This window comes from Streptomyces lanatus (assembly GCF_014655715.1).
Classification (GTDB): domain Bacteria; phylum Actinomycetota; class Actinomycetes; order Streptomycetales; family Streptomycetaceae; genus Streptomyces; species Streptomyces lanatus.
On the sequence record NZ_BNBM01000006.1, the window covers coordinates 226790 to 339954 of the forward strand.

Genomic DNA, 113165 nt, shown 5'->3' on the forward strand with positions numbered 1-113165 from the left:
GCGTCGATGGCGCACTGGGCGTAAAACTTCGCCGCGTCCTCGGAACCGACGGGCAGGTAGCAGACGAGGACGTCGACCTGCTTGTCCTTGAGGACCTGGACAATGTCGACCGGGGCCTCGGCGGACTCCTCGATGGTCTCGCGGTAGTACTTGCCGAGACCGTCGAGGGTGTGGCCGCGCTGGACGGTCACGCCGGAACGGGGCACGTCGCAGATCTTGATCGTGTTGTTCTCGCTCGCGCCGATGGCGTCCGCGAGGTCGAGGCCGACCTTCTTGGCGTCGACATCGAAGGCGGCGACGAACTCGACGTCCTTGACGTGGTAGTCGCCGAACTGCACGTGCATCAGGCCGGGGACCTTCGACGCCGGGTCGGCGTCCTTGTAGTACTCGACTCCCTGAACCAGCGACGCGGCACAGTTGCCCACGCCGACGATGGCTACGCGCACCGAACCCATTCCGGTTGCTCCCTGTGTGTACGAGTGAGGTCCTGAGTGGATCTCACGTGGCGGTGTCGCCGGGCGTATCCGGCCGGGGGTCGTCCCCCGGCCGGGGCAGGCCGCCCGGCGCTCCATGTGTGTTGTCCTGCGAGCCGGGCCCCCCGGAGGCGGAACCCCTCAGGTCCCGTCCGGCCCGCTCGCTCTCGATGAGCTCGTTCAGCCAGCGCACTTCGCGCTCCACGGACTCCATCCCGTGGCGCTGGAGCTCAAGCGTGTAGTCGTCGAGGCGTTCCCGGGTGCGCGCCAGAGAGGCGCTCATCTTTTCCAGGCGCTCCTCCAGCCGACTGCGACGGCCCTCCAGCACGCGCATGCGCACGTCCTGGGGTGTGCGTCCGAAGAAAGCGAATCGGGCAGCGAAATGCTCGTCCTCGTACGCATCGGGTCCGGTCTGGGAGAGCAGCTCCTCGAAGTGCTCCTTACCTTCCGCCGTCAATCGGTAGACGATCTTGGCGCGACGGCCCGCGAGGGGTGCGGCGAGCGCGTCCTCGGTGGTGTTCCCCGGTTCCTCGATCAACCAGCCGTTGGCGACCAGCGTCTTGAGGCAGGGATAGAGCGTGCCGTAGCTGAACGCACGGAACACGCCGAGCGATGTATTGAGTCGTTTGCGCAGCTCATAGCCGTGCATCGGGGACTCGCGCAGCAGTCCGAGTACGGCGAACTCGAGGATCCCGGAACGTCGGCTCACCCCTCGCCTCCTCGTCTTATGTCGCGCTGATGTATCGACTCGATACATCTAGACGATAGAACGGCCTTCCGCACGCGACAAGTGGGGGAACGGTGAACGGGATCACATCAACGATTCATGTGGAGCGAGTTGCCTGATTTGGGGTGAAGTTCGGGACTAGGAAGACTTTGACGGTGCGTAGTCTGTGCGCCATGCATAACACCGGGAACCGAGTGACGCCTGAGGGCGTCGCCATCCTTGGTGCAGTACGGGTGAATGAGGAACGGACCACATCCGTACTCCGGGGGGACCGGAAAACCGCCGTCGTTGCCAGGCGCCCTGGGGTGCGCCTGTCCGAGGAGTAGTCGTTCGATGAGCGAGCACCGTCGCAAACCGCCGCCGCCGCAGGGAGGCGGACGTGCCGCGGCCCGACGCGGCCAGGCCGGTTCGTCCCCCGGCCGCCGAGCGGCACCGCGAGGCGCCACCGGGTCTCCCTCCGACTCGTACGGGTCGGATTCGGTGAGCGAGGAACGTCCCTACGGAGGCCGCGCCGAAGCACGACGCGCGGCCCAACGAGGTGGTGGCAGCCGCCGCAGAGCGGCCGAACCGGGCAGGGGTGGCCGTCGCGCCTCCCCTGGTGGGCCGGGCGGCCCCGGGCGCGGCAGAGGGCGCATGGCGCCGCCGGCCCGGAAGCGGTTCATCGACTACCCCCGCGCGGGCAAGGACGGCGTGGCGCGCTGGGTGCCGTCGTGGCGGTTGATCGCCGGACTGTTCATCGGCTTCCTCGGCAGCCTCGTGGCTGTCGCGGGCATCGGGTACGCCATGGTGGACATCCCCGTGGTCGCCAAGACCGCGACGGCGCAGAACAACGTCTACCAATGGTCCAACGGCGACGTGATGGTCTCCACCGGCGGTGAGGTGAACCGGCAGGAGGTCAACCTGGCGCGGATCCCCAAGGCCATGCAGAACGCGGTGATCTCGCAGGAGAACAAGACGTTCCGCAGCGACAGCGGCATCGACCCGAAGGGCATCGCCCGCGCTGTCCTGAACATGGCCAGGGGCGGCGAGACCCAGGGCGGCTCGACGATCACTCAGCAGTACGTCAAGAACGCGATGCTGGACGACCAGTCGCAGACCCTCTCGCGTAAGTTCCAGGAGATCTTCGTCTCGATCAAGGTGGGCGCCAAGCTGTCGAAGGACGACATCATGGCCGGCTACCTCAACTCCGCCTACTACGGGCGCAACGCGTACGGGATCCAGGCCGCGGCCCGCGCGTACTTCGACAAGGACGCCGAAGACCTGAATGAAGGGGAGTGCGCCTTCCTGTCGGCCATGCTCAAGGGCGCCACGTACTTCGATCCGGCGGGTTCGAGGTCCATCGACCCGGCAGCCACGCCCGAGGCCAACAGCAAGCGTGCTCTGATCCAGATGCAGGACACCCTCGACAAGATGGTCGAGTACGGACATCTCGACGCCGCGACGCGGGCCAAGTTCACCAAGCTTCCCGCGGTTCAGAACCCGCGCGCCAACGGCGCGTTGAGCGGCCAGGTCGGCTACCTCGTCGATCTCGCCAATGCCTACCTGGTCAACAACAGCGACAAGACCGGGATCACCGAGCGGCGGCTACGGGAAGGCGGTCTCACGATCAAAACGACCTTCGACAAGAAGAAGGTCAACGAGCTCGAGAAGGCCGTGACGAAGGTCTACAAGGCCAACATCAAGCCCAAGGAGCGTCCGGAGACCGACACCCACGTCCAGTTCGGCGGGGCGTCGGTGGATCCGAAGACCGGAGCGATCAAGGCCATCTACGGTGGCGCGGACGCGACGAAGCACTTCACGAACAACGCCGACGTCACGGGTGCCCAGGTCGGTTCGACGTTCAAGCCGTTCGTGCTCGCGGCCGCGATGAAGTGGGGCGTGCGGGACGAGAACCTCGGCGCGGAGCAGGCGCAGGACGAGCGCACCAAGGTCTCCCCGAAGAGCCTGTACAGCGGCAAGAACAAGCTCAAGATCAAGGACTACAAGGGCGACGTCTGGCAGAACGAGAAGGGCGAGGAGTGGAACCAGGTCAACGACGGCGATGAGTCGTACGGTTCTCCCCCGAACTACCAGATCGACCTCCGTGAGGCGATGAGGGAGTCGGTGAACTCCGCGTTCGTGCAGCTCGGCATGGACGTGGGGCTGGACAAGGTGAAGGAGGCGGCAGAGGATGCGGGCATCCTGGAGAGCAGCCTGACCGGCACCGAATACCCGTCCTTCTCCATCGGTACCTCTCAGCCCAGCGCGATCCGCATGGCAGGCGCCTATGCGACCTTCGCGTCCAGCGGGGAGCAGCGTGACCCCTTCTCCGTCACGGAGGTGAAGGACAAGGACGGCGAGGTCTTCACCCACGAGGCCGTGACCACGCAGGCCTTCAACCAGGCGGTGGCCGACAACGTCACAGATGTCCTCAAGACCGTGGTCGAGGACGGTACGGGTACCAACGCCCAGCTGACCGGCCGCCCGGTGGCCGGTAAGACCGGTACGACCGACGGCAACCGGTCTGCCTGGTTCGTGGGCTACACCCCGCAGCTGTCGACGTCGATCGCGATGTTCAGGATGGACGACAACGAGAAGAACCAGAACCGTGAGTTCCTGAAGATGTTCGGAACTGGTGGTCAGAAGAAGATCCACGGTGCCTCGTTCCCGTCCGAGATCTGGCACGACTACATGGAGCAGGCACTCAAGGGCCAGGAGGTGGAGACGTTCCCGACGCCGAAGCCCATCGGGGAAGTCATCAACGACGTTCCGATCCCGACGCCCACACCCACTCCCACCGAGACCGTCGAGGAGAGCCCGACGCCGTCGCCGACCCCCTCGGAGACGGAGGTGTCGCCGACGCCCACGCCGACGGAGACCTGCAGCGAGTTCGACTGGCAGTGCGACAACTCCAACGGCGGGCAGAACGGCGGCACGGACGGCGGTACGACCTCGTCGCCGACGCCAACGGAGACGGAGACGGATAACAGCGGAGGTAATGCCAACGGCAACGGAGGCATCTTCGGCGGATCGTCGGGCTAGAAGCCGATGTGATTAGGCCGGTGGCCGGCACCCATCTCATGGGTGCCGGCCACCGGCCGTTTGTGGCTGTACCCAGGGCTCGGGCGGCGGCCTGTTTCACGTGAAACGTCGGTTTCACGTGAAACACTCAACGCGCACACCCTCGCCGTCCTCGCACCGTTCTCAGACACGTACGGCAGGATGTGGCCCATGCCCAGTGCAGAGACGACGCCCACGAGTGTGCACGAGCCGGACCCGGTGCGGCCGACCAGGGAGGACGAGGTCGCCGCGAACGGCAGTGAGCTGATCGGTGGCCCCATCGGACGGCGCGCCCTGCTCGGGACGTCCTGGTGGACTCCCGTGCGGATCATCGCGCTCGTGGCGATCGGAATGTTCGCACTCGGGCTGGTCCAGAAGGCGCCCTGCTACAACGGCGCCTGGTTCTTCGGTGCCAGCTCGCAGTACACGCATGCCTGCTACTCGGACATCCCGCACCTCTTCCAGGGGCGCGGCTTCGCCGATGGGCTGGTGCCGTACTTCGACAAGCTTCCCGGCGACATGGAGTACCTCGAGTACCCGGTGCTGACCGGTGTCTTCATGGAGGTCGCCTCCTGGCTCACGACGGGCAGCGGCAGCATCCAGCACCAGGAGCAGTGGTACTGGATGGTCAATGCCGGGATGCTGATGGTGTGCGCGGCCGTCATCGCCGTCTGTGTGACCCGTACGCATGCCCGGCGCCCCTGGGACGGTCTGCTGGTCGCCCTGGCGCCCGCCTTCGCGCTGACCGCGACCATCAACTGGGACCTGCTGGCCGTCGCCCTGACGGCCGCCGCGATGCTGATGTGGTCGAGGAGCCGCCCGGTCGCTTTCGGCATCTTGCTGGGCCTTGCCACAGCCGCGAAGCTCTATCCCGTCTTCCTGCTCGGCCCGCTGCTCGTCCTGTGCTGGCGCGCGGGCAAGTGGCGGGACTTCGGCAAGGCGCTGGGCGGCACGGTCGTCGCCTGGCTGGTGGTGAACCTTCCGGTGATGCTGCTCGCCTGGGACGGATGGTCGCAGTTCTACCGGTTCAGTCAGGAGCGGGGCGTCGACTTCGGCTCGTTCTGGCTGATCATGGCCCAGAACTCCTCCGACCCGCTGAGCACCGAGACCGTCAACACGCTTGCCACGCTGCTGATGCTGCTGTGCTGTGCCGGTGTCGCCGCGCTCACGCTCACCGCTCCGCGCCGGCCGCGCTTCGCCCAGCTGGCCTTCCTGATCGTCGCGGCGTTCATCCTCACCAACAAGGTCTACTCGCCGCAGTACGTCCTGTGGCTGGTGCCCCTGGCCGTGCTCGCCCGGCCGAGGTGGCGGGACTTCCTCATCTGGCAAGCGTGCGAGGTGGCGTACTTCCTCGGGATCTGGCTGTACCTCGCGTACACGACCAGCGGGGACGCCCACAAGGGACTGCCGCCCGACGGCTATCACTGGGCCATCGGCGTGCACCTGCTGGGGACGCTGTACATGTGCGCCGTCGTCGTACGGGACATCCTCATGCCGGAGCGCGATCCGGTGCGCCGAGCCGGTGACGACGACCCCTCGGGCGGTGTTCTCGACAAGGCCGAGGATGTCTTCGTGTTCGGCCACGCGGCCCATCCGCCCCGGCATGCGGCCCACTTCGACGGGCAGCAGGTGGAGTGGGGAAGCCGGGAGGCGACCGGGAGTTCGCTCTGAGCGAACAGGGCGTAGAGGGCGTACGCGAAAGGCCGTACACGGAAGGGTCCGTGTACGGCCTTCGCCGTTACGGCGGTACCGGGCGGCGGCCGTTCAGCCGCCGAGCGGTGTGGGTCAGCGGTCCACGATGCGGTCGAACTGCGTGGTGGTGTGCCGCAGATGGGCGACCAGTTCGTCGCCGACCTTCGGCTCGGGGGCGTCCGAGGGGACGAACAGGATCGAGACCTGCATGTGCGGCGGCTCCGCGAACCAGCGCTGCTTGCCGCCCCAGACGAAGGGAGAAAGGTTCCGGTTCACCGTGGCCAGGCCGGCCCGTGCGACGCCCTTGGCACGCGGCATGACGCCGTGCAGGGCCTTCGGGGCCTCCAGGCCCACTCCGTGCGACGTACCGCCCGCCACGACCACCAGGAAGCCGTCCGAGGCCGCCTTCTGCTGCCGGTAGCCGAAGCGGTCGCCCTTGGAGACGCGGGTGACGTCCAGGACGGCGCCGCGGTACTCGGTGGCGTCGTGGTCCCCCAGCCACAGCCGGGTGCCGATGCGGGCGCGGAAGCGGGTCTGCGGGAACTGCTGCTGGAGACGGGCGAGTTCCTCGGCCTTGAGATGGCTGACGAACATCGTGTGCAGCGGCAGCCTGGCCGCGCGCAGCCGGTCCATCCAGCCGATGACCTCCTCGACGGCGTCCGAGCCGTCGGTGCGGTCCAGCGGCAGATGGATGGCGAAGCCCTCCAGGCGGACGTTCTCGATGGCCTGGTGCAGCTGCGGCAGGTCCTGCTCGCTGATGCCGTGCCGCTTCATCGAGGACATCACCTCGATGACCACACGGGCGCCCACGAGGCCGTACACGCCGTCCACCGACGACACCGAGCGGATGACGCGGTCGGGCAGCGGTACGGGCTCCTCGCCGCGCCGGTACGGCGTCAGGACCAGCAGATCGCCGCCGAACCAGTCCTTGATGCGCGCGGCCTCGTAGGTCGTGCCCACGGCAAGGACCTCGGAGCCCAGCCGTGTGGCCTCCTCCGCGAGGCGCTCGTGTCCGAAGCCGTAGCCGTTGCCCTTGCAGACCGGGACGAGGCCCGGGAACTGCTCCTGCACGTGCTTGTGGTGCGCCCGCCAGCGCGCGGTGTCGACGTAGAGCGTGAGCGCCATGGCCGGACCTGGAACCTTTCTCGTGGCTGCGGTGTATCAGAGATATGGAAGCTATCGACGGTGCAGCAGTTGACGGTATCGAAGCAGAGAACGCGAGGTCAGCGACGCGACATGTAGATGTCGAGCGCCTTGTGGAGCAGCTTGTTGAGCGGGAAGTCCCACTCGCCGAGGTACTCGGCGGCCTGCCCGCCCGTGCCCACCTTGAACTGGATCAGGCCGAAGAGGTGGTCGGTCTCGTCCAGCGAGTCGGAGATGCCGCGCAGGTCGTAGACGGTGGCGCCGAGGGCGTAGGCGTCGCGCAGCATCCGCCACTGCATCGCGTTCGAGGGCCGGACCTCACGGCCGATGTTGTCGGAGGCGCCGTAGGAGTACCAGACATGGCCGCCGACGATCAGCATCGTCGCCGCCGACAGGTTCACACCCTCGTGGCGGGCGAAGTACAGCCGCATGCGGTTGGGGTCCTCGTTGTTGAGAGCCGTCCACATGCGCTGGAAGTACGACAGCGGGCGCGGCCGGAAGTGGTCGCGCACCGCCGTGATCTCGTACAGGCGCTGCCATTCCGCGAGGTCCTGGTAGCCGCCCTGGACGACCTCGACGCCGGCCTTCTCGGCCTTCTTGATGTTGCGTCGCCACAGCTGGTTGAAGTTCTTGTGCACCTCTTCCAGGGACCGGTTGGCCAGCGGCACCTGGTAGACATAGCGGGGCTGGACGTCGCCGAAGCCGGCCCCGCCGTCCTCGCCCTGCTGCCAGCCCATACGACGCAGCTTGTCGGCGACTTCGAAGGCGCGCGGCTCGATGAAGTCGGCCTCGATGTCACGCAGCCGCTTCACGTCCGGGTTCTGGATGCCGGCCTTGATGGAGGTGGCCTCCCAGCGCCGGATGATCACCGGCGGGCCCATCTTCACGGAGAAGGCGCCCTGCTGCTTGAGGTGCGCGAGCATCGGTTCCAGCCACTCGGTCAGATTCGGCGCGAACCAGTTGATGACCGGGCCCTCGGGCAGATACGCGAGGTAGCGCTTGATCTTGGGAAGCTGGCGGTAGAGGACGAGGCCCGCGCCGACCAGTTCGCCGCTCCGGTCGAACCAGCCGAGGCTCTCCGAGCGCCATTCCGCCTTGACGTCAGCCCAGGCCGGGACCTGCATGTGGCTCGCCGCCGGCAGGCTCTGGATGTATGCCAGATGCTGCTCGCGACTGATCGTCCTCAGGGTCAGGCTCATTCGGGGCGCTCCTCGGGCTGGTGTGTCCCCATGGGTACAGGGGCTCCGGCTCTCGCGGAAGCCTACTGCGCCTTGGGAGCGCCCCGACTGGGCGTACGGAAGCTTCGCCCCGGCTTCCGTGCCGCCGCGGCGTTCGAGAGTGTTCTATGCGGTGTTCTACCGGTGTTCGGAGGTCGGTCTCCGTGGCGGGCGCGAGGAGGGCAGTGCCCCGGCGTCAGAAGCCGCCGAAGAGCCCGCCGTGCGCCATGCCGAGGAAGAAGCCGACTCCGGAGGCACCGAGACCCACGATCAGGCCGAAGCGCTCACGCGTCGTCTCCGAGATCCACTGGCCGTACGCACCCGTGAGGATGCCCACCAGGCCGGTCCAGGAGCTGAGCAGGTGCAAGAAGTGGAACTGTGCCGTGATGAACGACGTGATGCCGAGCACCAGGGTCACCACAAGCAGGGTGTCCTGGATGGGATGGGACTTTCCGTCCGTGGCGAAGAGGCCTCCGACGGTATTGGGTCGCAATGCCTGTGCCATAGGGCACCTCCTGCGGAAGGCGGCGCATCGTAGCGCCATACACACCCGATGTGTACAGATTGTGGGCGACGGCGGCCGGATTTCAACCGGACGCCGGTGTGCGGGTACTGTGTACCGTCTGCACCGGTGTCTGCCCGGGCCAGCTCCGGGGGAACCGCGAGGTCACCCCCGATTGTCAGTGCCGGCCGATACCGTTGCGTACGCATCACAACCCTCCTGCCACGGAACGACCGTGGCCGCTGAGTCCAAAGGAGGTGGGTTCCACATGCGTCACTACGAGGTGATGGTCATCCTCGACCCCGATCTGGAGGAGCGCGCTGTCGCCCCCCTGATCGAGAACTTCCTCTCCGTCGTCCGTGAGGGCAACGGCAAGGTCGAGAAGGTCGACACCTGGGGCCGTCGTCGTCTCTCGTACGAGATCAAGAAGAAGCCCGAGGGCATCTACTCGGTCATCGACCTGCAGGCCGAGCCTGCGGTCGTCAAGGAGCTCGACCGCCAGATGAACCTGAACGAGTCGGTCCTCCGGACCAAGGTCCTCCGCCCCGAGACCCACTGAGCTCTTCCGCTCAGCTGATCTCGGGATTCGAGTAGCAGCAACCAAGCAGCCAGACCAGCAAACCCGCCGAGAGGTTCCCCCATGGCAGGCGAGACCGTCATCACGGTCGTCGGCAATCTTGTCGACGACCCCGAGCTGCGCTTCACCCCGTCCGGTGCGGCGGTCGCGAAGTTCCGTGTCGCGTCCACCCCCCGCACCTTCGACCGTCAGACCAATGAGTGGAAGGACGGCGAGAGCCTGTTCCTGACCTGCTCGGTCTGGCGTCAGGCGGCGGAGAACGTCGCGGAGTCGCTCCAGCGAGGCATGCGCGTCATCGTGCAGGGCCGGCTGAAGCAGCGGTCCTACGAGGACCGTGAGGGCGTCAAGCGCACGGTCTACGAGCTGGACGTCGAGGAAGTCGGCGCCAGCCTGCGGAACGCCACGGCGAAGGTCACCAAGACCTCCGGTGGCGGCCGCGGTGGCCAGGGCGGTTACAGCGGCGGTGGCGGCCAGGGTGGCGGCGGCTGGGGTGGAAACTCCGGCGGCGGCCAGCAGGGCGGCGGCGGTGCTCCCGCCGACGACCCGTGGGCGACCGGCGCTCCCGCCGGTGGCAACCAGGGCGGCGGCGGTGGCGGCGGCTGGGGTGGAAACTCCGGCGGCGGCCAGCAGGGCGGCGGCGGTGGCGGCGGCTACTCGGACGAGCCCCCCTTCTAGACCCTCGGGTCTGGGGCGGGGCCGTACCCCAAACTTCTTGATCACACAGGAGAAACACCATGGCGAAGCCGCCTGTGCGCAAGCCGAAGAAGAAGGTCTGCGCATTCTGCAAGGACAAGGTCACGTACGTGGACTACAAGGACACGAACATGCTGCGGAAGTTCATTTCCGACCGCGGCAAGATCCGTGCCCGCCGCGTGACCGGCAACTGCACGCAGCACCAGCGTGACGTCGCCACGGCCGTCAAGAACAGCCGTGAGATGGCGCTGCTGCCCTACACCTCCACCGCGCGATAAGGGAAGGGTGACCGAAACATGAAGATCATCCTCACCCACGAGGTCTCCGGCCTCGGCGCCGCGGGCGACGTCGTCGACGTCAAGGACGGTTACGCTCGCAACTACCTGATCCCGCGGAAGTTCGCTATCCGCTGGACCAAGGGTGGCGAGAAGGACGTCGAGCAGATCCGTCGCGCTCGCAAGATCCACGAGATCCAGACCATCGAGCAGGCCAACGCTGTCAAGGCCCAGCTCGAAGGTGTGAAGGTCCGTCTGGCCGTCCGCTCCGGCGACGCCGGTCGTCTCTTCGGTTCCGTCACTCCGGCCGACGTCGCTTCCGCGATCAAGGCTGCCGGTGGCCCCGAGGTCGACAAGCGCCGCATTGAGCTGGGCTCCCCGATCAAGACCCTGGGCGCCCACGAGACGTCCGTGCGTCTGCACCCCGAGGTTGCCGCCAAGGTCAACATCGAGGTCGTCGCGGCCTGATCGCTGCGCTCAGCTTGAACAGCTGAATGAAGGGGCCGTACCCCATCGGGTACGGCCCCTTCGCTGTGCGGCGGACGGATGTGCGGCTCGGCAAGGGGCGACGGCCTTCACGGGCGCCGCGTCCGTTTCACGTGAAACAGCGTGTTTCACGTGAAACAGTCAGCGCGTCGCGCCCGTGACGATCCAGCGGCCCGAACGGCTGCGCAGCCACAGCGTCAGCATGCGCACCGTCATCATCAGCGTCATGGCTGCCCAGACCGCGGTGAGCCCGCCGCCGAGCGCGGGGACGAGTAGCGCGACCGGTGTGAACACGGCCAGGGTGAGCACCATGGCCCAGGCGAGGTAGGGGCCGTCTCCTGCTCCCATGAGGACGCCGTCCAGGACGAAGACGACGCCGCAGATCGGCTGGGAGAGCGCCACCACGAGAAGGGCGGGCAGGGCAGCGTCCTTGACGAACGAGTCGCTGGTGAACAACGGCAGGAAGAGCGGCCGGGAGACCACCACGAGCAGGCCCAGGACGACGCCCGCTGCGATGCCCCACTCCACCATGCGACGGCAGGCGGCTCGGGCGCCCTCGGCGTCGCCGGCGCCCAGATATCTGCCGATGATGGCTTGCCCGGCGATGGCGATGGCATCCAGAGCGAAGGCGAGCAGGCTCCAGAGCGAGAGGATGATCTGGTGCGCCGCGATGTCTGCGTCGCCGAGTCGAGCCGCGACGGCGGTCGCGATCATGAGGATCGCCCTCAGCGAGAGCGTGCGGACCAGCAGAGGTACTCCGGCCTGCGCGGAGGCCCTGATGCCCGCCGAGTCGGGACGAAGGGAGGCGCCGTGCTTGCGGGCACCGCGAACGACCACCACGAGATAGATCGCGGCCATGCCGAACTGGGCGATGACCGTGCCCCAGGCGGATCCTGCGATGCCGAGGTCGGCGCCGTAGACGAGGCCCACGTTCAGGACGGCGTTGGCGATGAAGCCCGCCACGGCGACGTAGAGCGGGGTTTTGGTGTCCTGGAGGCCGCGCAGGACGCCGGTGGCGGCAAGGACGACGAGCATGGCCGGTATGCCGAGTGCCGAGATCCGTAGGTAGGTCGTCGCGTACGGGGCCGCGGTGTCCGAGGCGCCGAAGAGTTCTACGAGAAACGGCGCTGTGGGCAGGACGACCGCGATGACGGCGACACCCAGGAGGATGGCCAGCCAGATGCCGTCCATGCCCTGGCGTATCGCCGCCTGGAGGTCACCGGCGCCGACACGTCGGGCGACCGCCGCTGTGGTGGCGTAGGCGAGGAAGACGAAGACACTGACGGCCGTCATGAGGAGGGCCGAAGCGACCCCGAGCCCGGCGAGCTGTGCTGTGCCGAGATGGCCGACGATGGCACTGTCGGCCATGACGAAGAGGGGCTCGGCGACGAGTGCGCCGAAGGCCGGCACGGCCAGCGCGACGATCTCTCGATCGTGCTGTCGCCGGGCAGCCTTGGGTGTCGCGGGGGCCTGTGTCATGGCCACCAATCTAATCGTCCACAGGTAAGAGATGCAATCCGGTAGTGACCCTTACTTGTCGTCTCGCATCGTGTGCTTTCGCGCACCGTTCGAAGCGATCTTGGTCCGACTGGGGAAGTTTTTCTTCTGCACAGCCGGTGGATGGTAAATGTGCAGGTCAGAGGGGGCCCTTGGGAATCGGTCCGAGCTTGTTCACAGGGCTGTCCACCGGCTCGTGCACAGGTTTTGAGGAGTTCTCCACAGCATCCGGGCCGTCGTCCACATGGCCTGTGGATAACCAGATTGGCTGACGGTGCCCGCGGGCCTACCGTGGTCCGGCGCCCGCTCCGTCTTTCGGCCGTGAAAGCGTCACAAAACCGACGTGCCAGAACCGGAGTTGGGCCTCTTATTTGTCAGTGGCGTGCCGTAGAACAGAGAGGCACGGCGAGGTCCGCTCGGCGGACGGGAGGAGGTGGCTCGGTGAGCATTTCCGAGCCCTTGGACGACCCGTGGGCCGACAGCGGTCCCAGTGATCGTCTGCCCGCCTCCCGCCGACGCGGTGACGGTGGCCGAGGACGCGACGAGCAGCATGACCGCGGCCGGGACAACGGCGAGTGGGAGGGTGGCGGTTCGACCTTCGAGCGGGTCCCGCCGCAGGACCTCGACGCCGAGCAGTCCGTCCTCGGCGGCATGCTCCTGTCCAAGGACGCCATCGCCGATGTGGTCGAGGTCATCAAGGGCCACGACTTCTACAAGCCGGCGCACGAGACGATCTTCCAGGCGATCCTCGACGTCTATGCCAAGGGTGAGCCGGCCGACCCCATCACCATCGCCGCCGAGCTCACCAAGCGAGGTGAGATCAACAAGGTCGGCGGCGCCTCGTATCTGCACACCCTCGTCCAGACGGTGCCGACGGCGGCCAACGCCGAGTACTACGCGGAGATCGTCCATGAGCGGGCGGTGCTGCGCCGTCTGGTCGAGGCCGGTACCCGCATCACACAGATGGGATACGCGGCCGACGACGACGTCGACGAGATCGTCAACCGCGCCCAGGCCGAGATCTACGCCGTCACCGAACAGCGCACCAGCGAGGACTATCTCCCGCTCGGCGACATCATGGAGGGCGCGCTCGACGAGATCGAGGCGATCGGCTCGCGCACCGGTGAGATGACCGGTGTACCCACCGGGTTCACCGACCTCGACTCACTCACCAACGGGCTGCACCCGGGCCAGATGATCGTCATCGCGGCCCGCCCCGCCATGGGTAAGTCCACACTCGCGCTGGACTTCGCGCGGGCGGCGTCGATCAAGAACAACCTGGCGAGCGTCATCTTCTCCCTGGAAATGGGGCGCAACGAGATCGCGATGCGTCTGCTGTCGGCCGAGGCGCGAGTGGCCCTGCACCACATGCGTTCCGGGACGATGACGGACGAGGACTGGACCCGGCTGGCGCGCCGGATGCCCGAGGTCTCGGCGGCGCCGCTCTACATCGACGACTCCCCGAACCTGTCGATGATGGAGATCCGCGCGAAGTGCCGACGGCTCAAGCAGCGCAATGACATCAAGCTCGTGATCATCGACTATCTGCAGCTGATGCAGTCCGGTGGTTCGAAGCGTTCCGAGAGCCGTCAGCAGGAGGTCTCGGACATGTCCCGTAACCTCAAGCTCCTGGCGAAGGAGCTGGAGGTCCCGGTGATCGCGCTCTCGCAGCTCAACCGTGGTCCCGAGCAGCGCACGGACAAGAAGCCGATGGTGTCCGACCTGCGTGAGTCCGGCTCCATCGAGCAGGACGCCGACATGGTGATCCTGCTGCACCGCGAGGACGCCTATGAGAAGGAGTCGCCGCGCGCAGGCGAGGCGGACATCATCGTGGGCAAGCACCGTAACGGTCCGACGGCGACGATCACGGTCGCCTTCCAGGGCCACTACTCGCGGTTCGTGGACATGGCGCAGACCTGATCCGTGTCCCCGGCGGAGGGCGCGACGGTAATGCGCTCGACTCAAGAGCGGCCGCCGGGGTGGACTGGGGTGCATGACGACATCTCAGGACGAGTTGCTTCCCGCTACCCGCCGCGCGCTGCTGCACCGCATCGCCGTCGCCCAGTCCGAAGGGCGGGCGCCCTCATTGGTGGCCGCGGTCGTGCGAGGCGGCCGGGCGGTGTGGCACGGTTCGCGTACCTCGGTGGACGGGCATGCGCCGGACCAGGATGTGCAGTACCGCATCGGCTCGATCACCAAGACCTTCACCGCAGTTCTCGTCCTGCGACTGCGCGACGAGGGCCTGCTTGCCCTCGGTGACCCTCTGGAGAAGCATCTGCCGGGTACCGGCGCGGGGGAGGCCACCATCGCCGAACTGCTCGCGCACACCAGCGGGTTGGCGGCCGAGTCGCCCGCGCCATGGTGGGAGCGGACCCCGGGTTCCTTGCGGCCGGAGCTGTCCGACGTCCTCGGTGAACAGCCCTTCCTGCATCCGTCAGGGCGCCGGTTCCACTACTCGAACCCCGGCTATACGTTGCTGGGTGCGCTGGTCGAGAAGCTGCGGGGAGCTCCGTGGGAGGACGTACTCCGGCGTGAAGTGCTCGAACCCCTGGGCCTGGACCGCACGAGTACACGACCTCAGGCACCGCATGCCGGAGGGTGGGCTGTGCACCCCTGGGCCGATGTGATGCTTCCCGAGCCGACCGAGGACCTCGGCCGTATGGCATCCGCCGGTCAACTCTGGTCGACCACGGCTGACTTGGCGAAGTTCGCGGCCTTCCTGATCAAGGGCGACGACCTGGTGCTGAGCGCAGAGTCGCTGGAGGAGATGAGGACGCCGGCGGCCCCGCAGGAGGCGGCGGACGTGGCGAGTGGTTACGCCTACTGCCTGGGTCTGGAGATCCGGCACCAGGACGGCAGGACTCTCATCGGGCACTCGGGCTCCCTGCCGGGCTTCCTGGCCTGTCTCACGGTGAGTGTCGAGGACGATCTCGCCGCTGTCGTCCTGGCCAACTGCACGTCCGGGCCACTGCTGTTCTCCGTCGCCGCCGACCTCGTCCGTGTCGTCGCCGAGGCAGAGCCGCGGATTCCCGAGCCGTGGCGTCCGATGCCGGAAGTCGATCCGGCGGTGCTGGAGCTGGCGGGGCAGTGGTACTGGGGGACGCACGCCTTCGCGTTGCGGTTGTCGGCCGATGGACTGGTCTCCTTGGAGCCGTTGTCCGACAAGGGCCGCCGCTCACGGTTCCGGCCCCATGGTGACGGCACATGGACGGGACTGGAGGGCTATTACGCCGGCGAGCTTCTGAAGGCCGTACGACGCTCGGACGGGACCGTCGACCATCTGGACCTCGGGTCGTTCGTTTTCACGCGCCAGCCGTACGACGAGGGGGCTGCCGTGCCGGGTGGAGTGGATCCCGACGGGTGGCGGGGGATCGGCCCGGCCTGATCCATGGTGGCGAAGCGCCTGTTTCACGTGAAACAGGCGCTTCGGCGTTTCATAGCTCCAGCTTGAAGCCCATGTGCGAGGCCGTGAAACCGAGCCGCTCATAGAAGCGGTGGGCATCCATACGGCTCTTGTCGGAGGTCAGCTGCACCAGCTGGCAGTCGAGGCGCCGGGATTCGTCGATCGCCCACTCGATGAGCTGTGTGCCGAGGCCGCTGCCGCGTTCGTCGCTGTGAATGCGTACGGCTTCGATGATCGACCTGGTGGAGCCGCGCCGGGACAGGCCGGGGATGACCGTGAGCTGGAGTGTGCCGACGACGCGGCCCTCGCGGACGGCGACGACCAGGTGCTGGTTTGGATCGCTGCTGAGCCGCTCGAACGCGGGGAGGTAGGGGGTCAGGTCGTCGAGCGACTCACGCCGGGCGCCCAGTGGGTCGTCCGCGAGCATGCCGACGATCGCGGGGACGTCGTCGACGACAGCGGGGCGTATCTCAAGATCTCCCATGGCTGCACCTTATGCGGGTGCCGGAAGTGACTCCACGACTCGGACCAGGGGGGCGAGTTCGGGGTTCTTGGCGGCTTGGTCGAGGGCTTCGCGTAGGGCGGTGTCGTTGGTGGGGCGGGCTTCTTGGAGGAGTTGGAGGCCGGTGTCGGTGACGTCGGTGTAGATGCCTCGGCGGTCGGTGGGGCAGAGGTAGCGGGAGAGCAGGCCGCGGTCTTCGAGGCGGGTGACGAGGCGGGTGGTGGCGCTCTGGCTGAGGACGACGGCGTCGGCGACCTGTTTCATCTGGAGGTGGCCGCCGTCGCCGTTGTGCTGGCGGCTGAGGACGTCGAGGAGGGAGTACTCGCGCACGCTGAGGTCGTGGCGGGTCTGCAGGGCGCGTTCGATATGTGTCTCGATCCTGCCGTGCAGCAGGGAGAGGGCGCACCAGCCCTGGGCGAGTGCGGTGAGCGCGGGATCCGTCGCTGTCATGTCGTTTTCTCCGTCCCGGAGCGGCTGGAGCCAGCGTAGAGCGGGATCGCAATAGCCTGCGCTTGCAAGTATGCCGCGTCTGCAAGTATTGTCTTCAAGCGTAAAGCGCTCCTGCAATCTTCGGAAGGTGCTACCCCTCCATGCCTCTCGCGCTTCTGGCCCTCGCGATCGGGGCCTTCGGAATCGGTACGACCGAGTTCGTGATCATGGGCTTGCTGCCCGAGGTCGCGAGCGACTTCGGAGTCCCCATCCCCACCGCCGGCTTCCTCGTGACCGGCTACGCCCTCGGCGTCGTCCTCGGCGCTCCGCTGATGACCGTGCTCGGCACCAAGGTCTCCCGCAAGCGGATGCTGATGGTGCTGATGGGGCTCTTCATCGTCGGCAACCTGCTGTCCGCCGTCGCCCCCGGCTTCGCCGTGATGCTGATCGGCCGTGTGATCGCCTCGCTCGCCCACGGTGCCTTCTTCGGCATCGGTTCGGTCGTCGCGGCCGATCTGGTCGCCCCGGACAAGAAGGCCGGAGCCATCGCGATGATGTTCACCGGTCTGACCGTCGCCAATGTCGTCGGTGTTCCGCTCGGCACGTTCGTCGGACAGTCCGCGGGCTGGCGCATCACCTTCGGCATCGTCGCGGCCCTCGGCGTGGTCGGCCTGTTCGGCATCGCCAAGCTCGTCCCCGACATGCCCAAGCCCCAGGGCGTACGGCTGCGCCATGAGCTGGCCGCCTTCAAGAACACCCAGGTCCTGCTCGCCATGGCGATGACGGTCCTCGGCTTCGGCGGCGTCTTCGCGGCCATCACCTACATCGCGCCGATGATGACCCATGTCGCCGGCTTCGCCGACGGCTCCGTCACCTGGCTGCTGGTCCTCTTCGGGCTCGGCATGGTCGGCGGCAACCTGATCGGCGGCAAGTACGCCGACCGCGCGCTGATGCCCATGCTCTACATCTCCCTGGGCGCTCTCGCCGTCGTGCTCGCGCTCTTCACGCTCACGGCGCAGAACAAGGTCCTCGCGGCCGTCACCATCGCGCTGATCGGCGCACTGGGCTTCGCCACCGTTCCGCCGCTGCAGAAGCGCGTCCTGGACCAGGCACACGGCGCCCCGACGCTGGCCTCGGCCGTGAACATCGGTGCCTTCAACCTCGGCAACGCGCTCTCCGCCTGGCTCGGCGGCATCGTGATCTCGGCCGGCTTCGGCTACACGTCCCCCAACTGGGTCGGCGCCGCCCTCGCCGCCGCCGCGCTGCTGCTGGCAGTCCTCTCGGCCGCACTGGAGCGCCGCGACGGAGCCGTCTCCAGCACCGTCGTCACGAGCGCCGCGCCCGCCGAGCAGCGAGCCGCCGTACACCACTGAGCCGACCGGTGTGCGGGGTCAGGGCCGCCCCCGCACATCCGGCGCTGTGACAGCCCTTGTCCAGCACCAGACCGTTCCTCACCGTCCCTCACAGCTCGGCACCAGACCGACTCCCTCGGCGCAGCATCACTCCGCTCCGCCCCACCTCAGCACCACCGCAAGGAGACCCCCCATGAGCACCGCCACCGCAGTCACCCCGCTGACCACCCAGGACGCCGACCTCCTCGTCGCCGCCGCACACCGGGCCGCCGAGGAGGCCGGGGTGACCGTGAGCGTCACGGTCCTGGACGCCGGAGGCCATCTGCTCGCCTTCCGGCGGGACGACCGAGCCGTGCTGATCTCCGGTGAGACCAGCACCCGCAAGGCCTACACGGCAGTGCAGCTCGATGCCCCGACCGCCGATCTCGTCGACGCCGTACAGCCCGGCGCGCTCTTCCACACGCTGCCCACGGCTCTCGATCGACCGCTGCTGTTCATCGCCGGCGGAGTGCCGATCCACCGGGACGGCCGGCTGATCGGTGCGATCGGTGTCGGTGGTGGCGCGCCCGAGCAGGACCACCGGTTCGCGACGACCGCCACCGAGGCGCTCGCCTGACGGCTCGTCCGGCTCGAAGAGGAAACGCCGGCCCCAGATGGGGTCGGCGTTTCCGTATGCCTGCTCGCGTCCGCGGTGGACCGCCTCAGCCCGCTGCGACCGTCAGCGGAGCGAACCGGCGAGTCCAGTCGCCGGGCAGTTCCGAGATGCCGTACGCCATGACGGAGTTGAAGGCGACGGAGACCAGGCCGCGTTCCTTCGCCCAAGCCAGCAGTTCCTCATGGCGTACGTCGATGTCGGTGCGCAGCGGTCGGTCGGTGTGGGCGGCGAGGGAGGCGATGAGCGCCTTCGCGGTCTCGGTGTCGCGGGCGATCAGTGGACCCACGACCTGCGTCTCCATGTTGGGCCAGGCGCCCACGTACCCGATGATCCGCCCGTTCTCCTCGGCGACCCGTAGCTGGTCCGCGAAGGCGGGCAGCCGCGTGATGATGTGCGTGCGATCGGTGCCGAACACCTCCTCGTCGAGCCGCACGATGGTGCTGAGATCCTCGGCGGTGACCGCACGCGTGGCGACCGGGGACTTCGAAGGACCGGGCGTGAAGTGCCCGCGCAGCATCTCCGCACGGCCGGTGACCTTGAAGCCGAGTTCCTCGTAGAGGGGTCGGCCGTACGGAGTCGAGTGCAGCGTCAGGGGCGTCGTGCCCATCGCGTCGACGACGTGACGCATCAGCCGGCGTCCGATGCCCTGGCGGGCATGCCGTTCGGCGACCAGCACCATGCCGATGGCTCCCAGATCGGGGCGCTCCTGCGGTCCGTACTCCGTGATGACGCAGGCGCTGACGAGCCCGCCATCGGGGTCGTCGATCCCGTAGCCCTTCCCGGCTGTGAGGAGGAATCCCCACTTGTGTTCCTCACGGGGCCAACCCCGGTCCTCGGACAAGTCGGCGCAGGCGGTGAGGTCGCGAGGCGTCAGACGGCGGATGGGCAGAGCGGCGAGGGAAGGAGTCGGCACGCAGGTCAGGCTGTCTGACGACTGCCCTGGTCGTCCACCTGTTTCCGGGGAGACGTACGAGCTTTTGGCCATGTCGTGGTCGACCGCACAGCCGGTGGGGAGACGCTGGGTGTTTCACGTGAAACATGGGCGAACGGCGAGCATCCATCAAGAGCGTTTCAACAATGCTCTCGGGACTGCAAGGAACGAGGGCTCAAGGACCGAGAGCACACGCCAGTAGCCTCATTCCCCATGGCGAGACTTCACCTTTTCGATCTGGACGGCACGCTCCTGCATGGAACATCCGCGCCCGTGGAGATCTCACGACAGCTCGGGCTGGAGACGGAGACCGTCGCGCTCGACCGGGAGATCTCGGCAGGGCTGATCGGCCCTCCGGAGTACGCGCAGCGGGTGCACGCACTGTGGGCCGAGCTCACCGAGGCCCATGTATCGGCCGCGTTCGAGGGTGCTCCTTGGCTGGCCCGGATCCGTGAGGTCTGGGCGGAGATCAGGGGACAGGGCGACTACTGCGCCGTCGTCTCGCTCTCGCCCTCCTTCTTCGTGGAGCGGCTGACGGGCTGGGGCGCGCACGCGGCGTACGGTTCCCGCTTTCCGGCTGTGCCGTTCACCGAGCCCGTGGATCCGGCGGGAGTTCTCAACGCCGAGGCGAAGGTTCGTATCGCCGATCGGCTCTGCGCGGAGTTCGGAGTGACACGGGACGAGTGCGTCGCCTATGGCGACTCACAGTCGGACAAAGCGCTGTTCGGCGCCGTCCCGGTATCCGTCGCGGTCAACGCGGACCGGCATCTGGCCGGACTCGCGACGCACTCCTACATGGGGATGGATCTGTGGGAAGCCTATGAATTGGTGCGCAGCGGCCGGTAATCGAAGGAAATGGCCGTTCGTCCCCTCGCCCATTTCGTGAGGGAGCAAGGGGGGACTTGTGATCGGGGCGACGGCCGGTATGGTCGACTCCGGTTCGTGTCCGAGCTGTGATGCAGGTTTCCGGCGCGGGTCGAGCACAAGGCAAAGCAGCCTAATGGGACGGAGAGATCGAAGACCCGCATTCTCGGTTATGAGGCCCGGGCGCCGATGTGCGGTGGGAGGCTGCGATGAGAGTACTGCGGCCAATGTCACACTCTCGCCCTACTTGTCCGTACCGGGTGTGAATACGGGTTGAATGTGGCCGTATTGGATCGCGGCAACGAACGGGGAATGCAAGCCGTCGCGGGGAAGCAGGCACCTTCCGAATGAGGAAGTGCGCAGACCGACCGAAAGATGTTCGAGGCGAGGCACACCATGGACGCTCCGACCACCGCGTCGGCCGACAACGGCACTTCCGGCGGCGGGAGCGGCTGGTTCACGCCGCGCAAGCAGCCGGCGACGACCCCGGGCAGTGAACAGGAGACGGCCGAGGGCAGGCGTCTGGCCGCGCTGCGCCCGGTGGGCAGGCAGGCCACGGACGACGACAAGGCCCCGTCGTCCCAGGACAGCGGCCCCGACACTCACGTCGACTCCGATGACGCGCAGCGCACGCACGACGGAGCGACGGCCCCGTACGGAGGGGCGCCGGCGGCGATAGCGACGCCCGAGCGGCCCCTGTCGGGTCACATACCGCCCCCGCACCCGACGACCGTGACCACCCCAGCCTCCGCACCGCGCCAGGCGCCGGCCGCCGACACTCCAGCCTTCGCACCACGCCAGGCGCCCCCCACTGACACTCCCGCTTTCGCGCCCCGCCAAGCGCCGTCTGCCGCTACCGCCACCTCAACGTTCGCGCCGCGCACAACGCCCCCCGCCGCCACCCCCACTCCGGGCCAGGCACCCCACACCCCACCCGCGCCACCCACCCCAGTCGCACACCCCGCCCCTCAGCTGCACGTGCCGACCCAGCGCTCCGCCCCGGCCCAACCCGCCTCCCCGGACGCCGTTCTGATCCGCCGGACGATGGCAGAGGTCGGGCCCGTGGCCGACAAGGTCACGTCGTACTTCTACGCGCTGCTCTTCGTACGCCACCCCGACCTGCGGACCCTGTTCCCGGCCGCGATGGACACTCAGCGCGACCGGCTGCTCAAGGCCCTGCTCACCGCCGCCGAGCACATCGACAACAAGCCTGTCCTCGTCGACTATCTGCAGAACCTCGGCCGCGGCCATCGCAAGTACGGCACCCGGCCCGAGCACTACCCGGCCGTTGGCGAGTGCCTCATCGGCGCGCTCAGCAAGTACGCCGCCGGCGTCTGGGACGGCGAGACGGAGGCCGCCTGGGTCCGCACCTACACGACGATCTCGCAGGTCATGATCGACGCCGCGGCCGCGGACGAACTGCGCGCCCCCGCCTGGTGGTACGCCGAGGTCGTGTCGCACGAGCTGAGAACATCCGACGTCGCCGTGGTCACCGTCCGCCCCGACCAGCCCTATCCCTTCCTCGCCGGGCAGTACACAAGCCTGGAGACGCCCTGGTGGCCCAGGATCTGGCGGCACTACTCCTTCGCCTGCGCGCCCCGCTCCGACGGCCTGCTGACGTTCCATGTGAAGGCCGTCCCGGCTGGCTGGGTCTCCAACGCGTTGGTGCACCGCGCCCGGCCGGGCGACATCATCCGGCTCGGCCCGCCGGCCGGTTCCATGACCGTGGACCACACCACCGACAGCGGCCTCCTCTGTGTGGGCGGAGGCACCGGTATAGCGCCCATCAAGGCACTGGTCGAGGACGTCGCCGAGCACGGCGAGCGACGGTCGGTCGAGGTCTTCTACGGCGCCCGCAGCGACCAGGACCTGTACGACATCGACACGATGCTGCGGCTAAAGCAGTCCCACCCCTGGCTGGAGGTCCGCCCGGTCGTGGACCGGCACGGACTGCTCCAGCTTCCCGAAGCCATACGGCAGTACGGACCCTGGACCGAGTACGACGCCTATGTCTCCGGCCCGCCCGGAATGATCCGCAGCGGTGTCGACGTACTGAGGGACATCGGTATCCCGGTCGAGCGCATACGCCATGACTCGGTGGAGGAGCTTGTCGCCGCGAACTGACCCGTGAACCGAGGCGACGCCGCCGTAGGTGGTCAGCCCAGGTCGGGGGCGTGCATGGCGCGGACGCCCTCGATGTTCCCGTCGAGGTAGTGCCGCAGCGACAGCGGCACCAGATGGACGGAGGCGATCCCGACCCGGGTGAACGGCACTCGCACGATCTCGTACTCGCCGATGGGTTCGTCCACTTCGGGCCCGTGCCGCAAGGACGTGTCCATGGACCCCAGACGGCAGACGAAGAAGTGCTGCACCTTCACACCGGTCGCACCGCCGTCCTCGCCGATGTGCTCGACGGTGTCGACGAAGCAGGGGACGACATCGGTGATCTTGGCGCCGAGTTCCTCGTAGACCTCACGATGCAGGGCATCGACGACGGTCGAGTCCGTCGGTTCGACGCCGCCACCGGGCGTGAGCCAGTACGGGTCCATGCCGGGCTTGGTGCGCTTGATCAGGATCAGGTCATCGCCATCCAGCAGAACGGCACGGGCGGTGCGCTTGACCACGGGTCGGACGGTCATGGGAGAAATGTGGCCCGGCTGGTTCCACGTGAAACATCGCGAAAAGTCACCGGTCGAGCTCACGGCGTGACGACCGCAAAAACCCTGCTCAGGCCCGCTCGAGTCAACCTCGGAGCCGCTGGAGTCCCGCTGGAGAGCATTCCCGGACCCTCAGCCCCTCAGCCCCAGTCGGTAGCCGCCCGCTGCAGCCACTCATGGGCCCGCGCGATATGCGGCATCGCCAGTGTGCCGGTGCGGACCACAAGGAAGTACGTCCGCAGCGGCGGCACCGGCGGATCGTGCAGGGCGACGACCTCGCCGCCGGCCAGGGCGTCCCCGCACAGATACCGGGGCAGTACCGCCAGCCCCGCTCCCGCGACCGCGCAGGCGAGCACCGCGCGCAGATCGGGGACGATCACGGTGCCCGGGGCGGCGGGACGGGAGTCGTAGACCGAAGCCCAGTAACGGGAGACGAACGGGAGGGACTCATGCACCTCCACCACCGGGACGTCCTCCAGCGCGTGCGCTCCCTTGTGGTGAAGCTGCCCCGCGCCGATCCGGTCGACCCAGCGGGGTGAGGCGACAAGGACGTGCTCCTCGTCGCAGAGCGCAGTCGCCGTGAGCAGAGCGCCGCGCGGACGGGCCGTACTGATGGCCAGATCGTGATGCCCGGCGGCAAGCCCTTCCAGGGTTTCCTCGGCATTGCCGAAGGACGCCCGCAAGGCGAAGCCCTGGCCGTACTCGCCGGTCAGCTCGGTGAGCGCGGGCAGCGCGCGCTCGGCGGTGAACTCGGGAGGGCCCGCGAGGTGCAGCGATCGTAAGGAGGACTCGTCGTCGAGGCCCGTCTCGGCGATCTCCACCAGGGCGTCGAGATGGGGCGCGGCCTTGTGGGCGAGTTCGTCGCCGATGGTCGTCGGCGTGACCCCGCGGGCCTGCCGTAGGAACAGAGGGCGGCCCAACTGCCGCTCCAAGGTGCGGATCTGCGAGGTCACGGCCGGCTGCGACAGCCCGAGCAGCGCGGCGGCGCGGGTGAAGGAACCGGCCCGGTGCACGGTCACAAAGGTGCGCAACAAGGCCAGATCCATACCAGACGCTCCCCTTCCCCGCCCTTCTCCTGATCCCCAGAGCAGGGCCCAACTATAAATAAGTCGATAGGTCGCTGTCGCTACTGTGATTGGACACTGACAGAGAGTCAACTAGCCTTGTTCGCGCGGTTCTTCGCGCGCAGAACCGAGGGCGGTCCGAGCCACGAGGGGGGAGGCTCGGACCGCCCGTTCTACGTATCGGGACACCGACCGATGCGGGAAAGCGCCGGTCACTCGGCCGATGCGAGAGGAAGCCCGGTCACTCGGCCGATTCGTCCAGGGCGCGCAGCACATCCGCCACCAGATCCTCGGGGTCCTCGGCACCGACCGACATACGGATGAAGCCCTCCGGTACGGCGTCGCCGCCCCAGCGTCCGCGCCGCTCGGCCGTGGACCGGACCCCGCCGAAGCTGGTCGCGTCGTCGACGAGCCGCAGGGCGTCCAGGAATCGCTCGGCACGCGCGCGCGTGGGCAGCGTGAAGGACACCACACAGCCGAAGCGCCGCATCTGCTGCGAGGCGATCTTGTACGAGGGGTCGCCCGGCAGCCCCGGATAGCGCACCCCGAGCTCCTCGGGCCGGTCCCGCAGCGCCTCGGCGATCGCCAGGGCATTGGCGTTCTGCCGCTCCACGCGCAACTGGAGCGTGGCGAGGGAGCGGTGCGCGAGCCACGCTTCCATGGGACCGGCGATCGCCCCGGCGACCTTGCGCCAGCGCCGTACGGCCGCCATGGCCTCGGCGTCGCGGCCGGTGACGTATCCCAGCAGTACGTCGCCATGCCCCGTGAGCTGCTTGGTGCCGCTGGCCACCGAGAAGTCGGCGCCGAGCTCCAGGGGCCGCTGGCCGAGCGGTGTCGCGAGGGTGTTGTCGACGGCGACGCGGGCGCCACGCGCGTGTGCCGCCTCGACGAGCCGTGGGATGTCGCACACGTCGAGGCCCGGGTTCGACGGGGTCTCGATCCACAGCAGCTTCGCTCCGTCCAGGGCGCCGAGCTGGGCGTCGCCCCCGGTCGGTGCGGTGCGCACCTCGATGCCGAACGCCTCCAACTGGGCGCGGGCCAGCGGCAGCGCCTGGTAGCCGTCGCTGGGCAGGACGGCCACGTCCCCGGCCCGCAGCTGGGAGAAGAGCACCGCCGAGGTGGCGGCCATGCCCGAGGGGAAGACCAGCGTCTCGACACCGTCCTCCCTCGGCGCCTCCAACTCGCCGATGGCGCGCTCGAGATGGGTCCAGGTCGGGTTCTCGTCGCGGCCGTAGGTGTACGGCCCCGTGGGCTCGCCCGGGAGGTGGAAGTGGGCGGCGAACACCGGACCCGGCATGGTCGGCTCGTACTTCACCGGCTCGGGCAGTCCGGCCCGCACCGCGCGCGTGCCGTCGCCGGTGGCCGGTCCCTGGGGATCCCTACCGCTCATGCCGCCTGTCCCTCCACTTGTTCCCGAACCTCCGCGAGGAGGCCCGTGCTTGCCGCCTCCACCATCTCCAGGCACTCCTCGAAGCCGTCCCTGCCGCCGTAGTACGGGTCCGGCACATCGAGGTCGTCGCCGGCCGCGGGGTCGTAGGAGCGCAGCATCCGTACCTTCGCCGCGTCCTCCGGCGACGGAGCGAGGCGCCGCAGGGCCTTGAGGTGGCCCGAGTCGAGGGCGATGACGAGGTCGAGGCGGGCGAACCAGGACGGCTGGAACTGCCGGGCCGCGTGGCCGCTGCCGTAGCCGTGCTCCTCCAGGACGGAGACGGTGCGCGGGTCCGCCGGATCGCCCTCGTGCCAGCCGCCGGTACCGGCGCTGTCGACCTCGACCCGGTCGTCGAGTCCGGCGTCCTCGACGCGGGAGCGGAAGACGGACTCGGCCATCGGCGAGCGGCAGATATTGCCGGTGCAGACGAAGCAGACGCGGTAGGTCATCGGATGCTCAGTCTCCGTCGGGCAGGGCGAGGTTGAGCGCCCAGGAGACGATCGAGATGATCAGGCCGCCGAGCACGGCCGTCCAGAAGCCGTCCACATGGAAGCTCAGGTCGACCTTGTCGGCGAGCCATGAGGTCAGCAGCAGCATCAGCGCGTTGACGACCAGTGTGAACAGGCCGAGCGTCAGAATGAGCAGAGGCAGACTGAAGAGCTTGACTATCGGCTTGACCAGGAAGTTCACCAGGCCGAAGATCAGTGCGACGAGGACCAGGGTGCCGATCTTCTTGCCCGTGCTGTCACCGGTCAGGGTGATCTTGTCGAGCAGCCAGACGGCGACCGCCAGGGCGCCCGCGTTGGCGATCGTCTTGACTACGAAATTCTTCATGTGTCTGATCGTGGCAGACGAAATCGGCCAAGAGCACGGGGATGAGGGCGGACGACAGCGATGAAGGCATTCCGGCTGGATGAACTGGAGGCGGAGCGCGCCGCCAATGAGGGCGCCTACCTGCAGTTTCTGCGGGAGCGGAACATGTCGGTCGGTCTGTACGCGCTCAACGCCGGTGAGCACGATCCACAGAGCCCGCACAACCAGGACGAGGTCTACTTCGTTGTGAGCGGCCGCGCCCAGATCACCGTCGGCATGGAGACCACCAACGTGGCGCGCGGCAGCGTGGTGTACGTGCCGGCCGGGGTCGCCCATAAGTTCCACCACATCAGCGAGGACCTCCGGGTGCTCGTGATGTTCTCTCCGCCCGAGAGCTGACCTCTGGCCTCGGGGTTCCCTAGGGGATCGATCAGGGGAGGACAAGGGCTGCGAGGCCCCCGCCGGGGCTCTGCCCGTCCTAGCATCGAGTGCAGGTAATCAGCAGATTCGCGCAATGCGGATTCGCGGGATCAGGACCCGGCACAGGACGGGCGGAGAGGTAAGGACGAGGGCGATGGGTGAGATCTTCGCAGGACTGCCGTGGTGGGTGAAGTGGATCGCGGTGCCGGTCATCGCCCTGGTCGTGTTCGGCGGGCTGATAGCCAGCGTCGTCGGCTTTGTGATCGGACTGCTCTTCAAGCTGCTGGTCTTTGTCGCGCTGGTCGGTGGACTGATCTACGTCGTACGGAAGTTCATGTCGAGCTCTTCGTCACGCAGCGACTGGTGAGGGCTGTGGGAACCGGGAGGCGGTAACAGGAATCACCGGTTCCCTCGGGCGAGGGAAGTTTCCCGGACAGGGCGTCTGTGTGCGGTGACGGACCAATAGAGTCCGGAAATCGACGCGGGATGACCCCGCGAGCGGCGTGCACCCCTCCCGTGTTCCTCAGCACGGGCTGCCCTCCTCGCGCTTCGGGAGTGACCCTTGGCCACGGTAGACACCGCACCCTCACAACCCCACTCACCCCCCGGACGGCCGTGCTCCTCCGTGCCCCAGGTGCCGCGGCAGGCCTCCCCGGAACCCTCCGAACCTTCGAACTCCTCGACGCTCATCGGCTCCGTCCAGCGCGCGATGCGCCTGCTGGAATGCGTCGCCGGACACTCGTACGGCGCCCCCGCCAAGCAACTCGCCCGTGAGACGGGCCTGGCACTGCCCACGGCATACCACCTCCTGCGCACGCTGGTGCACGAGGGCTATCTGCGCCGCGACAAAGGGCTGTTCTTCCTCGGTGAGGCGGCTGTGCGGCTGAGCAGCAGCGGAGCCGAGCAGAAACGTCGCAGCACGGTCGCCGACGCGCTCGCCCAGTGCCGGGACGCCATCGGGGTGCCCGTGTACTACGCCCAGTACCGCGACGGCGAGATCGAGGTCGTGTGCGTCTCCGACACCCCCGGCAATCCGGCGGTCGAGGAATGGGCCGACTTCCGCGGGACCGGCCATGCGCACGCTATCGGCCAGTGCCTGCTGTCCCAGCTCGACGAGGACGCCCGGCGCGATCACCTCGAGCGCCATCCCGTGCTGGCCCTCACCCCGTACACCGTCCGTGACAGCCGCACCCTGCTCCGCCGTCTCGAACGGATGCGCAGGATGGAGCCGGTGACCGAGCGCCAGGAGTACGCGCTGGGCACGGTGTGCGCGGCGATCCCGATCACGGTGGGCACCACGGCCGCGACGATGGCCATCTCCCTGCCCGTCGAACAGGCCGACCGGCTGCTGTCGGCCACGCGGCAGTTGCAGGACGAGGTGGGGCGTCTCCTGGGGTCACTGGCGATCTCTATCAGTATCTGAAAACTCACTCCTTGTGATCTCTCGTGTACGTTCAGCAAGATTCCACCAGGCTCGGGGTTTGGTCCCGGCCAGTCGAAGGCAACCGACGGGGTAGGCGATGCGCGAGTCCGTACAGGCAGAGGTCATGATGAGCTTTCTCGTCTCCGAGGAGCTCTCCTTCCGCATCCCGGTGGAGCTGCGCTACGAGACCTGTGATCCCTACGCGGTACGACTGACCTTCCACCTGCCCGGTGATGCCCCCGTGACCTGGGCCTTCGGTCGGGAGCTGCTGGTGGACGGCGTGGGCAGGCCATGCGGGGAGGGTGACGTACGGGTCTCACCGGCCGGTTCCGAGACGCTGGGCGACGTTCTGATCCGGCTTCAGGTCGGCGCCGACCAGGCACTGTTCCGCTCGTCGGTGGCGCCGCTCGTGGCCTTCCTGGACCGCACCGACAAGCTGGTGCCGCTCGGGCAGGAGGGCGCGCTGGCCGACTTCGACGCCCACCTCGACGAGGCCCTGGACCGCATCCTGGCGGAGGAGCAGAGCGCCGGGTGAAGGCCGTCACCGATCGGGGTGGCGTAACGCTTCAGCGGCGCGCGAGGGGCGCGTGGGAGCGCTTCCTCTGCGCCGGGTGTGATTCGCGCTCCGCCGGATGGGCGGCGTCGGTCGGGGTGGGAGGGGCGGTCAGGCGTCAGTGGCGGGGCGGTGGTTGGTCCTTCGGCGGTGGTGTTTTCCGGGGGGCCGGGGTGGTGTTCTCGCCGGGGTGCGGAGTGGTGTTCTTCTCGGGGTGCCGTTCTCGCTGTTGCTTCCGTGGGACACCGTTTGTGCCGTCGCTTCTCCGGGGCGCCGATTCCGTCGCAGCTTGCGAGGGCCGCTGCTTCTGTCGTGGTTTCCGAGGCGTGCCGCATCCGCCGTGGTTTCCGAGGCCTGCTGCATCCGCCGGGGGCTCCAGGCCCGCCCGCCTGCTTGCGTCGTGGCCTCCGAGCGGCGCCGACTCCGCCCCGTCGCTTCCCGGCGTCAGCGCTTCCGGCGTCGTCCCCGTCCTCCGCGCGCCGGAGCCGGCTGAGCGGTCGCCGGACCCGATTGAGCGCCTGCCGGGCCTGACTGAGCCCCCGCTGGGACCGGATTGGGGCCGCCCGCCGCCGCGCCCGCTCCCTTCCCCGGTCGGTCCGCCGAGACCACCAGGGCCGCGAGGGCCGTGGTGACCGGCACCGAGGCGACCAGGCCGATGGAGCCGACCAGCGTGCGCACGATCTCCTCCGCGACCAACTCGCTGTTGGCGACCGTGCCGACACCGCTCTGCGCGATCGAGAAGAGCAGCAGCAACGGCAGCGCCGCGCCCGCGTAGGCGAGGACGAGCGTGTTGACGACGGAGGCGATGTGGTCGCGGCCGATGCGGATACCCGCCCGGTACAGCCCGCGCCAGCCCATCGTCGGGTTGGCCTCGTGCAGCTCCCAGACCGCGGACGTCTGGGTGACCGTCACGTCGTCGAGGACACCCAGCGAGCCGATGATGACGCCGGCGAGCAGCAGACCGCTCATGTCGATCGACGGATACAGCCCATGGATGAGGCCCGTGTTGTCGTCGGTGTTGCCGGTGAGCGCGGCCCAGTCGATGAACACCGAGCCGAGGATGCCGATCAGCAACAGCGAGATCAGTGTGCCGAGCACCGCGACCGATGTCCGGGCCGACAACCCATGACAGAGATACAGGGCGATCAGCATGATCGCGCTCGATCCCACCACCGCCACGACCAGCGGGTTCGACCCTTGCAGGATCGCGGGCAGGATGAAGAAGTTGAGCAGCAGGAAGCTGATCGCCAGCGAGATCAGCGCCATGAGGCCCCGCATACGACCGACGACCACGACGGCGATGGCGAAGATGCCGGCGAGCACGGCCAGGGGAACACGCCGGTTCACGTCGGTGACCGAGTACTGGAGGTCCTTGGGCGCGGAAGGCTCGTAGGCGACCACGACCTCCTGGCCCTCGTGCAACTGCCGCGACTGGTCGGGCTGCACGACCTCCGTGAAGGTACGGCCCTTGTCGTCGCCGGTGTCGACGCGGATCGTCGCCTTCTTGCAGGTGCCGCTCTCCTGCTGCACCGCAGAGGACCCCTCGGCGGTCGAGGTGTCGCCGGTCGGCGGCACTCCCGAGGCATTGACGTCCTTACAGCTCAGCTCGACCACCTTGGTGACCGTGGCCTGCTGCGTCTGCCGGTCGAAACCGACCCCGGTGCGCTCGTGCCCCGGGGCACCGCCCGGCCACAGCACCACGAGCCCGACCACCACCGCCGCCGCGAACGGGATCAGAACCGCCGCGATGACCTTGCGCAGATGCTGGGAGACGGGAGCCGCAGGACCGTGCGCGTGACTGTGTGAGTGCCCGTGCCCGTGTCCCTCACCGCCACTGCCATCGTCACCGCCACCGGGCCGGCCGCCGGATCCCGGACCGTGACCATGGCCACCGCCGGAGTCGTGACCGGAGTGATCGCCGGAGCCTGACCCTTGACCGGGAGAGAAGCCGGAGCCGGGGCGGCCATGACCGTACCCATGACCACGCGGACCATCCGGACCACCAGGACTACCCAGACCACCAGGACTACCGGAACTATCGGGATCACCTGGACGATCCGGACCACTTGGGCCGCGACCGGGACCGGGCTCGCGCCAATCACCACCCCCGCCCCGCGGCTCCGGCACGCCTCCAGCCCGAGGACCGTGCTCGCGCCACCCGCCGCTCCCACCTCCGTGACCGTCACGGCCGCCCCCGGCATCACGGCCGTATCCACCACCGTATCCCTCGTCGTATCTGCCCCCGGGACCCCCTGAACCCCGGCCGTCCGCCCGGCCGTTGCCACGCGCGGGGCCGTTTCCGGGACCGCTTCCGGAGCCCGAGCCGCGCGGCGGCTCGGACGGTGGGTACGGGGGTTCATGGGTCGAGGTCACCGACCGATCATCGCAAGAACGACGGGGGCCCTCTGTTCACCGCGCCCGAATTGACGCTAGCGTGGAGCCACCTTTGTACACGCGGGAGCTCGGAGCACCGGGCTGAGAGGGCGCTGACCTCCGTCCCAGCGATGTTTCACATGAAACATCACCCATCGCGAGTGATGTTTCACACGAAACGTCGGCAGACGGATACCGCTGCGTCGACCGCCGAACCTGTTACCGGGTAATGCCGGCGTAGGGAGTAGGTCTCATGACCATCAAGGACGCGCGCACGCCTGCCTCCAGCCAGGACGAACAGCCCATCCAGGGCGAAACGTCCCCGGAGGCCGGGAAGTCCATCGGCTGGCACAAGGCGTATGTCGAGGGCACCCGCCCCGATCTGCGGGTGCCGGTCCGACAGGTGCACCTCACCAACGGGCAGTCGGTCACGCTGTACGACACGTCCGGCCCGTACACCGATCCCCTGACCGAGACCGACGTCCGCAGGGGGCTCACCCCGCTGCGGGAGAACTGGATCATCGCCCGCGGCGACACCGAGGAGTACGCGGGCCGTCCGGTCCGTCCCGAGGACGACGGCATCAAGCACACCTCGCCGCGCGGCGGCCTGCGCAACCTCGACGCGGTCTTCCCCGGACGTCCGCGCCAGCCGCGTCGCAGCCGTGACGGCAAGGCGGTCACGCAGCTGGCCTACGCCCGCCGGGGCGAGGTCACGCCCGAGATGGAGTTCGTGGCCATCCGGGAAAACGTCTCTCCCGAGGTGGTCCGTGAGGAGATCGCCGCGGGCCGGGCGGTGCTGCCCGCCAACGTCAACCACCCGGAGATCGAGCCGATGATCATCGGCAAGCGGTTCCTGGTGAAGGTCAACGCCAACATCGGCAACTCCGCGGTCACCTCCTCCATCGAGGAGGAGGTCGAGAAGATGACCTGGGCGACCCGCTGGGGCGCCGACACGGTCATGGACCTGTCGACCGGCCGCAACATCCACACCACCCGCGAATGGGTGCTGCGCAACTCCCCCGTGCCCATCGGCACGGTGCCGCTCTACCAGGCGCTGGAGAAGGTCGACGGCCGCGCCGAGGAGCTGACCTGGGAGATCTACAAGGACACGGTCATCGAGCAGGCCGAGCAGGGCGTGGACTACATGACGGTCCACGCGGGCGTGCGCCTGCCGTACGTCCCGCTCACGGCCAACCGCAAGACCGGCATCGTCTCGCGCGGCGGCTCGATCATGGCGGCGTGGTGCCTGGCGCACCACAGGGAGAGCTTCCTGTACGAGAACTTCGAGGAACTCTGCGAGATCCTCGCTGCGTACGACGTCACGTACTCGCTGGGCGACGGCCTGCGGCCGGGCTCGATCGCGGACGCCAACGACGAGGCGCAGTTCGCGGAACTGCGGACTCTCGGGGAACTCAACCAGATCGCGAAGCGTTTCAATGTTCAGACCATGATCGAGGGCCCGGGACATGTCCCGATGCACAAGATCAAGGAGAACATCGACCTTCAGCAGGAGATCTGTGATGAAGCTCCGTTCTATACGCTCGGCCCGCTGACGACGGACGTCGCGCCGGCGTACGACCACATCACCTCCGGCATCGGTGCCGCGATGATCGCCTGGTGGGGCACGGCCATGCTCTGCTATGTCACGCCCAAGGAACACCTGGGCCTGCCCAACCGTGACGACGTCAAGACCGGCGTCATCACCTACAAGATCGCCGCCCACGCAGCCGACCTCGCCAAGGGGCACCCTGGTGCGCAGGAATGGGATGACGCGCTGTCCGACGCCCGCTTCGAGTTCCGGTGGGAGGACCAGTTCAACCTCGCCCTGGACCCGGACACGGCACGGGAGTTCCACGACGAGACCCTTCCGGCCGAGCCCGCCAAGACGGCTCACTTCTGCTCCATGTGCGGGCCGAAGTTCTGCTCGATGAAGATCTCCCAGGACATCCGTCGCCAACACGGCGGCAGCAAGTCGGAGATCGAGGAGGGCATGGCCCAGAAGTCGAAGGAGTTCGCGGCGGCGGGCAACCGGGTGTATCTGCCGATCGCGGACTGACGTCGACGATCCGGCACCGGGCACGATGCCCGTCGCCTGGTGTGCTGTTCGACTTGCGCCTCCCCGAGGGGTTTCCCCGGGGTTCCGTCGCGGAGGAGGGTCCCCGGTGGGGCCCGCTCACGGCGGGGGCGCAAGTCGAGGGGCTACTCCGGCTGGTGTTCCGGCCCTCCGAAGTCCGGGCTGGTGTAGTCCGGGCTGGTGTAGCTCGGGCGCGGGCCCGTGGAGGATCCGTCGTCCGGGCTGCTGAAGCCCGGGCGGCCGTAGCCGAGGTTCGGCATCCGGCCCGCCGGTGTCGTCGGTGGCGTGCGGTGCAGGGCGACCGCCGTGCCGGGGTCGGCGAGTGCCTCCCGTAGGAAAGGCAGGACGCCGCGCTCCAGCAGGGCCTCGCGCCAGGCTTCCCTGGCCCGGGCCACCTCCTCGCTCAGTTCGCCGTACGGACCGGCGGCGAAGGCCGGCCGGTTGCGCAGGGCGGTGAGCAGGAGTCCGACGGCGGCGAGAAGGATCGCTGCCGCCGCCACGGCGCCGAACACCCATCCGGTGGTGAGCATCGTCTGGGCGAACGCCGGCTCGGGGTCGAACATCTTCAGGATGTAGCCGACGAGCAGGAAGATCGCCGCGGCGGTGCCGGCGAGGACGGGTGCCAGGACGGCGAGCACGGCGACGACTCCGGGCCCGGCCGTCTCGGCGACCTCTCCCATGGTGGTGGCGAGCCCCATCGCACCCGTACCCGACTCGCTGGAGCCGGACTGGCGGGCGGACGACGGGGTGGACGGCGCCGGCTGGCGCAGTTCCTCGCGGACCTTCACGTAGTGCTGGTACTCGGTCGCCGCGGCCGCCGTAATGAGTGCGGTGGCGTTCAGCGCCATGGTGCGCAGCTGTTCGGGGTTCAGCCGCTGTCCGACAGCGGCCAGTTCCGGGCGGTGTGGTGCGGAGCGCAGCGCCTCATCGAGGATCCGCTCGTACTCTTGGCGGTCCTCACTGTGCAGGTGCTGCGGAACGCTGTTCATGTGCATCCCCCGATGCTCCGTAGGGCTTGGGGCTCGCATGCCAACGAGCCGTCGGGCAGAAACGGAGGGGAGCCTGCTACGGATAAGCCGATGGTAGAGCGGTGACGGCACACGGTGACAGGGGGTTTGCCAAAATTGGGCCCTGGCCTGCGCCGTCCTCCGTCCCTGTGTGGTGGGGGGACGCCTGCCCGGTGAACGTTCAGATATCCAGGGGAAGTTGCTGGACCAGCAGCTTTCCGGCCATGGTCACGCCGCCGTCCATCGCGATGGCGAGCCCCTCGGCGTAGACGTGCGGTCCGTCGACCACGGGTCCGCTGTCGTCCTCGTCGTCCTCGGAGCCGACCTCACCCAGCAGATACGGAATGGGGCTGTGACCGTGAACGATGCGGGTGCCGCCGTACGTATCGAGCAGGGAGCGCACATGGTCGGCGCCGCCCTCGTCGCGGAAGGAGAAGCGCTTGGTGAACTTGCGGAAGAGATCCCAGCATTCGTCGGCGTCGTTGCGCGTGAGCGTCTCGCGGACGGTGTCGTTGACCGCTTCGATCGAGTCGCCGTAGTCGAGATAGGCGGTGGTGTCCGAATGCACGAGCAGATGGCCGTCGACCGCTTCCATGGCGTCGAGGCGGGACATCCACTGCAGGTGGTGGTCCTGGAGGCGGTCCATGTCGGTCTTCTGGCCGCCGTTGAGCAGCCAGGCCGCCTGGAAGGTGGCGGTGCCCGCGCCGGAGTTGACGGGGGTGTCGCCGAACCGCTTGGCGCCGATCAGCAGCAGCTCGTGATTGCCCATCAGGGCCTTGCAGTAGCCGCCGGCCGCGGCGGCCTCGGCGGACAGCCGCATCACGAGGTCGATGACGCCGATGCCGTCCGGGCCGCGGTCGGTGAAATCGCCGAGGAACCACAGCCGGGCGGTGCCCGCGCACCAGTTCCCCGCCGAGTCGATGAGGCCCTTCTCCTGGAGGGCGGCCACCAGCTCGTCGAGATAACCGTGCACATCACCGACGACGAACAGCGGACCCGGCCCGGCCGTGGACTGCGGGACCGGCACCGCGGCGGGGTCGACGGTCACCTGGACCGTGTCACCGCGGTTGATGACGGGCAGGTCGCGCTGCGTCGGCGTGTACCCCTCGGGATAGGTCTCCTCGGGGGACGGCGGGGCGACGGGGGGTGGCGCGACCTCGCCCGGGTGTGTGCTCTGGACGTACGGACCGGTCTCGTGGACGTAAGCGGGCACCCGGAAGTCGCGCAACGTCGCCGTGCGCTCCACCTCGGGTCCCTGACCGGCCCCCTGAGTCATCAGACCCCTCCACCATCGCGCCGCATCTGCACCACATCGGACTGCCTGGTCGCAGCGGCCCGCGAGTGTCGTGGGCCCATCATAGGAATGCCGATCGCGCCATGTGATGACCCAGGGGTGGTGAATCGGAGCAGGACTCCTGTTCACCGCGGCTTTCGCCCCGATTGGGCAGGGCTTCGACCACTCGACGACCGCGCTCAAGACCACACTCGGCGCGCTCCCCGAACTGCTCGTGCCCTGCCTCGGCGTGCTGTTACCGGTCCTCGGGGGACCGCGGTGGGCTGACCGTCGTGCGCGGCGGACGTCGCTGGGACGAGGTACGCACGATCAGCTCCGTCGGTATCACCTGCTCGACCGGCTGGTCCGAATCGACTCCCTCGATGGCGTCGATGAGCAGCTGCACGACCGCCGTGCCGATGCGGCGCGGCTTCAGGGAGAGCGTGGTGATGGGCGGCTCGGTGTTGGCGTACACCGTGGACTCGCTGCAGCACACCAGAAGCAGGTCGTCCGGTACGCGCAGACCGTAGCGGCGGGCGGCGGCGAGCAGATCGGTGCCGTTCGGGTCGAACAGTCCGTACACCGCGTCGGGTCGGTCGGGCCGGGCGAGCAGCCGGTCGGCGGCGACGGCGCCCGCGCATGGGTCGTGCGCCGGGTAGGCCTCGTACACCGGGTCCTGGCCGACGCGTTCGCACCAGCGCAGATACGCGGTGGTCGACAGATGGGTGTACGTGTCCGTCGTGGTGCCGGTCAGCAGGCCGATCCGGCGGGCGCCCGCGTCGGCCAGGTGGTCGAGGATGCCCATCACGGCGGCCTCGTGGTCGTTGTCGACCCAGGCGGTGACTGGGAGCGAGCCGGCGGGGCGGCCGTCGGAGACGACCGGCAGACCCTGTCTGACCAGCTCGCTGACGACCGGGTCCTGGTCGGACGGGTCGATGACGACCGTGCCGTCCAGGGCGACGTTGGACCAGACGTCGTGGCGCGAGGTCGCGGGGAGGATCACGAGGGCGTAGCCGCGGGCGAGCGCGGCCGAGGTGGCGGCGCGGGCCATCTCGGCGAAGTACGCGAACTCGGTGAAGGTGAAAGGTTCATCCCCATATGTCGTCACGGTCAGGCCGATGAGTCCCGACTTGCCGGTACGGAGTGTTCGGGCCGCGGCCGAGGGCCGGTAGCCCAGCCGGTCGGCGACCTCGCGGACATGGCGTCGGGTGGCGTCGGGGAGCCGGCCCTTCCCATTGAGGGCGTCGGAGACGGTCGTGATGGAGACTCCGGCGGCGGCCGCCACGTCTCTGATGCCCGCCCGACTGGGCCGACTGCCTCGACGTGAGGTTTCCGCGCGGCTCACCTGGTGCTTCCCTGCTGCTGTCATGGCGAGCCGATAGTAGGGCTCATGCGGTGGGGTAGTGCGGACGCATATGCAATCGTTGACAGGCACGTTTCTGCAAGGTCATTGGTCGTCAAATTCCTTTGAAAGCAAGGGAGTTGAACGATCCAATGGCAAGACGTGACTTGTCGGCGCGCATGGGCCTGCCAAGTGTCCGATGTTTCGAAGAGGTCTCAACTCACCTTCACGGGTGATGCGCGCTACGGAGTGAGCCACCGGCGCGTAGATATATGTGTGGCGCGCCCCCCGGTTCGTACGCCTTCGTACGAGGATGCCCCTGATGCAGGTGTGACAGGTGGGGTCGGCAGCCGGGTCTGCCCCGCTCGTACGGATCGGCGCTTCCTCACCTGTACGCATCGGCGCGGAATCCTCATAAGGTGAGAAGTATTGGAGCCGGCGGTGGTGATGGGCCGCCGGTGGTCGCGAGGAGGACTGCGGTGAGCGAGACGAGCCCCAAGCTGCGCGCCGAGCTGGAGGGGATCCCCACCTACAAGCCGGGCAAGCCTGCCGCGGCCGGTGGCCCGGTGGCCTACAAGCTGTCCTCCAACGAGAACCCCTATCCGCCCCTGCCCGGCGTGATGGAGACGGTGATGGCCACCGCCTCGTCCTTCAACCGCTACCCGGACATGATGTGCACGGGGCTGATGAACGAGCTGTCCGAGCGCTTCGGCGTCCCGCTCTCCCACCTGGCCACGGGCACCGGCTCGGTCGGCGTCGCCCAGCAGCTAATCCAGGCCACCGCCGGACCCGGCGACGAGGTCATCTACGCCTGGCGGTCCTTCGAGGCGTATCCGATCATCACGCAGATCAGCGGAGCCACCTCCGTGAAGGTGCCGCTGACGGCGGGCGAGGTGCATGACCTGGACGCGATGGCCGCCGCCATCACCGACTGCACCAGGCTGATCTTCGTCTGCAACCCCAACAACCCGACGGGCACGGTCGTGAAGCGGGCCGAGCTGGAGCGCTTCCTCGACCGGGTGCCCGGCGATGTCCTGGTGGTGCTGGACGAGGCGTACCGCGAGTTCATCCGGGATCCCGAGGTGCCGGACGGCGTGCAGATCTACCGCGAGCGGCCGAACGTCTGTGTCCTGCGGACGTTCTCCAAGGCGTACGGCCTCGCCGGTCTCCGGGTCGGCTTCGCGGTCGCCCAGGAGCCGGTCGCGGCGGCCCTGCGCAAGACCGCCGTGCCGTTCGGGGTGAGCCAGCTCGCGCAGGACGCGGCCATCGCCTCGCTGCGTGCCGAGGACGAACTGCTCGGCCGGGTCGGGTCGTTGGTGTGTGAGCGCAACCGCGTGGTCGACGGGCTGCGGGCCCAGGGCTGGACGGTGCCCGAGACCCAGGCCAACTTCGTGTGGCTGCGGCTGGGGGAGCGCACGGTCGCCTTCGCCGGGGCATGTGAGCAGGCGGGCGTGGTGATCCGGCCGTTCCCGGGCGAGGGTGTGCGGGTCACGGTCGGGGAGGCCGAGGCGAACGACATCTTCCTGAAGGTGGCGGAAGGGTTCCGGAAGGAGCTTTAGGCGCCCCGAAGGGTGCTTTTAGGCGTCCGTCGGGTCCACAAGCTCCACCCGCACCGGGTCACCGTCCCGCACCGTCGCCAGTAGCCGCACGTCCCCATCAAGCCGCCCCAGGACATTGCACGGACTCGCGAGCCGGCACTCTCCCCCAAACTCCGTTCGGGGGGACCCCCAGCCTCGCGAGATCGGTGTGGGCCCGTAGGGGAGAGCGAGTGCGTCGCCGTCGGTCCAGAAGGCGACCGTGCCCGGCTCGACCACCTGGCGGGCGTCCGTTTCACGTGAAACGGACACTCCTGTGTCGAAGTACACCTCCTCGCCCCAAGTATGGGCGGTGGAGCTGAGCGGGAGGGCCTTGCCGAGGGCCTGCGCGGTTGGGGTGGCGTCCAGGGTCGCGGTGACGTGTCCCGCGGGCCAGGAGATCCGTATCTGAAACGGTGTCTGCGTCTGCATGCAGGCGATTCAACAATATGTTGAAGTTCCCGCCAAGGGGTTGGTCCGAACGGGGGACCCCCCTTCAGGGCCCCGAATGCCTGTGCTGCATAATTGCTTGTGAATGTGAACGCTTTCACAAGCGTAGTGTAAGGAGCGGCGACGTGGACCTGGCTCTGGCGCCGGAGACCCTGGCGCGATGGCAGTTCGGCATCACCACCGTCTACCACTTCCTGTTCGTCCCTCTGACGATCTCGCTGGCCGCCCTCACGGCCGGGCTGCAGACCGCCTGGGTGCGCACGGAGAAGGAGAAGTACCTCAGGCTGACGAAGTTCTGGGGCAAGCTCTTCCTGATCAACATCGCGATGGGCGTCGTCACCGGCATCGTCCAGGAGTTCCAGTTCGGCATGAACTGGTCCGACTACTCCCGCTTCGTCGGTGACGTCTTCGGTGCTCCGCTCGCCTTCGAGGCGCTGATCGCCTTCTTCTTCGAGTCGACCTTCATCGGCCTGTGGATCTTCGGCTGGGACAAGCTGCCGAAGAAGATCCATCTGGCCTGTATGTGGATGGTCTCCATCGGCACGATCCTGTCGGCGTACTTCATCCTGGCGGCCAACTCCTGGATGCAGCACCCCGTCGGCTACCGGATCAACGAGGCCAGGGGACGGGCCGAGCTCACCGACTTCTGGCTGGTTCTGACCCAGAACACCGCGCTCGCGCAGGCCTTCCACACCCTGTCGGCGGCCTTCCTCACCGGTGGCGCGTTCATGGTCGGCATCTCCGCCTTCCATCTGCTGCGCAAGAAGCACATCCGCGAGATGAAGACCTCGCTCAGGCTCGGCCTGGTCACCGTCGCCATCAGCGGCCTGCTCACCGCCGTCAGCGGCGACACGCTCGGCAAGATCATGTACGAGCAGCAGCCGATGAAGATGGCGGCGGCCGAGGCCCTGTGGGACGGCGAGAAGCCGGCGCCCTTCTCGGTCTTCGCCGTCGGTGACGTCGACAAGGGCCACAACAAGGTCGCCATAGAGATCCCCGGCCTGCTGTCCTTCCTGGCCAAGGACGACTTCACCTCGTACGTCCCCGGCATCAACGACATCAACAAGGCCGAGCAGGAGAAGTTCGGCCCCGGCGACTACCGGCCCAACATCCCGGTCGCCTACTGGGGCTTCCGCTGGATGATCGGCTTCGGCATGGCGTCGTTCACCATCGGCCTGGTCGGGCTCTGGCTGACGCGCAAGAAGTTCCTGCTGCCGCAGCACCTGCGGGTCGGTGACGACGAGGTGCCGCATCTGGTGCTGCTCCCGAAGAAGGCGCTCGGCCCGAAGCTGACCAAGTGGTACTGGCGCATCGCGATCTGGACCCTGGCCTTCCCGCTGATCGCCAACTCCTGGGGCTGGATCTTCACCGAGATGGGCCGCCAGCCGTGGGTCGTCTATGGCGTGCTGCGCACCCGTGACGCGGTCTCCCCCGGTGTCTCCCAGGGCGAGGTCCTCACCTCGATGATCGTCTTCACCACGCTCTACGCCATCCTCGCCGTCGTCGAGGTCAAGCTCCTCGCGAAGTACGTCAAGGCCGGCCCGCCCGAGCTGACGGAAGCCGACCTGAACCCGCCCAAGAAGATCGGCGGCGACTCCCCTGACGCCGACAAGCCGATGGCCTTCTCGTACTAGGCAGAGGGAGCTGCACTGTCATGGAACTTCACGACGTCTGGTTCGTCCTGATCGCCGTCCTGTGGATCGGCTACTTCTTCCTGGAGGGCTTCGACTTCGGGGTCGGCGTCCTCACCAAGCTGCTCGCCCGCGACCGGCCCGAGCGGCGGGTGCTGATCAACACCATCGGCCCCGTCTGGGACGGCAACGAGGTGTGGCTGCTCTCGGCGGGCGGCGCCACGTTCGCCGCCTTCCCCGAGTGGTACGCCACGCTCTTCTCCGGCTTCTATCTGCCGCTTCTGTTCATCCTGGTCTGCCTGATCGTCCGTGGCGTCGCCTTCGAGTACCGGGCGAAGCGGCCCGAGGAGAACTGGCAGCGCAACTGGGAGCAGGCCATCTTCTGGTGCTCACTGCTTCCGGCGTTCCTGTGGGGCGTGGCCTTCGCCAACATCGTGCGGGGCGTGAAGATCGACGCGAGCCATGAGTACGTCGGCACCGTCCTCGATCTGCTCAACCCGTACGCCCTCCTCGGTGGTCTGGTGACGCTGTCGCTGTTCACCTTCCACGGTGCGGTGTTCACCGCGCTGAAGACCGTGGGGGAGATCCGGGAGCGGGCGCGGAGGCTGGCGCTGTGGCTCGGTCTCGGGACCGCCGTGGTGGCCGCCATCTTCCTGCTCTGGACGCAGGTCGAGAACGGCGACGGACAGAGCCTCGTCGCCCTCGTCGTGGCCGTCGCGGCGCTGCTCGCGGCACTGGCGGCGAACCAGGCCGGGCGTGAGGGATGGTCGTTCGCCTTCTCCGGCGTCACCATCGTGGCCGCCGTGGCCATGCTCTTCCTGACGCTCTTCCCGAACGTCATGCCGTCCTCGCTCAATGCGGACTGGAGCCTCACGGTCACCAACGCATCGTCGAGCCCCTACACCCTGAAGATCATGACCTGGTGCGCGGTCATCGCCACGCCGATCGTGATGCTCTACCAGGGCTGGACCTACTGGGTCTTCCGCAAGCGGATCGGTACACAGCACATCGCTGAGACCGTGCACTGAGGTGTGTTTCACGTGAAACCAATCGACCCGCGTCTCCTCCGATACGCCCGCGCCACCCGCCTCTTCCTGATCGCGGTCGTCGGCCTGGGTGCCATCGGTGCGGCACTGGTCATCGCCCAGGCGATGCTCATCGCCGAGGCGGTGGTGGGGGCGTTCCAGCACGGCATGTCGGCCGCCGAACTGCGCACTCCCCTGCTGCTGTTGGTGGCCGTCGCAGGCGGCCGTGCGGTGGTGGCCTGGCTCACCGAGCTCGCCGCCCACCGCGCGAGCGCGGCGGTGAAGTCCGAGCTGCGGGGGCGGTTGCTGGAGCGTGCCGCCCAGCTGGGGCCCGGGTGGCTGAGCGGGCAGCGGACCGGATCGCTGGTCGCACTCGCCACCCGGGGGGTCGACGCCCTCGACGACTACTTCTCGCGCTATCTGCCGCAGTTGGGGCTGGCGGTGGTCGTGCCGGTGGCGGTGCTGGCGCGGATCGTGACCGAGGACTGGGTGTCGGCGGCCATCATCGTCGGCACCCTCCCCCTCATCCCGATCTTCATGATGCTGATCGGCTGGGCCACACAGTCCCGAATGGATCGTCAATGGCGGCTGCTGTCCCGGCTTTCCGGGCACTTCCTGGACGTCGTCGCCGGACTACCGACGCTCAAGGTGTTCGGCCGAGCCAAGGCCCAGGCCGACTCGATCCGGCGCATCACCGGCGAGTATCGCCGGGCGACCATGCGGACTCTACGGATCGCGTTCATCTCGTCCTTCGCCCTGGAACTGCTCTCGACGCTGGCCGTGGCCCTGGTCGCCGTCACGATCGGCATGCGGCTCGTCCACGGCGAGATGGACCTGTACGACGGCCTGGTCATCCTCGTGCTGGCACCCGAGGCCTATCTGCCGCTGCGGCAGGTGGGCGCGCAGTACCACGCGGCGGCCGAAGGGCTGGCCGCCGCCGAGGAGATCTTCGAGGTCCTGGAGACACCGGCACCGGAGTCGGGGGACGCGCCGGTACCGGCGGGGGCGATGACGTTCGAGGGCGTCTCGGTCCGCTACCCGGGTCGGTCCGCCGACGCCGTGTCGGACGTGTCCTTCGCCGTCGAGCCCGGGGAGACGGTCGCCCTGGTCGGGCCGAGCGGCGCGGGCAAGTCGACGCTGCTGAACGTGCTGTTGGGGTTCGTGCGGCCGACCGAGGGGCGAGTGCTGGTCGGGGAAGCCGATCTCGCCGGGCTCGACCTGGCGCAGTGGCGCTCGCGGATCGCCTGGGTCCCGCAGCGGCCCCATCTTTACGCCGGGACGATCGCTGAGAACGTACGGCTGGCGCGCCCCGACGCGGACGACGTGGCTGTACGGCGGGCGCTGGCCGACGCCGGAGCCCTGGAGTTCGTGGACGCGCTGCCCGAGGGCGTCGACACCGCCCTGGGTGAGGACGGGACCGGGCTGTCCGCGGGGCAGCGGCAGCGGCTGGCGCTGGCGCGGGCGTTCCTCGCCGACCGGCCCGTACTGCTGCTCGACGAGCCGACGGCCGCGCTCGACGGGGCCACCGAGGCCGAGGTCGTGGAGGCCGTGCGCAGGCTGGCGGTGGGGCGGACGGTGCTGTTGGTCGTGCACCGGCCGGCGTTGCTGGGAGTGGCGGACCGGGTGGTGCGGCTCGCTGAGGCCGAGGAACCCGTGCGTGCCGAGGCCCTGGCCAAGATCGCCGTCGACCGTCCGATCGAGCGGGAAGCCGCCACTTCGGAGGACGCCGAGGCCGTGCCGCTCGCGACAGATGGGCGGGGTGTCCTCGCCCGAGTCCGCGCCATGTCCGGCCCCCGGCGTGGCCGTCTCGCCCTCGCGCTGCTGCTCGGCAGCCTCGCGCTCGGCAGTGCCGTCGGGCTCATGGCCACGTCCGGGTGGCTCATCTCACGGGCCTCGCAGCAGCCGCCCGTGCTCTATCTGATGGTGGCCGTGACCGCGACGCGGGCCTTCGGCATCGGACGCGCCGTGTTCCGGTACGCCGAGCGGCTGGTGTCGCACGACGCGGTGCTGCGGATGCTGGCCGACACCCGGGTCGCCGTGTACCGGCGCCTTGAGCGGCTGGCGCCCGCGGGCCTGCGTGGCACACGCCGGGGCGACCTGCTGTCGAGGCTCGTCGCGGACGTGGACGCGCTGCAGGACTACTGGCTGCGCTGGCTGTTGCCCGCGGCCGCCGCGACCGTCGTCTCCGCCGGGGCCGTCGGCTTCACCGCCTGGCTGCTGCCCGAGGCCGGTGCCGTGCTCGCGGCCGGACTGCTCACGGCCGGCGTCGGAGTCCCGCTCGTCACGGCCGCCGTCGCCCGCCGCGCCGAGCGCAGGCTGGCCCCCGCCCGTGGCGCCCTCGCGACCCGCGTGACGGATCTGCTCACCGGCACCGCGGAGCTGACCGTCGCGGGCGCGCTGCCCAGCCGTACGGCCGAGGCACGCCGGGCCGACGGTGCGCTCACCCGGATCGCCTCGCGCGCCGCCACCGCGACCGCGCTCGGCGACGGACTCACCGCCCTGATCTCCGGGCTCACCGTCGCCGCCACCGCCCTCGTGGGCGCCCAGGCAGTCGTCGACGGGCGGCTGAGCGGCGTGACGATGGCCGTCGTCGTCCTGACCCCGCTGGCCGCCTTCGAGGCCGTCCTGGGGCTGCCGCTCGCCGTGCAGTACCGGCAGCGGGTGGGCCGCAGCGCCGAGCGCGTGTACGAGGTGCTGGACGCGCCCGAACCCGTACGGGAGCCGGAGCACCCCCGGCAGGCGCCCGCATCGCCGTTCCCGGTCGCTCTGAAGGGGCTGACCGCCCGTCACGCCGGCCAGGACCGGGACGCGCTCGCCGGTCTCGACCTGACCCTCCAGGAGGGCCGCCGGATCGCCGTGGTCGGGCCGTCCGGGTCCGGCAAGACGACGCTGGCGCAGGTGCTGCTGCGCTTCCTGGACGCGGACGCGGGCTCGTACACGCTGGGCGGCGTGGACGCCCACGCGCTGGACGGCGACGACGTACGGCGGCTCGTCGGGCTGTGCGCGCAGGACGCGCACCTCTTCGACAGCTCCGTGCGCGAGAACCTGCTCCTCGCCAAGAAGGACGCCACCGAGGCCGAACTGCGCGACGCGCTCGACCGCGCCCGGCTGCTCGACTGGGCGGACGGCCTGCCCGACGGCCTCGACACGCTCGTGGGCGAGCACGGGGCACGGCTGTCGGGCGGTCAGCGGCAGCGGCTCGCGCTCGCGCGCGCCCTGCTGGCCGACTTCCCCGTCCTCGTCCTCGACGAGCCCGCCGAGCACCTCGACCTGCCCACCGCCGACGCCCTCACCGCCGACCTGCTGGCCGCCACCGAGGGCCGTACGACACTGCTCATCACCCACCGCCTGGCCGGGCTGGAAGCCGTGGACGAGGTGGTCGTCCTGGCGGAGGGGCGTGTGGCGCAGCGGGGGGCGTTCGCGGAGCTGGCCGCCGTGGACGGGCCGCTGCGGAGGATGGTTGAGCGGGAGACGGCGGCGGATCTGCTCGTGGGGGCGCCGTAGCGGCCGGGGCCACGCATCGGTCCGGCGGCCCGTTCCCGCTGCGGCTCTCCCCAGCCGGCGTTGAGCCGCTCTCGCCCTGCCCGCGTTAATAGGCGTACTGACCCGTCCGCAGCAAAACGTCCCCCAGGCGTACGACCTGAACAGGCTCCTGGCCCCACCACAGGCCAGGATCGCTGGCATGCGCTCACATTGCCGCCGCCTCATGGCCGTTCCGGCGCTGCTGTGCGCGCTCACCCTGCTCGTGGCCCGGCCCGCCGGAGCCATCGGCGACGGCGACGACACCGGCGACCTGGGCCTGAGCGCGCGGGTCGTGCGGCTCTACGAGGACGCGGCGCGGGCGACGGAGCGGTACGAGAGGGGGCGGCAGGAGGCCGAGGGGCAGCGGGCACAGGCGCAGCGGATCGAGGGGCTGCTCGACCGGGAGCGGCGGGAGATCGGCGTGCTGCGGGAGGATCTGGGCCGGATCGCACGGGCCCAGTACCGCACCAGCGGGGGCATGCCGCTCACCGCGCAGCTCATCCTCGCGTCGAGCCCTGAGCAGCTCATGCGCGGTCAGCATGTGTTCTCGCAGACGAACCTGGCCGTCGGCAACGCCATCGAGAAGAGCCGTCGCGCCGAGACCCAGCTCATCAAGGACGAGGCCAAGGCCGCGGCGGCCTGGCGGCGACTGGAGAGGCGCAACGCCGAGCTCGCCGAGCTGAAGAGCGGCATCGAGCAGAAGCTCGACGAGGCACGGTGGCAGTTGCAGGGAGAGGCCGACGCGTCCGTGGCCGCCGGCTCATGCCCCGGTGCCGTCCGGATCGAGCAGAAGCAGAAGGAGTTCACCAGCGCGTGGGTCACGCCGGTGGAGTCGTACGAGCTGTCCGCGGGGTTCGGCAGCGGTGGGTCGCGGTGGGCGAACCGGCACACCGGGCAGGACTTCGCGGTGCCGATCGGCACGCCGGTGCGGGCGGCCGGGGACGGGCGCGTGGTCAAGGTGTCCTGCGCGGGCGCCTTCGGCATGGAGGTCGTCGTCCAGCACACGGACGGCTACTACACGCAGTACGCCCACCTCGCCTCCGTCACCGTCGACCAGGGCGAACGCGTCGACACGGGGCAGTGGATCGGCCAGTCCGGCACGACCGGCAACTCCACCGGCCCGCATCTGCACTTCGAGGTGCGGATCACCGCGGAGCTGGGCTCGGCGGTGGATCCGGTGCCGTGGCTGTCGGAGCGGGGAGTGCCGCTCGGGTGACGACTACGGCTGTTCCATCAGCATCTGCTCGATCACGACCGCGACCCCGTCCTCATTGTTGGCGACCGTGCGCCCCGACGCGGCCGCGATCACATCCGGATGCGCGTTGCCCATCGCATACGACCGGCCCGCCCACGTCAGCATCTCGACGTCGTTGGGCATGTCCCCGAAGGCCACGACCTCCTCGTGCGAGATACCGCGCTCGGCGCAGCACAGCGCGAGGGTGCTGGCCTTGGAGACACCGGGGCCGCTGATCTCCAGCAGGGCGCTGGGGCTGGAGCGGGTGACGTTGGCGCGGTCGCCGATGGCGAGGCGGGCGAGGGTGAGGAAGGCGTCGGGGTCGAGCGTGGGGTGGTGGGCGAGGATCTTGAGCACCGGCTCATCGGCGCCGGGGGCGTCCGCCGCCAGCAGGTCCTCGGCCGGCGCGAGCTGGTCCGGTATCTCCATGTGCAGCTTGGGATAGTCCGGCTCCTGGTAGAAGCCGTACGTCTGCTCCACCGCGTACACCGTGCCCGGCGCCGCGTCCCGCAGCAGCCGTACGGCGTCCAGCGCGTTCTTCCGCGCCAGCTCCCGCACCTTCACGAACCGGTGGGCACCGGGGCCGCCGTGCAGGTCGACGACCGCGGCGCCATTGCCGCAGATCGCGAGGCCGTGACCATGGACGTGATCGCTGACGACGTCCATCCAGCGCGCGGGCCGGCCGGTGACGAAGAACACCTCGATGCCCGCCTCCTCGGCGGCGGCCAGCGCGGCCACCGTGCGGGGGGAGACCGACTTGTCGTCCCGCAGCAGAGTGCCGTCGAGGTCGGTGGCGATGAGTCGGGGGCGCACTGCGGCGGCCGGGTTCTGGGGCTGTCGAGTCGCTGAGGTCACCCGGTCATTCTCCCGCATATGCCTGCACGCCCGTGCGGCAGTCCGCACATCTGAGGCGGCAGCTGGGGAGATCACGTCCCTGGAAACACCGCCGACAGCCTCCTCACCAGCACTGACGTACCTGCCGAGCGGACGTCACCGCAGCTGTGCCCCCGCCTCCATGGCGATCTGCTCGAAGACCTTCTCGTCGGCCGCGAAGTCCGAGTCGGGGATCGGCCAGTGGACCACGATCTCGGTGAATCCGAGCTCCTGATGGCGCCCCGCGAAGTCCACGAACGCGTCGAGGGACTCCAGCGGCCGGCCACGGTCCGGGGTGAACCCGGTGAGCAGGATCTTGTCGAGCTCGGCCACATCCCGACCGATCGCGGCGCACGCGTCGGACAGCTTCCCGACCTGTCCGCGAATGGCTTGAACCGACTGCTCAGAGGTGCCGTTCTCATACAGCTTGGGGTCGCCCGTGGTCACCCAGGCCTGCCCGTACTGCGCCGCCAGCCGTAGCCCGCGCGGGCCGGTCGCGGCGACCGCGAAGGGCAGCCGGGGCCGCTGCACACAGCCCGGGATGTTGCGCGCCTCGTGCGCCGAGTAGAAGTCACCCTCGTACGACACCGAGTCCTCGGTCAGCAGCCGGTCCAGCAGCGCGACGAACTCGGCGAACCGATCGGCACGCTCACGCGGCGTCCAGGGCTCCCGGCCGAGCGCGGTGGCGTCGAAGCCGGTGCCACCGGCGCCGATGCCCAGCGTGATCCGCCCCTCCGAGATGTCGTCGAGGGAGATCAGCTCCTTGGCGAGGGTCACCGGATGCCGGAAGTTCGGCGAGGTCACCAGCGTGCCCAGCCGCAGCTGGTCGGTGACCGTCGCAGCGGCCGTCAGCGTCGGCACGGCACCGAACCACGGGCCGTCCCGGAAGGTGCGCCAGGACAGATGGTCGTAGGTGTACGCCGTGTGGAAGCCGAGCTGCTCCGCGTGTGTCCATGCCTGGCGACCCCCCTCGGACCAGCGGCGGTACGGGAGGATCACGGTGCTCAGGCGCAGACTCATGCGTCGAGCGTATGCGGCCGAATGGGTTTCACGTGAAACAGTCACTGCGTGCGGCTGCCCGGCCACGCAGTGAGGGCGACCCGTCGAGGTCAGTGCCCCTCGGGGAAGCGCAGATACTCCGGCGGTACGGCCTTCGTCAGCCACACCCCGTTCGCACTGACGTGGAAGACGTGTCCGTCGCGGTGCATGGCGCCGGTGTCCACGGAGAGGACGACCGGGCGGCCGCGTCGGGCGCCGACCCGGGTCGCGGTCTCGCGGTCGGCCGAGAGGTGCACGTCGTGCCGGTTCATGGGCCTGAGGCCCTCGCTGCGGATCGCGTCCAGGTTGTGGGCCACGGTGCCGTGGTACAGATACGGCGGCGGCGTCGCCGGGGGCAGCCCGAGGTCGACGTCGATGCTGTGGCCCTGGCTGGCCCGGATCCGGGTGCCCTCGATCGCGAAGCGCTTCTTGTCGTTGGCGGCGACCACATGGTCCAGCTCTTCCCGGGTGAACCGGAATCCGTGTGCGGTCGCGGCGGCGATCAGCTGGTCGATCTCGACCCAGCCGCTCTCGTCGAGGGTCAGCCCGATGCGCTCGGGCTGGTGCCGCAGATGCTTCGAGAGGTACTTCGACACCTTTACGGTGCGTCTTTCGTCCATGCCACCAGCCTGACGGGAGCGACGACAATCACGCGAATGATTTGGCTGCCGATGTTTGATCCACAGCCAAGTACGGTTATCCACAGGGGGATTGGCGATTCTGTGGACAACGAGCCGCCGTTTCAAGGGGTTTCGTCAAGATCAGCTGATGAGCTGTGATTTGCGGCGAGCCGGTCCAAGGCCCGCGCCCGCACCTCCCTTTCGGCGGCCATCGCGATGAACTCCACGGCCTGCTCCTGGCCAACCAAGGCCTCCACAGCCTGCATTGTCTCCGAGGAGATCGATACATTTCGCGTGGTTTTGCGTAGATGTGTATCCTCGTCCGCACTCAGGTGCTGTCGCAGGTGCCGCACCGCCAACAGGCGCATCGCGCGGGCGAGTTCCGCGTCCACCGTGTGCTGGGCGAGCGGGCGCAGTCGTCGTACGAGGACGGCCGCTTCGGCGGCGTCGGCGTCCGTCCGGTCGTCCGGCCCGTCGAGGTAGCGGGCGAAGACATGCTCGGTGGTGAACTCCAGGAAACGGGCGGCGATGTGCTCGACCTGGCCCCTCAACTCCCTGAGGTGGCCCGCGATCGCGGACAGCGGCACCCCGGCCGCGTGCAACTCCACTGCCACGGCTAGCTCTTGGGGGCTCGGCACCACGAACGAGTCCGGGGCGCCGGGGGCCGGTTCCAGCACGCCGAGCTCCACGGCCTCGGCCACCGCCGCGTCGTCCTGGACGCCGCCGAAGCGCTCGTCGAGTTCGGCACGGGAGATCCGTACCGACTCCTCGTCGGTCCATGGCCCGTCCACCTCGGCGGCCAGGCCGAGCACGCCGCCCAGGCCGCGACCGGCGTCCCAGGCCTCCAGGAGTTCCTTGATGGAGGCCAAGGTGTAGCCGCGGTCCAGGAGGTCGGCGATCTGGCGCAGACGGACTAGATGGGCGTCCGCGTAGACGTTGGCACGCCCCCGGCGCTCGGGGCGGGGGAGCAGGCCGCGGTCCTGGTAGGCGCGGATGGTGCGGACGGTGGCGCCGCTGAGGTGCGCGAGGTCCTCGATCCGGTAGGCGGACGGGGCCGGGCCGCCGGACGTGGCGCCGACGGGCGAGTGGCCGACGGCACCGCGCTGGAGGGCCAAGGGGCTGGGCTCACTCACAACGGTGGCTCCAACCGCGCGATCCTGCGCAGCGCCTTCGGTGTGAACCTCGACATCAGATACGCCCCGCGCGCCTCCGGCGTCACCGGAACGACGGCCTCGCCGCGCACCACCGCCCGCAGGATCGCGTCGGCGACCTTCTCCGGCGGATAGTTCCGCAGCCCGTACAACCGCGCGGACTTCTTCTGGCGCCGCTTCTCCTCCTCGGCGTCGACGCCGGCGAAGTGCGCGGTCGAGGTGATGTTGGTGTTGACCAGGCCCGGGCATACGGCACTGACGCCGATGCCCTGGTCGGTCAGCTCGGCGCGCAGGCACTCGCTGAGCATCAGTACGGCCGCCTTGGAGGTGCTGTAGGCGGGCAGCGCCTTGGATGGCTGATAGGCCGCCGCCGACGCGGTGTTGACGATATGGCCGCCCTGTCCGCGCTCGGCCATCTGTTTGCCGAAGAGCCGGCAGCCGTGGATGACGCCCCACAGATTGACGTCGAGGACCTTCTTCCAATCCTCCGGTGTGGTGTCGAAGAAGGACCCCGACAGGCCGATGCCGGCGTTGTTCACCAGGACGTCCACCACGCCGTACTCGGCGGCCACGCGCGCGGCGAGCTTCTCCATGGCCTGCTCGTCGGAGACGTCGACCGTCTCCGCCCAGGCCTCGGGCGCCCCGATCAGCCGGGACATCTCGGCGGTGCGGCCCGCGGACTCCGCGTCCCGGTCCACGGCCACCACGCGCGCGCCGGCCTCGGCGAACGCGTACGCCGTCGCCCGTCCGATGCCGCTCCCGGCACCTGTGACCAGGACGAGCTGACCGCCGAAGCGATCGGCGTACTTCCCGCTCGCCGTCACCCCTTCCGGGCGTCCGCCCTCCACCGAGGTCACGAACTCCGTGATCCACCCCACCAGTTGGTCGGGGCGCGTGCGCGGGATCCAGTGCTTCGCCGGAAGCGTGCGCCGGGTCAACTGCGGAACCCATAGCTCCAGTTCGTCGTAGAGCCGTTCCGACAGGAAGGCGTCCCCCAGGGGCGTGATGAGCTGCACGGGCGTGTGTGCGTACGCGTCCGCGCGCGGGCGGCGCAGTCGGGCCCGTACGTTGTCCCGGTACAGCCATGCCCCGTGCGCGGCGTCCGTCGGCAGGGACGAGGTCGGGTAGTCGTCGGCGCGGACCTTCTCGACGCGCTCCAGGATGCGCGGCCAGTGCTTGCCGAGGGGGCCGCGCCAGGCCAGTTCGGGCAGCACGGGCGTGTGCAGTGCGTAGACGTACCAGGACTTGGCGCCCTGGCCGAGGAGCTGGCCTACGCGGCGCGGGGTGGGGCGCTTCAGGCGGCCGTTGATCCAATGGCCGAAGTGGTCCAGGGACGGCCCGGACATCGAGGTGAAGGACGCGATGCGGCCCTCGGTCCGCTTGACCGTGGCGAACTCCCAGGACTGCACCGAGCCCCAGTCGTGCCCCACCAGATGCACGGGCCGGTCCGGACTGACCGCGTCCGCGACGGCGAGGAAGTCGTCCGTCAGCTTCTCCAGGGTGAACCCGCCCCGCAGCGGCTTCGGCGCCGTCGACCGGCCGTGGCCCCGGACGTCGTACAGCACGACATGGAAGCGGTCGGCGAGCCGCGGCGCGACCTCGGACCACACCTCCTTGCTGTCCGGATAGCCGTGCACCAGGATCACCGTCGGCTGGCCGACCTCGCCCAGCTCGGCGACGCACAGCTCGACCCCGCCGGTCCGCACCCGGCGCTCACGCGCGCTCTGAAGGGTCACCGTCACCTCTCCTCCGCCCAGCGCCGCACATGCGGCAGATCGTCGTCCAGCCAGAAGGCGCTCTCCGCGGGATCGCCGGAGTCGGTGACGACCAGGATCTCCTCGAACTTCGCGCCCGTACCCCGGAAGCCGAGGTGGGGTTCGACCGCCCACAGGCCCGGCTGCGGCGGATGGTCGGAGAAGCGGTACGGCGACCACAGCGGGGACCAGCCCTCGCGGTGGCCGTGCAGCGCGTCACTCGCCAGACCCTTCAGGGACTGGGTGCCGAACCCGAACACATGCGCCGACCAGCGGCGCTGCGTCACACGGTCGACCTTGTGCGCGATCACGCCGAAGGGGTAGGCCCGGTGCCGGTTGGCGTAGCCCTGGCGGACCATGAGTCGGTCCACGTCCTCGTAGATCTCCCGCAGGGGCCGCCGCTCGCGCACCTCGCGCAGGATCAGCTCGCGGTGCGCCTCCAGGTCGGCCATCAGCTTGTCCTGCACCGGGTTGATGCCGAGCGAGCCCGAATAGCCGATGTCGGCCGTGTAGCCGTCGTACACCGGTGCCATGTCCAGGATGAACGGCATCCCGGGCTCCAGCCGACGGCCCGTAGGGAAGAACTGCAGGGGGATGCGGAAGTTCACGAACGCGGTGCGGTCGCCGAACCAGGCGAAGGGGAGGTGGAACCAGTCCCGCACCCCGCGCTCACGCAGCCACTCGCGCTGCATGCGCGCCGCCTCACGCTCGGTGATGCCCGGCTCCAGCCGCGCCGCGACGGCCTCCGCGCATTCGTACGCCAGCTGCTGGACCTGCCTGAACCCCCGCAGTTCCTCGGAGAGTTCGCGTGTCACCGCCGTAGTCATGCCACCGCCCCACCTTGTCCACGTCGACTGCGGTACGTGTTCGTAACTTGACACCGGTGAATGTGACAGTTGTTAGAGGCTGCGTCAATAGGGCTACCGAGGGCTGTGGAAAACCTCGCTCATGTGGAAACCGTGGCGAACCGGGGCCGCCAACCGGGACCGCGAACCGAGTCCGCGAATCGGGTCCGCGTTGTTCGACCTCAGGGTGACCCCTAGGTCCCCGTAGTCCTGGAGTCTGACCCCAATACAGCTCTGCGGGGTGACGACCGGCGTGGTCCGCGTCACTACCTTCGAAGCGTGACTGTGATCGCGACCGAAAGCCTGAGCAAGCGGTTCCCGAGGGTGACCGCGCTTGACCGGCTGACCATGGACATCGGGCCCGGGGTGACCGGACTCGTCGGAGCCAATGGTGCCGGCAAGTCCACCATGATCAAGATCCTGCTGGGTCTGTCCCCCGCCACCGAGGGCCGTGCCGAAGTGCTCGGACTCGACGTCGCCACCAAGGGCGGCGCCATCCGTGAGCGCGTCGGGTACATGCCGGAGCACGACTGTCTGCCGCCCGACGTCTCGGCCACCGAGTTCGTCGTGCACATGGCCCGCATGTCCGGACTCCCGCCGGCCGCCGCGCGCGAGCGCACCGCGGACACCCTGCGCCATGTCGGTCTGTACGAGGAGCGCTACCGCCCCATCGGCGGCTACTCCACCGGCATGAAGCAGCGCGTGAAGCTGGCCCAGGCCCTGGTCCACGACCCGCAGCTGGTGTTCCTGGACGAGCCGACCAACGGCCTCGACCCGGTCGGCCGGGACGAGATGCTCGGCCTCATCCGCCGCATCTACACCGACTTCGGCATCTCGGTCCTGGTCACCTCCCACCTGCTGGGCGAACTGGAGCGCACCTGCGACCACGTCGTCGTCATCGACGGCGGCAAGCTTCTGCGCTCCAGCTCCACCACCGACTTCACCCAGACCACCACGACCCTCGCCATCGAGGTCACCGACACCGACGACCACCCGGACGGCACCCGCGCGGTGCGCGACGCGCTCCACGCGCGCGGGGTGGACGTCCTCGACAGCGGCGGCGGCCTCCCCGGCGCCGGACACATCCTGCTGCTCACCGCGCAGAGCGACGACACCTACGACCTGGTGCGCGACGTGGTCGCCGACCTCGGCCTCGGCCTCGTGCGCATGGAGCAGCGCCGGCACCACATCTCCGAGGTCTTCACCGACGAGAAGTCCGAGGACACCGAGGCACAGCGGAAGGAGGCCGTCGGCCATGGCAGTTGAGCACCCCGTAGCGACACCCCCAGGCGACCAGACCCGTATCCACAACATCGGCTACCGCACCTACGACGGCCCCCGGCTCGGCCGTTCCTACGCCACCCGGTCCCTGTACTCGCAGTCCCTGCGCGGCGCCTACGGCCTCGGCCGCTCGGTGAAGTCCAAGGTGCTGCCGATGCTGCTGTTCGTGGTGATGTGCGTGCCCGCGGCCATCATGGTCGCCGTCGCGGTCGCCACCAAGGCCAACGACCTGCCAGTCGACTACACGCGCTACGCGATCATCATGCAGGCCGTGATCAGCCTGTACGTCGCCTCCCAGGCACCCCAGTCGGTCTCCCGCGACCTGCGCTTCAAGACCGTGCCGCTGTACTTCTCCCGGCCGATCGAGACCGCCGACTACGTCCGTGCGAAGTTCGCCGCGCTGGCCTCCGCGCTGTTCATCCTCACCGCGGCCCCGCTGCTGGTGCTCTATGTGGGCGCGCTGCTCGCCAAGCTCGACTTCGCCGACCAGACCAAGGGATTCGCGCAGGGACTCGTGTCCGTGACACTGCTCTCGCTGCTGTTCGCCGGCATCGGCCTGGTCATCGCGTCGGTCACCCCGCGCCGCGGCTTCGGCATCGCCGCCGTGATCGCCGTGATGACCATCTCCTACGGAGCCGTCTCCACGCTCCAGGCCATCGCCGACGCACAGGCCATCGACGGCGGGGGCAGCAGCGGCGCCATCCCCTGGATCGGCCTCTTCTCACCGGTCACCCTCATCGACGGTGTGCAGTCCGCCTTCCTGGGCGCCACGTCCGCCTTCCCCGGTGGAGTCGGCCCGAGCAACGGGGAGGGCGCGGTGTACGTCCTCGTCGTCCTCGGCCTCATCGCCGCCTCCTACGGCCTCCTGATGCGCCGCTACCGAAAGGTCGGACTGTGACCACGCTCTCGATCGACCATGTCTCCCGCTGGTTCGGCAACGTGGTCGCCGTCAACGACATCACCATGACGATCGGCCCCGGCGTCACCGGCCTCCTCGGCCCCAACGGCGCCGGAAAGTCCACCCTCATCAACATGATGGGCGGCTTCCTGGCCCCCTCCACCGGCACCGTCACCCTCGACGGACAGCCGGTCTGGCGCAACGAGTCGATCTACAAGCACATCGGCATCGTCCCCGAGCGCGAGGCGATGTACGACTTCCTCACCGGCCGCGAATTCGTCGTCGCCAACGCCGAGTTGCACGGCCTGGGCGCCAAGGCCGCCCAGAAGGCCCTCGCCACGGTCGAGATGGAGTACGCGCAGGACCGCAAGATCCAGACGTACTCCAAGGGCATGCGCCAGCGCGTCAAGATGGCGAGCGCCCTCGTCCACAACCCCTCGCTGCTGCTGCTCGACGAGCCCTTCAACGGCATGGACCCGCGCCAGCGCATGCAACTGATGGACCTGCTGCGGAAGATGGGCGACGAGGGCCGCACGGTCCTCTTCTCCTCCCACATCCTCGAAGAGGTCGAGCAACTCGCCTGGCACATCGAGGTCGTGGTCGCAGGCCGGCACGCGGCCAGCGGTGACTTCCGCAAGATCCGCCGCCTGATGACCGACCGGCCGCACCGCTACCTGGTGCGCTCCAGCGACGACCGCGCCCTCGCGGCCGCGCTGATCGCCGACCCGTCGACATCCGGCATCGAGGTCGACCTGACCGAGGGCGCGCTGCACATCCAGGCCGTCGACTTCGGCCGCTTCACCACGCTGCTCCCGAGGGTGGCGCGAGACCAGGGCATCCGCCTGCTCACGGTCTCGCCGTCCGACGAGTCCCTCGAGTCCGTGTTCTCGTATCTGGTCGCGGCGTAGGAGGCCGAAGATGTACGACCCCACAGTCGCCCGGCTCACCTATCGAGCCCTGCTCGGCCGTCGCCGGGCCCTCATCCTGGGCGCGCTGCCACTGCTGCTCATCGCGATCTCGATCGTGGTGCGCGCGCTCGCCGGCGCCGACGACCAGACCGCCTCGGACCTGCTCGGCGGGCTGGCGCTGGCCACCATGGTGCCGATCATCGGCGTCATCGCCGGGACCGGCGCGATCGGGCCCGAGATCGACGACGGCTCGGTGGTGTATCTGCTGTCCAAGCCCGTGAAGCGACCGACGATCATCTTCACCAAACTGATCGTGGCGATCGCCGTGACCATGGTGTTCTCGGCGCTGCCCACCCTCATCGCCGGTTACATCCTCAACGGCAACGGCCAGCAGATCGCCGTCGCCTACACGGTCGCCGCACTGGTCGCCTCCATCGCCTACGCCGCGATCTTCCTGCTGCTGGGCACAGTGTCCCGGCACGCGGTGGTCTTCGGCCTCGTCTACGCGCTCGTCTGGGAGGCCCTGTTCGGCTCCCTGGTGTCCGGTGCGCGCACGCTGAGCGTGCAGCAGTGGGCGCTGGCGGTGGCGCAGAAGGTCTCCGGCGGGGACATGGTGACGTCCGACGTCGCCTTGCCCACCGCGACAGTGCTGCTGGCGGTCGTCACCGTCCTCGCGACCTGGTACGCGGGACAGAAGCTGCGGTCGCTGACGCTCGCCGGCGAGGAGTGAGCAGGACAGGCGTAAAGGGGCGGGCCCTTGAGGGGGCCCGCCCTTGACGGAGGCTTCACCTTTGTCCGGGCACACTGGGCAAAGGGGGACGTTCGGTCGGTGGACGGGGAGGATGGGGAGGAACGGGGATGGCAGACGACTGGGACGACGACCTCGTCCTCGATGAGGACTTCATCCGATCCGCCGAGACGTCCGAGCCGTCCGCCAGGGCCCGGATGCTGGCCGCCCGCTGGCGCCGCGAGGAGCCCGAGCCGCAGCCGTGGCGCTCGGACGAGCCGCCCGCGGGGTGGTTCTTCAGCAAGGGGCGCCGACGCAAGTGGCGTCGGCGGTAGGGGCGCACCGAGCACACCGAGCACACCGAGCACGTCGAGCCCTTACGGGGCCTTTTATTCAGTGGCGCCCAACTCGTCCCACAGGCACAGTGGTTATGTCCACATCGCCGGACGGTGAGTCCGGCGCCACGTTCTGGGAGAGGAGCCGGACGATGTCCATGCACGACAGTACGTCCAGCTCCCGTCAGGGCAGTCCGCGGCGGTCTCCGGTGTAGTTACCCCACCGTCGAGTCCGCTCCTCATACGGAGCTGCCCGGGGCGGCCGCTTCGAGCACGCGATGTCGCTCTCGCGTGGGTCGCCCACCCGGAGGATTGGCCGAGTGGTAAGGCACTGGCTTGCTAAGCCAAGGTCGGGTCTTAGAGCCCGCGCACGTTCGATTCGTGCATCCTCCGCGAGACGTTGCCACTGGGGCTGGGCCGAGTGCAGGGGTGGGGCGCGTTATGTAGGGGCCCGGCGCTGTGGCCGAGGGGTTGGCTGTGGTGCCCGGCGTTTGCGGGTGCCGCCCGCGCCCACCCGTGCCGCCCCAGCGGCACGACTGCCCGCGGTTATAGGGCCGTCAGCCGTCCTCCGTCTCGGCGGCCAGCCGCAGGCCGTCGGCAGTCAGCCGCGAGCCCGTCGGCAGTCTCGGCCGCCAGCCGCCAGCCGCCAGCCCTCGTCACATGGCCGCCAGCCCTCAGCCGCAACGTGGCCGCCCATACGGCCGCCGCCCTCGGCGGCAGACGTGCCGATGGCACCACGCCGTCCCCAGCCAGCCGCCAGCCCCGGCCGAGCCCAGCTCAGTCCCGCCCAGGGCCCGCCCAGCCCCCCTCAGCCGAGCAACCGCTCCAGCACCACCGCGATCCCGTCCTCCTCATTGGAGGCCGTCACCTCGTCCGCCACCGCCTTCAGCTCCTCGTGGGCGTTGGCCATGGCCACGCCTCTCGCCGCCCAGGCGAACATCGGGAGGTCGTTCGGCATGTCGCCGAAGGCGATCGTGTCCGCTGCCTTCATGCCGAGGCGGCGGGCCGCGAGGGAGAGGCCCGTCGCCTTCGACAGGCCCAGCGGGAGCAGTTCGACGATGCCCTCGCCCGCCATCGCGACCGTGACGAAGCCGCCCGCGGCGCGGCGCGCGGCCTCCGCCAGCTCGTCGTCCGTCAGATCCGGATGCTGTATGTAGATCTTGTTCAGCGGGGCGGTCCACAGATCCGACGCGTCCGTGAACGGCGTCGACGGGAGCGCCCCCGTGAGCGCGTAGCCGGGGCCGACCAGGACCTCGCCGTCCAGGCCGTCACGGCTCGCCGCGAGATACAGCGGGCCGACCTCGGCCTCGATCTTGGCCAGTGCCACGCCCGCCAGCTGCCGGTCCAGCGTCACCGACGTCAGCAGGCGGTGCTCGCCGGCGTGGTACACCTGCGCGCCCTGCCCGCAGACGGCGAGCCCCTGGTAGCCGAGGTCGTCGAGGATGTGCCGGGTCCAGGGGACGGCGCGGCCAGTGACGACGATGTGGGCGGCGCCGGCCTCCGTGGCCGCGGCGAGGGCGTCACGGGTGCGCGGCGAGACCGACTCGTCGGAGCGCAGGAGCGTTCCGTCGAGGTCGGTCGCGATCAGCCGATAGGGGAACGTCACTTCGCGACCGGCTCCAGGACCTCCCGGCCGCCCAGGTACGGCCGCAGCACCTCGGGCACCCGGACCGAACCGTCGGCCTGCTGGTGGTTCTCCAGGATCGCCACGATGGTGCGCGGTACGGCGCACAGCGTGCCGTTGAGCGTCGCGAGCGGCTGCACCTTCTTGCCGTCCCGCATACGGACGGACAGCCGGCGCGCCTGGAAGCCGTCGCAGTTGGAGGCCGACGTCAGCTCGCGGTACTTGCCCTGGGTGGGGATCCACGCCTCGCAGTCGTACTTGCGGGAGGCGGAGGAGCCGAGGTCGCCGGAGGCCACGTCGATGACCTGGAAGGGCAGCTCCAGGCCGGTGAGCCACTGCTTCTCCCATTCCAGGAGCCGCTTGTGCTCGTTCTCCGCGTCCTCGGGGGCGACGTACGAGAACATCTCGACCTTGTCGAACTGGTGCACGCGGAAGATGCCGCGGGTGTCCTTGCCGTAGGTGCCGGCCTCGCGGCGGAAGCACGGCGAGAAGCCCGCGTAGCGCATCGGCAGCTTGTCGGCGTCGAGGATCTCGTCCATGTGGTACGCGGCGAGCGGGACCTCGGAGGTGCCGACCAGGTAGTAGTCGTCCTTCTCCAGGTGGTACACGTTCTCCGCGGCCTGGCCGAGGAAGCCGGTGCCCTCCATCGCGCGCGGGCGGACCAGCGCGGGGGTCAGCATCGGGATGAAGCCGGCCTCGGTGGCCTGGGCGATCGCCGCGTTGACCAGGGCCAGCTCCAGCAGGGCGCCGACGCCGGTGAGGTAGTAGAAGCGGGAGCCGGACACCTTGGCGCCGCGCTCGACGTCGATGGCGCCCAGCGCCTCGCCGAGCTCCAGATGGTCCTTGGGCTCGAAGCCCTCGGCGCCGAAGTCACGGATGGTGCCGTGCGTCTCCAGGACGACGAAGTCCTCCTCGCCGCCGACGGGCACGTCGGGGTGGACGAGGTTGCCGAGCTGCAGCGCGAGACGCTTGGTCTCCTCGTCCGCGTCGTTCTGCGCGGCCTCGGCGGCCTTGACGTCGGCCTTGAGCTGCTCCGCCTTCTGCAGGAGCTCCGCGCGCTCCTCGGGAGAGGCCTTGGGGATGAGCTTGCCGAGCGACTTCTGCTCGGAGCGCAGCTCGTCGAAGCGGACGCCGGACGACCTGCGCCGCTCGTCGGCAGACAGGAGAGCGTCGACGAGCGCGACGTCCTCTCCACGGGCACGCTGCGAGGCGCGCACTCGGTCGGGGTCCTCACGAAGCAGGCGAAGGTCAATCACGTGCCCCAGGCTACCGGGGTGGGGTGACAGCCCACGACTCACTATTCCGAACTGCGGCTTACGTACCGTTATGCGGGAATTGCCGAGTGTGTCAATAAAAGGCGTCTCACTCCCTGGAAGGGTAAGGCGCGAGGCGGCCGGTTGACTCGATTCCCTTGTGGAGAACGGGACTTGGGGCTCGGTTGTCCACAGGAATCCCCAGCCTCGGAAGAGTTATCCACAGGGTGTGTGGATGGACTGTGGATGCCGGAATTGATCACTCCGTAACGCGGTGATCAACTTGAGGATTCCCAGGACAAACCCTCCCCACCCGCACTTTCGAGTGTAAAACGGTCGCCCCAAAGGATTGCCCAAAGGAAAAGAGTGGACGAAGGGTGACTTGCGGGCCGGTGGACTCCGGGACGGCTTGGGGAGCGATTTGTCGACAGACTCACCCCTGCATATCGACTTGTCCCCAGGTCGAGATGAGTACCTGTGGATAACTCCTGTGGATAACGATAATCGGCTGGTAGTACTGGCTGGAAACCCGCACGGAAGCCCCTCGGCAACGAGCGCCGAGGGGTCTCTCAGAACCGGCCGTCCTGGCAGCGCGCCACCCAGTCCGCCGCCGACACGAACGCCTCGTCCGATGTCCCCAGGTGCGGCTGCTCGGCGTCCCCGGGCTTGATGTCCGCACGCGGATACGAACCCAGGAAGCGCACCTCCAGGCAGATCCGCTTGAGCCCCATCAGCGCCTCGGACACCCGGCGGTCGGAGATATGGCCCTCGGCGTCGATGCAGAAGCAGTAGTTGCCGATGCCGGCGCCGGTGGGCCGGGACTGGAGCAGCATCAGGTTGATGCCGCGGGTGGCGAACTCGCCCAGGAGGTCACGCAGCCCACCGGGATGGTCGTCGCGCTGCCACAGCACGACGGACGTCTTGTCCGCGCCGGACGGCGCGGCGGGCCGGGCGGGCCGGCCGACCAGCACGAACCGGGTCTGGGCGTTCTCCGCGTCGTGGATCCCGGTCTCCAGGGCCTCCAGGCCGTACAGCGCGGCGGCGAACTCGCCGGCGAAGGCCGCGTCGTACTGGCCCTCCTGGACCAGCCGGGCGGCGTCCGCGTTCGAGGCCGCCGACTCCCACTGGGCGTCGGGGAGGTTGTTCCTGAGCCAGTTGCGCACCTGGGGCTGGGCCGCCGGGTGTGCGGAGACCGTCTTGATGTCGGACAGCTCGGTGCCCGGCCTGACCAGCAGCGCGAAGGTGATCGACAGCAGCACCTCGCGGTAGATCATGAGCGGCGCGCCCGCGACGAGTTCGTCGAGGGTGGTCGTGATGCCGCCCTCGACGGAGTTCTCGATCGGTACGAACGCGGCCTCGGCATCGCCGACGCGCACCGCGTCCAGCGCGGACTGCACGGACACGTAGGGGATCAGCTCCCGGGTCGCGGCCTCGGGAAGCGTGCGCAGGGCGGCCTCGGTGAAGGTGCCCTCGGGGCCGAGATAGGCATAGCTCGCTGGCATGACCTCACCCTAATGGCCCTGGCGAAACCCGGGGCACGCCTCTGGGCCGTGTCACCCCTCCAGCAGCCGCTGTCCCACGTACTCGCCCTCCGCCGCCCCGCCCGGCACCGCGAACAGGCCGCTGGCCTCGTGCCGGATGTACTTGGACAGTGCGTCGCCCCGGTCGAGCTTGCGCTGGACCGTGACGAAGCCGCGCAGGGGGTCGGCCTGCCAGCAGATGAACAGGAGCCCCGCGTCGGGCACGCCGTCCGCGTCGATGCCGTCGTGGTAGGAGAAGGGGCGCCGCAGCATCGCCGCACCGCCGTTCTGGTCCGGCCTGGTGATGCGGGCGTGGGCGTTGATGGGGACGACCAGATTCCCCGCCTTGTCCGTCTTCTCCAGGTCCATCTCGGTCGTCTCGGTGCCCCCCGACAGCGGCGCCCCGTCGGACTTGCGGCGCCCGATGACGTCCTCCTGGGCCTTGACCGAGAGCTGCTCCCAGTCGTCGAGGAGCATGCGGATGCGGCGTACGACGGCGTAGGAGCCGTTGGCCATCCAGGCAGGGTCCTTGGCGCCGGCCGGGTCCTTCGCGGCGGACTCGGGCACGAAGATCCGCTGGTCGAAGTCGGCCTCCGTCGGCTTCGGGTTGCGGGTGCCGTCCATCTGGCCCATGAGGTTGCGGGCCGTCATGGGGTGGGAGGTGGCACCCGGCGACCGGTTGAAGCCGTTCATCTGCCAGCGCACCTTGGCGGCCCTGCCCGCGTCCTTCTGGATCGCGCGCAGGGCGTGGAAGGCGACCAGGGCGTCATTCGCGCCGATCTGCACCCAGAGATCGCCGTTGCTGCGGGCCTTGTCGAGCTGGTCGGAGGAGAAGTCGGGCAATGGGTCCAGGGCGATCGGGCGCTGTTTCTCCAGGCCGGTCCGGGCGAAGAAGCTGTGCCCGAAGCCGAAGGTGATCGTCAGTGAGGACGGCCCGGCGTCGCGGGCGACATCCGTGTCGTCCTGCTGGGCCGCCTCGCCCGCCATCAGCCGCCGTGCCGTCTCCGACCAGCGGCGCAGCAGGGCCGCCGCCTCCTTGCGGCCCGCGCCCGCCGCCAGGTCGAAGGCGACGACATGGCCGCGTGCCTGGAGGCCCTGAAGGATGCCGGGCTGATGTTTCCCGTGAAACATCACCTGATCGGCCCCCAGCGAGGCGAGCGGTGTCGCCTCGGCCGGCCGTGCCGCGTACCCCACGGCACCGCCCGCCGCGCCGAGCACCAGCCCGGTGGCACCGGCGGTCCCGAGCAGCAGACGTCGCGAGATGCCCCCCTTGGTGTCGGCGCTCTCCGGAGGACCGTCATTAAGTGCGGTCTCGCCGTTGAGTGCCTTTTCGGGAGTGCGGGCCTCCGGGGTGGACTGGTCAGCCATGGTGGGTCAGCCGATCTGCGCGTTCTTGGAGACGGTGGTCTGGTCGATGTCGGAGGTCCGAACGGTCACGGCGACCTTCCATTCGCCGGCCATGGGGATCTGCACCCCGGCCGCCGACCAGTGTCCGGTGGTGATGTGGTCGGGGACGACGGGCAGCGGCCCGATGTCCTGGGACTCGAGGGTGAAGGCGACCTTCACCTCGGGGATGTCGAAGGCGCGGCCGTTGGGGCGCTGCACATACACATGCATCTCGTTGCCGCCCACGCGCGCGGGGTCGAGGTCGACTCGTACGACGCCCTTGCCGTCCTCGCCGCCGGTGTCGAAGGACATGTCCAGGGTCAGCGCCCCGGCCGCGGCCGCGTCGGCCGACGATGCCGCCGTGGCCGCCTTGGCCTGTTCCTCCGTACGTCCCGGTTCGGTCGAGGTCAGCATGGTGGTGACGGCGAGCAGGACGACCGCGACACCGGCCTCGGCCAGCACCGAGCGGCGCAGTCCGAACCGGTTCGGGTCGGCGTCCCGCCGCTGCTTCTGCCGCGCCGCGTCCTTCGCGGCCTGCTGCCGGGCGAGCTGTGTGGCGCGCTCGGAGTCGGAGCCGGAGCGAGAGCCGGAAGCTGAACCGGAATCGGAACCCGAGCCGGACTCAGAGGCGGAGGAACGAGCCCGAGCAGCGGCATGCTCCTTCTCGCTCTCACCCTCGCTCTCGCCCTCTTCCTCGGTCTCCCGCGAACGCCCGCCGACCGACTCCGTCAGCCGGGCCGTCCACCGCCGTGAGACCCACGCGATCCCCACCAGCAGCACCACGAGCCCGATCTTGACCAGCAGCAACTGCCCGTACCGCGTGTCGGTGAAGGCCGACCAGGACCCGAGCTGCCGCCACGACTGGTAGATCCCGGTCGCGACCAGCGCGAGCACACTGCCGAACGCGACGCGGGAGAACCGTCGTACGGCGGACGCGTCGACCGGGGTGTCCGCGGGCGCCCGGTAGAGGGCGACGAGCAGTGCGGTGAGCCCGCCGAGCCAGCTCGCGACGGCCAGCAGGTGGAGGACGTCGACGGGCATCGCGATCCCGGCCTGCAGCCCGGTGGAGGCGTGCTCGGACATCGCCCAGCTCGCCGCGAGCCCCGCCGCGACGACGGTCCCGCCGACGGCGAGCCCGAAGGTCAGGTCCCGCTTCTCCTCGTCCTCGCGCTTCTCGTACGCCCCGAACAACACCGCGATGAACAGTGCCGCCGCGGCGAGCAGCAGCAGCCGGGACACCAGTGCCGCGCCGGTCTTGGTCTGGAGCACCTGGCCCAGCAGGTCGAGGTCGAAGATGTCGCCGACCTTGCCGGTGCCGGTGTAGGAGCCGCGCAGGAGCAGCAGGCCGAGCGTGGCGCCGGTCAGGGCCAGCCATCCGGAGACGGTGAGCCGCTGCAGCGCCCGTACGCCCGCCCCGCGCTGCCAGCAGGCGAGCACGAAGGCGGCGCCGCCGACCATGACGATGAAACCGGCGTACGACACATAGCGCCCGAAGCCGTAGAGCGTGCCGACGACACCGCCGCCCGCCGTCTGGTCGGAGACGGAGACGCTGGTCTGGGAGGGGGCACCGATGGAGAAGGTGTAGGCGCCGGCGACGGGATGGCTGTCCTCGGACACGACCTGGTAGGTGACGGTGTACGTGCCGTCGGGCAGGCCGCTGTGGAGTTTCACGGCGTACGTGGTGCCGTTGGGGTTGGCCGGGTCGCCGGCGTCGACGCGCTTGCCCTTGGGGTCGAGCACCCGCAGGGAGTCGTCGGCCAGCGCGACCTTCTCGGAGAAGGTCAGCGAGACCTGCGTCGGGGCCTTCTCGACCACCGCCCCCTGCTGGGGGTCGCTACCGGTCAGCGCGGCGTGCGCGGAGGCCTGCCCGGCGCCGGCCAGCAGCAGCCCGGTGGCGGCGAGGAGCAGCAGCACCAGGGTCCGGACGCGCGGCGGCATCAGGGTCCGGACGCGGGGGGCGATGGTCTGGGTCAAGGCGATCTCTCCCTCAGTGTCCGGTCGTCGGGGTGTACGTCGCCGGCTTCACCGGCATCTGGACCGTGACCGTGCCGGACTCGGTGAAGTGGAGCTTCACGGTCACCGTCTCGCCCTGCTTCGGCTTCCGCTTCAGCTTCTCGAACATCAGATGGTTGCCGCCGCTTTTGAACACGAGTTGACCGTGCGCGGGGACGGGGAGGTCCTTGACCTCCTGCATCGAGGAGTCGACGGTCTCGTGCGCGGTCACCGTGCCGACGTCGCTGGTGACGGACGTCAACTCGTCCTTCGTTCCGCCTTTGTTGGTGACCGTCAGGAAGCCAGCCGCCATGGAGTCCGAGACGGGCTGGGGCATGTAGGCACCGCTGACGGACACCTCGGCCTTGGAGTCACCGGAGTCCTCGGAGCCGCAGCCCGCCAGGGCGAGGGAACCGGTCATCACCACGGCCACCGGGGCGAACCGCCTCACGGCTTCTCCCCCTTGATGAGCTTGGGGAGGTCCGCGGTGTAGTCGTCGACCTGGGCCCTCTCGGTGTAGAGGACGTACCCGGCGTCGGTCTTCGGCGAGAACGCGAGGACCTGGGTGCCGTGGGTGGAGACCATCTTGCCGTTCTTGTCCTTGTGCGGCGGCTCGATGGTGATGCCGAGGGTGCGGGCCCCGGCCTGGATGGTGTCGAAGTCGCCGGTCAGGCCGACGACCTGGGGGTCGATGCCCTTGAGCCACTTGCCGAGCGCGGCGGCGGTGTCCCGCTCGGGGTCGGTGGTGACGAACACGACGCGCAACTGGTCCTGCTCGGCCTTGGGCAGCTGCTTCTTGGCGACGGCGATGTTGTTCATCGTCAGCGGGCAGACGTCGGGGCAGTTGGTGTAGCCGAAGTAGAGCAGCGTCGGCTTGCCCTGGGTCTCCTTGCGGAAGTCGTACTTCTTGCCGCTGGTGTCGGTGAGGACCAGGTCCGGCTTCTCGAACGGCTTGTCGAGCACGATGGCCGCCTTGTCCGAGCCGGGCTCCTCGGAGACCACGGTCACGGGCGAGGCGCTGTCGTCACCGTTGCCGCAGGCGGACAGGGTCAGGGCCGCGGCGGCGAGCAGCGCGGCCGCGGCGAAGGTCTTCTTACGCATCACAGGTCTTCTTACGCATAGAAAATGTCCCAAGGGTGAGAGCTCCGGCGCGCACCGGGTGTGCTCCGGCGCGCGCCGTGAACCGGTGGTGCTGTCAGGCGTCCGTGCGCCGACGGCCGGCGAGCACGCCGTACGCCACGCCCAGCGCGCCCACGACGATGCCGACCACGCCCAGGACGCGGGCGGTGGTGTCACTGCTGTCGGCCGGTTCCGCGGCCTCGGTCTTCGCGGCGGCGGCCTCGGCGTCGTCGGAGTCGGAGGCCGCTCCGGCGGAGCCGTGGTGGTCGCCCTCGGCGGCGGACAGCGCGAGCACCGGCGCCGGGTTCTCGGGCTCCTCCTGGCCCTTCTGCGGGACCTCGATCCAGCGCACGACCTCCTTGTTGGAGTACGTCTGGATCGCCTTGAAGACGAGTTCGTCGGTGTCCTCGGGCAGGGTGCCCACGGAGACGGGGAACTTCTGGAAGAAGCCGGGCTGGATGCCGCCCTTGCCGTCGGCGGTCCAAGTGACCTTGGAGACGGCCTCCGTGATCTTCTTGCCGTGCATCTCCAGGGGCTTGTCCAGCGTGGTCTTGGTGACCTTGGCCGTCCAGCCGGGCACGGCCTCCGGCATCACGGAGGCCAGCGGGTGGTCGGTCGGGAAGGTGACCTCGAGCTTGGTCGTCGAGGCGTTGTCGCGCTCGTTGGGCACCTTGAAGTCGACGACCGCGTAACCGCCCTTGGCGGCGGTGCCCTCCGGCTGCACGCTGACGTGGGCGAAGGCGGGCACGGACAGGGCGAGCACGGCGGTGCCGGCCAGGGCGCCCGCGGCGGCGATACGAGAGGCCTTCATTCGGAGCACTCCACTGTGAGTGAGATTCGGATTCCGGTGGTGAAGAGGAGTACGCGTGCGAAGGGGTGCCCGATCAGCGGGGAACGGCGGGAAGGAGCCGTCGTCGTTGGGATCCCGATCGGAAACGGGGCACGCGTGTGTGCCGCACGACGGCGGCCCTCATCCCACGTCAGTGGAGCGGTGGTCGCGTCGTGTCAGGCGGCGAGGGCGAACGCGCCGGCCGGCGGGCCGCGCCTGATCACCGTGTGCTGGAGGGCGACGGTGCGGGGTGCGGGGCGCGCCGATGACTCGGTGCGCAGGAAGCGCGGGCCCGCCTCGGGAGCCCCCGGCAGTCCGGCACGCAGGGCGCGCACCAGCGCGAGCGCCCCGCGCAGGGAACGTACGAGAGACCCCTCGGCGACCGAATGCGCCGAGAGCGTGGACATCTCGACGATCCGCAGCAGGGCCAGGTCCCCGCGGCGCAGCAACCACCCCGCGGCGACGGCCGCGAGCAGATGGGCCAGCAGCATCGGCAGGGACGGCAGCAGGGAGGCGGAGGAGTCGGAGGCGACGGACATGGCGTCCGCCGACCGGTGCGCGACATGGGCCCCGGCCCCCGAGCCCGCCCCTGTGTCCGGCCCGATCCGCGCCTCGGTGAGGAGCCGTTGGGCCTGGGCGGGGCTGATGGCCGCCGCGGCGCTGCCGCACACGAGCCGCGCGGCCAGCTCGACGAGCGCGGCGTCGGACGAGGCCGGGGACGGGGCGGCCGACGTAGACCCCCCGAGCAGTGTCGTCCCGTGCTGCCCCAGCCCGAACAGCGTGTGCAGCACGGTCTGTCCGACCGCGAGCAGCGCCGCTATCCCGGGCAGCGAGCGTTCACGACCCGCGAGCGGCACGGTGACGGCGAGGACCCCCAGGAACCCCGCGCCCAGCGTCCACAGCGGAACCGTGGCGCAGGAGCCCAGCACATGACCGCACCCGGCCAGCACGACGCAGACCGCGGCGAACACCGCGGCCCGCAGTATCCGGAGATCGCGTCCGGAGCGCACCGTGCGCGGGTGGGGGGCAGTCATGGCGGGCTCATCATCGCACTGGCCTTATGACCGCCATACGGCAGGTCCGCAAGATGACATACGACGACTTACGGACCGGAAGATCACGTTCTGATGTGGGCCGCCCCCACATACACCGATTCCCTCGTAGGCGCATCGACCATATGGGCGGCATCACGTCAATGATGTGCTTACGGCTGGGCACTCGCGGCAATACGTAACGGTATGTCGAGCCGCGGCCAGGAGGCTGGAGCATGAGCATCTGGTGGTCACTCCATCTGCGCCGTGAAGCCGCGAGCGTCCCCCTCGCCCGGCGCCTGCTGCTCGGCACCATGGAGACGGCGGGCGTCGACCCCGACATCTCGTACGACCTCTCCGTCGCCCTCAGCGAGGCCTGCGCCAACGCCGTCGAACACGGCGGCGACACGCCTGACGGCACCCCGCAGGCGTACCGGGTCACGGCCTATCTGGACGGCGAGAAGTGCCATATCGAGGTCACCGACTCGGGCCCGGGTTTCACCGCACCGCACCGCGCCCCGCGCCCGGCGTCCTCCGACGCCGAGGGCGGCCGCGGCCTGTGCCTCATCAGTGAGCTCGCCGACCACGTCCAGATCGGCAACAAGCCGGGACGGGGCGGAGCCGTGGTGAGCTTCGACAAGATCCTCAAGTGGCGCAAGGACGCGCCGTTGATGGCGGTGTAGCGCCGACGCTCACGCTGCGTCCAGGTCCGCGAGCAGCCCCATGACCAGCGCGTCCACCGGCCGGGGATTCCCGTCGGTCTGCTCGCTGAAGGTGTTGACCATCATGACCACCGCGGTCCCCGTGCGCCGGTCGAACGCCGCGCAGGTGCTGAAGCCGCCGGTGCCGCCGTTGTGCCAGGTCATGGTCCGGCCGCCGGGCAGCGCGCTGATGTGCCAGCCGAGCCCGATCCGCAGGTCCTGGTCCACGGTGAAACGAGGGCGCTGGGTCAGTTCGATCGCGGCCCGCAACGGCGAGTGCGCCGGGCGCAGTTGGGCGTCGAGATAGCGGAGCATGTCGTCGGCGGTGCTGTAGATGGAGCTGCCGGCGGCGCTGAGCACATGATCGTGCCAGTCCGGAACGCGCTCCCCTTCGAGATGTCCGACCGCCTTGCGGGCGGCCATGTCCGGCCGAAGGGTCGTCGTGGTGTCGGACAGCCGCAGCGGTGCCGTCACGGTGCGCCGCAGCATCGCGTCCACGTCGTCGAAGGCCAGCGCCTGACCGAGCAGTCCGAATCCGAGGTTGGAGTACTGGTAGGCGGTGCCCGGCTCGGTGCTCAGGGTCGTCTCGGCCAGACCGGCGGCCAGGTCGGCCGTGGTGTAGTGCGCGTACGGGTCGTAAGGGTCCGCGTCGGCAAGGAGATTCGGCGGCAGTGAGGGCAGCCCGGAGGTGTGGGTCGCCAGGTCGGCCAGGGTGATCCGCCGGGAGCCCTTGCGGGGGACGGGGAAGCCCGGGGGCAGCGTGAGCGGTGCGTCGAGGCGCACTCGGCCCGCGCACACCGCGCGTGCGAGCGCCGTGGCGGTCAGGGTCTTGCCGATCGAACCGAGCTGGAACACCGTCCTGCCGTCCGGCGCGCGGCCCTTCCGGGACGCCCCCGCCACATACCGGTGCCCGCCGCGGATGACTCCGCACACCGCGCTCGGGCTGCCGGCGGCCAGCGCATCGTCCAGCTGACGCCGCACCCGCTTGGCCAACTCGCCCTCGGCCGCCGTGGCGACCCGCGGTATCAGCGCGACACCGGTCCCGGCCGCCGTCGCGCCCAGGAACTTCCGTCGGTTCATGTAACTGCTCCTCGCTGTCGGGTCGGTACCGCCACTACGAGAATTTACGTCATTACGTAATAACAGAGCAAGCTCTTATGGCGAGCCCCCAAGCACCCCCAAGCACGCCCAAGGCACCCCCACGGGCCGTTCAGCCTCCACAGCACTCACAGCCACAGCACAGCGCCACCTCAACCCGCTGATGGGCGACATCCCTAACTTCCTGCTCATGACGGGAATCCACAGGGACAAGACGATCACCCGGCGCCGCGCCCTCGCGGTGACCGGAGGCACGGTCGCGTCGGGCGGGCTGGCTGTCGCCGGTTACCAGGCCGCCTTCGCCGAGACCGCGACCACCACCGGGAGCGCCTCGGAGAGTTCGGGCACCTGCATGACGCTGATGTCCAGCGTCACCGAAGGCCCGTATTACCTCGACGGCGCCCTGGTGAGAAAGGACATCACCGAGGGCAAGAGCGGTGTCCCGCTGACGCTGCGCCTCACCGTCGTCGACGCCACCGACGGCTGCACCCCGGTCGAGGGCGCCGCCGTCGAGATCTGGCACTGCGACGCCTGGGGCTACTACTCCGGCTACACCACGGCCAACCCCGGCGGCTCCGCGCCCGCCGAGAGCGAGGACGGCTCGACCGCCGACGACAAGACGTATCTGCGGGGTTACCAGGTCGCCAATGCCAACGGGGTCGTCAAGTTCGAGACGATCTTCCCCGGTTGGTACACCCCGCGCACCTGCCACATCCACCTCAAGGTCCACACCGGCGGCCAGAAGGAGGACGGCACCTACGAGGGCGGCAAGGTCAACTACACCGGCCAGCTGTTCTTCGACGACGAGATCGCCCAGGAGATCCTCACGCTGGAGCCGTATTCGAAGCACTCCGGCAGCTACACCACCCTCGACAACGACATGGTCTACGACGGCGGCGGCGCCTCCAGCGGACTGCTGACCCTCAAGGCCGTCCACAAGAAGGACCCCTCGAAGGGCTACAAGGGCTCCCTCACGATCGGCGTCGACCCCGACGCGGAGAACACGGGCGCGGGCGGGGGCGGTGGCGGTGAGGGTGGCACCCCGCCGAGCGACGCCCCGTCGGCCTCCGCCTCCTCTTAGGAGTACGGCCATGAGCAGCCACGAGGACGACGCGCTGGCCCAGGCCGCCGTGACCGCGCTGACCGGGCAGCTGGCCCTGGCTCCCAAGCCGGGCCTGCCCGACCCGCGCGACCTCGGTGCCTGTGTCACCCGCCGGGACCACTGCATGCTGCGCTGGTCGGCGAAGTCGCTCGCCCCGGGCCTCGCGGCGATGGCCGCCGCCGCCCGCCGCACGGGCGAGCCCACCCCGGGGCTCCGTACGGAACTCGGCGCGATCGGCAGATGCACCGAGCACTCCGTGGGCCTCGCGGGCGGCGGTCACCGGGGCGCCCTCTGGGCCCTCGGCCTGCTGGTCGCCGCCGCCGCACTCGACCCCCGGGCCGGAGCACGGGACGTCGCGGCGACCGCCAAGCGCATCGCCGCCCACACCGACAAGCGCGCCCCGCGCAGACCCTCCCGGGGCTCCTCGGTATCCGCGAAGTACGGCGCCGCCGGGGCACGCGGCGAGGCACGGGCCGGATTCCCGCACGTACGGCGAGCGCTTGACGCCCTTATTAACTCCCGCTTGGCCGGCGCCACGGAGGAACAGGCCCGCCTGGACGCCCTGCTCACGGTGATGTCCACCCTCCAGGACACCGAACTGCTCTACACGGCAGGCCCCCTGGGCCTACGCCAGGTCCAGGCAGGCGCCCGCGGAGTCCTGGAGGCAGGCGGCACGGCGACAAAGGAAGGCGCACAGGCCCTGTCGTCCCTCGACACCGAGTTGCACACACGCGCGTGGAGCCCACGGGGGAGCGCGGGCCTACTGGCAGGAGCCCTGTTCCTGGACTCAATACCGGTAATGATCCACGCCGCCTAGGGGCAACCCCCCAGGGGCGCGGGGAACTGCGCGACCAGCCACGATCCACCCGCAGCCCGCAACGATGGCCGGACACCCCTCCGGTACCCGGCCATCAATCACACATCAGCCCTTGAGTGAGGCCATCCAGCTCTCCACCTCATCCGACCGCCGAGGAAGCCCAGCAGACAGATTCCGGTTCCCCTCCGCCGTCACCAGGATGTCGTCCTCGATCCGCACCCCGATCCCCCGATACTCCTCCGGCACCGTCAGATCATCGGCCTGGAAGTACAGCCCGGGCTCGACGGTCAGCACCATCCCCGCCTCCAGCGTGCCGTCGACATACGACTCCACGCGCGCGGCGGCACAGTCATGGACGTCCATGCCGAGCATGTGCCCGGTGCCGTGCAGCGTCCACCGCCGCTGGAGGCCCAGCTCCAGCACCCGCTCCACCGGCCCCTCGACCAGCCCCCACTCCACGAGCCGCTCGGCGAGCACCCGCTGCGAGGCGTCGTGGAAGTCCCGGTACTTCGCCCCCGGCTTGACGGCCGCGATCCCGGCCTCCTGGGCGTCGTACACGGCGTCGTAGATCTTCCGCTGGATCTCGCTGTACCGCCCGTTGATGGGCAGCGTGCGCGTGACGTCGGCGGTGTAGTACGTGTGCGTCTCGACGCCCGCGTCGAGCAGCAGCAGCTCACCGGAGCGCACGGGTCCGTCGTTGCGCACCCAGTGCAGCGTGCAGGCGTGCGGACCTGCGGCGCAGATGGAGCCGTAGCCGACGTCGTTGCCCTCGACACGCGCGCGGAGGAAGAAGGTGCCCTCGATGTAGCGCTCGGAGGTCGCCTCGGCCTTGTCGAGGACCTTGACGACGTCCTCGAAGCCGCGGACGGTCGAGTCGACGGCCTTCTGCAGCTCGCCGATCTCGAAGTCGTCCTTGACCAGCCGCGCCTCGGACAGGAAGACCCGCAGCTCGTCGTCCCGCTCGGCGGTGACCTTGTCGGTGAGAGCGGCCTCGATGCCGGCGTCGTAGCCCCGTACGACACGCACCGGACCCGTCGCCTCGCGGAGCTTGTCCGTGAGCTCGCGCACATCGGACGCGGGGATGCCGTACAGCGTCTGCGCCTCGGTCAGCGAGTGCCGGCGGCCGACCCACAACTCGCCCTGGCCGGAGAGCCAGAACTCGCCGTTCTCCCGGTCGGAGCGCGGCAGGAGGTAGATCGTCGCCTGGTGGCCGTCCGCGACGGGCTCCAGGACGAGCACGCCGTCCTCGGTCTGGTTGCCGGTGAGGTACGCGTACTCGACCGACGCCCGGAAGGCGTACTCGGTGTCGTTCGAGCGCGTCTTGAGGTTGCCCGCGGGGATCACGAGACGCTCGCCCGGGAACCGCGCCGACAGCGCGGCGCGCCGTGCGGCGGTCTCGGCGGCCTGGGCGATCGGCTCCAGGTCATGGAGCTCCGTGTCGGCCCAGCCGGACTTCATGTTCTCGGCGAGCTCGTCGGACACGCCCGGGTACAGGCCGTTCTTGCGCTGCTTGATCGGCTCCTCGGACTCGGTCTCCGGGGTCTCCGGGGTGAGCTCGTCGGCCACGGTCATCCTCCTCGATACGGCACTGGACCCCGTCCATCGTACGGTCGTACGGGACGGAGCCCAGGGACGAAGAGGCCGTTGCCCGCCACTGCTATGGCGCGGGCCACATGCCTGTTATGAGGAGTGACCGAGAGGCCACGAGCCGCTACTCGAATGGGCCACGGCCCGCTATTCGAAGCGCGCGGCCAGCAGGACGACGTCCTCGTCGCTGTCCGCCCGGTCCACCCCGTCCGGCAGCACGGTCCGCAGGACATGGTCGACGACGGCGTCCGGGTCGTGCCTGAGCGCCCTCGGCACCCCGGCGGCCGCCGCGTGCAGCCGGGCGAAGGCGCGGTCGGTGGCGTCGCCGGTGCGGTGCAGCAGCCCGTCGGTGTACAGCAGAACCGTCTCTCCGGCTTCGGCGGTCAGCTCCACGCTCGGCGCCTCCCAGCAGGCCAGCATGCCCAGCGGGGCGGAGACGGAGGTCTCCACGAACTCGGTGCGCCGGTCGCCGATCAGCAGCGGCGGGGCGTGCCCGGCACCGGCGAGCGTGATCTTGCGCAGGGCGGGCTCGCAGTAGGCGAACAGGGCGGTGGCGGAGCGGGCCGGCTCGGTGAGTCTGAGCAGCAGCTCCAGGTCGGACAGGACCGCGACCGGGTCCTCGCCCTCCATCACGGCGTACGCGCGCAGGCTGGCCCTGAGCCGTCCCATCGCGGCGACCGCGCTGGGCCCGGACCCGGTCACCGAGCCGACCGCGAGGCCGAGCGCGGCATCCGGCAGCGGCAGCGCGTCGTACCAGTCGCCGCCCCCGCGCGGGCCGGTGCTGTGCCGGACGGCCAGCTGCACGCCCGCCATGCGGGGCAGCCGGGAGGGCAGGAGTTCGTCGGCCATCGTCCGCATGCACGCGCGCGTGCGCTCGACCTCCAGGAGCCGCGCCAGGTGCTCGGTGGCGTAGCGCGTGTACAGGCCGATGAGGTGGCGCTGGCGCTCGGCCGGTTCGGCGGGCTCGTCGTACAGCCACACGGCGGCGCCGAGACGGCCCGCGGCATCGGTGGCCAGGGGGAGGGCGTAGCTGGCGGCGTAGCCGAGGCGGGCGGCGACCTCGCGGTGGCGCGGGTCGAGTCCGTCCTCGGAGAGCAGGTCGGGCTGGGCGATCTCGCCGTCTCCGCCGGGCAGTCCGTCGAGGATCCTCCCGTACGACATCGCGCTGCGCGGCACGGTCTCGATGTGCCCGAGGTCCGCGCGGGCGAGGCCGAGGCCGATGGTGGTGTCGGGGCCGAGTCCGTCCGCCGGTTCCAGGACGACAAGGCCGCGCCGGGCGCCGACGAGGGCGGATCCGGCGCGCAGCAGTTCCTCCAGGGCCTCGGCGAGCGTGGCCGTGCGGGCCAGGCGTTCGGTGAGTTCATGGAGGGTCGTGAGGTCCGAGACCCAGCCGGCGAGACGGTCCTGGAGCAGCGCGCCGGGTGCGTTCGGCGGAGTGACCGCCGAGGTGCCCGCGGGCGCGGGCGCGACAGTGTGTGCGGGCGAGGGAACCGTCGAATCGATTCCGGCCACTTTCGGAGGGTGAGGGGCGTTCATGGCGTCCGGCTTTCCGACCGGTGCGTATTGCTCAAAAGCATCGCAAACCCCCATGTCATTCTGCGCCGCTAGCAGTGTCTCCACATGTACACGCACTCGTAAGGGGATGTCCAGCATTGTCCTGCTGGGATTCCTGGTGTCCGTGGGTAACCTGAACACTCCGCGGAGACCTCTTGCACAAAGGCAAAGTTGGCTTAAAACTGCTTCAGGGAACGGGGTATTGCGGTCGACTGGTTTCGCTCCACAGAGCGTCACAGCGGTCGTGATGGGTACGTACTCGGTGAAGGCCAGGGGTGGTTGACAACCGCCCGGAACCTGGTGACGGACCCGGGCGTCTTAGCCACCGACGATCGTGCCCCATCCTCCCGTGGCGGAGGCGAAGAGAAATACGCGCGACGGCAAAACGCCAGACTTCGCCACCCCGCGCCACGCCCATGCTTTTGGTAGACGCAGTATGGACGAGGCTGCCGCGGAAGCAGCCAACGCTCGACCCATAGGGGTTTCCCTTGCTCAAGGCAGGGGTGTGATGCGCCATTAGGTACGCACAGTGCAGTGATCGACACATGGTGTGATGTGGTCCACGGTGTTGCCAGCGGTGCAACGGAAAGGACGAGCGCTCATGCGCGAGATCCTCGGAAGGCGACGCAGGCTCCTGCGCGGTGACGGGAGGCCTGAGCTGATCAGCGCGGCCCTGACCTTCGCGACGGAATGGCAGTGGCCCGTACTGCCGGGAGTGACGACGCACCCGCAGGGGCACTCCCGCTGCGGCTGCCCCGACCCGGAGTGCACGGTTCCCGGTGCCCACCCCTTCGACCCCGGGCTCCTCGCGGCCACCACCGATGAGCGCATGGTGCGCTGGTGGTGGAGCAACCGGCCCGCGGCCCCGATCATCCTCGCCACCGGCGGTACGGCTCCCTGCGCGGTGAGCCTCCCCGCCCTGCCGGCCGCTCACGCACTGACCGCCCTCGACCGCATGGGCATGCGCCTCGGGCCGGTCGTCGCCTCGCCCGCCCGCTGGGCGATCCTGGTCAAGCCGTACTCCATGGAACAACTGGGCGAATTGCTGTACGCCAAGGACTTCGTCCCCGGCTCCCTGCGCTTCCACGGCGAGGGCGGCTATCTCGCCCTGCCCCCGTCCGAGACGGGCCAGGGCCCGATCAGCTGGCAGCGCGCACCGCTCCCCGGCTCGGCCTCCCCATGGGTGCCCGATGTCGAGGCAGTCGTCGACGCCGTGGTCGAGGCCCTCACTCGTACGGGTGTGAGCGCCCCCGAGTTGTAGGGGTCTCCGGCGCGCGCGGAACGGTGCACACCCACATGGTCGTTATCTTCCGGATATGCCGCGTCATTCCAGGGGAAATAGGGCACCGTCGACACATCGCCGCGGGCCGAACCAGCGAAGAGTCCGTTTGATCGCCCTCGCGTCCGTCGCGGCGGCCGCCATCGCCCTGCCACTGGCCTGGGCGGCCGCCGGCCAGGTCGTCGAGGCGGGCCGCGCCGAACGGCCCTCCGCGTCTCCCCCGAAGGACGGTGCCGTACGTCCGTCCCCGCGCGGCGACGCCAAGGCGCCCTCGGCCGCGCCCACCGACTCCCCGGTCCTGCTCGACCTGGGCCTGTCCACCGCCGTGCGCTGCGGTCCCGAGCTGACCTCGCCCGAGGGCGTCGAGGCGCAGACCTGTGTCCTCACGCAGGGCGCCGACACCTGGGCGCGCACCTACTTCCGCAATGCGACCGGCGGCACCCTGGACTCCGTACTGAGCCTCATGGGGCCGGCGGGACGCACGGTGCAGATGCGCTGTGAGGTGGGCGCGGACGACGAGCCGGGCACCTGTGAGACGCCGCGGCAGCGCACACGCGCCGGACTCGACGCCTACACGGCCGTCACGGAGTTCGCGGAGCGGGCCGGGGGCGGGGCGCTGTTGCTGCGTTCCGCGAGCAACTCCGCGCCGGGTAATTCCGAGGCGCCCACGGGCGGTTGACGTACGACGTCATTCCGTAAAGAACCGCACGCATGGAAAGACCCGGTTGCTGGCGACGGGGGATGCACCAGCAACCGGGCTAATGGAACGGTAACAAGAGATCGGCCGTTCGCAAATTCGATCCGGGCTTTCAAGTCACGGATTCCCTTGCTCCGCATGGGAGTTGTGATCGGATTCACCTCTCCCGGGCGGTCGGTTCGACTGAACGGCGGTTCAGCCGAACCCGATCTCCGCGGCCCGTGTCAGCTCAGCGTGACCTGCCGGTTGGTCAGGCCGCCCCGCGCGCGACGCTCGTCCGCCGTCAGCGGGGCGTCCGTCGCCAGGGCCGCTGCGAGGCGCTCGGCGAATTCGGCCGCCGGCTTCTCCACATCCTCGGCGCCGACACCGCTCGGCAGGTCCCACACCGGCACGATGAGGCCGTGAGCGCGGAAGGAACCCACCAGGCGGGTGCCCTCGCCGAGGCTCGAACGGCCCGCCGCGTGCAGCCGCGCGAGGGCGTCCAGAAGCTGCTCCTCGGGGTGCGGCATGACCCAGCGCAGGTGGTTCTTGTCCGGCGTCTCGCACCAGTAGGCGGAGTCGACGCCGGTCAGCTTCACGGTCGGGATGGCGGCGGCGTTCGCACGCTCCAGGGACGCGGTCACTTCCGGAGTGGCGTTCTCCGCGTCCGGGACCCAGAACTCGAAGCCCGGGTGCACAACTGGCTCGAACGCGCCTTCGGGGTCCAGCAGATCCTGCAGCCGCGGACCGTCGGCCGGGGCACGGCGGCCCTGGACCGGGGTGCCGGGCTGCGCGGCGAGGGCCTGCTGGAGGGTGTCGGCGAGGTCGCGGCTGATGTCGCCGGACGCCGTGTCGTTCTGCAGGCCGATCAGCACCGAGCCGTCGTCGCGGCGCAGGGCCGGCCAGGCCATCGGCAGCACGGTGGCCAGCGTGACCGACGGGACGCCCTCGGGGAGGCCGCCCTTCAGGGGCAGTTCGACGGTGGCGGCGGGCACCAGCTCGCGCAGGGCCACCCAGTCGCACTCGCCGGGCAGCCCCTCGAACGGACGCTGCACCAGCTCGGTCACCGCCTGGGCGGCGGCCCGGCCGTGACAGGCCTTGTAGCGCCGGCCGCTGCCGCACGGGCAGGGTTCGCGAGCGCCGACTACCGGGATTTCGGCATCGCTGAGCTGCGGGCGCTTGGCCTTGGTCTGGACTCGCTTCTTGGCCATCGTGGGTGTCTCCCGGTTACGGCTCGTCTGGTACGGCGCGAGCCTAGCCGTTCACGCCATGGCCGACGGGAGCCTGTGGACAACCCACAGGGTCGTGCCGGGAGAAGCGCCGGTTCGGCCCAGATCGTCCCCGGTCGCCCTCAGTCGAGGTCGTCGAAGGCGTCCGCGAAGTCGAGGCCGGACATCGCGCTCACCGAGGGTGCCGCGACGCGCGTAGCGAAGTCGTTCCGCCGGTGCCCCGCGTCAGGATCGTGCACGTCGTCGTGGACCACGACCCAGACCGTGACCTCGCCCCGGGCGTCGTCCCGTACGCCCCAGTCGTCGGCGAGTGCGGTGATGATGTTCAGCCCGCGGCCGCCGTGTGCGGTGACCGAGGGCGTGGCCGGAGCAGGGCGGGTGGGTCCGCCTCCGTCCGTCACCTCCACGGTGAGCCTGCCGCTCGTGTCCACGCGCCATGCCGCCCGGACGTCGCCGTCCCCTGACAGTGCGTCACCCAGCGGCCGGCCGTGTTTGCACGCGTTGCTCAAGAGTTCGGAAAGAATCAATACGGCATCGTCGATGACCGTTTCCGCCACGCCACCCCTGCGCAACTGCGAGCGCATACGGTGCCTCGCTTCCCCCACGCCCGCAGGACCATGGGGTACGGCCATGCTCGACGACGTGGGCACCTCCTGTGCCACCACCAACGCCACCCCCGAGACCTCCTTTGCCCCACGCCACGGTGTGGATGCCCCATTGGCCTGTACCGGAAACCGGCCAATCAATGTCCGGTGACGCATTCGCAACGACCGAATACGGACCGAACGCGCCGGTGCACTCCCTGTAATCGAGATGGCTGGAAATTTTCGGTGTGGCCGAGAGTGGAGGATGAGGGTGGAGGAGGTGTGGGGTCAAGAGGTTGCGCAGGGATTGCAGTGATTGAAGTGGTTGATGGGGTTTCAGACGTTCAGGGGTTTGAGGTGTGTCCCTGTGGGCGGCCGAGTTGGCGCAACACCGCGCGCGGGCGGTTGGTGATGATGGCGTCGATGCCCAGCTCGACGCAGAGGTCGACGTCCTGGGGCTCGTTCACGGTCCAGACGTGCACCTGGTGACCGGCCCGCTTCAGGCGCTCCACATAGGCCGGGTGACTGCGCACGATCCTGATCGAGGGACCCGCGATATGGACGCCCGCGGGCAGCCGCCCGTCCCGCAGCCTCGGTGAGACGAACTGCATCAGATAGACCGTCGGCAGCGTCGGCGAGGCGGCACGCACGCGATGCAGCGAGCGCGCCGAGAAGCTCATCACGCGCACCGGGGACTCGGCGGCCGACGCGGGCGTGTCGAGCCCGAAGCGCTTCAGCAGGAGCAGCAGCCGCTCCTCGACCTGTCCCGCCCATCGGGTGGGGTGCTTGGTCTCGATCGCCAGCTCCACGCGCCGCCCCGCGTCGGCGACGAGCTCGAGGAGCCGCTCCAGGGTCAGTACGGAGGTGTCCTCGGGGTCCTCCGGGCTGAATTCCCAGTCGGGCTCCTCGGCCCGGTTCTTCCAGGAGTCACGGTTCTTCCGTGAGCCGAAGTCCAGGGCGGCGAGTTCGGCGAGCTCCAGGGCCGAGACCGCGCCGCGGCCGTTGGACGTACGGTTGACGCGACGGTCGTGAACACAGACGAGATGGCCGTCCGCGGTGAGGCGTACATCGCACTCGAGGGCGTCCGCACCGTCCTCGATCGCCTTCTTGTACGCGGCCAGGGTGTGCTCGGGAGCGTCTTCGGAGGCTCCGCGGTGGGCGACGACTTGGATCTGGTGCTGCCGTGCGTGGGTCACCGCGTCATGGTGCCACCGCCCCGGGGTAGGCGTGCGACCGGAGCAGTCGCGGGAGCGCTGGGATTGCGCCCGTTTAGTCTCACATGACCTATATAAGGAGTGGCCGTGGACGCACAGCAACGGCTTATGGTGCTCTGACGGCCCGTGGGAAAAGCTGACGGCATACAAAAGACATGCACAGCTGAAGCGCACCGGCCATGAACAACCGTGAACGGGCGTGACCGAGTGCGACCGATATCAGCAGCCGTGGATCAATAGGAGAGAAGCTGTGAGCACCGAGAACGAGGGCGCCGCGGTACCACCGGCCCCGTCCGCACCCCCCGTGCCGGCGGATGCTCCTGCTGCTCCGGCATCCCAGGAGCGCCCGGCTCCCGAGCCCGACGCCGCACCGACGACTCAGCTTCCACCGGTGCCGGATGCCGCCCCGGCGAGTTCGAACGGGACGCAGCCGTACGCCGCACAGCCGTACGCCGCGCACGACGCCGCCGACGGAGCCGCCGGCGGGGCTCAGCCGCCCGCCTCCCAGCCGGCCTTCTCCCAGGGCTCGGCCCCCGACGCCTCCTGGCCGCCTCCGCCGCCGCCCGGCACGCCGTCGTACGCCGAGATGGGTGCCGTCGCGGGTGGTGCCGGTGGCGGTGCGGGTGACGCGGGCGGCGCCGGTGGCGCAGGTATGGGCCCCGGGTGGGGTGCCGCCTACCAGCAGCCGGCGCCGAAGTCCGGCCGCGGGCGAGGCGGGCTGCTCACCGCGGTCCTCATCGCCGCGCTGGTCGCGGGCGGCCTGGGCGGCGGCCTCGGCTACACCCTGGCCAAGAACGACGAGAACACCTCCTCGACGACCGTCGCGGCCTCCGACAGCGGCGGCTCCCTCAAGCGCGACCCGGGCACCGTCGCGGGCGTCGCGGCCAAGGCGCTGCCGAGCACCGTCACCATCCAGGCCGAGAGCAGCGCGGGCGAGGGCGGCACCGGCACCGGCTTCGTCTTCGACACCGAGGGCCACATCGTCACCAACAACCATGTGGTGGCCGACGCGGTCGACGGCGGCAAGCTCACCGCGACGTTCCCGAACGGCAAGAAGTACGACGCCGAGGTCGTCGGCCACGCGCAGGGCTATGACGTGGCGGTCATCAGGCTCAAGAACGCCCCGTCGGGTCTGAAGCCCCTGACGCTCGGCGATTCCGACAAGGTCGCGGTCGGCGACTCCACGATCGCGATCGGCGCCCCCTTCGGCCTCTCCAACACCGTCACGACGGGCATCATCAGCGCCAAGAACCGCCCGGTGGCCTCCAGCGACGGCACCGGCAGCAACCCCTCCTACATGAGCGCCCTGCAGACGGACGCCTCGATCAACCCCGGCAACTCCGGCGGCCCGCTGCTGGACGCGCAGGGCAATGTCATCGGCATCAACTCCGCGATCCAGTCCGCCGCCAACGGCCTCGGCGGCACCAGCCAGTCCGGCTCGATCGGCCTCGGCTTCGCCATCCCGATCAACCAGGCCAAGTACGTCGCCCAGCAGCTGATCAAGACCGGTGAGCCGGTCTACGCGAAGATCGGCGCCTCCGTCTCCACGGAGGACACCACCGACGGCGCCAAGATCGTCGACCAGCGCACCGGCAGCGCGGACCCGATCGAGTCGGGCGGCCCCGCCGACAAGGCCGGCCTGAAGCCCGGCGACGTCATCATCAAGCTCGACGACCGGGTGATCGACTCCGGCCCGACCCTGATCGGCGAGATCTGGACGCACCAGCCCGGCGACAAGGTCACGATCACTTACGAACGCGACGGCAAGACCCACACGACCGAACTCACGCTGACCTCCCGCAAGGGCGACAGCTGACCCGACGACGGCCACGCGCGCGTACCGCGGATTCCCTTTGAGGGCCGCCCACGCGCGCGTGCCGCCCGCTCCCGCGGAAGCCGTCACCTCCGGGCACCCCCGGGGCGTTGGGAACCACGTCCACCACGTCCACGACGTCCACCAGGTTCACCGATAGTCCCTACACCCGAATGGACTATCGTGCCTTCTCGACCTGGACTGTTCGCGAACGGGAAGCAAGTGCGCGAAGGGAAGAGCTGGATGGGGGGCGGGCGCACGGTGTCCGATCTTGGGCGGCTCGTCGCCGACCGGTATCTGCTGGTGGAGCGGGTGGGCAGTGGCGGCATGGGCACCGTGTGGCGGGCCGAGGACAGGCTCCTCGGCCGTGATGTGGCCCTGAAGAAGCTGCACATCCCGCCGCACCTCCAGGACGACGAGGTCCGGACCCTCTACGAACGCACCCGCCGCGAGGCCCGCAGCGCCGCCCGGATCGCCCATCCCAACGTGATCGTGGTGCACGACGTGCTCGACGACGAGGGCCTGCCCTGCATCGTCATGGAGTACATACCCTCGCTCACCCTGAGCGACGTACTCAAGCAGCGGGGCGCACTGCCACCCGCCGAAGCCGCCGCGATCGGCCGCGCCATGGCCTCCGCCCTGCGCGCCGCCCATGACGCCGGCGTCCTGCACCGGGACGTCAAGCCCGGCAACGTGCTGCTCGGCGACGACGGGCGGATCGTCCTCACCGACTTCGGGATCGCCATGGAGTCGGGCACGTCCTCGCTGACCAAGCCGGGCGAGTTGATCGGCTCCATCGGCTACCTGGCGCCCGAGCGGCTGCGGGGCGCCCGCCCCGAGACCAGCCCCGCCAGTGACCTGTGGGCGCTGGGGGCGACCCTGTACCAGGCGGTCGAGGGCCAGGGCCCGTTCCGCCGGAACACCGCGCTCGAAACGGCGTACGCCATCGCCACCGACCCGTACGAGCCCCCGCGCAGCGCCGCCGGACTGACCCCGGTGATCGACGGTCTCCTGGTCAAGGACCCCGAACAACGCATGGACGTGCACGAGGTCGAACGCCGCCTCGCTGACCTGGTCGGCACGGCGACCGCGCCCCTCGATCCGCCCACGCGCCAGGACCGCACACCACCACCGGCCGCGGACAGAGGTGGCGCTCGTCGCGGCCGTACGGTCGCGCTCTCGGCCCTGGCCGTGACGCTCGTGGCCTGTCTCGTCGGCGGCGCGGTGTGGTGGCTCGACGGCAGGTCCGAGAAGCCGTCCGGGCACGCGTCCGCCTCCGAGGCGACCACCCCCGTCCCGAGCACGAGCCGCAGCGCCGGCGTGCCGCCGCTGCCCGCCGGCTACCACTTCGAGAAGCCGACCGACGACCTCTCCGTGCCCGTCCAGGACGGCTGGAAGGCCAAGACGCTGGCCGGCGGCGAAGTCGTCTACATAGACCCGTCGGAACTGGTGGGCCTCAGGGTCAACGTCATCGAGTTCGCGGGCACCGATCCGCTGCGTCACTGGCGGGAGACGGAAGAGGAACAGACCGCCCGCGACAACGCCAACTACGAGCGGGTGCGGATGGCCGAGACGACCTTCCGCGGACGGCCCGCCGGATACTGGGAGTTCACCTTCGACGGCCGGGCACGCGCGTACCGCGCCGCAGAGCTGGCCTTCGCGAACACCCACGGCACCCAGTACGTGATCTACCTGTCCGCCCCGGACGCCGACTGGCACAAGTACCGCCCGGTCTTCGACGCCGCGCTCAACGGCCTCCGCCTCAAGGACAGCACCTGACCCCCTGCACACCCCACGGTGCCGGTACGCTGTACCCGCTCCGCCCCCGGCGGGCCGGAGCGAGGTGGGTTGCCCGAGCGGCCTAAGGGAACGGTCTTGAAAACCGTCGTGGCAGCGATGTCACCGTGGGTTCAAATCCCACACCCACCGCAGGTGAATGGCCTCTGACCAGGCAATATGGTCGGGGGCCGTTGCCTTGCCCGCTGCCCGCCGGACCCCGCCATTCCCCCTGGTTTCCCGCTCTATCGGGCACGGATGGGGCACGCGGAGGGCACGCCTGAGGCTCGGTTTCCAAAGATCCAGTAGGCGGGCAACCGCCTGCCCGCTAACGGTTGATCGGGATCTCGTAGACGATCTCGCAGTGAGCGGCGGGCACGACGATGTCCGCCGTCTCAACCGGGCGACCCTGGTCGCTGTAGTACGTCCGGCGGATGTGCGTGACGAGTGCGGCCTTCTGAATGCCGAGTAGTGACGCCTCCTCGGCGGTCGCCTGCCTCGGCTCGGGCTGCTCCACGGCATGGCTGACCGTGACACCGATCGCGGCCATCCGGTTCACGACTCCGGCCCCGGCGTGCGGGCCTCCCTCGGGGAGGACCACCAGCGTGCCGGCGGTGAGGTCGTACGGCTCCCAACTCGTCGACAACTGGATAGGCCTGCCGTCAGCCAGGAACTCGTACGTCGTCCGGACGCACAGCTCACCTTCGGCGATGCCGAGCCGCGCCGCGATGTCATCAGGCGCCGGCACCTTGGCGTCCGTCCGGCTCTCCCAGTCGCCCTGCCTTCCCACGGCCTTCATGTCCGCCCGGAACGGTGACCCGTTGGGCTGCTCCCGCGCCGACGACCGCACGACCCGCACCCGATGCCGGGGCTCGGCGACGTAGGTACCGGAACCCGCGCGGCCTTCCAGCACACCCTGGGAGATCAGCAACTCCTGAGCCCGCCGAACCACGTTCTCGCCCACGCCGCACTCCTGGCCGATCTGGGCGCGGGAGGGGAGGCGGTCCCCCGGCTCCCACACGTGCTCCGCGATGCGTCGCCGTAGTTCGTCGGCGATGCGGAGATAGGGCGGCTACTCAGGCATATGGAAAATCTAGTCCACTAGCTCTAATCTAGTTAACTAGCTTCACTCAAAGTGATCGCTGGTGACGGAGGCTGCCCTGTGCCCGCTTCGGGAGTTAGCGCGGCGGCCATCGCCGCCCGGCTGTCCGTCCTCGGGCTCCTCACACGAGTGGAGGAACACCCCCGACATACGTCGGTCGTGGCGGAGGTGCCGGAATCGGTCTCCGCCGAGACGTGGCGGGAGGCCTTAGAAGTGGTGGCCGAGGCGGATCAGTTCGGGCTCCTCGCCACCAGCCTGAGCGGCCGCACCCTCTGGGCGGTCGTACGCAAAGCGGTCCCCACGACGGGCGATGTCGGGGGACCGAGCCATCAGCGATAGGAGCTGAGCAGCGTGCTCAACCGTATCCGCCGCGCCGTCTTCCTCACCAGGGCGCGCTACTTCCCCAAGGGCAGGCACCGCCGCCCCTTAACGCCCGCCTGGCTGTCAGCCTCGTCCGCCTCCCCTGCGTCTGCTGACGCGTCAACAGTCGTCGTGGAAGGGGCCTTCATCGGACCGGACCATCGACACTCGCTCAGGGGCGAGGACATCGCGCTCGTCCGTCCGTATGTGCTGGCCTGGGAGAGGCGTGTGCGGGCGCGCTCCGTGGTCATCGCTCCGTACCTGCCGGCCGATGCCTGGTCGACCCTCGCGGGGGTCAACTGATGCCTTCTCGACAACGGCTGCCCATCACCGACGCCTCGGCTGGCCCCTACCGCTCGATCGCCTGCTGCATCGGCACGCACCCCGCCTGCGCGGAGTCCTCCCCGGCAGCGGCGCCGGTCGACCTCCCGGTGATCTACGAAGCGTGCGACTGTCCGTGTCACTCGGCATGCGACCAGCCCACGCAAGCGGAGGTGGCACGGTGAACGAACGAGCCCTCGGCGGCGCGCTGGTCTCCAACATCGAGGTCACGGCAGCGACCGTGCAGCGCGGCGACATCATCCAACTCGGCGGCCAGGCTTGCCGGGTGGGCGATCTCTTCCAACTGCCCCAGGGAGCCAAGCAACTGGTCTTCGAGTCGGGCGAGCTGCTGACCATACACACGCGTACTCGGCTGGTGGCCGTGCGGACGCTGAGAAGGCGGTGACCGGGGCCGTGCCATCTCGCCACCAGGACATCGCCGATGACCTCCGGAACCAGATCACGACCGGCCGTATCCAGCCCGGCGAGCGTCTGCCGTCCGAGGCCGACTTGGCCGACCGGTACAAGGTCAGCACCGTGACGCTGCGGAGAGCCCTCGCGGTGCTCCAGGGCGAAGGGCTCGTCGAAAAGATCCACGGCAAGGGGAACTTCGTCCGCCGTCCTCGCCGCAAGATCATGTACGTCGGCGGATGGGGAACGCTGGACCCGTGGACCGCTGCCGAACCGGCTCTGCGTGTCACCGTTCGCAGCACCACTGTGCAGGCTCACGGGCATCTCACAACCTTGCTGAAGGTGCCCGTGGGCAGTCCTCTCGCCGAGTTCTCCTGCGTCAGCCACGCGGGAGAGTCACCGCACGGGCTGGCCCGCGTCTACATCCCGCGCGACCTGGCACCCGTCGGAGACCTCGACGACACCTCCTCATGCTGGGAGGCGGCCACGAGATTCGCGGTCCTAGGCCCGCCGCCGGCCGCTGTCCGGGAGACGGCATGCGCCCGCCCACCGACACCGGACGAAGCCTCGACACTCCGGATCGGTCACGCTGCGCCAGTCCTCGGGATCACGCGCGTCGCAACCGACGTCACCGGGCGAATCGTCGAAGCCGCCCTCCTGGTGTTCCCGGGGGACCGCGTCGACGCGGTTCTCGCCACCCACCACATGACCGACGAGAGGCAGATCCAAGCATGATGGCTCGGAACGAACTGCGGCTTCTCCCGTGGTCGGGTCCGGAGGGCAAGCCCTGCTACCTGAGCACCGACGACCAGGACGGCTACATGTCCCAACTGGCGGACAACATCGAAGCCGTCCAACTCGGCGCGGCGGCCGAACTGCTGGAGCGGGCCTCCGAAACCCTCGACGACCAGGACGCGGGCCCGGAGGACGTACTACGGCTGGCGAAGGAACTGACCGAGGCTTTGCGAGACGTACTCCGCATCGCCACCAGCCGCGGTCACCTTCTCACAGTGAACGAACAACACGGCATCTGGCAAAGCGGCTGACAACGGCACGTGCCGACCCCGGCCTCCATTGAATGAGGGGAAGGGAGTCCGGGACAAACCCGGGTTCCCTTCCCCTCACGGGCGGCGAGTCGCCGAGGCGGGCGCATGCAGCGGCCTCGCTCGAACGTCTCTCGAATGAGACGGAAAGTGAGACGGCAGAGTTCTGAGTACGGTGTGAGGAAACTGCCGATCACCGAAAAGAATCAAACGAGTAATAGCGGGCATAACTGGTCACTCCGTTGCCGATTCGCGACAGTGAGTGACCTAACACTGCCAGATCGCTAGGTTCCTTTCATGCTCCTTGCCATCTGCAAGGCGACCTTGGGGGGATCATGAGCGAGCCGACCGGAAGTACTCTGAGTCCCGCTGGGTTCTGGGCCTACCAGAAGGAATCGTGGCGCAGCCTTGCCCTCTCAATCAGGCAGGCGTACCGCAATCGCCGTGGTGGAGTTGTCGCAACAGTCGCCGCTGTGCTGGCACTTCCGGCAGGAGGTGGGTTCTTGTTCTGGCCCCACAGCGACGACATCCACATCACTTCACACGACGACAGCAAGGACGTGGTGATTCCTCGCTGTGTGCAGAGCCTGCGAGGTAGCGGAGCTCTCCCGAAGGGCCATCACCTCTGGATCGCGGTCGAGTTCCCGAACAAGGCGGGAGACAACCGCGTCGTCTTCGCCCGCGAGGCCACCATGCGTAGCGGACGCTGGCACGCGGAGCAGATCAACGTTGGTGGTCCCGGCCACATCGGGAACATCTATACGCTGACGGCCGTCGATGTCGATGGACTGACTCACGAGATGCTCGCGACAACGGTGATCGACATGTACGGCAGCAAGGCTGACACGCTCTCCGCCGGTGCCGATCTCTGGAGGTTCTCTTCCCACGGCTATCCCACAGGCGCTCGACCACGCGACGAAGTCAATGTCAGTCGGGGCACCGACCAACGATCCTGTGCCGAGATCGCCGACGGGCAGCGAGCGAAGCCCTGACGGGTGATCCCTTCTTTCCTCAGTGCCGACCTCAGCTTGGGAAGCTGACGTGATCTGGGGCTCGCTGCCGGGCTGACCTGCGGTGCAGTGGTGCGGCGCCTAGGGACCGGTCCGCTGGTTCCCCGGTGGGCCCCGTGGTTCCCCGCACAATCTGGCACGGGTCTGGCATGCGTGAACTGCATGAGGACGGTCTTGAGCGCTAACTGACAAAGCGCGGGCATGAGATGGCCAACCGTTGCTAGCCTTCTGCACGTGTCACAGGAAGCCGAGCCGGGGAACCCGCCTGAACAGAGCCACATGATCCTGCTCCCGATCAGGCTGCATGAGAACCGCACCGTTGAAGGTGTCAACTTCGTGCCGTCTCCGTGGGGTGCTCCCCTCGCTATGGCAATGAGGGGCAAGGATGAGGATAGACAGCCCTGGCTTGCTATCGCCAACGAGACTCCGGTCAGTTGGCTCCGTGTCGGCGCGCCGATTCCCAAGGCGGAATTGGAAATCCTCCACCTGCAACGGCTCGCTACTGATCATAGGTGCTCCACAGGTGGCGAACTCTACGAGGCGATAGACCCGGTTGCCCCCGGTGAAGATCCCCCTGACATTTATACACACGTGGCCGGAAATAAGATCGGCTGGGAACTGACAGCTTTCAGCAATTCCAGCCGAAGGTACGCTCAGGCTCTCTTCTTTGAGGTCTCCAAGCGACTTGCACCACAGCAAAGGCATCGCATCGGCCATCTGACTGGCTACCACATTTCCATGTGGTTCGGTGCTGCTGATGATCCTGCCGGCCTGCCTTTCAAGGCCAATAAGCAGAGTGCCTATGAGCGGTTGATTGATGCCCTCGTGACGCATCGTCCAGATCCAGACCAATTCACGGTTCAAGGATCTCAGCCCCCTATGCAGGTAACTGGCGCTGACCCAGTAAGAACACCTGACGATGTCAACTTCATGTCCATTCCGCTACTCGGAGGTGCTCCCGCATCTGGGTTGTTCGCAATGACCGGGGTGAGCGTGGGGTTGGCTTTCCAGTCGGACCATGTGGCACCGCTTGAGTGGGCTAACCTGCGAAAGATCGTCAAACGGAAAGACAAGCCCACCAATGATCGTCTCCTGATTTCGGCTGGAGCTCCGGATGCCATGGGCAGATGTTTCGTCGCTGAAGAGGTTCTAGCCCATTTCATGCTCGACAATCCGGAAGGCATTTCGGCGAATCACTTGTCGTCCGTAGTTTTGCATTTCTGGAGCACGGGTCAGGCTTTTGAGTTGATGGGTTCTGAACCTGTGGAGTTGTGGCCTGCGGTGTATCAAGGCTTCAACCCGATGGCACACCCATTCGTCCTGTCGCTGTAGATCCGCGGCTGCCATGACGTCCTCACCCGCGAAGCCTGTCACGCACTGGTCGGCGCCGCCGAAATCGCTAGCAGCAAGCTGGAAGTGGGCCATGACAGCATGCTGGAGTATCCCGTGCCAGCAACTCCTGCCGGCAAGCCCAGCAGTCTGAGGCGGCGAGGCTTAGATCGGTAGCTGTGGTTACGCGGGCGCTGCACAGCCACAACTGATCATCGGTGGCCGTGACCTGCGGCCGTCTTGCCGATCAACGTCCTGACCTGCTGCTGAGCTGTCGTTAGTTGTCGGCGTTGGTCAACGTTGAGCGCCCTTCCACGGCCCGAGGACGGCCCGGGAGGGCGCTTTTGCTTTGGCCGCGGCCAAGCGCAGCGACCGCGCCGCTGATCCGGCCACTCCCGTCTTAAGGTAACGGTTGATCAGTAAAACTGACTCTCAGGCCTCTGAGACGGCATACTTGCCGCATGCAGAAGCCGGGTGCTCAGCGGGGAAATGCAGAACGAACGCAACTGAAGATAATCTCCTGGCGGCTTGTCATTACATCGTTCCTAACGGCGTGCGCGATCACTGCCGTTACGACGTGGATTCTAGTTATAGAGGCGGACTCTAGAAGCGCAGACGAGGCGAAAATCGCCGCCGTGAAGATTAGCGCGATCCGGACAGGGCTAAGCGTGGGAGCGGGCGCTGGGGGAGCAATGGCTCTGCTGCTAGCAGCCCGCCGACAGTGGCTTGGGGAACGCTCTCAGTTGCATCAAGAGGAGGTTTCTGAGAATGAAATTATGGACGCGACGGAGAGGAGGATAACTGATCTATACGGAAAGGCGGTGGATCAACTTGGAAGCGAAAAGACTGCAGTGCGAATCGGCGGTATTCTAGCCCTTGAGAGGTTGGCGCAGGCGAATCCTGGACACAGGCAGACGATTACTGAAGTAATTTGCGCCTATCTGCGCATGCCGTTCCCCGTCCCATCTTCTGTCGATCTCAGCTCTGCGACTCCGTACACGCTGCAGAATGAAGTATTAGACGATGAGCAGAAACAGGAGATGCAGGTTCGGCTGACAGTTCAGACCGTGCTGCGGCGCCATTTGTTGGATTCATCCAAGAGTGACGGAGAGTTTTGGGCCGGTCTTCGACTGGATCTTACCGGAGCTTCGCTTATTACCTTCAATTTGTCCAACTGCGAGTTCGATGAGGGCATGTTCAATCACGCCAGTTTTGTAGGCACCACAAGGTTCGCTGAGTTAAAATCTGGGCGCAGTGTAAGTTTTCGGGGAGCCAATTTTCACGGTTTCGCGGATTTCGAAAAGTGCCATTTTTCCGGCCAGGTACGGTTTGATGAAGCAAGCTTTGCAAGGCCCTGTGAATTCAGTGAAGCAAACTTTGACCTAGGTGCACGCTTCGACAGAGTCAAATTTCACAAAGAGGCAGTCTTTAAGGTGGCTAATTTTCATGACGTCACCGTGTTTGATGGTGCCGAATTTTTGGAAGCGGCCGTCTTTACTCGCGTAGATTTTGTCTCGGACGTTCGTTTCTTTCGAGTGGTATTTGCGAACCAGGCGCGGTTCTTGCAGGCAAGATTTCGTGGTCCTGTGACTTTTGGTGCCGCCAAGTTCGATAAGGATGCGATTTTCGGAGCGGCGCATTTCGAAGGCCGCGTGCGTCTTCGCGACTCACAGTTCGCCGGAGGTGTATCGTTCAAGGAATGTCGATTCAATTCGGGAGCCTCGATTTACGACACGGTTTTTAGGGGTGATGTCTCATATAGAGACGCCGAGATGGGGAAAGGTGTCACATTTAAGGGGGTAGCGTTTGAACAGAAGGTAACATTTACGGCTCCGCAGGGTGGGCGGACTATTAATTTCCATAGGGTTCTCTTCAATGGGCAGACTGTTTTCCTAAGGTTTGATGGGTGGGCAGTTAGGTTTTGGGACTGCTCGGTGGAGAGTCCTGGTAATATGCGATCTGTGCCTTACGGTTGGGTAATTTCGAGTGGGATGTTGCCGTCTGGGCGGCATGAAATAGTACGCTGGAACGCACCGCTCGTTCTGCCATAGGTGATGCGGGAAGACAAGCAAGGGTGCAGCGCAGCAAGCTCGCAGGTGTGTGCATAGGTCGGTGGAGCGGCTTTGGGCTGGAGCTGCTTTGGGGCGAGTGATCATGGCCCCGTAAGCTTCCGGCGCGTCGGGCAGTCTGTGGACCTGCCCGTTAAAGCACGACGTTGGGGCCATGATCTTCGAGGCTCGCCCCAAAGTGGCTGCCTAAAGCCGTGGAGCCGACCGCCCCAGCCACAGAGGGTGTCTCCCACTTCATGCCCGTAGCTCGCCAGCGCGCCGCCGGGCGCGGCCAGCCGGGGCGCAGACAGGAGGCAGGCCGCGCCGTCGAGGCGGCGCGCGCCCGCGCCGTGCGCGGGCCTTGATGAACGTAGGGAAAGTCCTATCCCGCTGGGACCAGGTGCTTGCCGTCGTGGCTCCGTACGTGTGGGCCGTTGCCGTCCAACGCGTCCAGGAGGCGGATGGCGAATGCCTCGGACATGCGCTCCGTGACTTCCGAAGGCGTGAGCCAGGAGACGGCCGTCGATTCGCTCGACGTGCGCTCCGTGCCGCCGGACGGCTTGCAGCGGAAGACCAGGGCCACGATGCCTCGGGTCATGTTTTTGTAGACCCCGGTGAGCTCGTCCACCTCGACGTGGATGCCCGTCTCCTCTAGGACCTCGCGAGCTACGCCGGCCTCCGGGGCCTCGTCGAGTTCGAGTACGCCGCCGGGGAGCTCCCAAGTGCCGTTGTCGGCACGGCGGATAGCCAAGAGGCGGCCGTCCTCGCGGACCACCACGCCGGCCACGGACACCGAGTGCAGCGGTGGTGTGGAGGTCGCTTCCCGTGATGTACTCATGTACAGGAGCATAGGAGGAAGAGAAGGACCATGGGAACCGCGGTAGGAGGAGAGCGGTCCGTACCTCGGTACGTGCAGATCGCTGACGAGATCGTGCAGCAGATCAGGGCCGGCGTCCTCAAGCCCGGTGAGATGGTGCCGAGTGAGTCTGAACTCGTCGACCGCTATCAGGTCTCGGGTGGGACGATTCGTAAGGCCATGGTCGAGGTTCGTGCGAGCGGGCTCGTCGAGACGCGGCACGGCAAGGGCTCGATCGTGAAGGACCGGCCGCCGGTTCGGCATCGGTCATCCGATCGCTTCCGGCGCTCGCACCGCCAGGGCGGCAAGGCCGCCTACCTCGCAGAGTCGGCACAGTCCGGCGCCATGGCCAAGGTGAGCGTCCTCTACATCGGGCCGATGGACGCGCCCGAGGACATCGCTGCGCGGCTGGACGTTCCCGCCGGCACTCAGGTGCTCGCCCGGCGTCGCCTGTACTTCCGTAACGGCACGCCCGTCGAGACCGCGACGTCGTACCTGCCGTGGGACGTCGTCAAGGACATCCCCGAACTGTTCGCCGAGAACCCCGGTGGCGGTGGCATCTACGCCCGACTCGAAGAGCACGGGCACGAGTTCGCCGAGTACGTCGAGACCCTGCAAGCGCGCCCGGCCTCCAAGGCGGAAGCGTCGGAACTGGCGCTCAGTCCTGGCTCCCCGGTGGTTCATCTGGTCCGAAACGCCGTGACGATCGAGGGTCGTGTCGTGGAGGTCTGCGACACCCTTATGGCCGCTGACCAGTTCGTTTTCGAGTACCGGATCCCTGCCGCCGACTGACGCGCGCTCAACTCTCTTCAACCCGTCGCGAGTTCTTCGTAGCGACGGGTTGACTCATGTATAGGAGTCAGGCACTCTTCTTCATGAAACTCATATACATGAGTGACGGAGTTCAGCATCTATAGAGGAGTGAACTGCTGTGCGTCAGATTCCCGTCGACACCTCCGCCGCGACCGTGATGGTCGCCAAGAACCCGCAGGTCAAGATCAAGGACCGCCGTACTGGCGAGATCGCGACCGACGCCGAGACCGGCGCCAAGCTGATGACCGTGGACGTGATGTTCGCGGCCAACGAGGAGGTGGAGATCCTTTCCATCACCGTCCCGGAGACCGGCATCTCCGGTGAGCTGACCATGGGCACGCCAGTCGCGCTCACCGGTCTGATCGCCCGGCCGTGGGAGAACGAGTTCAACGGGCAGAAGCGGCATGGCATCGCGTTCCGCGCGGTCGCCGTGACTTCGCTCGCCGCTGCTGCCGTAGAGCCCCAGGCGGCCTGATCATGACCGGCTTCACGGTCGCGCTGGTGCTGGTCGTCGCCACTGCGGGTCTCCTGCGGTGGCGGCGCCCCGCCTGGTACTGGCTGACCTTCGGCGTCACCTTCGCCACGGTGCGGGTCCTGGTCCGCTACGCGTCGGTCATGGATGCCTGCGGGTTGACCGTCCCGCCCTCGCGCTGGCGTCTCGCACTTGCCCGGGCCACCAATCGGCCCGTACCGGAGTCCCGGGCTCCTCGGATCCTGCGGCTGCGGCCGACCCGGACCGGCCTGGTCCTACGGCTCAAGCTCCGGCCCGGACAAGACGCGTTCGACCTCGCGGCGGCTTCCGATCGGCTTCGGCATTCCTTCTCGATGTACGGCGTCACCTCCCGTGAACTGCGCTCCGGCGTCGTCGAGTTACGGATGACTGGTTACGACGTACTCAAGCGGGTGCAGATGCCTGCCAAGGCCGACACGCGTCCGATGCGGGTCCCGGTCGCCCTGCGTGAGGACGGCTCCATCCACTACCGCGACTACCGAGAGGTCCCCCATGCACTGACCCTCGGCGCCACCGAATCCGGCAAGTCCGTCTACCAACGCAACCTCGTCGCCGGGCTCGCCCCGATGGACGTGGCGCTCGTCGGGATCGACTGCAAGCAGGGAGTGGAGCTGTTCCCGCTGGCTCGCCGGTTCTCCGCGCTCGCCGACAACCCCGACACCGCCGTCGAACTCCTTGATGCGCTGGTCAAGCGCATGGAAGGGGTCTATCGGATCATTCGCGCCGAGCAGCGGATCACCGCCGATGTTCCGGATGCGGAGATCGCCGCTGGCATCTGGGACCTGCCCGACGAGCTACGGCCGACTCCCATCGTGGTCCTGGTCGACGAAGTCGCCGAACTTGCCCTGTTCGCCACCAGGGAAGAGGAGAAGCGCCGGGACCGAATCGTCACCGCGCTGGTCCGACTCGCCCAGCTCGGCCGCGCCGCCGGGATCTACCTGGAGATCTGCGGGCAGCGCTTCGGCTCCGAACTCGGCAAGAGCATCACCATGCTCCGTGCCCAGCTCACCGGCCGTACCGCCCACCGCGTCAACGACGAGACCTCCGCCAACATGGCCTTCGGCGACATCGCCCCGGACGCTGTCCTGGCCGTTATCCAGATCCCCGCCGATATGCGCGGCGTCGCCATCACCGGTGACTCGACGGGTGGTTGGGCCCGCATCCGTGCCCCGCACACGACGCTGCGGCATGCGGTCAACATCTGTAACCGGCACGCTCACCGCACTCCGGAACTCCCTGAACTGGCCCCCTTCCGGCCTGTGTTGACGGGCACCTCGGCGGGCTCGGCGCCGCTGTCCAAGGCCGCTCCGGCGACGGCCTGATCCCTCCTGCTCGACGGTTGGCGCGACCCCTTCGCGCCAGGTCCCTACCCCCTCCACGCCTGAAGAAGGGAGAACCCCGCCATGTGCCCCCGCTGCGAGGACATCGTCCGTACGTTCGTGATGCTCGGTGATCTCGCCCTGTACGCCGAGACCTCCGGGGCTGACCTCGGCTTCGTGGACGCCGTGAGTGCGTCTCTGGCCGCGTCCCTGCCGGAGCCGCCGCCCGGTCTCCTCCCGCCCGGCTACGACCCGAGCGACGGTCCCGACCATCCCGGACAGGGATCCTGATGGCCCGCACCGGACTCCGCGTGGACGCCGTGCTCGTTCAGGCCGTTATCGCGGGCGCCCTGTCCTTTGCCCACCTTCACGACCTCGCCGCTGCTGCCGGACAGGACGGCTGGAAGGCATGGGCCTACCCGATCAGCGTCGACCTCCTGCTCGTCGCGGCCTGGCGACGGCTGCGCTCGGACGGTCCGTCCCGGCTGGCCTGGTGCTGGTTCCTGATCGCGCTGTTCGCCTCGCTCGGCGCCAACGTCGCCACTGCCGGATTTCTCGACCTCAAACACCCTCCGGCCTGGCTGCGCTTCGGTATCGCCGGGTGGCCTGCCCTCGCCTTCCTCGGCGGCACCCTCCTCGCCCACTCAGCCGGAGACCGGGTGCCGGATCCGCCGGCACCCGCAACGCCCGCAACCCAACGAACGCCCGCGACCCCTGTATCCGAGCCCGCTCCCAATTCTGAGCCCGCCTCGGCCACCGCACCCGAGGAAACTCCGGCGCTCCCAGTCTCCGCCCCGGCCCCGACCCCCGCCCCGACTCCCACCGTCGCGGTCCCGGCCGCCCTGGTCGACCACGCCCGCAAGGTCGCCGACGACCACCACACCCGCACCGGGACTCGGATCGACACCGAGACCCTGCGCGCCCGCCTCGGCGTCCCGTCCCACCTCGCCGATGCCATCGCCGCACAACTCGCCTGACCAGGAAGGAGAACCACCCACCATGCCCGCCCGCGACCACTTCCACTCCGTCATGCGGATCGGCCCCGTGCAGATCGGCACCCACCGCGACCGCAACGGCCAAACCAAGCACGCCGCCGTCTGCACCGCTGACCGCTGCGGCTGGTCGTCCGACTTCTCCAGCTCTTCGGCCGCCCAGCTCGCCGCCCGCACCCACCGTTGCAAGGTCCGCTAGGAGGCCACCGTCCATGGACGTCCCGCTCTGGTTCGCCCTGCTCGCCGTCGGCTACCTCGGCGTCAAGCTCATCCGCCCACCCGCCTGGCTCATCGCGGTGCTTCTGCTCGGCGGCTTCCTCCTCGCCGACAGCGTCCTGGCCCCCGCCATCAACAGCCTCGTCAAGTAGCCCGTCCTGAAAGGAGCTCAACGATGTTCCGCCCCAAGGTGCCGACCAACCCGATGCCGACTGGCATCGTCACCCCGTCCACGGTCGTCCAGTCGGCAGCCGTCGTCCCGAGCACTCAGACCCCGCCGTCTGCCCCCGCGGTCCCGGCTCCGTCCCGGCCCAGAGTCCAGCTCACGCCCGGTGCCTTGGTCACTGTCGTCGGTGGCGGCACGGCCGTGGTCCTGGTCGTCGGCGCCGTCCTCGTCTCGATGCTCCTCGCGGTTGCCGTCACCGCCGTCTCGCTCACCATCTGCGCCCTGGTGATCCGCTCCCTGATCGCCTCCGAGGGCAAGCACCGCTGACCGGCCCCCGGGCGGCCCTGATACCGCCAAGCATCCGCCGCCCGGGAGCCGTGCCCCGCTCCGATCTCGCAACCGGAAGGAACCCCCAGCATGACCGACCGAAGCGCCCCGCCGCCCCTCATCTGCTCCAGTTGCGACGGCTTCGCCTCCGTAGCCATCACCCTCGGCGGCCGCGACCGGCACGGACACCTGCGCACCATCACCGCCCACTGCCCGGCCTGCAACGGCCTGGGCGCCATCCGCCCGCCGCGTACGCGGGAGGGTGCCCATGCCTGACACGCTGCTCGACCCGACCACCCTCGGCGACCTGCTGAGGGTGGCCTCGGCCGACGACTTCGACCGCTGGCACGACCAGATTCGCCGCACCGGTGGCTGCGCCGAGCCGATCCACCTGACCGGCTGGACGCTCACCAAGGACAAGGCGACCGGCGAGACCCTGCATCACTACTCCACCGAGAACGAGCCGGGCGGACGTCTCCGCGTCGCCTGCGGCAACCGTCGCGCCTCCCGCTGCCCGGCCTGCGCCTGGACGTACGCGGGCGACACCTACCACCTCATCCGCGCGGGACTGGCCGGAGACGACCGCCGCGACATCCCCTCCACCGTCCGCGACCACCCCCGCGTCTTCGCCACCCTGACCGCCCCCTCCTTCGGTCCCGTCCACAATCGTCCCGAACGAGGCACCTGCCGTTGCGGCACCCGCCACCCGGTCGACGATCCCGCCCTCGGTACCGCCCTCGACCCGACGACGTATGACTACGCGGGCGCCGTCCTCTTCAACAACCACGCGGGCGACCTGTGGCAGCGCTTCACCACCCGCCTACGCCGCGAGATCGCTGCCCGCGCCGGACTCACCCGTCGCGAGCTCCCTGACCATGTACGCGTCTCGTACGGCAAGGTCGCCGAGTTCCAAAAGCGCGGCGCCCTGCACTTTCACGCCGTGATTCGCATCGACGGCACCGAGGGGCCCGACGCCCCGCCGCCTTCCTGGGCGACTGTCGACCTCCTCACCGACTCCATCCGTGCTGCCGCTACGCACTCCTACACCTCGGTCTCGGTGCCGGCCGTTGAGGACCAGCCCGCCCGGACGTTCCGCTGGGGCACTCAGCTCGACGTCCGCCCGGTCAAGGCGTTCGGCGACGGCTCCGACATCACCGAACAGGCCGTTGCCGCCTATGTCGCCAAGTACGCCACCAAGGCCGCCGAGACGACCGGCACCCTCGATCGCCGTATCGGCGAACTCTCCGAACTCGACCGCCACCAGGTCCCCGACCACACGCGTCGGCTCATCACGGCCTGCAAGGAACTCGATCCCCTGTACCCGGACCGCCGCCTCTGGGCCTGGGCCCACATGCTCGGCTTCCGCGGCCACTTCTCCTCCAAGTCCCGCCGCTACTCCACCACCCTCGGTGCCCTCCGACAGGCCCGTGCCGACTACCGCGCCGCCCAAGAACGCCAAGCCCTCAGCCTCGACGACCGCGAGCCGGACACTGCTCTGGTCCTGGCCGACTGGCAGTACGCCGGACGAGGCCACACCCCTGGGGAATCCGCCCTCGCCGCGAGCATCGCCCGAGATCTCCAGCTCAACCGCGAAACCGCCCGCGAAGCACTGGCCGCGCTGCCCGATGAGGGGGAGTGGTGACCATGGACCAGCTCCTCACCGTGCACCAGGTTGCCGAGCGTCTGGGGACCGGCGTGCGCTTCCCGCGCCGTCTCGTCGAGGAACGCCGCATCACCTTCGTGAAGGTCGGCCGGCATGTCCGCATCCCCGAGAGCGCCGTAGACGACTACGTCACCGCCAACACCGTTGAACCGATTCTCCTGCGTCCGACGGGCCTGAGGAGGGCTGCCTGATGGCCGGCAAGCGCAAGTCCCGCCGGACCTTCGGCCGGATCCGTAAACTGCCCTCCGGCCGCTTTCAAGCCCGGTACCCCGGGCCCGACGGTGTGCTCCGGCCTGCGGACCGGACGTTCGCCACATCGACGGACGCCGATCGATGGCTCGTGCGGAAGCGCATCGAGATCGAAGAGGGACGCTGGCTCGACCCTGTTGAGGGGCAGACGACCGTACGTGACTGGGCGGCCCGCTGGCTCGCTGCTGTGTCGCCGCAACTCAAGCATAAGACTCAGGCGTCGTACCGGTCCCTGATCAACTCGCTCATCAATCCGGCGCTCGGGGATCGTGAGGTGTCGAGCCTCCGGCCGATCACGATCGCTGAGTGGGTCGGCGGCATGAAGACCAAGGGACTCAGCGCTTTGTGCATCCGGCAGGCGTACCGCGTCCTGTCCCAGGTAATGCGGTCTGCCGTCGACAACGACATGATCCCGCAGACCCCGTGCCGGGGGATCAAGCTGCCCCGTATGCCGCAGACGGAGCCGCACATCCTCACCCCGCTCGAAGCTTCCCGGATCGTGCGGAGTGCGGCCAAGCCGCATGACCTACTGATCGCGCTACTCGCATACGCGGGCCTGCGCGTCGGCGAGGCCTTCGCCCTCCGCCGTATGGACATCGACGTACCCCGTGGCTTCGTCACGGTCGACGAGAACCTGGCCGAAGCCAACGGTGCCTTGGTCTTCGACACTCCGAAGTCGCATCAGAAGCGGCTCCTTCGCGTCGGCCCGTCGCTTGCGAAGCGGCTCGGCAAGTATCTGGAGACGTTGCCCGGCGGCGATGACGCGCTCCTGTTCAACACACCTGCGGGCAAGCCGCTCCGCTACAACCAGTGGCGCAAGGCGTACTTCGACCCCGCGGTCTCGGCGGCCGGGCTGACCGACGTGACCCCGCATGATCTCCGAGCCTCGCACGGGACTTGGGTCGCCGACAAGTACGGCGTGATGACCGCCGCTCACCGACTCGGCCACTCGAACGCGAGCGTCACGACTCGGCACTACGCTCGGCCCGTCGCTGGCCGTGATGACCAGGTGGCCGAAGCGTCGGACTCCTGGCTCAGCGGAGACGAGCCCGCCTTTGGGGGACGGGGCGGGAACGACGATGACGATGACGGCTCAGTCGGGGCACTCGCACCCGTCTGAACCGAGGTGGAGCATCCCGCCTGACAAGCTCGTTGGACGTCCCCGCATCCGCAGGCCAAGGGATGTCACTGCAGAACGGGTGTCTCTACCGGAGGCACCCGTTCTGCAGCATCCGGTCCCACTCGCATGGTTCGAAAGCCACGCAATCGCGGCCAGAACTGGGGGAGAAGCTCAAGATGACGGTGCATTCTTTGCGTGCGTGCGTGCCAAGTGCGGATGTTGCTCGGTGACACGGTCGAATGCCCTCTGTACCCGTTCGGCATCCGAGCCGGGCTCGAACACCGAGGCCACTAGTTCTTCCCGAGCATCTGCGGCGGCGCGTACCTTGCGAGCGCTTAGGACAGCAAACTCGGGCATGCTCATGCCCGCTTGGTACGCGCCCTTGATAGCGACCTTCACGCACTCGAACAAGTAGTCCTCGCCGCCGCAGATTTCGAGCTGACCACGCCGCTCAAGCTCTGCGGCAACCTGTGGAACACCCACGGGCTTGCCTGCCTCGTGGAGGTCCATGATCGCCTGGTGGATCAGACCGTTCCTGCTGATGAAAGCGCTGGGCAGGGAGGTTGGAGGAACCCTGCCTGACGGCGACGCGTGTTCGTTCGCTGACGGTGGCGTGCTAACGCCAGATGCCGGCGTGGAGACAGAACCTGAGGCATGTGCCTTATCCCATAGAGCCTTGAAGCGGTTGACCTCAGTCTCGGCTACAAGGCGGGGCCGAGCTTGGTGAGCTAGCTGCTCAACAACCACTTCGACCACGCCCCACGACGGCAGAGTGGGTTTTACGAAGGCGTGGTGGATGTTCGTATGGCTGACCACCTTCCCCACTGCCAGGTAGAGCTTCCGGGCTGAGGGAAATCCAGCCTTGCCATGCAACGCGTGGAGTTCGCGGTTGAAGACCCGAAGGGGTCCTTCAGGAAGCTTTGGCCTAAGCCACTGCGGCACGTGTAGTCCCCCTAGCCGTCTCCCCCATATGACCTACCTATGATGTCACCCAGCGTCATGGTCCGTCAGAAACTGTAAGAAATCGCGAAAGGCTGTCAGAGGCCGTCATCCAAGGCCAACTGCCGCTGAGGCTGATCCAAGGCACCTACCTGGAGAGGCAAATGGATCACATCAGTACACGCACCCTTCTGCTTACGCTCGTCGGGGTCTTCACGGTCTACTTGGTCTTGCAGCATCCGTCCATAGGAGCGGCCCTTGGGGTGGCCGTCGCGATGGTGACCCTTCTCCATGAGCTGCTACGGAAGTAGGCCGAGCATCTGCGTGGACCGGGTCCGTGACCTGGGTGGTGCAACCAGTTGACTGTCGCTTACCCGCTCGATGGCGAGGGTCTACCACCCGGCACTACGCCCGCCGGTCCCCGGCGGTGATGACCAGGTGGCCGAAGCGTCGGACTCCTGGCTCAACGGGCACGACCACGACGATCACGAGCCTGGGGCACGTAGCGGGCACGACGACGATGACGCTGGCTCCGCCGGGGTCCTCGCACCCGTCTGACCAGCGGCGGAGCAACCCGCGCTCATGATCGCCGAAAGGTCTTGAAAACCGTCGTGGCAGCGATGTCACCGTGGGTTCAAATCCCACACCCACCGCAGTGACGCAGAGCCTCTGACCAGCACGATCGGTCAGGGGCTCGTGTCGTGTCCCGGGTCTTCGGGTTGTTGGGCGCGTAGCAGGCGGAGCTGGCCGATCTCCGCGACGTTCTTCATCAACTCCGCGTTCGCCCAGCCGATCATGTGGGCGACGGTGTACTGCGGGTCGTCCAGCGGGGGAAACGCGGCGGTGGCGTCCAGGCCGGCGTCGTCGAGCCCGTCCAGGGCCGCCAGCCAGTCCGTGCGCAGGCCGCGCAGCCAGGTGACGGTCGTCTCCGCGTCGCCGGGCCAGGTGATGTCGGTCCGCTCCCGGAGCGGGCGGCCCACCAGGTGGTCCGTGGCCACGCTCCACCACCAGCCGATGTGCCAGCTGAGCCAGGCGATGGTCGGCACGGGCACGGGATCCGGCTCGGTCTCCGCCCAGTCGGGCACCCAGGTGCCGTCGGCGGCCCGGTGGACGGTCCAGGAGTGTGGCCCCGGTTCCCAGAGGAAGTCCTCGGGGCGCAGCCGGTCGAGGTGGTATTCGAACAGCGCCCAGGTCAGATCGAACTGTCGGCGCAACAGTTCATGTCGCGAATCACTCACCGACCGACCTTGCCCCGTGGCGTCGTAGCGCAGCAAACGATTTCCCGGCCCTCACCTCACCACGGCCCGCGCACCTCCAGGTCCCTCGCCAGCCCCTCCCAGTCGACCTCCCGCAACGCGTCCTCCGCGTCACAGCCGCGCGGCACCCGCGTGGTGGGCTGGAACCACACGATCGTCAGGGCGGAGCGACGCAGAACCGGGTCGTGGTTGTGGTCGTGGCCGAGGGCCGTGGAGCGGAAGGCGCCGACGCAGGCCACGGCCGGCAGCACCTCGACCGGGCCGCACGCGCCCGCGTACAGGTGCGGATACTCGCGCGGCGGCGGCACGAGGTGCACCGGCACGGACGGGTGGTCCCCCTCCGCGGCGCGGACGAGGCTGCTGATCCTCAGGTCGTTGACCGACTTGCAGGGGTAGCCGTCCAGCATGCCGCCGTCGCCGTTGCCGTACGTCGAGGAGAACCGCAGCGCGGCGAGGTCCAGCGAGCGGCCCGAGGTGAGGATGACGCGCGCCAGCGACATGGTCGGCTCTTCAGTGCGGTGGTGCATCGAGCTCCCGTGCGTTTCCGGGCCGGTCGGTCGCCCGACTTCATCAAGGTGGTTCGGGTGGTTCGGGTGGTTCGGGTACGTCCGTCAAGGCCGGTGTCCCGTCATCCGTGCCGCCGACGCGATCGTCGCGCGGGCCTCGCGTTCGGTCAGGCCGGTGTTGAGGGCCGCCTCGACGAGCGGTTCGACCAGGGCGGGGCCGATGCCGTCCTCGTAGGCGCGGCAGGCCGCCCAGAACAGGCGGGTGTTGCGCTGGCCCTCGTGCGCGGCGAGCACGAACTGCACCAGCCCTTGGCCGTGTCCGCCGGTCGACGGGGGCGCGGGGTGGTGCGCGCGAGGTGGAGGGAGCAGAAGGCGCAGGAGGGCGCGCGGGCAGGGCGCGGGGCCGATGTGGGATGTGCCGGGCGCCGTGCTGTAGACGCCGTGATCGGTGCGGGAGCCGGGGCCGACGAGATAGCCGCCGGCACCCCGGATGTCGATGCCGGGCGCGAGACGGCCCGCCGAGTTGGGGACGACGACATCGGCGGGGCCCGTCAGCCAGAGGTGGCGGCCGCCGCTCGGGGTCAGGACGACCACCGTGGGCGGGATCGTGAACAGATGGCGCAGCGCCAGTTCGCGCAGGGCCGCCGAGGAGTCCGTACCGGATTTGGTGTCGAGGTCGATGCCGATCAGCTGGTGCGGGGGCAGGCCGCAGGCGATGCCGTAGCCCGTGGCCCAGGGGGCGGCGGCGAAGAGTTCACGGATGCGGGCGGGGTCGGAGGAGGCGTCGTAGACCCCGTGTCCGAGGCGGCCGCACTCGCCGTGGCAGGGGGCGGGGTCGGGGTCGTCGCGGTGGGGGGAGCGCAGGGCCGGGAGTTTCGTCCGGGACAGGGGGATGACGGCCAGTCCGCGCTCGGCGGCTGACAGGGCGTGTGCGAGGGCCAGCGTCGTGGCCTGCCGGTCGGTGGTGGCCATGAGTCCATGTTCGTACAGACGTTCGAAAAAGGAAAGGGGGATTGGCCGCGACCTGCCGGCGACTCGCCGGTGCGGGGAGATTGGCCGGAACAGCGCCGGAACCTTTCACCCCTTGTGCCGCTTGAGCCGCTTGTGGCGGAGCTGTCCCGTACTGCCCTGCCCTGGGGGTTGGAAGTGGCGAAAGGGGTTTATCGACTTGTCATCACGCTTGAGGGCGAATCGGGGCTTCCGGGGTGGTTCGCCGGGGATTCGGTGGGCAACTCTGATCTCGCGACGTCGTGAACGACTCCGGGGCGGTCGGCCAACTGCCTTGGAAACAGCCGTACTTCATGCATCACCAATGCGCCCGGCGGGGAGCCTGGGCGCACCTGTTCTGGAGGAACAACATGGCAAGCATCCGTACTGCCCGCGTCATCGCAGCCGTCTCCGCCCTTCCGCTCGCGGTCGCCCTCTTCTCCGGCGTCGCGACGGCGGACAACGGCGCCATCGCGGACAACGGATCCAGCGCGTCTGTCACGGAGACGGAGGCCGCTCAGGGCCTCATCGGCAGCGGGGTCGGCGGCGACAACTGGGGCAACTCGTCCACCACCCAGCAGCAGGCGACCGGCTCCGGTGCCTCGAACCAGAGCAACACCGCCCAGGTCAACGGCTCCGCCTTCACGTCGGTCAACCAGGGCAACGACAACACGTCCGTCAACTTCACCCCGCTCTGGTGGTGAGCTGAGAGGGCCGGTGCTCCGGTGCTCAGGCGCCGGTCCTCTCGGAACCGTGGGTGTGCTGTGGGGTGAAACGCGTCTGCGCGGCGGTACTTCGGTACCGCCGCGCAGGCGTTTTTGGGGTGGTCGGGCCTTGACAGCCCTCTGTATCTGACGGACAGTCAGAAATCTTCGTACGGTCCGTGGATGCTTCCGAGAAATCAGAGAACTCGGAGAACTCGGAGAACTCGTGGGAACCGATTCGGCGTTCGCGGTGTACCAGAAGTGTCAGTGCGAAGCGCGATGCGGACGAGGGGGGCGACGATGAGCCACGAGGTGGCGGTGGACGAGGAGTTCGAGAAGCGGCTGAAGGCATACGAGGGTCGGCCCGCCGCAGTGGCGGGCATGGGCAAGGACCCTGTCAACGCGCCCATGATCCGGCACTGGTGCGAGGCGATGGACGACACCAACCCGGCGTATGAGGGAGAGGACGCCGTCGCACCGCCCACCATGCTCCAGGTGTGGACCATGGGCGGCCTCTCGGGCCATACGGGCCGCGCGCAGGCCTACGACGAACTGCTCGGCCTGCTCGACGAGGCGGGCTACACCTCCGTGGTCGCCACGGACTGTGAGCAGGAGTATCTACGGCCCCTGCGGCCCGGGGACGAGATCACCTTCGACTCGATCATCGAATCGGTGTCGGAAGAGAAGACGACGAAGCTCGGCACAGGGCACTTCGTCACGACCCGCACGGACCTCCGCGTCGGCCCCGACCTCGCGGGCACCCACCGCTTCCGCATCCTCAAGTACACGCCGATATGTCGGGGAGGGGGGCCACAGGTCCGGCAACCGAAGCCCGCCCGCTCCCGCCCCGTCGTCAACCGGGACAACGCCGCCTTCTGGGAGGGCGTCCGGCGGCACCGGCTGCTCATCCAGCGCTGCACGAGCTGCGGCACCCTTCGCCACCCTTGGCTGCCCGGCTGCAACGCCTGCGGAGGGCTCGACTGGGACACGGTCGAGGCGAGCGGCGAGGGGACGGTCTATTCGTACGTCGTGATGCATCACCCGCCCTTCCCGGCGTACGACCCTCCCTACGCGGTCGCCCTGATCGAACTGGCCGAGGGAGTGCGGATGATCGGCAATGTGGTGGGGGTGCCGTACGACAAGGTGCGCATCGGGCTGCCGCTGCGGCTGGAATTCCAGGAGTACGACGAGGAGCACGACCAGGAGCACGACGAGAAGCTGACGCTGCCGGTCTGGCGCACTCATGAGGCGGATCGCCCAGGAGGGGACGTATGAACGCCGGTGATGAACTGCCCCCGCTGGAGATCCCGATCACCCGGACGCTGATCGTCGCCGGGGCCATCGCCTCCCGTGACTACCAGGACGTGCATCACGACGCGGAGTTGGCCCGCCAGAAGGGCTCCCCCGACATCTTCATGAACATCCTGACGACAAACGGCCTGGTCGGCCGCTACATCACCGACCACTTCGGACCCACGGCCGTACTGCGCAGAGTGGCCATAAGGCTCGGCGCCCCCAACTACCCGGGCGACACGATGGTGTTGACCGGCAGAGTCGAGGAGGTCGACGGCGACACGGCGACGGTCCGGGTGCTCGGGGCCAACGGCATCGGCAAGCATGTGACCGGCATGGTGACGGTGACCGTCCCCGCGGGAGCGGCACCCGGCGCACCCGAGGAGGCCGCATGAGTGTGCACGAGCGGGACGCCCTCGGCGGTCGGGCGGCGATCGTCGGTGTGGGGGCCACCGAGTTCACCAAGGACTCGGGGCGCAGCGAGCTTCGACTGGCGGTGGAGGCGGTGCGGGCCGCGCTGGACGATGCGGGGCTGGCGCCGGCCGATGTGGACGGGATGGTGACGTTCACGATGGACACCAGCCCGGAGATCACCGTGGCCCAGGCGTGCGGGATGGGGGAGCTGTCCTTCTTCTCCCGTGTCCACTACGGCGGCGGCGCGGCCTGCGCCACGGTCCAGCAGGCGGCGCTCGCCGTGGCGACGGGGATCGCGGAGGTCGTGGTCTGCTACCGGGCGTTCAACGAGCGGTCGGGCCGCAGATTCGGCTCGGGCGTCCAGCACCGGGAGCCATCGGCGGAGGGCGTGGCGCTCGGCTGGTCCCTGCCGTTCGGGCTGCTCACCCCGGCGTCCTGGGTGGCGATGGCGGCACAGCGGTATCTGCACACCTACGGGCTGACGCCGGAGGCGTTCGGGCAGGTGGCGGTGGTGGACCGCAAGTACGCGGCGACCAACCCGGCCGCGTACTTCCACGGCAGACCCATCACCCTCGCCGACCACGCGGCCTCGCGCTGGATCGTCGAGCCGCTGCGGCTGCTGGACTGCTGCCAGGAGACGGACGGCGGCCAGGCGATCGTCGTCACGTCCGTCGAACGGGCCCGCGACCTGCCCCACCCGCCGACCGTCATAGCGGCGGCGGCCCAGGGGGCGGGCCGAGGGCAGGAGCAGATGACGAGCTACTACCGGGACGATCTCACCGGCCTGCCCGAGATGGGCGTGGTGGCGCGGCAGCTGTGGCGGACGGCGGGGCTCGGGCCGGGGGAGATCGATGTGGGGATCCTGTACGACCACTTCACCCCCTTCGTGCTGATGCAGCTGGAGGAGTTCGGGTTCTGCGGAAAGGGGGAGGCGGCGGGCTTCGTGGCCGAGGAGCGGCTGCCGCTCAACACACACGGGGGGCAGCTCGGTGAGGCGTATCTGCACGGGATGAACGGAATCGCGGAAGGAGTGAGACAGGTGCGGGGGACGTCCGTGAACCAGATATCGGGGGCGGAGCGGGTGCTGGTGACGGCCGGGACCGGTGTGCCGACCTCGGGTCTGGTCCTTACTGCCGAGAGGTGACCCCCAGGGGTAATCCCGCAGTAGGTATCCCTCGCTCGTCCACCTTCAGGAGGTGGAGCCAGCCCCACCCCTACAACCTGAGGCGGACGTTTCTTCGGCACTTGCGGCCGATCCGCCGAAGTAGGGGTCGCTCATAGCGTGGAGCCATGACCACACCCGTCTGCACCAGCGCTTCCGACGCCGCTACTTCAGCGAGGCAGACCCGTTCGAGCGCGACGTATCCGTCCTTCACGTCGTACGTACGGGCCCGCCAGCCGGTGCTGCTGCGTACCGCCCGCTCGCTGACCGCGAACCCGAGCGACGCGGAGGATCTGCTGCAGACCGCGCTGACCAAGACGTATGTGGCCTGGGAGCGGATCGAGGACCACCGTGCGCTGGACGGCTATGTGCGCAGGGCGCTGCTGAACACGCGGACGTCGCAGTGGCGCAAGCGCAAGGTCGACGAGTTCGCCTGCGACGAGCTGCCCGAGCCGGAGCCCGTGGCCGGCCAGGACACCGACCCCGCCGAGCAGCAGGCGCTGCACGACGCGATGTGGCGCGCGATCATGCGGCTGCCGGCGCGGCAGCGGGCGATGGTCGTCCTGAGGTACTACGAGGACCTCAGCGAGGTCCAGACGGCCGAGGTGCTCGGGGTCTCCGTAGGCACGGTGAAGTCGGCGGTGTCGCGTGCGCTGGGCAAACTGCGGGAGGACCCTGAGCTGGGCCTGGTGCGTTAACCGGGCCGTAGGCACGCGGTGTCGTCGGCGCCCCCGCCGTGCCCTGCTTTCGTCAACGTGACCTGATCGATCAGCGGCACCTAGTGACATACCACGCGGTATGTGAGCAGAATCAGCGCATCCCTTACCCACCGCGTAGGCAATGTCGCCCCCGGGAGGACGCCGTGCTGAGCACCATGCAGGACGTACCGCTGCTGATCTCCAGGATCCTGGCCCACGGGTCTACGATCCACGGCACATCGCAGGTGACGAGCTGGACCGGTGAGGCCGAGCCCCATCGCCGTTCCTTCGCCGAGGTCGGAGCCCGTGCCGCCCAGCTGGCGCACGCCCTGCGCGAGGACCTGGGAGTGGCCGGCGACGAGCGGGTCGCGACCCTGATGTGGAACAACGCCGAGCACGTCGAGGCCTACTTCGCGATCCCCTCCATGGGCGCGGTCCTGCACACCCTCAACCTCCGCCTCCCGCCCGAGCAGCTGGCCTGGATCGTCAACCACGCCGCCGACCGCGTCGTCATCGCCAACGGCTCGCTCCTCCCCCTGCTCGCCCCGCTGCTCCCGCATCTCAAGACGGTCGAGCACGTGGTGGTGTCGGGTCCGGGTGACCGCTCCGGTCTGGCCGCCGCCGACGTCCAGGTGCACGAGTACGAGGAGCTGATCGCCGGCAAGCCGACCACGTACGACTGGCCGGAGCTGGACGAGCGCCAGGCCGCCGCCATGTGCTACACCTCCGGCACCACGGGCGACCCGAAGGGCGTCATCTACTCCCACCGTTCGATCTACCTGCACTCCATGCAGGTCAACATGACCCAGTCGATGGGGCTGACGGACCAGGACACCTCGCTCGTGGTGGTCCCGCAGTTCCATGTCAACGCCTGGGGCCTGCCGCACGCCACCTTCATGACCGGCGTCAACATGCTGATGCCGGACCGCTTCCTGCAGCCCGCGCCGCTGGCCGAGATGATCGAGCGCGAGAAGCCCACCCACGCGGCCGCCGTGCCGACGATCTGGCAGGGCCTGCTCGCCGAGCTCAAGGCCAACCCCCGCGATGTCTCCACGCTCGGCCAGGTCACCATCGGCGGCTCGGCCTGTCCGCCCTCGCTGATGAAGGCGTTCGACGAGCTGGGCATGCGGGTCTGCCACGCCTGGGGCATGACGGAGACCTCCCCGCTCGGCACCGTCGCCCGGCCGCCGGCACACGCGGTGGGCACGGAGGAGGAGTTCGCGTACCGGCTCACCCAGGGCCGTTTCCCGGCGAGCGTCGAGGCCCGCCTCACCGGCCCCGGCGGCGAGCGCATCCCGTGGGACGGCGAGCAGGCGGGCGAACTGGAGGTGCGCGGCCCCTGGATCGCCGGCGCCTACTACAACGGCCCGGACGCCGAACCGCTGCGCCCCGCCGACAAGTTCAGCGAGGACGGCTGGCTCAAGACCGGCGACGTCGGCACCATCTCCCCCGACGGCTTCCTCACCCTCACCGACCGCGCCAAGGACGTCATCAAGTCCGGCGGCGAGTGGATCTCCTCGGTCGACCTGGAGAACGCACTGATGTCCCACCCGGACGTCGCCGAGGCGGCCGTGGTCGCCGTCCCCGACGACAAGTGGGGCGAGCGCCCGCTGGCCACGGTGGTCTTGAAGGAGGGCGCCTCCGCCGACTTCGAGACGCTCCGCGCCTTCCTTGCCGAAGAGGGCAAGATCGCGAAGTGGCAGCTTCCGGAGCGCTGGACGGTGATCGAGGCGGTGCCCAAGACCAGCGTCGGCAAGTTCGACAAGAAGGTGCTGCGTAGGCAGTACGCCGAGGGTGGGCTGGACGTCACTCAGCTCTGAGGGGAGCGCCGTAGGAGCTGCGGGGAACTGTTGTCGGGCGGCTGCGGGTATTTCGTGGTTGCTCGCGCAGTTCCCCGCGCCCCTTTAGGGGCGCGGACCGCCCCGTCCGTCAGTTAGTACCGATCCTCGACAGCAAGTCCACGATCCGCGCCTGCACCTCACCGCTCGTCGACCGCTCCGCCAGGAACAGCACCGTCTCGCCGGAGGCCAGCCGCGGCAGATCCGCCTGGTCGACGGCGGCCGTGTAGACGACGAGCGGGGTGCGGTTGAGCTGCCCGTTCGCGCGCAGCCAGTCCACGATCCCGGCCCGGCGGCGATGCACCTGCATCAGGTCCATCACGACCAGGTTCGGCCGGAAGTCGCCCGCCAGCATCACCGCGTCGGTGTCACTCGCGGCCCGCGCCACCTGCATCCCACGCCGCTCCAGCGTCGCGGTCAGCGCCAGCGCGATCTCCGCGTGCTCCTCGATCAGCAGGACGCGCGGCGGGTGCTGCTCGCTGTCCCGGGGGGCCAGCGCCTTCAGCAGTACGGCCGGGTCGGCGCCGTACGCCGCCTCCCGCGAGGCCTGCCCGAGCCCCGCCGTCACCATCACCGGCACCTCGGCCGCGACGGCGGCCTGCCGCAGCGACTGCAGCGCGGTCCGGGTGATCGGCCCGGTCAGCGGGTCCACGAACAGCGCGGCCGGGAACGCCGCGATCTGCGCGTCGACCTCCTCGCGCGAGTGCACGATCACCGGCCGGTAGCCGCGGTCGCTCAGCGCCTGCTGGGTCGTCACATCCGGCGCCGGCCACACCAGCAGCCGCCGCGGGTTGTCGAGCGGCTCCGGCGGCAGTTCGTCGTCCATCGGCTGCGGGCGCGGGGTGTCGGCGACCTCGATGGCACCGCCCGGCCCGTCCAGGGGTTCGGGTCCCTCGGCGGCGTTCTCGTCCGGCGCGCCTATGGCGTACGACCGTCCGGCCGCCTCGGCAGCGGGCGCCAGCCGCGACTGCCCGGCCATCGACGGCTGCGGCTGGGACGCGGCGGACACCGGCTGCTCGGCCGGCGGATGCGGTCGCGCCGCCTGCTCCACCGAGGCACCGGGTCGCGCGGCGGGATCGGGCGGCGTACCCAGCTTGCGGCGCCGCCCGCCGCTGGTCTGATGCGGGGGAGGCGTGGCCGTCGACTGCGCGGGCGGCGAGGGCTGCTGCACCTGAGCCGCCTGCCGGGTGAACGGCACGCCCTGCCCCAAGGTCCGCACACTGATCGCCCGACCCTGCGTCGAGTTGGGGTCGACGGGCGCACCAGGACCACCCGGAGCACCGGGTGCGCCAGGACCGGTGGGCGCGACGGGAGCGCCGGGCGCGGCGGCCTCCGCGGGAAGCGGCTGCGCCGCCCGCTGCTGCCCGGCACCCGCTGCCGCGGCGGCCTCGGGAGGCAGCGGAGTGCCCGGAGCCGGGGTGCCCTGGGCGGGCTGCGGAGCCTTCGGACCCGTCGATACGGCGGTCCCTGCCTCCGGAGTGCCCTGCGCGGGCGCCGCCTCGGCAGCGGGCAGGGCCCGGCCCGGAGCGACGGGAGCCGGAGCGGACGGAGCCTGCCCCTGCTGCACCGGCGCACCCTGAGCGGCGGCGACCTCCGGCGCGGGCGCCGCGGACAGCTCCGCCGGAGCGGCCACGGCCCGTCGGCGACGTCCGGTCGGCGCGCTGGTGGGATGGGGCTGCGGCGGGGTGTGGTCCTCGGCCTGGTCGTGCGGCACGGCATCGTGCCGGCCCTCGTCACCCCGTGCATCGCCGTGGGCAGCACCCCGTACATCGCCATGGGCAGCCTGAGCCGGCACCTGGGGCTGGGCCTGCGCGGCACCCGGAACCGGTACCGGAGCCACAGGCGAAGCCGGAGCCGGAGCAGGAGCCGGTGTCATGGCCGAGGCGGCAGCGGCAGCCGCGGGAGCCGACTCCACCGGCGCCCGGTCCGCCTCGGCGGGCGGCAGCGCGAACACCTGGCGAGGTCCGGCCTCCTGCGCCTGCGCGGCATTCCGCTCGGCCGCCGCGGCGAGGGCACGCCGACGCCGCCCGGTCGGCTGAGGGGCGTCGTCCGAGGCGGCCGTACCGGACTCGGAAGCGGCCGGAGCGGGCAGGGCGGGCGGCAGCGCGTGCTGCTCCCCGCCGTCCCGCCGGGCCCGGCGTCCACCGGGGGCGGGCACGCCCTGCGGCGGTACGGTCCCGCCGAGACCGTTCCCGGCGGCCGCGGTCCCCGCCGCGGCCTCGCCGGCCATGACGACGGCACCCTCGGAGACGCCGTCTCCACCAGCGGCGCCGTTCTCGTCGCCCACCTCGGCCGGCCGTCCGCGGCGCCGTCCGGTACCGCCGGAGGCCTCGCCGCCACCGTCGCCCGCACCGGGCGCGAGCTCCGCCGGGGCAGCCGCACGCCTGCGTCGCCGCCCGGTCGGCGCGGCGGCCTCCGCGTCGGCGGCCTCGGCCTCCGCACCCGGCGCATCGCTCTCCAGGAAGGCGTCGACGGACGACCTCCGCGCCCGCCGCCGCCCACCGCCGGGACCCTCGGGCGCACCGGAGTCGTCGGAGGCGGCGGCGGAGGAATCCGCCGCGACCTCGGGCGTGGCGGCAACGGCCCCCGCCCCGCCCCCGATGGGCACTTCGAGGACGTACGCGCTGCCGCTCATCCCGGGCACGTCGTGCGTCTGCAGCACCCCACCGTGGGCCCGCACGATCCCGCGCACGATCGGCTGGTGCACCGGGTCTCCCCCGGCATACGGCCCGCGCACCTCGATCCGTACGACCTCACCGCGCTGCGCCGCCGCCACGACGACGGTGTTGTCCATGTAACCGCCCGCCGACACCGGCGAGTTGCCGGTCGCGTCGACCCCGGCGACATCCGCGACGAGATGCGCGAGCGCGGTCGCGAGGCGCTGTGGGTCGACCTCGGCCTCGATGGGCGGCGCGTGCACGGCGAACTGCACCCGCCCCGGGCCGATGAGTTCGACGGCCCCGTCGACACCCGCGGCGACGACGGCGTCCAGCATCACCTTCGTACGGACGACCTGCTCGCCGCCGGAGTCCAGCTGCTGGTATCCGAGGACGTTGTCGATGAGGGTCGTGATCCGCGAGTAACCGGCGGACAGGTGATGCAGCACCTGGTTGGCCTCGGGCCACAACTGCCCCGCGTCATCGGCGGCGAGCGCGGCCAGCTCGCGGCGCAGCTCGTCCAGCGGGCCGCGCAGCGACCCGGCGAGCAGCGTCAGCAGCTGCTCGTGCCGGCCGGAGAGCGCCTCGTACCGGTCCTTCTCGCGTTCGCCGAGAGCGGCGTAGCGGTCCTCGTCGGCGGCGAGTTCCTCGGCGTGCCGCTCCTGGAGCTCCTCGACCTCGGCGACGTGCTTCTGCCGCAGGGCGGTCAGCTCGGAGGCGTGCTCCTCGGCGAGCCGTTCGAGTGCGTCGTCGTGCTGCTTCTGCGCGGCGTCCTTCTCGTCGGCCAGTGTGTCGTAGGGCCGCCGGTCGGTGAAGGTCATCACGGCGCCGACGAGCTGGTCGCCGTCGCGCACGGGTGCGGTCGTCAGGTCGACGGACACCTTGTCGCCGCCCTTGGACCACAGCACCTGCCCGCGCACCCGGTGCTTGCGCCCGGAACGCAGGGTGTCGGCGAGCGGGGACTCCTCGTACGGGAAGGGGGAGCCGTCGGTGCGGGAGTGCAGGATCAGGGTGTGCAGCTCGCGTCCGCCCAGGTCGCTGGCCCGATAACCCAGTATCTGGGCGGCGGCCGGATTGACGAGGACGATCCGGCCCTCGGTGTCGGTGCCGACGACACCCTCGGACGCGGCCCGCAGGATCATCTCGGTCTGCCGCTGCGAACGCGCCAGCTCGGCCTCGGTGTCGACGGTCCCGGAGAGGTCGCGCACGACCAGCATCAGCAGCTCGTCGCCGGTGTAGCCGTAGCCGTCGTAGGCCTGGCCGCCGTTCTCGAGATTCGCGGACGTGACCTCGACCGGGAACTCGCCGCCGTCGGTGCGCCGGGCCATCATCCGGGTCGGCTTGGTCCGCCCCTGCGGGTCCATGTGATCGGGCCGCCGCATGGAGCCGGGGATCAGCTTGGAGTCGAACTGGGGCAGCAGATCGAGCAGCCCGCGCCCGACCAACGCGGTCCCCGGGGCCTCGAAGGTCTCCAGGGCGATGGTGTTGGCGTTGACGACGGTCCCATTGGCGTTGACCAGCACCAACGCATCGGGAAGCGCGTCGAGTATGGCTGCGAGGCGAGCAGCGCCTCGGGATGGCCTGCTGCTCACGAGACGCTTCCTCCCTGTTACCGCACCTTGCCGACCGCTCGGGCCATCTTGCCAACCGGCCCGCGGCGTGTCACGCGAGGGAGTCTAAGGGCTGGGGTTGCGCTCGCGACGCCGGATGAGAGCGAGGTCGCACGACGAAGTGACCCAGAACGTATGACCGCCTGCGTCGTCGTCCTTCCCACGTCCGCCGCGTGTCCATTCAGGCTTCGCGAGACCTTCGCGGGACTTTTGCGGACCCGGTACGTCCGGTATGGAAAGCCTGTGCGACGGGCGACGGCGCGTGTTCGCCGCGGACGGTCGTACGGGTCCTACGAACGTCGTCCTTGCG

At 69.0% G+C, this 113165-nt stretch carries 108 protein-coding genes and 2 tRNA genes (2 of these 110 running past the window's edge); 62 read left to right on the forward strand and 48 right to left on the reverse strand.

The window, feature by feature from the left end; all coding sequences use genetic code 11:
* Both IE325_RS18435 and IE325_RS18440 read right to left on the reverse strand, forming a co-directional pair.
* A protein-coding gene (locus IE325_RS18435) for an inositol-3-phosphate synthase (RefSeq protein ID WP_190071036.1) crosses the window boundary here: on the reverse strand, nt 1-455 show its 5' portion. Its footprint begins 628 nt before the window's first position; 455 of the gene's 1083 nt are visible here — the first part of the coding sequence; it begins with the start codon at nt 453-455; its stop codon lies beyond the left edge, outside the window.
* A 43-nt stretch (nt 456-498) separates the two neighbouring features.
* Complete coding sequence (locus IE325_RS18440) at nt 499-1182, reverse strand: PadR family transcriptional regulator (RefSeq protein ID WP_190071037.1); 684 nt, start codon at nt 1180-1182, stop codon at nt 499-501.
* 351 nt (nt 1183-1533) lie between these two features.
* Between IE325_RS18440 and IE325_RS18445 the strand changes: the two genes are divergently transcribed.
* A complete protein-coding gene (locus IE325_RS18445; RefSeq protein ID WP_190071038.1) occupies nt 1534-4221 on the forward strand; it encodes a transglycosylase domain-containing protein in 2688 nt (895 codons plus the stop codon).
* Between the two features lie 189 nt (nt 4222-4410).
* Nucleotides 4411-5910: a glycosyltransferase family 87 protein gene (locus tag IE325_RS18450; protein ID WP_190071039.1), complete on the forward strand. Its 1500-nt coding sequence runs from the start codon at nt 4411-4413 to the stop codon at nt 5908-5910.
* A gap of 114 nt (nt 5911-6024) precedes the next feature.
* Here IE325_RS18450 and IE325_RS18455 read toward each other — a convergent pair whose 3' ends face one another.
* From IE325_RS18455 to IE325_RS18465, 3 genes are all read right to left on the reverse strand, one after another.
* Entirely contained in the window at nt 6025-7056 is a 1032-nt protein-coding gene (locus IE325_RS18455; protein WP_190071040.1) for an alanine racemase, read from the reverse strand.
* Nucleotides 7057-7154: 98 nt separating this feature from the next.
* Nucleotides 7155-8273: a peptidoglycan bridge formation glycyltransferase FemX gene (femX, locus tag IE325_RS18460; protein ID WP_190071041.1), complete on the reverse strand. Its 1119-nt coding sequence runs from the start codon at nt 8271-8273 to the stop codon at nt 7155-7157.
* Nucleotides 8274-8487: 214 nt separating this feature from the next.
* Nucleotides 8488-8796: a hypothetical protein gene (locus tag IE325_RS18465; protein ID WP_190071042.1), complete on the reverse strand. Its 309-nt coding sequence runs from the start codon at nt 8794-8796 to the stop codon at nt 8488-8490.
* Between the two features lie 265 nt (nt 8797-9061).
* On the opposite strand from IE325_RS18465, the gene rpsF reads away from it, so the two are divergent.
* The 4 genes from rpsF to rplI all read left to right on the forward strand — a co-directional run bounded on the left by rpsF (nt 9062) and on the right by rplI (nt 10806).
* A complete protein-coding gene (gene rpsF / locus IE325_RS18470) occupies nt 9062-9352 on the forward strand; it encodes a 30S ribosomal protein S6 (RefSeq protein ID WP_005482942.1) in 291 nt (96 codons plus the stop codon).
* Between the two features lie 81 nt (nt 9353-9433).
* Complete coding sequence (locus IE325_RS18475; protein ID WP_190071043.1) at nt 9434-10045, forward strand: single-stranded DNA-binding protein; 612 nt, start codon at nt 9434-9436, stop codon at nt 10043-10045.
* A 59-nt stretch (nt 10046-10104) separates the two neighbouring features.
* Nucleotides 10105-10341, forward strand: coding sequence for a 30S ribosomal protein S18 (rpsR, locus tag IE325_RS18480; RefSeq protein WP_003949403.1), 237 nt, complete (start codon nt 10105-10107; stop codon nt 10339-10341).
* A gap of 18 nt (nt 10342-10359) precedes the next feature.
* The gene (gene rplI / locus IE325_RS18485) at nt 10360-10806 is read left to right on the forward strand and encodes a 50S ribosomal protein L9 (RefSeq protein WP_190071044.1); all 447 of its coding nucleotides are present in this window, start codon (nt 10360-10362) and stop codon (nt 10804-10806) included.
* Nucleotides 10807-10965: 159 nt separating this feature from the next.
* Here the strand turns inward: rplI and IE325_RS18490 are convergent, their stop codons facing one another.
* Complete coding sequence (locus tag IE325_RS18490) at nt 10966-12303, reverse strand: MATE family efflux transporter (protein WP_190071045.1); 1338 nt, start codon at nt 12301-12303, stop codon at nt 10966-10968.
* A gap of 459 nt (nt 12304-12762) precedes the next feature.
* Between IE325_RS18490 and dnaB the strand changes: the two genes are divergently transcribed.
* The gene (gene dnaB, locus IE325_RS18495) at nt 12763-14241 is read left to right on the forward strand and encodes a replicative DNA helicase (protein WP_190071046.1); all 1479 of its coding nucleotides are present in this window, start codon (nt 12763-12765) and stop codon (nt 14239-14241) included.
* A 73-nt stretch (nt 14242-14314) separates the two neighbouring features.
* The gene (locus tag IE325_RS18500; protein ID WP_190071047.1) at nt 14315-15706 is read left to right on the forward strand and encodes a serine hydrolase domain-containing protein; all 1392 of its coding nucleotides are present in this window, start codon (nt 14315-14317) and stop codon (nt 15704-15706) included.
* Nucleotides 15707-15755: 49 nt separating this feature from the next.
* Here the strand turns inward: IE325_RS18500 and IE325_RS18505 are convergent, their stop codons facing one another.
* Entirely contained in the window at nt 15756-16208 is a 453-nt protein-coding gene (locus IE325_RS18505) for a GNAT family N-acetyltransferase (protein ID WP_190071048.1), read from the reverse strand.
* 9 nt (nt 16209-16217) lie between these two features.
* Nucleotides 16218-16676: a MarR family winged helix-turn-helix transcriptional regulator gene (locus IE325_RS18510; RefSeq protein ID WP_190071049.1), complete on the reverse strand. Its 459-nt coding sequence runs from the start codon at nt 16674-16676 to the stop codon at nt 16218-16220.
* A gap of 140 nt (nt 16677-16816) precedes the next feature.
* Between IE325_RS18510 and IE325_RS18515 the strand changes: the two genes are divergently transcribed.
* Both IE325_RS18515 and IE325_RS18520 read left to right on the forward strand, forming a co-directional pair.
* Nucleotides 16817-18028 (forward strand): MFS transporter, encoded by a 1212-nt coding sequence (locus IE325_RS18515; RefSeq protein WP_190071050.1) that lies wholly within the window; start codon nt 16817-16819, stop codon nt 18026-18028.
* A 172-nt stretch (nt 18029-18200) separates the two neighbouring features.
* Nucleotides 18201-18623 carry a GlcG/HbpS family heme-binding protein gene (locus tag IE325_RS18520; protein ID WP_190071051.1) on the forward strand — a complete coding sequence of 141 codons (423 nt, stop codon included), beginning with the start codon at nt 18201-18203 and terminating at the stop codon, nt 18621-18623.
* An 85-nt stretch (nt 18624-18708) separates the two neighbouring features.
* Here the strand turns inward: IE325_RS18520 and IE325_RS18525 are convergent, their stop codons facing one another.
* Nucleotides 18709-19575, reverse strand: coding sequence for a GNAT family N-acetyltransferase (locus tag IE325_RS18525; RefSeq protein ID WP_190071052.1), 867 nt, complete (start codon nt 19573-19575; stop codon nt 18709-18711).
* A 231-nt stretch (nt 19576-19806) separates the two neighbouring features.
* Here IE325_RS18525 and IE325_RS18530 point away from each other — a divergent pair, with 231 nt between their 5' ends.
* Both IE325_RS18530 and IE325_RS18535 read left to right on the forward strand, forming a co-directional pair.
* Nucleotides 19807-20439, forward strand: a complete 633-nt coding sequence (locus IE325_RS18530) for an HAD family hydrolase (RefSeq protein WP_190071053.1) — start codon at nt 19807-19809, stop codon at nt 20437-20439.
* Between the two features lie 414 nt (nt 20440-20853).
* Nucleotides 20854-22581, forward strand: a complete 1728-nt coding sequence (locus IE325_RS18535) for a globin domain-containing protein (protein WP_190071054.1) — start codon at nt 20854-20856, stop codon at nt 22579-22581.
* A 32-nt stretch (nt 22582-22613) separates the two neighbouring features.
* Here IE325_RS18535 and IE325_RS18540 read toward each other — a convergent pair whose 3' ends face one another.
* The 5 genes from IE325_RS18540 to IE325_RS18560 form a co-directional block, all read right to left on the reverse strand.
* Complete coding sequence (locus IE325_RS18540; protein WP_148000301.1) at nt 22614-23096, reverse strand: NUDIX domain-containing protein; 483 nt, start codon at nt 23094-23096, stop codon at nt 22614-22616.
* Nucleotides 23097-23254: 158 nt separating this feature from the next.
* Nucleotides 23255-24160 carry a LysR family transcriptional regulator gene (locus IE325_RS18545; protein ID WP_190071055.1) on the reverse strand — a complete coding sequence of 302 codons (906 nt, stop codon included), beginning with the start codon at nt 24158-24160 and terminating at the stop codon, nt 23255-23257.
* Nucleotides 24161-24419: 259 nt separating this feature from the next.
* Nucleotides 24420-25568, reverse strand: coding sequence for a cystathionine gamma-lyase (locus tag IE325_RS18550; RefSeq protein ID WP_190071056.1), 1149 nt, complete (start codon nt 25566-25568; stop codon nt 24420-24422).
* The gene (locus tag IE325_RS18555) at nt 25565-26056 is read right to left on the reverse strand and encodes a low molecular weight protein-tyrosine-phosphatase (protein WP_190071057.1); all 492 of its coding nucleotides are present in this window, start codon (nt 26054-26056) and stop codon (nt 25565-25567) included. Before IE325_RS18555 ends, IE325_RS18550 begins: the two co-directional genes overlap by 4 nt.
* Before the next feature lie 7 nt (nt 26057-26063).
* The gene (locus tag IE325_RS18560) at nt 26064-26441 is read right to left on the reverse strand and encodes a phage holin family protein (RefSeq protein WP_190071058.1); all 378 of its coding nucleotides are present in this window, start codon (nt 26439-26441) and stop codon (nt 26064-26066) included.
* A gap of 60 nt (nt 26442-26501) precedes the next feature.
* Between IE325_RS18560 and IE325_RS18565 the strand changes: the two genes are divergently transcribed.
* The 4 genes from IE325_RS18565 (at nt 26502) to IE325_RS18580 (ending at nt 28798) form a co-directional block, all read left to right on the forward strand.
* Nucleotides 26502-26819 (forward strand): cupin domain-containing protein, encoded by a 318-nt coding sequence (locus tag IE325_RS18565; RefSeq protein ID WP_030957560.1) that lies wholly within the window; start codon nt 26502-26504, stop codon nt 26817-26819.
* Nucleotides 26820-26994: 175 nt separating this feature from the next.
* Complete coding sequence (locus IE325_RS18570; RefSeq protein WP_190071059.1) at nt 26995-27207, forward strand: DUF5326 family protein; 213 nt, start codon at nt 26995-26997, stop codon at nt 27205-27207.
* 258 nt (nt 27208-27465) lie between these two features.
* Nucleotides 27466-28263, forward strand: coding sequence for an IclR family transcriptional regulator (locus IE325_RS18575; protein WP_373315184.1), 798 nt, complete (start codon nt 27466-27468; stop codon nt 28261-28263).
* A gap of 97 nt (nt 28264-28360) precedes the next feature.
* Nucleotides 28361-28798, forward strand: a complete 438-nt coding sequence (locus IE325_RS18580) for an SsgA family sporulation/cell division regulator (RefSeq protein ID WP_062707976.1) — start codon at nt 28361-28363, stop codon at nt 28796-28798.
* Between the two features lie 462 nt (nt 28799-29260).
* Here the strand turns inward: IE325_RS18580 and IE325_RS18585 are convergent, their stop codons facing one another.
* On the reverse strand, nt 29261-30832 hold the full coding sequence (locus IE325_RS18585) for a YibE/F family protein (protein ID WP_190071246.1): 1572 nt from the start codon (nt 30830-30832) through the stop codon (nt 29261-29263).
* A 610-nt stretch (nt 30833-31442) separates the two neighbouring features.
* On the opposite strand from IE325_RS18585, the gene thiC reads away from it, so the two are divergent.
* Complete coding sequence (gene thiC / locus IE325_RS18590; protein WP_229911865.1) at nt 31443-33245, forward strand: phosphomethylpyrimidine synthase ThiC; 1803 nt, start codon at nt 31443-31445, stop codon at nt 33243-33245.
* A 143-nt stretch (nt 33246-33388) separates the two neighbouring features.
* Here the strand turns inward: thiC and IE325_RS18595 are convergent, their stop codons facing one another.
* From IE325_RS18595 to IE325_RS18605, 3 genes are all read right to left on the reverse strand, one after another.
* Nucleotides 33389-34258 carry a hypothetical protein gene (locus IE325_RS18595; RefSeq protein ID WP_190071061.1) on the reverse strand — a complete coding sequence of 290 codons (870 nt, stop codon included), beginning with the start codon at nt 34256-34258 and terminating at the stop codon, nt 33389-33391.
* 193 nt (nt 34259-34451) lie between these two features.
* Nucleotides 34452-35546 (reverse strand): metallophosphoesterase, encoded by a 1095-nt coding sequence (locus tag IE325_RS18600; protein ID WP_190071062.1) that lies wholly within the window; start codon nt 35544-35546, stop codon nt 34452-34454.
* A 253-nt stretch (nt 35547-35799) separates the two neighbouring features.
* Entirely contained in the window at nt 35800-36912 is a 1113-nt protein-coding gene (locus IE325_RS18605; protein WP_190071063.1) for a LacI family DNA-binding transcriptional regulator, read from the reverse strand.
* 452 nt (nt 36913-37364) lie between these two features.
* Between IE325_RS18605 and hisC the strand changes: the two genes are divergently transcribed.
* On the forward strand, nt 37365-38444 hold the full coding sequence (gene hisC, locus IE325_RS18610) for a histidinol-phosphate transaminase (protein WP_190071064.1): 1080 nt from the start codon (nt 37365-37367) through the stop codon (nt 38442-38444).
* Between the two features lie 18 nt (nt 38445-38462).
* On the opposite strand, the gene IE325_RS18615 is transcribed toward hisC, so the two are convergent.
* Nucleotides 38463-38891: a cyclophilin-like fold protein gene (locus IE325_RS18615; RefSeq protein WP_190071065.1), complete on the reverse strand. Its 429-nt coding sequence runs from the start codon at nt 38889-38891 to the stop codon at nt 38463-38465.
* A 143-nt stretch (nt 38892-39034) separates the two neighbouring features.
* Here IE325_RS18615 and IE325_RS18620 point away from each other — a divergent pair, with 143 nt between their 5' ends.
* The 4 genes from IE325_RS18620 (at nt 39035) to IE325_RS18635 (ending at nt 46303) form a co-directional block, all read left to right on the forward strand.
* Nucleotides 39035-40543, forward strand: a complete 1509-nt coding sequence (locus IE325_RS18620) for a cytochrome ubiquinol oxidase subunit I (protein WP_190071066.1) — start codon at nt 39035-39037, stop codon at nt 40541-40543.
* 20 nt (nt 40544-40563) lie between these two features.
* Entirely contained in the window at nt 40564-41568 is a 1005-nt protein-coding gene (gene cydB, locus IE325_RS18625; RefSeq protein ID WP_190071067.1) for a cytochrome d ubiquinol oxidase subunit II, read from the forward strand.
* 12 nt (nt 41569-41580) lie between these two features.
* Nucleotides 41581-45069, forward strand: coding sequence for a thiol reductant ABC exporter subunit CydD (gene cydD, locus IE325_RS18630; RefSeq protein ID WP_190071068.1), 3489 nt, complete (start codon nt 41581-41583; stop codon nt 45067-45069).
* A 178-nt stretch (nt 45070-45247) separates the two neighbouring features.
* Entirely contained in the window at nt 45248-46303 is a 1056-nt protein-coding gene (locus IE325_RS18635) for a M23 family metallopeptidase (RefSeq protein WP_190071069.1), read from the forward strand.
* A gap of 3 nt (nt 46304-46306) precedes the next feature.
* On the opposite strand, the gene IE325_RS18640 is transcribed toward IE325_RS18635, so the two are convergent.
* The 6 genes from IE325_RS18640 to IE325_RS18665 form a co-directional block, all read right to left on the reverse strand.
* Nucleotides 46307-47194 carry a Cof-type HAD-IIB family hydrolase gene (locus tag IE325_RS18640; RefSeq protein WP_190071070.1) on the reverse strand — a complete coding sequence of 296 codons (888 nt, stop codon included), beginning with the start codon at nt 47192-47194 and terminating at the stop codon, nt 46307-46309.
* Nucleotides 47195-47311: 117 nt separating this feature from the next.
* On the reverse strand, nt 47312-48214 hold the full coding sequence (locus IE325_RS18645) for an LLM class flavin-dependent oxidoreductase (protein ID WP_190071071.1): 903 nt from the start codon (nt 48212-48214) through the stop codon (nt 47312-47314).
* Nucleotides 48215-48303: 89 nt separating this feature from the next.
* Complete coding sequence (locus IE325_RS18650; RefSeq protein WP_190071072.1) at nt 48304-48852, reverse strand: RNA 2'-phosphotransferase; 549 nt, start codon at nt 48850-48852, stop codon at nt 48304-48306.
* 122 nt (nt 48853-48974) lie between these two features.
* Nucleotides 48975-49889 (reverse strand): MerR family transcriptional regulator, encoded by a 915-nt coding sequence (locus IE325_RS18655; protein ID WP_229911884.1) that lies wholly within the window; start codon nt 49887-49889, stop codon nt 48975-48977.
* 92 nt (nt 49890-49981) lie between these two features.
* The gene (locus tag IE325_RS18660; RefSeq protein ID WP_190071073.1) at nt 49982-51739 is read right to left on the reverse strand and encodes an SDR family oxidoreductase; all 1758 of its coding nucleotides are present in this window, start codon (nt 51737-51739) and stop codon (nt 49982-49984) included.
* Between the two features lie 2 nt (nt 51740-51741).
* The gene (locus IE325_RS18665) at nt 51742-52584 is read right to left on the reverse strand and encodes a M24 family metallopeptidase (RefSeq protein ID WP_190071074.1); all 843 of its coding nucleotides are present in this window, start codon (nt 52582-52584) and stop codon (nt 51742-51744) included.
* Nucleotides 52585-52887: 303 nt separating this feature from the next.
* Here IE325_RS18665 and IE325_RS18670 point away from each other — a divergent pair, with 303 nt between their 5' ends.
* The 6 genes from IE325_RS18670 (at nt 52888) to IE325_RS18695 (ending at nt 57144) form a co-directional block, all read left to right on the forward strand.
* Nucleotides 52888-53868: an ABC transporter ATP-binding protein gene (locus IE325_RS18670; RefSeq protein WP_190071249.1), complete on the forward strand. Its 981-nt coding sequence runs from the start codon at nt 52888-52890 to the stop codon at nt 53866-53868.
* Complete coding sequence (locus IE325_RS18675) at nt 53858-54781, forward strand: ABC transporter permease subunit (RefSeq protein ID WP_190071075.1); 924 nt, start codon at nt 53858-53860, stop codon at nt 54779-54781. Before IE325_RS18670 ends, IE325_RS18675 begins: the two co-directional genes overlap by 11 nt.
* Entirely contained in the window at nt 54778-55689 is a 912-nt protein-coding gene (locus IE325_RS18680) for an ABC transporter ATP-binding protein (RefSeq protein ID WP_190071076.1), read from the forward strand. The genes IE325_RS18675 and IE325_RS18680 overlap by 4 nt, the downstream gene beginning before the upstream one ends.
* Nucleotides 55690-55699: 10 nt before the next feature.
* Nucleotides 55700-56419, forward strand: a complete 720-nt coding sequence (locus tag IE325_RS18685) for an ABC transporter permease subunit (protein ID WP_190071077.1) — start codon at nt 55700-55702, stop codon at nt 56417-56419.
* Nucleotides 56420-56547: 128 nt separating this feature from the next.
* Nucleotides 56548-56751 (forward strand): SGM_3592 family protein, encoded by a 204-nt coding sequence (locus IE325_RS18690; protein WP_190071078.1) that lies wholly within the window; start codon nt 56548-56550, stop codon nt 56749-56751.
* A gap of 306 nt (nt 56752-57057) precedes the next feature.
* Nucleotides 57058-57144: transfer RNA gene (locus IE325_RS18695), tRNA-Ser, on the forward strand.
* Between the two features lie 415 nt (nt 57145-57559).
* On the opposite strand, the gene IE325_RS18700 is transcribed toward IE325_RS18695, so the two are convergent.
* The 9 genes from IE325_RS18700 to IE325_RS18740 all read right to left on the reverse strand — a co-directional run bounded on the left by IE325_RS18700 (nt 57560) and on the right by IE325_RS18740 (nt 67508).
* A complete protein-coding gene (locus tag IE325_RS18700) occupies nt 57560-58357 on the reverse strand; it encodes an HAD family hydrolase (protein ID WP_190071079.1) in 798 nt (265 codons plus the stop codon).
* Complete coding sequence (gene serS, locus IE325_RS18705; protein WP_190071080.1) at nt 58354-59631, reverse strand: serine--tRNA ligase; 1278 nt, start codon at nt 59629-59631, stop codon at nt 58354-58356. The genes IE325_RS18700 and serS overlap by 4 nt, the downstream gene beginning before the upstream one ends.
* A gap of 566 nt (nt 59632-60197) precedes the next feature.
* Complete coding sequence (gene pheA / locus IE325_RS18710; protein ID WP_190071081.1) at nt 60198-61130, reverse strand: prephenate dehydratase; 933 nt, start codon at nt 61128-61130, stop codon at nt 60198-60200.
* Between the two features lie 51 nt (nt 61131-61181).
* A complete protein-coding gene (gene efeB / locus IE325_RS18715; RefSeq protein WP_190071082.1) occupies nt 61182-62516 on the reverse strand; it encodes an iron uptake transporter deferrochelatase/peroxidase subunit in 1335 nt (444 codons plus the stop codon).
* 6 nt (nt 62517-62522) lie between these two features.
* Nucleotides 62523-64508, reverse strand: coding sequence for a copper resistance CopC/CopD family protein (locus tag IE325_RS18720; RefSeq protein WP_373315185.1), 1986 nt, complete (start codon nt 64506-64508; stop codon nt 62523-62525).
* A gap of 13 nt (nt 64509-64521) precedes the next feature.
* Nucleotides 64522-64947, reverse strand: a complete 426-nt coding sequence (locus IE325_RS18725) for a copper chaperone PCu(A)C (protein ID WP_190071251.1) — start codon at nt 64945-64947, stop codon at nt 64522-64524.
* A 26-nt stretch (nt 64948-64973) separates the two neighbouring features.
* Nucleotides 64974-65627 (reverse strand): SCO family protein, encoded by a 654-nt coding sequence (locus IE325_RS18730; protein WP_190071083.1) that lies wholly within the window; start codon nt 65625-65627, stop codon nt 64974-64976.
* Between the two features lie 94 nt (nt 65628-65721).
* Nucleotides 65722-66456 (reverse strand): YcnI family copper-binding membrane protein, encoded by a 735-nt coding sequence (locus IE325_RS18735; protein ID WP_190071084.1) that lies wholly within the window; start codon nt 66454-66456, stop codon nt 65722-65724.
* Between the two features lie 194 nt (nt 66457-66650).
* A complete protein-coding gene (locus IE325_RS18740; protein ID WP_190071085.1) occupies nt 66651-67508 on the reverse strand; it encodes a hypothetical protein in 858 nt (285 codons plus the stop codon).
* Nucleotides 67509-67741: 233 nt separating this feature from the next.
* On the opposite strand from IE325_RS18740, the gene IE325_RS18745 reads away from it, so the two are divergent.
* A complete protein-coding gene (locus tag IE325_RS18745; RefSeq protein WP_190071086.1) occupies nt 67742-68188 on the forward strand; it encodes an ATP-binding protein in 447 nt (148 codons plus the stop codon).
* Between the two features lie 9 nt (nt 68189-68197).
* Here IE325_RS18745 and IE325_RS18750 read toward each other — a convergent pair whose 3' ends face one another.
* Nucleotides 68198-69286 carry a serine hydrolase domain-containing protein gene (locus IE325_RS18750; RefSeq protein ID WP_190071087.1) on the reverse strand — a complete coding sequence of 363 codons (1089 nt, stop codon included), beginning with the start codon at nt 69284-69286 and terminating at the stop codon, nt 68198-68200.
* Between the two features lie 208 nt (nt 69287-69494).
* Between IE325_RS18750 and IE325_RS18755 the strand changes: the two genes are divergently transcribed.
* Nucleotides 69495-70385, forward strand: a complete 891-nt coding sequence (locus IE325_RS18755; protein ID WP_190071088.1) for an intradiol ring-cleavage dioxygenase — start codon at nt 69495-69497, stop codon at nt 70383-70385.
* A gap of 10 nt (nt 70386-70395) precedes the next feature.
* Nucleotides 70396-71223, forward strand: coding sequence for a triphosphoribosyl-dephospho-CoA synthase (locus IE325_RS18760; RefSeq protein ID WP_190071089.1), 828 nt, complete (start codon nt 70396-70398; stop codon nt 71221-71223).
* Nucleotides 71224-71328: 105 nt separating this feature from the next.
* Here IE325_RS18760 and IE325_RS18765 read toward each other — a convergent pair whose 3' ends face one another.
* The gene (locus tag IE325_RS18765) at nt 71329-72789 is read right to left on the reverse strand and encodes an aminopeptidase P family protein (protein ID WP_190071090.1); all 1461 of its coding nucleotides are present in this window, start codon (nt 72787-72789) and stop codon (nt 71329-71331) included.
* Nucleotides 72790-72957: 168 nt separating this feature from the next.
* Complete coding sequence (locus IE325_RS18770) at nt 72958-74463, reverse strand: PP2C family protein-serine/threonine phosphatase (RefSeq protein WP_190071091.1); 1506 nt, start codon at nt 74461-74463, stop codon at nt 72958-72960.
* A gap of 502 nt (nt 74464-74965) precedes the next feature.
* Here IE325_RS18770 and IE325_RS18775 point away from each other — a divergent pair.
* Both IE325_RS18775 and IE325_RS18780 read left to right on the forward strand, forming a co-directional pair.
* Nucleotides 74966-75625, forward strand: coding sequence for a bifunctional DNA primase/polymerase (locus IE325_RS18775; RefSeq protein WP_190071092.1), 660 nt, complete (start codon nt 74966-74968; stop codon nt 75623-75625).
* A gap of 55 nt (nt 75626-75680) precedes the next feature.
* On the forward strand, nt 75681-76322 hold the full coding sequence (locus IE325_RS18780; protein ID WP_229911867.1) for a hypothetical protein: 642 nt from the start codon (nt 75681-75683) through the stop codon (nt 76320-76322).
* A gap of 242 nt (nt 76323-76564) precedes the next feature.
* On the opposite strand, the gene IE325_RS18785 is transcribed toward IE325_RS18780, so the two are convergent.
* From IE325_RS18785 to IE325_RS18795, 3 genes are all read right to left on the reverse strand, one after another.
* On the reverse strand, nt 76565-77530 hold the full coding sequence (locus IE325_RS18785; RefSeq protein ID WP_190071093.1) for a DUF5926 family protein: 966 nt from the start codon (nt 77528-77530) through the stop codon (nt 76565-76567).
* Between the two features lie 140 nt (nt 77531-77670).
* Entirely contained in the window at nt 77671-78309 is a 639-nt protein-coding gene (locus IE325_RS18790; protein WP_190071094.1) for an ATP-binding protein, read from the reverse strand.
* A 167-nt stretch (nt 78310-78476) separates the two neighbouring features.
* Nucleotides 78477-79328, reverse strand: a complete 852-nt coding sequence (locus tag IE325_RS18795; protein ID WP_190071095.1) for a glycerophosphodiester phosphodiesterase — start codon at nt 79326-79328, stop codon at nt 78477-78479.
* 268 nt (nt 79329-79596) lie between these two features.
* Here IE325_RS18795 and IE325_RS18800 point away from each other — a divergent pair, with 268 nt between their 5' ends.
* The 3 genes from IE325_RS18800 to IE325_RS18810 all read left to right on the forward strand — a co-directional run bounded on the left by IE325_RS18800 (nt 79597) and on the right by IE325_RS18810 (nt 83088).
* Nucleotides 79597-81162 carry a S1C family serine protease gene (locus IE325_RS18800; RefSeq protein WP_190071096.1) on the forward strand — a complete coding sequence of 522 codons (1566 nt, stop codon included), beginning with the start codon at nt 79597-79599 and terminating at the stop codon, nt 81160-81162.
* Between the two features lie 240 nt (nt 81163-81402).
* Entirely contained in the window at nt 81403-82938 is a 1536-nt protein-coding gene (locus IE325_RS18805; protein WP_229911868.1) for a serine/threonine-protein kinase, read from the forward strand.
* Between the two features lie 63 nt (nt 82939-83001).
* A tRNA-Ser gene (locus IE325_RS18810) sits at nt 83002-83088 on the forward strand.
* Between the two features lie 175 nt (nt 83089-83263).
* Here the strand turns inward: IE325_RS18810 and IE325_RS18815 are convergent.
* Nucleotides 83264-83992 (reverse strand): GntR family transcriptional regulator, encoded by a 729-nt coding sequence (locus IE325_RS18815; RefSeq protein ID WP_229911885.1) that lies wholly within the window; start codon nt 83990-83992, stop codon nt 83264-83266.
* Nucleotides 83993-84097: 105 nt separating this feature from the next.
* Here IE325_RS18815 and IE325_RS46110 point away from each other — a divergent pair, with 105 nt between their 5' ends.
* The 8 genes from IE325_RS46110 (at nt 84098) to IE325_RS18850 (ending at nt 90562) form a co-directional block, all read left to right on the forward strand.
* A complete protein-coding gene (locus IE325_RS46110) occupies nt 84098-84376 on the forward strand; it encodes a hypothetical protein (RefSeq protein ID WP_229911869.1) in 279 nt (92 codons plus the stop codon).
* A gap of 12 nt (nt 84377-84388) precedes the next feature.
* Nucleotides 84389-84700: a hypothetical protein gene (locus IE325_RS18820; RefSeq protein WP_190071097.1), complete on the forward strand. Its 312-nt coding sequence runs from the start codon at nt 84389-84391 to the stop codon at nt 84698-84700.
* Nucleotides 84701-84866: 166 nt separating this feature from the next.
* Nucleotides 84867-85124 carry a hypothetical protein gene (locus tag IE325_RS18825; protein WP_190071098.1) on the forward strand — a complete coding sequence of 86 codons (258 nt, stop codon included), beginning with the start codon at nt 84867-84869 and terminating at the stop codon, nt 85122-85124.
* Nucleotides 85121-85864, forward strand: coding sequence for a GntR family transcriptional regulator (locus IE325_RS18830; protein ID WP_190071099.1), 744 nt, complete (start codon nt 85121-85123; stop codon nt 85862-85864). Before IE325_RS18825 ends, IE325_RS18830 begins: the two co-directional genes overlap by 4 nt.
* Nucleotides 85861-86175, forward strand: coding sequence for a hypothetical protein (locus IE325_RS18835; RefSeq protein ID WP_190071100.1), 315 nt, complete (start codon nt 85861-85863; stop codon nt 86173-86175). The genes IE325_RS18830 and IE325_RS18835 overlap by 4 nt, the downstream gene beginning before the upstream one ends.
* A gap of 332 nt (nt 86176-86507) precedes the next feature.
* A complete protein-coding gene (locus IE325_RS18840) occupies nt 86508-87164 on the forward strand; it encodes a hypothetical protein (protein ID WP_190071101.1) in 657 nt (218 codons plus the stop codon).
* 252 nt (nt 87165-87416) lie between these two features.
* A complete protein-coding gene (locus tag IE325_RS18845; protein ID WP_190071102.1) occupies nt 87417-88514 on the forward strand; it encodes a hypothetical protein in 1098 nt (365 codons plus the stop codon).
* A gap of 458 nt (nt 88515-88972) precedes the next feature.
* Nucleotides 88973-90562 (forward strand): pentapeptide repeat-containing protein, encoded by a 1590-nt coding sequence (locus IE325_RS18850; protein ID WP_190071103.1) that lies wholly within the window; start codon nt 88973-88975, stop codon nt 90560-90562.
* A gap of 379 nt (nt 90563-90941) precedes the next feature.
* Here IE325_RS18850 and IE325_RS18855 read toward each other — a convergent pair whose 3' ends face one another.
* Nucleotides 90942-91409 (reverse strand): NUDIX hydrolase, encoded by a 468-nt coding sequence (locus IE325_RS18855; RefSeq protein WP_190071104.1) that lies wholly within the window; start codon nt 91407-91409, stop codon nt 90942-90944.
* Nucleotides 91410-91427: 18 nt separating this feature from the next.
* On the opposite strand from IE325_RS18855, the gene IE325_RS18860 reads away from it, so the two are divergent.
* From IE325_RS18860 to IE325_RS18915, 12 genes are all read left to right on the forward strand, one after another.
* Complete coding sequence (locus IE325_RS18860; protein WP_190071105.1) at nt 91428-92207, forward strand: GntR family transcriptional regulator; 780 nt, start codon at nt 91428-91430, stop codon at nt 92205-92207.
* A gap of 139 nt (nt 92208-92346) precedes the next feature.
* A complete protein-coding gene (locus IE325_RS18865) occupies nt 92347-92703 on the forward strand; it encodes an SCO3933 family regulatory protein (RefSeq protein WP_190071106.1) in 357 nt (118 codons plus the stop codon).
* Between the two features lie 2 nt (nt 92704-92705).
* The gene (locus tag IE325_RS18870) at nt 92706-94061 is read left to right on the forward strand and encodes an FtsK/SpoIIIE domain-containing protein (protein WP_190071107.1); all 1356 of its coding nucleotides are present in this window, start codon (nt 92706-92708) and stop codon (nt 94059-94061) included.
* Between the two features lie 81 nt (nt 94062-94142).
* Complete coding sequence (locus IE325_RS18875) at nt 94143-94349, forward strand: hypothetical protein (protein ID WP_190071108.1); 207 nt, start codon at nt 94143-94145, stop codon at nt 94347-94349.
* Complete coding sequence (locus tag IE325_RS18880) at nt 94349-95035, forward strand: DUF2637 domain-containing protein (RefSeq protein ID WP_190071109.1); 687 nt, start codon at nt 94349-94351, stop codon at nt 95033-95035. The genes IE325_RS18875 and IE325_RS18880 overlap by 1 nt, the downstream gene beginning before the upstream one ends.
* A gap of 22 nt (nt 95036-95057) precedes the next feature.
* Complete coding sequence (locus tag IE325_RS18885; RefSeq protein WP_124440314.1) at nt 95058-95249, forward strand: mobile element transfer protein; 192 nt, start codon at nt 95058-95060, stop codon at nt 95247-95249.
* A gap of 13 nt (nt 95250-95262) precedes the next feature.
* Complete coding sequence (locus IE325_RS18890) at nt 95263-95418, forward strand: hypothetical protein (RefSeq protein WP_190071110.1); 156 nt, start codon at nt 95263-95265, stop codon at nt 95416-95418.
* Nucleotides 95419-95441: 23 nt separating this feature from the next.
* A complete protein-coding gene (locus IE325_RS18895; RefSeq protein WP_190071111.1) occupies nt 95442-95759 on the forward strand; it encodes a SpdD-like protein in 318 nt (105 codons plus the stop codon).
* Nucleotides 95760-95849: 90 nt separating this feature from the next.
* Nucleotides 95850-96035 carry a hypothetical protein gene (locus tag IE325_RS18900; RefSeq protein WP_190071112.1) on the forward strand — a complete coding sequence of 62 codons (186 nt, stop codon included), beginning with the start codon at nt 95850-95852 and terminating at the stop codon, nt 96033-96035.
* Nucleotides 96028-97401, forward strand: a complete 1374-nt coding sequence (gene repSA / locus IE325_RS18905; RefSeq protein ID WP_190071113.1) for a replication initiator protein RepSA — start codon at nt 96028-96030, stop codon at nt 97399-97401. Before IE325_RS18900 ends, repSA begins: the two co-directional genes overlap by 8 nt.
* A 2-nt stretch (nt 97402-97403) precedes the next feature.
* Nucleotides 97404-97613 carry a helix-turn-helix domain-containing protein gene (locus tag IE325_RS18910; RefSeq protein WP_190071114.1) on the forward strand — a complete coding sequence of 70 codons (210 nt, stop codon included), beginning with the start codon at nt 97404-97406 and terminating at the stop codon, nt 97611-97613.
* Nucleotides 97613-98791, forward strand: coding sequence for a tyrosine-type recombinase/integrase (locus IE325_RS18915; RefSeq protein WP_190071115.1), 1179 nt, complete (start codon nt 97613-97615; stop codon nt 98789-98791). The genes IE325_RS18910 and IE325_RS18915 overlap by 1 nt, the downstream gene beginning before the upstream one ends.
* Before the next feature lie 171 nt (nt 98792-98962).
* On the opposite strand, the gene IE325_RS46115 is transcribed toward IE325_RS18915, so the two are convergent.
* The 4 genes from IE325_RS46115 to IE325_RS18935 all read right to left on the reverse strand — a co-directional run bounded on the left by IE325_RS46115 (nt 98963) and on the right by IE325_RS18935 (nt 102464).
* Nucleotides 98963-99733, reverse strand: a complete 771-nt coding sequence (locus IE325_RS46115; RefSeq protein WP_229911871.1) for a DnaB-like helicase N-terminal domain-containing protein — start codon at nt 99731-99733, stop codon at nt 98963-98965.
* A 683-nt stretch (nt 99734-100416) separates the two neighbouring features.
* Nucleotides 100417-100968, reverse strand: coding sequence for a DinB family protein (locus tag IE325_RS18925; protein WP_190071116.1), 552 nt, complete (start codon nt 100966-100968; stop codon nt 100417-100419).
* A gap of 56 nt (nt 100969-101024) precedes the next feature.
* Nucleotides 101025-101513, reverse strand: a complete 489-nt coding sequence (locus tag IE325_RS18930) for a hypothetical protein (protein ID WP_190071117.1) — start codon at nt 101511-101513, stop codon at nt 101025-101027.
* 84 nt (nt 101514-101597) lie between these two features.
* Complete coding sequence (locus IE325_RS18935; RefSeq protein WP_190071118.1) at nt 101598-102464, reverse strand: bifunctional DNA primase/polymerase; 867 nt, start codon at nt 102462-102464, stop codon at nt 101598-101600.
* A gap of 386 nt (nt 102465-102850) precedes the next feature.
* On the opposite strand from IE325_RS18935, the gene IE325_RS18940 reads away from it, so the two are divergent.
* The 6 genes from IE325_RS18940 to IE325_RS18965 all read left to right on the forward strand — a co-directional run bounded on the left by IE325_RS18940 (nt 102851) and on the right by IE325_RS18965 (nt 108570).
* Complete coding sequence (locus tag IE325_RS18940) at nt 102851-103183, forward strand: hypothetical protein (protein ID WP_190071119.1); 333 nt, start codon at nt 102851-102853, stop codon at nt 103181-103183.
* A 300-nt stretch (nt 103184-103483) separates the two neighbouring features.
* Entirely contained in the window at nt 103484-104458 is a 975-nt protein-coding gene (locus IE325_RS18945) for a bifunctional MaoC family dehydratase N-terminal/OB-fold nucleic acid binding domain-containing protein (protein WP_190071120.1), read from the forward strand.
* Nucleotides 104455-104871, forward strand: a complete 417-nt coding sequence (locus IE325_RS18950; protein WP_190071121.1) for a MaoC family dehydratase — start codon at nt 104455-104457, stop codon at nt 104869-104871. The genes IE325_RS18945 and IE325_RS18950 overlap by 4 nt, the downstream gene beginning before the upstream one ends.
* Nucleotides 104868-106034 (forward strand): lipid-transfer protein, encoded by a 1167-nt coding sequence (locus IE325_RS18955; RefSeq protein WP_190071122.1) that lies wholly within the window; start codon nt 104868-104870, stop codon nt 106032-106034. The genes IE325_RS18950 and IE325_RS18955 overlap by 4 nt, the downstream gene beginning before the upstream one ends.
* 146 nt (nt 106035-106180) lie before the next feature.
* Nucleotides 106181-106750, forward strand: coding sequence for a SigE family RNA polymerase sigma factor (locus IE325_RS18960; RefSeq protein WP_190071123.1), 570 nt, complete (start codon nt 106181-106183; stop codon nt 106748-106750).
* Nucleotides 106751-106926: 176 nt separating this feature from the next.
* Nucleotides 106927-108570, forward strand: a complete 1644-nt coding sequence (locus IE325_RS18965) for a long-chain fatty acid--CoA ligase (protein WP_190071255.1) — start codon at nt 106927-106929, stop codon at nt 108568-108570.
* Between the two features lie 109 nt (nt 108571-108679).
* Here the strand turns inward: IE325_RS18965 and IE325_RS18970 are convergent, their stop codons facing one another.
* The gene (locus IE325_RS18970; RefSeq protein WP_190071124.1) at nt 108680-112837 is read right to left on the reverse strand and encodes a PAS domain-containing protein; all 4158 of its coding nucleotides are present in this window, start codon (nt 112835-112837) and stop codon (nt 108680-108682) included.
* A 308-nt stretch (nt 112838-113145) separates the two neighbouring features.
* Nucleotides 113146-113165, reverse strand: the end of a protein-coding gene (locus tag IE325_RS18975; protein ID WP_190071125.1) for an SSI family serine proteinase inhibitor. Its footprint extends 490 nt past the window's final position; the window shows 20 of its 510 coding nt (coding positions 491-510); its start codon lies beyond the right edge, outside the window; the stop codon is at nt 113146-113148.

What these genes read in the sequence shown, in the direction of transcription:
- IE325_RS18445 (WP_190071038.1), top strand. Translation starts at nt 1,534, where the DNA reads ATGAGCGAGCACCGTCGCAAACCGCCGCCGCCGCAGGGAGGCGGACGT.
- IE325_RS18450 (WP_190071039.1), top strand. Translation starts at nt 4,411, where the DNA reads ATGCCCAGTGCAGAGACGACGCCCACGAGTGTGCACGAGCCGGACCCG.
- IE325_RS18455 (WP_190071040.1), bottom strand. Translation starts at nt 7,056, where the DNA reads ATGGCGCTCACGCTCTACGTCGACACCGCGCGCTGGCGGGCGCACCAC.
- femX (WP_190071041.1), bottom strand. Translation starts at nt 8,273, where the DNA reads ATGAGCCTGACCCTGAGGACGATCAGTCGCGAGCAGCATCTGGCATAC.
- IE325_RS18465 (WP_190071042.1), bottom strand. Translation starts at nt 8,796, where the DNA reads ATGGCACAGGCATTGCGACCCAATACCGTCGGAGGCCTCTTCGCCACG.
- rpsF (WP_005482942.1), top strand. Translation starts at nt 9,062, where the DNA reads ATGCGTCACTACGAGGTGATGGTCATCCTCGACCCCGATCTGGAGGAG.
- IE325_RS18475 (WP_190071043.1), top strand. Translation starts at nt 9,434, where the DNA reads ATGGCAGGCGAGACCGTCATCACGGTCGTCGGCAATCTTGTCGACGAC.
- rpsR (WP_003949403.1), top strand. Translation starts at nt 10,105, where the DNA reads ATGGCGAAGCCGCCTGTGCGCAAGCCGAAGAAGAAGGTCTGCGCATTC.
- rplI (WP_190071044.1), top strand. Translation starts at nt 10,360, where the DNA reads ATGAAGATCATCCTCACCCACGAGGTCTCCGGCCTCGGCGCCGCGGGC.
- IE325_RS18490 (WP_190071045.1), bottom strand. Translation starts at nt 12,303, where the DNA reads ATGACACAGGCCCCCGCGACACCCAAGGCTGCCCGGCGACAGCACGAT.
- IE325_RS18500 (WP_190071047.1), top strand. Translation starts at nt 14,315, where the DNA reads ATGACGACATCTCAGGACGAGTTGCTTCCCGCTACCCGCCGCGCGCTG.
- IE325_RS18505 (WP_190071048.1), bottom strand. Translation starts at nt 16,208, where the DNA reads ATGGGAGATCTTGAGATACGCCCCGCTGTCGTCGACGACGTCCCCGCG.
- IE325_RS18510 (WP_190071049.1), bottom strand. Translation starts at nt 16,676, where the DNA reads ATGACAGCGACGGATCCCGCGCTCACCGCACTCGCCCAGGGCTGGTGC.
- IE325_RS18515 (WP_190071050.1), top strand. Translation starts at nt 16,817, where the DNA reads ATGCCTCTCGCGCTTCTGGCCCTCGCGATCGGGGCCTTCGGAATCGGT.
- IE325_RS18520 (WP_190071051.1), top strand. Translation starts at nt 18,201, where the DNA reads ATGAGCACCGCCACCGCAGTCACCCCGCTGACCACCCAGGACGCCGAC.
- IE325_RS18530 (WP_190071053.1), top strand. Translation starts at nt 19,807, where the DNA reads ATGGCGAGACTTCACCTTTTCGATCTGGACGGCACGCTCCTGCATGGA.
- IE325_RS18535 (WP_190071054.1), top strand. Translation starts at nt 20,854, where the DNA reads ATGGACGCTCCGACCACCGCGTCGGCCGACAACGGCACTTCCGGCGGC.
- IE325_RS18540 (WP_148000301.1), bottom strand. Translation starts at nt 23,096, where the DNA reads ATGACCGTCCGACCCGTGGTCAAGCGCACCGCCCGTGCCGTTCTGCTG.
- IE325_RS18545 (WP_190071055.1), bottom strand. Translation starts at nt 24,160, where the DNA reads ATGGATCTGGCCTTGTTGCGCACCTTTGTGACCGTGCACCGGGCCGGT.
- IE325_RS18550 (WP_190071056.1), bottom strand. Translation starts at nt 25,568, where the DNA reads ATGAGCGGTAGGGATCCCCAGGGACCGGCCACCGGCGACGGCACGCGC.
- IE325_RS18555 (WP_190071057.1), bottom strand. Translation starts at nt 26,056, where the DNA reads ATGACCTACCGCGTCTGCTTCGTCTGCACCGGCAATATCTGCCGCTCG.
- IE325_RS18560 (WP_190071058.1), bottom strand. Translation starts at nt 26,441, where the DNA reads ATGAAGAATTTCGTAGTCAAGACGATCGCCAACGCGGGCGCCCTGGCG.
- IE325_RS18565 (WP_030957560.1), top strand. Translation starts at nt 26,502, where the DNA reads ATGAAGGCATTCCGGCTGGATGAACTGGAGGCGGAGCGCGCCGCCAAT.
- IE325_RS18570 (WP_190071059.1), top strand. Translation starts at nt 26,995, where the DNA reads ATGGGTGAGATCTTCGCAGGACTGCCGTGGTGGGTGAAGTGGATCGCG.
- IE325_RS18580 (WP_062707976.1), top strand. Translation starts at nt 28,361, where the DNA reads ATGCGCGAGTCCGTACAGGCAGAGGTCATGATGAGCTTTCTCGTCTCC.
- thiC (WP_229911865.1), top strand. Translation starts at nt 31,443, where the DNA reads ATGACCATCAAGGACGCGCGCACGCCTGCCTCCAGCCAGGACGAACAG.
- IE325_RS18595 (WP_190071061.1), bottom strand. Translation starts at nt 34,258, where the DNA reads ATGCACATGAACAGCGTTCCGCAGCACCTGCACAGTGAGGACCGCCAA.
- IE325_RS18600 (WP_190071062.1), bottom strand. Translation starts at nt 35,546, where the DNA reads ATGACTCAGGGGGCCGGTCAGGGACCCGAGGTGGAGCGCACGGCGACG.
- IE325_RS18605 (WP_190071063.1), bottom strand. Translation starts at nt 36,912, where the DNA reads ATGACAGCAGCAGGGAAGCACCAGGTGAGCCGCGCGGAAACCTCACGT.
- IE325_RS18615 (WP_190071065.1), bottom strand. Translation starts at nt 38,891, where the DNA reads ATGCAGACGCAGACACCGTTTCAGATACGGATCTCCTGGCCCGCGGGA.
- cydB (WP_190071067.1), top strand. Translation starts at nt 40,564, where the DNA reads ATGGAACTTCACGACGTCTGGTTCGTCCTGATCGCCGTCCTGTGGATC.
- IE325_RS18635 (WP_190071069.1), top strand. Translation starts at nt 45,248, where the DNA reads ATGCGCTCACATTGCCGCCGCCTCATGGCCGTTCCGGCGCTGCTGTGC.
- IE325_RS18640 (WP_190071070.1), bottom strand. Translation starts at nt 47,194, where the DNA reads ATGCGGGAGAATGACCGGGTGACCTCAGCGACTCGACAGCCCCAGAAC.
- IE325_RS18645 (WP_190071071.1), bottom strand. Translation starts at nt 48,214, where the DNA reads ATGAGTCTGCGCCTGAGCACCGTGATCCTCCCGTACCGCCGCTGGTCC.
- IE325_RS18650 (WP_190071072.1), bottom strand. Translation starts at nt 48,852, where the DNA reads ATGGACGAAAGACGCACCGTAAAGGTGTCGAAGTACCTCTCGAAGCAT.
- IE325_RS18665 (WP_190071074.1), bottom strand. Translation starts at nt 52,584, where the DNA reads ATGACTACGGCGGTGACACGCGAACTCTCCGAGGAACTGCGGGGGTTC.
- IE325_RS18675 (WP_190071075.1), top strand. Translation starts at nt 53,858, where the DNA reads ATGGCAGTTGAGCACCCCGTAGCGACACCCCCAGGCGACCAGACCCGT.
- IE325_RS18685 (WP_190071077.1), top strand. Translation starts at nt 55,700, where the DNA reads ATGTACGACCCCACAGTCGCCCGGCTCACCTATCGAGCCCTGCTCGGC.
- IE325_RS18690 (WP_190071078.1), top strand. Translation starts at nt 56,548, where the DNA reads ATGGCAGACGACTGGGACGACGACCTCGTCCTCGATGAGGACTTCATC.
- pheA (WP_190071081.1), bottom strand. Translation starts at nt 61,130, where the DNA reads ATGCCAGCGAGCTATGCCTATCTCGGCCCCGAGGGCACCTTCACCGAG.
- efeB (WP_190071082.1), bottom strand. Translation starts at nt 62,516, where the DNA reads ATGGCTGACCAGTCCACCCCGGAGGCCCGCACTCCCGAAAAGGCACTC.
- IE325_RS18725 (WP_190071251.1), bottom strand. Translation starts at nt 64,947, where the DNA reads ATGACCGGTTCCCTCGCCCTGGCGGGCTGCGGCTCCGAGGACTCCGGT.
- IE325_RS18730 (WP_190071083.1), bottom strand. Translation starts at nt 65,627, where the DNA reads ATGCGTAAGAAGACCTTCGCCGCGGCCGCGCTGCTCGCCGCCGCGGCC.
- IE325_RS18735 (WP_190071084.1), bottom strand. Translation starts at nt 66,456, where the DNA reads ATGAAGGCCTCTCGTATCGCCGCCGCGGGCGCCCTGGCCGGCACCGCC.
- IE325_RS18740 (WP_190071085.1), bottom strand. Translation starts at nt 67,508, where the DNA reads ATGACTGCCCCCCACCCGCGCACGGTGCGCTCCGGACGCGATCTCCGG.
- IE325_RS18745 (WP_190071086.1), top strand. Translation starts at nt 67,742, where the DNA reads ATGAGCATCTGGTGGTCACTCCATCTGCGCCGTGAAGCCGCGAGCGTC.
- IE325_RS18750 (WP_190071087.1), bottom strand. Translation starts at nt 69,286, where the DNA reads ATGAACCGACGGAAGTTCCTGGGCGCGACGGCGGCCGGGACCGGTGTC.
- IE325_RS18755 (WP_190071088.1), top strand. Translation starts at nt 69,495, where the DNA reads ATGACGGGAATCCACAGGGACAAGACGATCACCCGGCGCCGCGCCCTC.
- IE325_RS18760 (WP_190071089.1), top strand. Translation starts at nt 70,396, where the DNA reads ATGAGCAGCCACGAGGACGACGCGCTGGCCCAGGCCGCCGTGACCGCG.
- IE325_RS18770 (WP_190071091.1), bottom strand. Translation starts at nt 74,463, where the DNA reads ATGCTGGACATCCCCTTACGAGTGCGTGTACATGTGGAGACACTGCTA.
- IE325_RS18775 (WP_190071092.1), top strand. Translation starts at nt 74,966, where the DNA reads ATGCGCGAGATCCTCGGAAGGCGACGCAGGCTCCTGCGCGGTGACGGG.
- IE325_RS18780 (WP_229911867.1), top strand. Translation starts at nt 75,681, where the DNA reads ATGCCGCGTCATTCCAGGGGAAATAGGGCACCGTCGACACATCGCCGC.
- IE325_RS18785 (WP_190071093.1), bottom strand. Translation starts at nt 77,530, where the DNA reads ATGGCCAAGAAGCGAGTCCAGACCAAGGCCAAGCGCCCGCAGCTCAGC.
- IE325_RS18790 (WP_190071094.1), bottom strand. Translation starts at nt 78,309, where the DNA reads ATGCGTCACCGGACATTGATTGGCCGGTTTCCGGTACAGGCCAATGGG.
- IE325_RS18805 (WP_229911868.1), top strand. Translation starts at nt 81,403, where the DNA reads ATGGGGGGCGGGCGCACGGTGTCCGATCTTGGGCGGCTCGTCGCCGAC.
- IE325_RS18825 (WP_190071098.1), top strand. Translation starts at nt 84,867, where the DNA reads ATGCGACCAGCCCACGCAAGCGGAGGTGGCACGGTGAACGAACGAGCC.
- IE325_RS18835 (WP_190071100.1), top strand. Translation starts at nt 85,861, where the DNA reads ATGATGGCTCGGAACGAACTGCGGCTTCTCCCGTGGTCGGGTCCGGAG.
- IE325_RS18840 (WP_190071101.1), top strand. Translation starts at nt 86,508, where the DNA reads ATGAGCGAGCCGACCGGAAGTACTCTGAGTCCCGCTGGGTTCTGGGCC.
- IE325_RS18850 (WP_190071103.1), top strand. Translation starts at nt 88,973, where the DNA reads ATGCAGAAGCCGGGTGCTCAGCGGGGAAATGCAGAACGAACGCAACTG.
- IE325_RS18855 (WP_190071104.1), bottom strand. Translation starts at nt 91,409, where the DNA reads ATGCTCCTGTACATGAGTACATCACGGGAAGCGACCTCCACACCACCG.
- IE325_RS18860 (WP_190071105.1), top strand. Translation starts at nt 91,428, where the DNA reads ATGGGAACCGCGGTAGGAGGAGAGCGGTCCGTACCTCGGTACGTGCAG.
- IE325_RS18870 (WP_190071107.1), top strand. Translation starts at nt 92,706, where the DNA reads ATGACCGGCTTCACGGTCGCGCTGGTGCTGGTCGTCGCCACTGCGGGT.
- IE325_RS18875 (WP_190071108.1), top strand. Translation starts at nt 94,143, where the DNA reads ATGTGCCCCCGCTGCGAGGACATCGTCCGTACGTTCGTGATGCTCGGT.
- IE325_RS18880 (WP_190071109.1), top strand. Translation starts at nt 94,349, where the DNA reads ATGGCCCGCACCGGACTCCGCGTGGACGCCGTGCTCGTTCAGGCCGTT.
- IE325_RS18885 (WP_124440314.1), top strand. Translation starts at nt 95,058, where the DNA reads ATGCCCGCCCGCGACCACTTCCACTCCGTCATGCGGATCGGCCCCGTG.
- IE325_RS18890 (WP_190071110.1), top strand. Translation starts at nt 95,263, where the DNA reads ATGGACGTCCCGCTCTGGTTCGCCCTGCTCGCCGTCGGCTACCTCGGC.
- IE325_RS18895 (WP_190071111.1), top strand. Translation starts at nt 95,442, where the DNA reads ATGTTCCGCCCCAAGGTGCCGACCAACCCGATGCCGACTGGCATCGTC.
- IE325_RS18900 (WP_190071112.1), top strand. Translation starts at nt 95,850, where the DNA reads ATGACCGACCGAAGCGCCCCGCCGCCCCTCATCTGCTCCAGTTGCGAC.
- repSA (WP_190071113.1), top strand. Translation starts at nt 96,028, where the DNA reads ATGCCTGACACGCTGCTCGACCCGACCACCCTCGGCGACCTGCTGAGG.
- IE325_RS18910 (WP_190071114.1), top strand. Translation starts at nt 97,404, where the DNA reads ATGGACCAGCTCCTCACCGTGCACCAGGTTGCCGAGCGTCTGGGGACC.
- IE325_RS18915 (WP_190071115.1), top strand. Translation starts at nt 97,613, where the DNA reads ATGGCCGGCAAGCGCAAGTCCCGCCGGACCTTCGGCCGGATCCGTAAA.
- IE325_RS18930 (WP_190071117.1), bottom strand. Translation starts at nt 101,513, where the DNA reads ATGCACCACCGCACTGAAGAGCCGACCATGTCGCTGGCGCGCGTCATC.
- IE325_RS18935 (WP_190071118.1), bottom strand. Translation starts at nt 102,464, where the DNA reads ATGGCCACCACCGACCGGCAGGCCACGACGCTGGCCCTCGCACACGCC.
- IE325_RS18940 (WP_190071119.1), top strand. Translation starts at nt 102,851, where the DNA reads ATGGCAAGCATCCGTACTGCCCGCGTCATCGCAGCCGTCTCCGCCCTT.
- IE325_RS18945 (WP_190071120.1), top strand. Translation starts at nt 103,484, where the DNA reads ATGAGCCACGAGGTGGCGGTGGACGAGGAGTTCGAGAAGCGGCTGAAG.
- IE325_RS18950 (WP_190071121.1), top strand. Translation starts at nt 104,455, where the DNA reads ATGAACGCCGGTGATGAACTGCCCCCGCTGGAGATCCCGATCACCCGG.
- IE325_RS18955 (WP_190071122.1), top strand. Translation starts at nt 104,868, where the DNA reads ATGAGTGTGCACGAGCGGGACGCCCTCGGCGGTCGGGCGGCGATCGTC.
- IE325_RS18960 (WP_190071123.1), top strand. Translation starts at nt 106,181, where the DNA reads ATGACCACACCCGTCTGCACCAGCGCTTCCGACGCCGCTACTTCAGCG.
- IE325_RS18965 (WP_190071255.1), top strand. Translation starts at nt 106,927, where the DNA reads ATGCAGGACGTACCGCTGCTGATCTCCAGGATCCTGGCCCACGGGTCT.